Genomic DNA, 112422 nt, shown 5'->3' with positions numbered 1-112422 from the left:
CCCAGCCCTGGGTGATGCGGCGGCGGGAGGCGACGTAGCCGTCCCACGCGTCCTGGCTGGTGATCTTGGCGGGGCCGGCGTTGTTGTCGCGCTGGGCGAAGAACACCTGCTGGCCGATGATGTCCCACTGGGCGCGGGACTTGTGGAAGCCGTCGATCAGCCACGCCTCCTGCGCGGAGCCGGTGATCGACCGGTTGGGGTCGACGGCCTCGGGGCAGTCGCGGTAGCCGTCGCCGCAGCCCTGGTCGTCGCGGTACTGGCGGGTGTCGAGCATGTGGAACGTGGCCATGCGGCCCCAGCGGATCCGCCGGTAGAGCTGCATGTCGATGCCGCGCGGGATCGAGGTGCGGCGCAGCGGCATGTTCTCGTAGTAGGCGCGGAAGGCGGCCTCGCGGCGGGCGAGGAAGTTCGGCTGCGGCACCTCGGGCTTCTCGGGGACCTCGTCGGCCCAGTTGTTGTCCAGCTCGTGGTCGTCCCACACGACCAGCCACGGCGCGGCGGCGTGCGCGGCCTGGAGGTCGGGGTCGGCCTTGTACTGGGCGTGGCGCTGGCGGTAGCCGGCCAGGGTCTCGGTCTCCGGGCCCTCGTGGTCGCGGACGTTGCCGCCGGGGATGGTGTAGGTGTCGCGGGCGTACTCGTACTGGTAGTCGCCCAGGTGCAGCACCAGGTCGGGGCGCTCCTCGGCCAGGCGCAGGTACGAGGTGAACAGGCCGTGCTCGTACTGGGCGCACGAGACGAACGCCATGGTGAGCGGCACGCCGTACGCCAGCGGGTGGGGCGCGGTGCGCGCGCGGCCGACCGGCGAGACGTACGGGCCGACGCGGAAGCGGTACCAGTAGTCGCGGTCGGAGCTCAGGTCGTCCACCTCGACGTGGACGCTGTGTCCCCACTCGGGCGCGGCGACGGCGACGCCGGTGCGCACGACGCGGCGGCCCTTCTCGTCGGCGTAGACCTGCCACTGCACGGTGAACGGCCGCTGCGGCATGCCGCCGAGACCGTCCTCGGCCAGCGGCTCCTGGGCCAGGCGGGTCCACAGCACGAAGCCGGAGTGATCGGGGTCGCCCGAGGCGACGCCCAGGGTGAACGGGTCGGTCCGCAGGCCCCGCGAGGCCAGCGACCGGGCGGTCTCGGCGGCGGGGCCGGAGGTGGGGCCAGGGGTGGGATCGGCGTGCGCGGCTCCGGCGGGGAGCGCCGCGGCGGCTCCGGCCGCTAACCCGGTGACGAGGAAGTGCCGCCGGTTGAGCTGGGACATGCGTGGCTCCTGGGACGATCAAGGGTGGAGGACGTCCCGTAGCCTGACTGAGCACCGTGACGCCCCGGTGAACGCCACACAACACGAAAAAGGCGACATCCTTCGTGGATATCGCCTTTTCGGAACTTTCCCTCATGGAGGCCGGCGCCCGCCGTGCAGGATCATGCCTTATGACGGCGGTGCGACCTGCTGCGACGCGCCGATGATGATCGACGCGTCGCGTCCGGCCACCCGTTCACCGAACGGCAGCGGCCTCCGAACGGGTCACCAGCCGCGCTCGGCCAGGCGGTGCGGCTGCGGGATCTCGTCGACGTTGATGCCGACCATGGCCTCGCCCAGGCCGCGCGAGACCTTGGCGACGACGTCGGGGTCGTCGTAGAACGTCGTGGCCTTGACGATGGCGGCGGCGCGCTTGGCCGGGTCGCCCGACTTGAAGATGCCGGAGCCGACGAACACGCCCTCGGCGCCGAGCTGCATCATCATCGCGGCGTCGGCCGGGGTGGCGATGCCGCCCGCGGTGAACAGCACGACCGGCAGCTTGCCGGTGCGGGCCACCTCGGCGACCAGCTCGTACGGCGCCTGGAGCTCCTTGGCGGCGACGTACAGCTCGTCCTCGGGCAGCGAGGTGAGGCGCTTGATCTCGCCGCGGATCGTCCGCATGTGGGTGACGGCGTTGGAGACGTCACCGGTGCCGGCCTCGCCCTTGGAGCGGATCATGGCCGCGCCCTCGGTGATGCGGCGCATCGCCTCGCCGAGGTTGGTCGCCCCGCACACGAAGGGCACGGTGAACTGCCACTTGTCGATGTGGTTGGCGTAGTCGGCCGGGGTGAGCACCTCGGACTCGTCGACGTAGTCCACGCCCAGCGACTGGAGCAGCTGGGCCTCGACGAAGTGCCCGATGCGGGCCTTGGCCATCACCGGGATCGACACCGCGGAGATGATGCCGTCGATCATGTCGGGGTCGCTCATCCGGGAGACGCCGCCCTGCGCGCGGATGTCGGCGGGCACGCGCTCCAGGGCCATCACGGCGACCGCCCCGGCGTCCTCGGCGATCTTCGCCTGCTCGGGGGTGACGACGTCCATGATGACGCCGCCCTTGAGCATCTCGGCCATGCCGCGCTTGACGCGGGCCGTTCCGGTGACGGGGCCGGTGGCCGGCCCGGGGGTGGACGGGGCTTCGGGCGTGCTGCTGGACACGGTCTTCCTCACGAACTCTCTGGTCGGGTGTGCCGCGCCCGTCGTCCCGTCGCCGGGGGTCGGGGCCGGCTGCCTCTTCTGCGCCTACAGTCAGTTATCAAACCCATGGTAGGTCCTGAAGGGGCCCGCCCCCGACACACCACAATGTCACGATATTTCGGGATATTTGTACGTCACGGAGTGACGGGCTTGCGGCTCGCCAGCGCGACCCACACCTGACCCGGGGAGAAGTTCATCGGCTCGCCGCTCTCGGTCGTGAATGTCGTGCCCTCCTCCTCGGACTTCCGCTCCCACCGCGCCTTGTACGCCTTGCCGTCGCGCAGCACGATCGCCGAGCCCTTGCCGACGGAGTGGACGAGCGGCGTGTAGCTCTGGTTCTTGTCGTGGAACTCGGAGCGCTCGGTCTTGGTGTACTGCACCACCACCGTGGGCGCGCCGAGCTGGCCGCCCTCGGCCGCCATGTCCTTCTTGCCGTCCTGCCAGATCAGCCACTGCTTCTTCTCCTCCGACCAGGCGAAGGTGAAGCGCGCGCCGGGCCAGCGGACCGTGTACGACGACTTGTCCACGCCGCCCTCGGCCGGGGCGTCGCCGAAGGTGAATCCGATGTCCTTGGCCTTGCTCGCCTTGGGCGCCTTGGCCAGGAGCTGCTTGGTGTTGGCGAACAGGTTGTACGGGGCGAAGCGGCCCGGCTGGCGGAAGTACGCCCCGGGGGCCCGGCTGTCGGAGACGTCCCACAGCGACGCCTGCGCGATGAAGGGCAGCATCTTGGTCTGCGCGCCCGAGTAGGCGAAGGCCGGCTTGCCGAACTGCGGCACGATGTGCAGGTCGGAGATGCGGGCGCTGCGGACCGGGCCGACCTTCGGCGGGAGCTTGGACGAGAAGATCGCCATGAGCCGGGTCAGGCCGGCCTCGACCTGCTCGACGTAGACGATGTCGGCGCTCTTGAGGCCGAGCTGCGGCTTGCCCGCGGCGGTGTTCTCGATCTTCACGGCGAGGACCGGCTTGAGGGCGCCGGTCGGCTTCCCGGTGAAGGGGTGCAGGTCCGGCTCGGCCGTCGGCTCCTCGGCGGCCGGCGAGGAGGTGGCGGCCTGCGGGACCTTGCCGGGCGCGGGCTCCTCCGACGAGCAGGCCGCCAGGGGCGGCACGACGGCCGCTCCCGCCAGCGTCACGGCGATCAACCGGGATAGGCGCACCTGTACGACTCCTCCGCTTAGGCCCGGAAAATGGAAGAAGCTTACCGGCCGGGCCAAATCGGGGTCATTCAGTTGCCATGGCCGCCGGAGGATCGTCGTCTATCTCGAAGAACTCGGGGAACTCCGTGTGCCCGGCCAGCCGCAGGGTCCTGGCCAGCCAGCGCCGCTGGGCCGTGCGCGTGACGCCCACGGCGTTGTTGTAGAAACGGCGGGAGTAGACGACCTTGGCCACGGCCGCGTCGAGCTCCTCCAGCAGGTCGGGGCCGCCCGGCGCCTCCGACAGCTTCTCGCGGAACCGTTCCTGGTCCACGGCCGCGCGCAGCGCGCGGGACAGGTCGCTCTCGGCGTGCTCGCGCTCCTCCGGCCCGGCGATGCGGGCCTCGTGGGCCGCCGCGGCGAGCACCAGCGAGGTGGCGGGGTCGAGCAGCCGCGAGCCCGCCAGCTCCAGCACGACCGCCCGGCGCCGCACCAGCGCCGCGTCCAGCGCCTCGCGGGCCAGCTCCAGCCGGATGTGCAGCCGGTCCAGGCGGCCCGCCCGCCAGGAGACGTAGACGGCGGTGAGCACCACGACGATGCCCACGACCAGCACGATCAGGGTGGACGTCACAGATCTTCCTCCACGCGGCCGACCACGGCCGGGACGTCTCGTGTCACAGGTCCTCCTCGACGCGGCCCGCGCCGGCCGTGGTCACCGTCTCGTACACCCGGACCACGTCGCGCGCCACCGTCGACCAGTCGTACTTGCGGACCGCGACCAGCGCCTCCTCGGCCAGCTTGGCCCGCCGCTCGGGGGCGTCGAGGAGCGCCGCGGCCTCGCGCGCCAGCGACGAGGGGTCGCCGTTGGCGAACAGCGCCCCCGCCTGCCCCTCCCCCAGCACCTTGCGGAACGCCGGGATGTCACTGGCCAGCACGGTCGCCCCGGACGCCATCGCCTCGGCCAGCACGATCCCGAAGCTCTCTCCGCGCGTGTTGGGCGCGCAGAAGACGTCGACCGAGTGGTAGGCGCGGATCTTGTCGGCCTCGCTGACCATCCCGAGCACGGTGACCCGGTCGTGGAAGTCCTTCGGCACCCGGTCGTAGACGTCCTTGGCGTCGCCGGGCCCGGCGAGCAGCAGCTTGAGGCCGGGCCGGGCGGGGGCCAGCTCGGCGAAGGCGTCCAGCAGGATCGGCAGGCCCTTGCGTTCCTCGTCCATGCGGCCGAGGAAGCCGATCGTGGACCCGTCGGGCCCCCACCCCTCCAGCGGCTCGGCGTCGGCGTAGCGCGCCACCGTCACCCCGTTGGGGATGAGCACGGTGTCGCCGCCGAACTGCTCGACCAGGCTCTTGCGCGCCGCGTCGGACACCGCGATGCGGCCGCTCAGCTTCTCCAGCGCGCTGCGCAGCAGCGGCTCGGCCACGGCGATCGCCCGCGAGCGGGAGAACGACGCGTGGAAGGTCGCCACGATCGGCCCCCTGGCCGCCCAGCACGCCAGCACGCCGAGGCTGGGGATCAGCGGCTCGTGGATGTGCAGCACGTCGAACTCGCCCGTGCGCACCCAGCGGCGCACCCGTGCCGCCGACAGGAACCCGAACGACATCCGCGCCACCGACCCGTTGTACGGCACGGGCACCGCCCGGCCCGCGCCCGCCACGTACGGCGGCAGGTCCTCGTCGTCGGCGGCCGGCGCGATGACCGACACCTCGTGGCCCTGGGCGATGAGCGCCTGCGCCAGGTCGTCGATGTGCTGCTTGACCCCGCCCGGCATGTCCCAGGAGTAGGGACACACGATGCCGACTCTCATGGCGCGGCTCTCATCGCGGGAGATCCTCCAGCCAGAGGCGTTGCAGCATGTGCCAGTCCTCCGGGTGGGCGGTGATGCCCTTCTCGAAGACGTGGGCGAGGCTCTGCGCCATCGCCGCCACCTTCTCCTGCCGGGTGCCCTCGGCGGGCACCGGGATCTCCTCGTGGATGTCGATGCCCCAGTCGTCGCCGTGGAAGTAGACGGTGGCCGGCAGCAGGGCCGCCCCGGTCTGCACCGACAGCAGCGGCGGTCCGGCCGGCATCTTGGTGTGGGCGCCGAAGAACTCGACCTCGACGCCGCTCCTGGTCAGGTCGCGCTCGGCGGGCAGGCAGACGATGCCGCCCCGCCGTACGCGGATGGCGAGGGTGGCGAAGTTGTGGCCGTCGCCGCCCGTGAGCGGCAGCACCTCCATGCCGAGGCCCTCGCGGAAGGCGACGTAGCGGCGGAACAGCGACTCGGGCCGCAGCCGCTCGGCGACCGTGGCGAACGGGTGGCCGACGCCGACCAGCCAGGCGCCCGCCTGGTCCCAGTTGCCCATGTGCGGCAGGGCCAGCACGACCCCGCGGCCGGCGGCGACGGTGTCGAAGATGTGCTCGCCCCCGGTCACGTGGGTGCGCCGCACGATCTCCTCGACCGGCATGGACGGCAGCCGGAAGATCTCCTCGAAGTAGCGGAAGTAGGAGCGCATGCCCGCCCTGCTCAGCTCGCGCAGCTCGGTGCTGCCCGGGGCGAGCCCGGTCACCCGCGCCAGGTTGGACTCCAGGCGGAGCACGGACCTGCCCCGCCGTGCCCACAGCCGGTCGGCGGCGAACCGGAACGCGCCCCTGGTCAGCCGGCGCGGCAGCAGCGGGACGAGGCGCCAGCCCGCCGCGAACCCCGCGGCGACGGCCCTGTCGGTGACGGACGCCTTCTCGCTCATCGCTCCCTCGTCTGCCGGTGGACGTGGACCACGCGCTGCACCACGGTGACAGCGCTGGCCGCCGCGAGCAACCACATGCCGGCCGCCAGCACGTACGGCACGCCGAGCCCGGCGAGGAAGCTGGCCACCAGCGCCACCACGAGCCGTTCGGGCCGCTCGGCCACGCCCACGTCGCAGGTCAGGCCCAGCCCCTCGGCGCGGGCCTTGGCGTAGGACACCAGGGTGCCCGCGACCAGGCAGAACAGTGTGACCGACGTCATCAGCAGGTCGTCGAGCGAGATGAAGTAGAGGATCAGCCCGCAGAAGATCGCGGCGTCGGCCACCCGGTCGAGCGTGGAGTCGAGGAAGGCGCCCCATGTGCTGCCGCCCCCGCCGCCGAGCCGCGCCACCACGCCGTCGAGCAGGTCGAACAGCACGAAAACGGTGATCACCAGCGCGCCGGCGGCCAGCAGGCCCAGGGGATAGAACAGCAGGGCCGCGACGACGGTGCCGAGAGTGCCGATCGCCGTGACGGTGTTGGGTCCGATCCCGTGGCGGACCAGGGCCCTGCCGAGCGGGGTGAGTATCCGGGTGACGGCCGGACGCAGGAGTTTCAGCATCGCGGTCCGATCGTAGGCCATCCCGGGCCCGGCCACTTTCTTTGCCTCCTCCCCCTTGTGATATCCGCCACACGGGTATTTGGTGAACACACCGCGTCTGTCCATGCGGTCCTGTTCACCCTCCGCGCGGGCGCGGCGTTGGAACTCAACCGACGACACGGGAGAGGAAGCCCGGCCGGGTGCCTGGCCCCAGGTCAGGCCGACGGAGCGGGCCGGCTCGTCCCACGAGACCGGAGGCGATGTGGCGGACAAGAATCCCGGCGCGGCCATGGGAGCCGCGGGCAGGGCACCATCGGCCGACAGGGCGGACGCGATACGCAACGTCGTCCTGGTCGGCCATTCGGGAGCGGGAAAGACGACCCTCACGGAGCAGCTTCTGACCGCCACCGGCACCGTCCAGCGGGCGGGCCGGGTCGAGGACGGCAGCACGGTCAGCGACTTCGACGAGGTGGAGGTGCGCCAGCAGCGGTCGGTGAACCTGGCGCTGGCGCCGCTGACGCACAACGGCGTGAAGATCAACCTGCTGGACACCCCCGGTTACGCCGACTTCGTGGGCGACCTGCGCGCCGGCCTGCGCGCCGCGGACGCCGCCCTGTTCGTCGTCTCGGCGGCGGAGGGCGTCGACGGGCTCACCCAGATGCTGTGGCAGGAGTGCGCCCGGGTCGGCATGCCCCGCGCCGTCGTGATCACCAAGATCGACCACCAGCGGGCCGACTTCGACGAGGTGCTCGCCGCCTGCCAGGACGTCTTCGGTGACGGCGTCGCCCCCCTCTACCTGCCGGTCATCACGAACGGGCACGTGAACGGCCTGATCGGGCTGCTGTCACAGAAGTTCTACAACTACGCCACCGGCGCCCGCACGGAGAAGGACCCCGGAGCCGAGTACGAGAGCCGGATCGAGGAGCACCGGGGCGTCCTCATCGAGGGGATCATCCAGGAGAGCGAGGACGAGTCGCTCATGGACCGCTACCTCCAGGGCGACCCGATCGACACCAAGGTGCTCATCGAGGACCTGGAGAAGGCCGTCGCGCGCGGCAGCTTCTACCCCGTGCTCTGCTCCGGCATCGGCGTCGGCGCCATGGAGGTGCTGGAGCTGATCACCCAGGGGTTCCCCTCGCCGCTGGAGCACCCGCTGCCCGAGATCACCACGGTCGACGGCAAGCCGGTCAAGGACGTCTCCTGCGATCCCGACGGGCCGCTGGTCGCCGAGGTCGTCAAGACCACGAGCGACCCGTACGTCGGCCGCATCAGCCTCGTGCGGATCTTCTCCGGCACCCTGCGCCCCGACATGACCGTGCACGTCTCCGGGCACGGCCTGGCCGAGCGCGGCCACGAGGACCACGACGTGGACGAGCGCATCGGCACCCTCACCTGCCCGCTCGGCAAGCACCAGCGGCCCGTCCCCAAGGCCGTCGCGGGCGACATCGTCGCCGTCGCCAAGCTGTCGCGGGCCGAGACCGGCGACACGTTGTCGGAGGTGGAGCGGCCACTGCTCATGACCGCCTGGCAGATGCCCGACCCGCTGCTGCCCGTGGCGATCCAGGCCAGGTCCAAGGCCGACGAGGACAAGCTGTCGCAGGCGCTGGCCCGGCTCGTCGCCGAGGACCCGACGCTGCGGCTGGAGAACAACCCCGAGACCAAGCAGCTCGTCCTGTGGTGCATGGGCGAGGCCCACACCGACGTCCTGCTCGACCGGCTGTCCAAGCGGCACGGCGTCGAGGTGGAGCGGGTGGAGCTGCGGGTGCCGCTGCGCGAGACGTTCGGCGGCAGGTGCCAGGCCATGGGCCGCAACGTCAAGCAGACGGGCGGCCACGGCCAGTACGCCATCTGCCACATCGAGGTCGAGCCCCTGCCCTCCGGCGGGGGCTTCGAGTTCGTGGACAAGATCGTGGGCGGGGTGGTGCCGCGGCAGTTCATCCCGTCGGTGGAGAAGGGCGTGCGCTCCCAGATGGAGCGCGGCGTCGTGGCCGGCTACCCGATGGTGGACGTGCGGGTGACGCTGTACGACGGCAAGGCGCACTCGGTGGACTCCTCCGACATGGCCTTCCAGATCGCGGGGCAGCTCGCGCTGAAGGAGGCCGCCGCCAAGGTGTCGACGCTGCTGCTGGAGCCGGTGGACGAGCTGTCGGTGCTGGTCGCCGACGACCACGTGGGCTCGGTGATGTCCGACCTGTCGTCACGGCGCGGCCGGGTGCTCGGCACCGAGCCGGTCGGCACGGGCCACACGCTGGTCAAGGCGGAGGTGCCCCAGCTGGAGATCATCCGGTACGCCATCGACCTGCGGTCCATTTCCCACGGGACGGGGACGTTCACGCGCACGTTCCTGCGCTACGAGCCGCTGCCGTCGCACCTGGCGGGCAAGGTCGCCGCCGAGTGAGGGCCGGAGAGGCGTGCCTCCCGGGGGCACGCCTCTGACCCCTCACATGCGATTCACTCCGGCATCACGAATCGATTTCTCTTTTCGGGCCGGAGCATCCGGGAGGCGATGCGAGACTGGGGACATTATGCGAACCGGACGCCCTCTGCTCGCCGCCGCCGCGCTGGCCGTCCTCACCACCGGCGCCGCCTTCCTGTTCGGCCCCGGCCCCGGTGAGCCGCCCGCGGCGGGATCCGCCAAGAAGAAGACGACCGGCGCGCCCGCCGCGGCCTGCACGGCCGACGCCCGCTACCCGAAGCGGCAGCTGCGCGGCCTCTGGATCGCGACGGTCAAGAACATCGACTGGCCCTCCCGTACGGGGCTGACGCCCGAGCGGCAGCGCGCCGAGTACATGAAGATCCTCGACGGGGCGGTCAAGCGCCGGTTCAACGCCGTCTTCGTCCAGGTGCGCCCGGCCTCCGACGCGCTCTACCGCTCCCCCATGGAGCCGTGGTCGCAGTACCTGACCGGCACCGCGGGCAAGGACCCGGGCTGGGACCCGCTGCCGTTCCTGGTCGAGGAGGCGCACAAGCGGGGGCTGGAGTTCCACGCCTGGTTCAACCCGTACCGCGTCGCCGACGACACGGACCTGGCCAAGCTGCCCGCCTCCCACCCGGCGCGGCGCCACCCCGGCTGGACGGTCACCTACGACGGCCGCCGCTACTACAATCCGGGCCTGCCGCAGGTGCGCGAGCACGTCGTCAAGGTCGTCACGGACGTGACCAAGCGCTACGACGTCGACGGGATCCACTTCGACGACTACTTCTACCCGTACCCCGGCTCCGGCGGCACGTTCGACGACAAGGCGGCCTTCGCCAAGTACGGCAAGGGCCAGAGCCTGGCCGACTGGCGGCGCCAGAACGTCAACACGCTGGTCGCCGAGGTCGACGCGGCCGTCCACGCGACCAAGGGGTACGTCAAGTTCGGCATCAGCCCGTTCGGCATCTGGCGTAACAAGGCCCAGGACCCGGCCGGCTCCGACACGACGGGCATGTCGGCCTACGACAGCATCTACGCCGACGCCCGCGCCTGGATCAAGGCGGGCACGGTCGACTACGTGCTCCCGCAGCTGTACTGGCCGCGCGGCTTCAAGGCGGCCGACTACCGGGTGCTGACGCCGTGGTGGGCGCGCCAGGTCAAGGGCACCGGCGTCGACCTGTACATCGGCCAGGCCGTCTACCGGGTCGGGGCGCACGACGACAAGGCGTGGACCCGGCCGGGCGAGCTGTCGGCGCACCTGACGCTCAACCGCAAGTACAAGCAGATCGAGGGCGACGTCTACTTCAGCGCCAAGAACGTCATGGACGACCCTCTCGGAGCCATGAGCCGTCTGGCGGCCGACCACTACGCGCGGCCCGCGCTGCTGCCGCTGATCAAGGAGCGTGGCGGCGCCGCCCCGGCCAGGCCGGCGGGCCTCAAGGCGGCGGGCGCCGCGCTGACGTGGACGCCGGCGCAGGGGGCGCGGTCCTACGCGGTCTACCGGCTGCCCGGCTCGGGCGCCGACTGCCACACCACGGACGCCCGCGACCTGGTGGCCGTGGTCACCGCGCCGTCGTTCACCGCGCCCAAGCCGGGCACGTACCTGGTGACGGCGCTGGACCGGCTCCAGCACGAGAGCGACGCGGCCACGGTCACGGTGCGCTGAGGGCCACCGCTGAGGACGTGGGTCAGCCCCAGGCGCTCGCGAGGACGTCGCGGGTGTCGCGCAGGAGCTGAGGGAGCACCTTGGTGCGGGCCACCACCGGCATGAAGTTGGTGTCGCCGCCCCAGCGCGGCACCACGTGCTGGTGCAGGTGCGCGGCGATGCCCGCGCCGGCGACGTCGCCGAGGTTGAGCCCGACGTTGAATCCCTGCGCGCCCGACGCCTTGCGCAGCGCCCGCAGCGCCCGCTGGGTGAACTCCCCCAGCTCCAGCACCTCGGCCCGGTCCAGCTCGTCGTAGTCGGACACGTGGCGGTAGGGCACGATCATGAGGTGACCCGAGTTGTACGGGTAGAGGTTGAGCACCGCGTAGACGACCTCGCCGCGGGCCACGACCAGGCCGTCCTCGTCGCTCATCCGCGGGATGGCGTCGAAGGGGCACCCGTCGCCGGGGCCCGTGCCGGTCGGCTTGCCCTCGCCCTTGATGTAGGCCATGCGGTGCGGCGTCCACAGCCGCTCGAAGTTGTCGGGGTCCCCCGCTCCAGGCTGATCGTGCATATCTAGCAGCATAGGGCTCCCTCCGGGATGCGCTCCTTCCCCGTGGTCGCCGAACACCCCGGCTCGCCGCGTCGTCGCTATTCCGGAGGGTGGACCCGGATGACGACCAGCCTGTCGCCGGCCTGGAGCGTGGCGGCGCGCGGGTCGGCGTAGGTCATGATCTCGCGGCCCCGCACCACGGCCACCACGATCTCGCCCGCCGCCTGCGTGGGCCGGCCCGTCTCGCCGGCGCGCACGTCCCGCTCGTAGAGGTCGAGGCCCTTGCCGTAGACGAGGAAGTCCTCGATCAGCGAGCTGACCGCCGGGCTCTGGGTGGCCACGCCCAGCATGCGGCCGGCCGCGTCGGAGGAGGTGATCACCACGTCGGCGCCGCTCTGCCGCACCAGGGGGTCGTTCTCCGCCTCCCGCACGGCGGCCACGATCGTGGCGGTCTCGTTGAGGCTGCGGGCGGTCAGGGTCACCAGCGCCGTGGTGTCGTCGCGCTGGGTGGCGATGATGACCTCCCTGGCCGTGCCGAGGCTCGCGCGCCTGAGCACCTCACCGCGCGTGCCGTCGCCCACGACACCGGTGAAGCCGTCACCCGCGGCCTCCTCGATCGCCGCCCGGCTCGGGTCGACCACGACGATCGAGTCCTTGGACCGCTCGCTCTCCAGCAGGGTGCGGATGGCGGCCCGGCCCTTGGTGCCGTAGCCGACGATCACCGTGTGGTCTCGCAATCTGGCTCTCCATCGCTGGATTCTGATGGCGTCGCGCGTGCGCTTGGTGAGCACCTCCAGCGTGGTGCCGACCAGCACCACGAGGAACGCGATGCGCAGCGGCGTGACCGCCACGATGTTGACGACCCGCGCCTCGGTGGTGACCGGCGTGATGTCCCCGTAGCCGGTCGTGGAGAGCGACACCGTGACGTAGTAGAGGGCGTCCAGCGGGGACACCGCTCCGTCGGCGTTGTCGCGGTAGCCCTCGAGGTCGATCAGGACCAGCGCGTACATCGCCAGCAGGATGAGCAGCGCGACGGCCATCCGGCGCAGCACCGCCCGCAACGGGCTCAGGGCGGGGGAAGGCAGCCGCACCCCGAGTTCCGTCTCGTCCTCCTGCATACGGATGATCGTAGTGGCCGGCAGCGGGACGCCCGGCTGGATGACTCCGGCCGGGCGTCCCGTCACACTGCTCGCCGCACCCGCTCGTGCGGATCAGACCTGGATCCGGCGCTCCACCGCGGAGACGATCTCGTCGACCGCGTCGTCCACCGGCACGCCGTTCTTCTGCTCGCCGTTGCGGTAACGGAACGAGACCGCGCCGTTGGCGATGTCGTCGTCACCGGCCAGCAGCATGAACGGCACCTTGGCCTTCTGCGCGTTGCGGATCTTCTTCTGCATGCGGTCGTCGGCCGTGTCGACCTCGATCCGGATGCCCCGCTCGCGCAGCCGCTTGGCGAGGTCCTGCAGGTAGGGGGCGTGGGCGTCGGCGATCGGGATGCCGACCACCTGGACCGGGGCCAGCCAGGGCGGGAAGGCGCCCGCGTAGTGCTCGGTCAGCACGCCCAGGAAGCGCTCGATCGACCCGAACAGCGCCCGGTGGATCATGACGGGCGTCTGCCGGCTGCCGTCGGCCGCCTGATACTCCAGGCCGAAGCGCTTGGGCTGGTTCAGGTCGAGCTGGATGGTCGACAGCTGCCAGGTGCGGCCGATCGCGTCCCTGGCCTGCACGGAGATCTTCGGGCCGTAGAAGGCCGCGCCACCCGGGTCGTCCACCAGCTCCAGCCCGGACTCGCTGGCCACCTGGTGCAGCGCCTGGGTGGCCTCTTCCCACTCGGCCGGGTCGCCGATGAACTTGTCGGAGTCGTCGCGGGTGGACAGCTCCAGGTAGAACTCGTCCAGGCCGAAGTCGCGCAGCACGCTCAGCACGAACCGCAGCAGCGACTTGATCTCGTCGGCCATCTGCTCGCGGGTGGTGTAGATGTGCGCGTCGTCCTGCGTCATGCCGCGCACCCGGGTCAGGCCGTGGACCACGCCCGACTTCTCGTAGCGGTAGACCGAGCCGAACTCGCACAGCCGCAGCGGCAGCTCACGGTAGGACCGCCCGCGCGCCCGGAAGATCAGGTTGTGCATCGGGCAGTTCATCGGCTTGACGCGGTACTCGATGCCCTCCAGCTCGAAGGCCGGGAACATGTCGTCGGCGTACCACGGCAGGTGGCCGGAGGTCTCGAACAGCGACGACTTGGTGATGTGCGGGGTGTTGACGAACTCGTAGCCGGCCTCGGCCTGCCGGCGGCGCATGTAGTCCTCCATCTCCTTGCGGATGATCCCGCCCTTGGGATGGAAGAGCGGCAGGCCGCTGCCCAGCTCCGGCGGGAAGCTGAACAGGTCGAGCTCCGCGCCGAGCTTGCGGTGGTCGCGCTTCTCGGCCTCCTCCAGCAGCTTGAGGTACTCGTCCTGCTTGTCGCGGGACTCCCAGGCGGTGCCGTAGATGCGCTGGAGCTGCGGGTTCTTCTCGCTGCCGCGCCAGTAGGCGCCGCCGGAGCGCATGAGCTTGAACGCGGGGATGGACCGGGTGGACGGCACGTGCGGGCCGCGGCACAGGTCCTTCCAGCGCAGGTCGCCGCTCCTGGCGTCGAGGTTGTCGTAGATGGTGAGCTGGCCCGCGCCGACCTCGACGGACTCCTCGTCGGCGGCGCCGCCCTTGAGCCCGATGAGCTCCAGCTTGTACGGCTCGCCGGCGAGCTCCTGACGCGCCTCGTCGTCGCCGACGGGGCGGCGGGAGAACAGCTGCCCCTCCTTGACGATCTCCCGCATGCGCTTCTCGATGCGCTTGAGGTCGTCGGGCTGGAAGGCGTGCTCGACGTCGAAGTCGTAGTAGAAGCCGTTCTCGACCGGCGGGCCGATGCCCAGCTTGGCGTCGGGGAACAGCTCCTGGACCGCCTGCGCCATGACGTGGGCGGTGGAGTGGCGGACGATGGCCCGGCCCTCGTCGCTGGAGATGTCGATCGGCTCGACCACGTCGCCGTCGGCGAGCACCCAGGCGAGGTCGCGCTGCTCGCCGTTGACCCGGGCGGCGACGACGGTGCGGCCGTCGGCCTCGAGCGCGTCACCGGCCGTCGTGCCGGCCGCCACCACACGCTCGGCTCCGGCGCGGGTGATGTGCAACTCGGCTGACACGGTGGCTCCCTGATGCTAGGCGCCGGGTGGCCCGGATGGCGTCCGGCGGTGATGGACACCGATGCTATCGCGGGTGATACCCCAGCCTGGTCAGTGCTTGGCGGCTGCCGTCGAACACGTTGCGGTCCACCGGCCGGCTGGAGTACTGGTGGATCGTCCACGCAGCCCACGGCGACGGCACCTGCGGCGCTCCGCGCGGATGGCTGGGGCTGGCGATCCACAGCGGGTAGTCGCCGAGCCCGGCGCAGTGGCCGCCGTGCGCGAAGTTCGGGAACGTGTAGATGAACGGGCGTATGCCCGCGTGCCGCTCGACGTAGCGGCACCAGCGGCGGGCGTGCCGGGCGACCTGTTCGGGCCGCAGGCCGTCGCTGGTCTCCAGGTCGATCGCGATGAGGTCGCCGCGGCGCAGCCCGCCGGCCTCGCGCAGGGTGGCGAGGAAGTGGCGGGCGTGCTCGGCGGGGTCGCCCTTGGGCCGGGCGAAGTGGTAGGCGCCGCACACGACCCAGTTCTCGCGCATGCCCTGCCAGTTGCGGCCGAAGAACTTGTCGGTGAAGTCGCCGCCCTCGGTGGCCTTGGCGAAGGCGAAGGCGACGCCCTCACCGGCGTGGTGGGCCCAGTCGACCCGGCCCTGCCAGTTGGACACGTCGATGCCATGCAGCAAGCGCTTCACCTTGCGGAAGTCTAGGCGGGCGTCTCCCGGCGGGGCCCCCGACGCGCCGTCAGAGGAGCTGACGGAGCAGGGCGAGGGTGCGGTCGCGCCTGGAGTACGGCGAGGCCACGAAGTCCGTCACGCCGGCCCGGCGCAGCTCCTCGATCTGGCCGCGCACGGAGTCCTCGTCGCCCACGATGGCCACCTCGCCGGGCCCGGACACGCCCTCCTTGTCGAGCATGGCCCGGTAGGACGGGAGCTGGCCGTACGTGGCGAAGACCTCGTCGGCGCGGGCCCGGGCGGCGTCCGCGTCGTCGGTGACGCAGACCGGCAGCATGCAGACGACGCGGGGCCGGGAGCGGCCGGCCTCCTCGGCGGCGGCGGTGATGGCGGGCACGACGTGCTCGGTCACGGTCTTGGGGCCGGTCATCCACAGCACGGTGCCGTCGGCGCGGGAGCCGGCCAGCTTGAGCATGCGCGGCGCGAGGGCGGCGATGAGGACCGGCAGGCCGGCTCCGGGGGTGCTCAGCCGGATGTCGGCCTTCAGCGTCTCGCCCTCGGCGCGGACGTGCTCGCCGCGGACGGCGGGCAGCAGGATGTCGAGGTACTCGGCCATGTGGCGGGCCGGGCGCTCGAAGCTGTAGCCGAACATGTTCTCGATGACGACCTGGTGGGACAGGCCGATGCCGAGCGCCAGCCGGCCGCCGAGCGCGGCGTTGGCGGTCATCGCCTGCTGGGCGAGCGCGGCCGGGTGGCGCGGGTAGGTCGGCACGACGGCGGTGCCGAGCTCGATGCCGGGGGTGCGGGCGCCCGCGACGGCCAGGGCGGTGAGCGCGTCGAGGCCGAAGATGTGCGAGAGCCACGCCGAGGCGAAGCCGTCGTCGCGCGCCGCGGCGATGCTGTCGCCCAGGTCCTTGAGCGGATCCGGTCCCGTGGTCTCGTTCAGCAACAATCCGATGCGCATGGCCACCGAGCTCCATTCTGTTCTGGTGATCGCGAGTCTAACCGCGGGGGCCGGGACGGTCCGCCACGCGACACGGGAGATCGCCGGGGGTGCGCGCGGGAGGCGTTTGTAAGGTGGGGACATGACCCACGATCGCGCCGGACAGCCCGCTCAGCCCGCCGACCTCGTCGACGTCGCCCGGCTGGTCACCGCCTACTACGCGCTGCACCCGGACCCCGGAGAGGTGGGGCAGCGGGTGGCGTTCGGCACGTCCGGTCATCGCGGGTCGGCGCTCGACACCGCCTTCAACGAGGACCACATCGTGGCCACGACCCAGGCGATCTGCGAGTACCGCGCGGCGCAGGGCACCGACGGGCCGCTGTACCTCGGCGCGGACACGCACGCGCTGTCCGAGCCGGCCCAGGTGTCGGCGCTGGAGGTGCTGGTGGCCAACGGGGTGGACGTGCTGGTGGACTCCCGCGACGGCTACACGCCGACGCCGGCCGTCTCGCACGCGATCCTCACCCACAACCGGGGCCGCTCGTCCGGCCTGGCCGACGGCATCGTGGTCACGCCGTCGCACAACCCGCCGGCCGACGGCGGCTTCAAGTACAACCCGCCGAACGGCGGACCGGCCGACACCGGCGCCACCTCGTGGATCCAGGACCGGGCCAACGAGCTGCTGGCCGGCGGCCTGGCCGGGGTGCGCCGTGTGCCGTACGCCAGGGCGCGGCGGGAGGCGGGCCGCCACGACTTCCTCGGCGCGTACGTGGACGACCTGCCGTCGGTGGTGGACCTCGACGCGATCCGGGCGGCCGGGGTGCGGATCGGCGCCGACCCGCTGGGCGGGGCGAGCGTGGCCTACTGGGGCGAGATCGCCGAGCGGCACCGGCTGGACCTGACCGTGGTCAACCCGCTGGTGGACCCGACGTGGCGGTTCATGACGCTCGACTGGGACGGCAAGATCCGCATGGACTGCTCGTCGCCGTACGCGATGGCGTCGCTGATCGACGCCCGCGACCGCTTCGACATCACGACCGGCAACGACGCCGACTCCGACCGGCACGGCGTCGTGACGCCCGACGGCGGGCTGCTGAACCCCAACCACTACCTCGCGGTCGCGATCTCCTACCTGTACGCCCACCGCGACGGCTGGCCGCAGGGCGCCGGGGTGGGCAAGACGATGGTGAGCAGCTCGATCATCGACCGGGTGGCCGAGTCGCTGGGGCGGCGGCTGTACGAGGTGCCGGTCGGGTTCAAGTGGTTCGTGCCGGGGCTGCTGGACGGGTCGCTCGGGTTCGGCGGCGAGGAGAGCGCGGGGGCGTCGTTCCTGCGCCGCGACGGCTCGGTGTGGACGACCGACAAGGACGGCATCATCCTGGCGCTGCTGGCCTCGGAGATCGCGGCCGTCACGGGCGAGTCGCCGAGCGCCCGCTACCGCGAGCTGACCTCCCGGTACGGCGAGCCCGCCTACGCCCGGGTGGACGCGCCGGCCACGCGCGAGGAGAAGGCGGTGCTGGGCAAGCTGTCGGCCGACCAGGTGACGGCGACGGCCCTGGCCGGGGAGCCGATCACGTCGGTGCTGACGCGGGCTCCGGGCAACGACGCCGCGCTCGGAGGGGTGAAGGTGTCCACGGAGAGCGCCTGGTTCGCGGCGCGGCCGTCGGGCACCGAGGACGTCTACAAGATCTACGCGGAGTCGTTCAAGGGGCCGGAGCATCTGGCCGAGGTCCAGCAGGAGGCGCGGGCGCTGGTCTCGGAGACGCTCGCCGGGGCCTGAGGCTGACGGGATGCATGACAACCTGCGATAAGGGTGGGCAAAATGGGGCGGCAGCGGCTGTTTGGCGTACAAGATGGCGACATTCTGCAATGATCTCGTCGTTGGACAGCCGGAGTATGTAGCCCCCCACGGACAGTGACTGATGCCCACATTCGAGGAAATAGCCGCCTTCGTCACGGAAAAGCCGTTCGCCACCGCTGTCATCGCGCTGCTGGTCCTGGCCGCCCTGGGCCTGGCGTTCCTGCTGGTCCGCGTGGCATGGCGAGCCGGTGCGTTCCTGGTCGCCCGCTACGTCGCCCCGCGTCCCGTCGAGGACATCCTGACGGTCGTGGCCGCGTCCATCGCCACCGGCGTGTCGGCGCAGGGCATGTGGCGCTTCTCCGGTGACGTGCTCGGCCTCGACGGGCCGCTGCGGCTGCTGCTGTTCGCGTTCATCGAGGTGGCCATCATCACCTCGGCCGTGCGCGCCCGCCGCAACATGCGCGAGAACTTCTCCGCCGGCATCGACGGCATCGCCGTGTGGGCGCTGACGTGCCTGACGGCCGTGCTGTCCAGCATGGACGCCCGCAGCCTGCCCGAGGCGCTCTTCCGGCTCGCCGCGCCGCTGGTCGCCGCCTGGCTGTGGGAGCGCGGCATGGCCATCGAGCGGCACCGCATCCGCGGCACCGGCCGCATCAACTGGCGGCTCACCCCCGAGCGGCTGCTGGTCCGCATGGGACTGGCCGAGGTGAGCGACCGCACCGCGAGCGAGGTGGACGCGCACCGGCGGCTGACCCGCGTCGCCCTGGCCGCCAAGAAGGCCAAGGCGCTGCGCGAGGGCGGGGCGTCCGAGCGCAAGCTGCGCGCCGCGCTCGCCCGGCTCGACAAGGCCATGGACCAGGCCGTCGAGCACACCGGCCTGGCCGTCGACCCGGCCCGCCAGGAGGCGCTGCTCGCCCAGATCGCCGCGCTCTACAACACCACCGCGCTCATCGACGCCGACCCCCGCGTGCCGTGGGAGCCGAACGCCGACCACCACCCCGTCCCCGCCCGTCCGGCCCTGCCGCCCGCGCTGGCCGAGCTGGTCGAGGACGAGGACGAGGACGTCACCGTGCTCGACACCACCCCGCAGGTCGTCGACACCGCCCAGCGCGCCGCGCTCATGCGGGCCGCCCGCGAGTACTGGGACCGGCAGATCGCCAAGGGCATCGTGCCGCGCACCATCGACATCGCGCAGCAGATCGGCATCTCGCTGGCCACCGCGCGCCAGTATCGTGCCCTGTGGAAGCTGGAGCCGGAGGCGCACGCCCTCATCGAGGCTCTGTACCAGCAGCACGGCATCGTCGACACAGGAGCCTTCCCGGCCCTCGGCGCCGACGGGCGGGTGCTGGCCAAGTCCTGAGGGCGCGGGAGGCCGGTTGAGGGAGCGCACGCTGGAGCGGGTCAGGAAGCTCCTGGCCAAGGCCGAACGCACCGACAACGAGCACGAGCGCGCCACGTTCATGGCGGCGGCCTCGGCGCTCATGGCCAAGTACGGCATCGACGCCCTCGACCCCGGCGAGCCGCGCCAGGCGCCCGGCGACCGGATCGTCACCCTGCCCGCCCCGTGGGCGCGGGAGAAGGCGCGCCTCGTCGGGCTGGTGGCCCAGGCCGTGCGCTGCCGGCCGCTGCTCATCGGGCGCGGCGACGGCGGGCACCAGGTCCACATCTTCGGCTTCGCCGCCGATCTGGAGCGGGCCGACCTGCTGGCCACGTCGCTGCTGCTGCAGATGGCCTCCGGCCTGGGGCGTACCCGCCCGCCGGCCGAGGCCGCCGCGGCCCGCGCCTACCGCCGCTCGTGGATGCTGGGCTTCGCCGACGAGGTGTACCGGCTGCTGCGCGAGGCCGAGGAGCGGGCGGAGGCCGACCATCTCGACGGGAACCCGGCGGGCGCTGGCACGGCCCTGGTGCTGGCCGACCGGCGGGCGGAGGTGGAGCGGGCGGTCGCGGCGCGGTACCCGCTGATCCGGGTGACGGTGCCGCGGATGACCGGCACCGGCTACCACGACGGGGCCGCCGCCGGTCGCCGCGCCGACCTGGGCCGCACCCGCGTGCCCGGCGCCCCCTCCGCCGAGCTGACCCGCTGACGGCCGCGCCGCGGCGGGAGCGGGACGGGCGCTCTAGGGTGAGGCGCATGGACGACGGCTGGACGAAGCTCGCGGGCCGCTCCCCCGCGTCGCTGGCGACCCGGGCGGAGCTGGTGGCCCGCTGGAGCGAGCCGCACCGCCGCTACCACACCCTCGATCACCTGGCCGCCGTGCTGGCCGCCGCCGACCGGCTCGCGGGCGCGGCGGACGATCCCGGCGCCGTGCGCCTGGCCCTGTGGTTCCACGACGCCGTGTACGACGGCCGGCCCGGCCGGGACGAGGAGCGCAGCGCCCAGCTCGCCCAGGCCCGGCTGCCCCGGTGCGGGGTGCCGCCCGCGCGCGTCGCCGAGGTGGCCCGGCTGGTACGGCTGACGGCCGCCCACGACCGGGTGGCGCCGGGCGACGCGAACGGGGAGGTGCTGTGCGACGCCGACCTGGCCGTGCTGGGCTCCCCGAGCCGGGAGGCGTACGACGACTACGCGGCGCGCGTCCGGCAGGAGTACGCGCACGTGGCCGACGAGCCGTTCAGGGCGGGCCGGGCCGCCGTGCTGGGGCGGCTGCTGGCGGCTCCGCGGCTGTACCGGACTCCCGTGGCGTACGAGCTGTGGGAGGAGCGGGCGCGCGCGAACCTGCGCGCCGAGCTGCGCTCCCTCACGGCGGGCACCCGGCCGTAGCGCCGGCCGGGGGTGTACTTCACGCCGGCGGGGGCCCTTCATACGGGCGGGGCGCTTCGGTGAATTCCAGGGGGCGTCGCAACACGGTGATCAATTACTGGCCACAAGCGTAGCGAGACGCTTGGCTGGGAGAAACCCAGATCGCGAGCGGTCAACCGTCAGTCCTGTTCTGTGCGGTGCCCGTGGCTCCGGTGGGCGGCCAACGACCTTGCCGGTCCGGCCCGAGATGTCGATTCGGCGGAGTAGCACAACCACTCCAGCGCACTGAGTCCGAACCGCACCCGCAGGAGCTCACCTGCGCGTTCGTAGCCGGAGCCTTACTCGTGGGGGAGCAGATAACGCCACGAAAGAGCGATGTGCTCGCCGGTTGACATGCGATAGACGTGCCAGGATCCGTCACCTGGTATCAAGCGGGCGATCGTGTGCGCCTTGTTGCCCTTGTAGTCCTTGCTTCCCGAGCGCGCTTGCGTCTTGGGTGGCAGGGGGACGCCCCCCGGCAAGGGCTGGGCAGGCGTCGCAGGAACCGTGACCTGCTCGGTGGACAGTCGTACACGGTCGGTGGAGTAGTTCCCGCCCTGTGCGGTCACGCGGTCGGCCAAGTGGGCGAGGCGGTCGCGGGCGGTGACGAGCGCGGCGTCGTAGCTGGCTGCGGCATGTTCCAGAGACGGCACGTGCACCTCACGCATGCCGCTGCCGCTGTCGACGCCGAGGACCGTGGTCGGCACGTCATAGATCCTCGGCGACCCCGGCAGGGGCGAGGCAGTGGCGGGTTGCCCTGCCAGATCATGATCGAGGGCCTCCACCAAGGTTTCGACCTCGGCGGGTGGAAGGCGCAGCTCGTGCGCGGCGACGGCGATGGCCCGGCCGTCGGCGTAGACCGCCAGCATCGGAGGGCGAACGGCTGCACGGCCGGGGGCCATCAAACCACCCACCCGCAGCCATTCGGCGACAAGGCGCTGCGCGGGTCCGGCTGTGGCCGGCTCAGGGACTGACCGGCCAGTCCGCTCCAGCCTCGGCATCGTCCCGGTCTCTTGAACTCCGGTGCTGCTACACGCCGCAAGTATCAGCACCAGAGCGACGACCCAACTCCATCTCATATCCCTGAAACGATCATTTTCGGCGCGCGGTTCAGGCGTGGTGTCACGACGCCGTACTCCGATCTCCCGGCTGATGGTGGGAGTGCGGGGGCCCCGTCTTTCTTGCCGCGCCTTGCCACCAACACCCGTCAATGAGCATGGATGTTGCGACAAGTACCAGAACCCGCCGTTCATACGGGCGGGGCGCTTCATCCTGGCGGGTGGCGAGCGCCTCAGCTCACCGGGGCGCCCGGTGTGTGGCGCTTGCGGCGGCGCAGGCCGGCGGCGATGAGGCGGCGCAGCAGCTCCCGCGAGCTGACCGCCTGGGCGCCCAGCTCGACGGCCCGCCGGTGGACCGTCTCCGGCACGTCGTAGTGGTCGCGGTCGAAGGCGCGCCCCGGCACCCCGAGCAGCGCGGCGAAGGCGTGCAGCTCCTCCAGGGAGTGGTCGCTGACGAGGTGCGACCACATGAGGCCGCGCGGGCCGGGCCAGTTCGGGGGGTCGATGAGCACGGTCACGTGGTCAAGGGTAGGACCCTGCCGCTTACCGTGAGCTCGCCGAGGTCGGCCACGACCACGTCGGCGCCGTGCTCGCGCAGCTCCACGCCGTACGCCGCCGCGCGTTCCGGGTCCGTGTGCTCGGCGGCCCCCTGCGCGTCGGGGCGGCCGACCGCGACGACCAGGCCGAATCCGGCCTTGCGGGCCGCCTCCACGCCCGGCAGCGCCGCCTCGGCCACGGCGGTGCGCGCCGGAGGCACGGCCAGCCGGCGGGCGGCCTCCAGGAACAGGGCCGGGTCGGGCGGGCCGGGCAGGTTCATCAGGGCGGCGTCGTGGCCGTCGACGAGCACGTCGAACAGGTGGGTGACGGCCGCCGAGGTGATCAGCTTGCGGCCGTGCAGGCCGGCCGAGACGGCCGCGGTGCGCGCGCCCCTGTGGCGCAGTTCGTGCAGCAGCGCCACCGTGGAGGGGAAGGCGGCGACGCCGTACTTGTCCACCTGCGCGACGAACAGCCGGTCCTTGGCCCGGCCGAGCCCGTGGATGGTCGGCTCGCCCGGCTCGTCGTCGGGCGAGCCCTCCTCCACCTCCAGGCCGCGCGAGGCGAGGAACGTGCGGATGCCGTCGAGCCGGGGCCGGCCGTCGACGTGGCGCAGGTAGTCGTCCCTGATGTCGAACGGGGCCGAGCGGCCGCGCAGGAAGGCGTCGAAGACGTGTTTCCAGGCGGCCGCGTGGCTCTGCGCGGTGTCGGTGACCACGCCGTCCGTGTCGAACACGACGGCGTGCACCGCGGTCAGGTCGATGGCGGGCTCGTTCACACTTGTGAACGTAACCCGATTACCAGGCGACGGGTAGCTTCTCCACGCCGTGGACGATGGACAGCGCCCTGAACGGCACCTCGCCGGCCACGTGCAGGCCGGGGAAGCGGCGCAGCAGCGCGGGGAACGCGATGCGCATCTCCATCTGGGCGAGCGGCGCGCCGATGCAGCGGTGGATGCCGTGGCCGAAGGCCAGGTGGGAGCCGGCCGTGTCGCGGTACGGCTTGACCTCGTCCATGTCGTCGCCGAGGCTCGGGTCGCGGTTGGCGGCGGTCAGGGAGCAGAGGACCATCTCCCCCTTCTTGACCGTGTGGCCGGACAGCTCCAGGTCCTCGCGGGCGAAGCGCGGGAAGGCGACCTGCACGACCGTCATGTAGCGCAGCAGCTCCTCGACCACCTCGTTGACGTGGCCGTCCACCTCGCGCACCTTGGCGGCCTGCTCGGGGTTCTCCAGCAGCCAGAGGGTGCCGAGCGACAGCATGCTGGTGCTGGTGTCGTGGCCGCCGGTGAGCAGGCCGTCGGCCATGCTGGCGAGCGTGCGGTCGTCGAGCTCGTCGCCGTGGTCGCGCAGCAGCCGGCCGAGCAGGCCGTCGCCGGGATCGAGCCGCTCGCGGGCGACCAGGTCGGTGAGGTACGTCATCGCGTCGTTGACGGCCTGCAGGGACGCCTCGGGGCCGGCGGTGAGGTCGAAGCGGTTGGTGCTGATCCGCAGGAAGTCGGCGCGCTCCTCGTACGGCACGCCGAGCAGCTCGCACACCACCAGCGACGGGATGGGCAGCGCGAACGACTCGACCAGGTCGGCCGGGGAGCCCGCGGCCTCCATCTTGTCGAGGTACTCCTCGACCATGGCCTCGATGCGCGGCTCCAGCCGGCGCAGGCGGCGCATCGTGAACTCCGGCGTGAGATAGCGGCGCAGCCGCGTGTGCTCGGGCGGGTCGCGGAAGCCGAGGCCGCCCGGGTCCTCCTGGTTGGAGCCGAGCCCGATCACGTTGCCGAAGTCGTTGCTGAACCGCTCGTGGTCCCCCAGCACGGACCGTACGTCGTGATAGCGGGTGACCAGGTACACGGTCTGGCCGCCCGGGATCTCCATGGGGAAGATCGGATGCTCGGTACGGATGCGGGCAAGCTCCGCTACCGGATCGAAACCCTCCCTCATGAACTGGACGAGGGGGAACTCTGAATCTGACATCGAATCCGTCCTGTACGGGGCGTTCGCATCTGGAGGGGGTCGGCCGCGCCCCGTCCCCGAGGTCCGGGTCGAGGCGGCCTGCTCCATTCTGCGCCACCGGCTCCGGCGATGCGATGACGGTCTTGAGCGGCCGCCCCGGTGTCCCGTCGAGGGTGCCGCCAGGATCGGTCCGATGCCGGGTGGGGTCAGAGCTTGCCGAGGGCCCGGACGAGGACGGTGGCGGTGTCGGCGACGACCTTGTCGTTCACCGCCGCGTCGGCGGCCTCGCGGTTGGTGTAGACGGCCAGGATGATCGGGGCGGCGGACTTCTCGGGCCAGACGATCGCGATGTCGTTGCCGGCGCCGTACTGGGAGTTCGTGCCCGTCTTGTCGCCGATCTTCCAGGTCTTCGGCAGGCCCGCCCGGATGCGGGCGTCACCGGTCTTGTTGGCGGTCAGCCAGCCGATGAGCCGCTGCCGGTCCCTGACGTGGAGCGCGTTCCCGGCCGTGACCGCGCGCAGGTCACGGGCGACGGAGGCGGGCGTCGTGGTGTCACGCCGCTCCTTCGGGCTCCAGTCGTTGAGCTCGGTCTCCCAGCGGTCGAGCCGGGAGACCGGGTCCTTCAGCGTGCGGAAGTAGCGGGTCAGCCCGGCGGGGCCGCCGATCTGCTTGAGCACCATGTTGCCGGCGGTGTTGTCGCTCAGGGTGATGGCCGCCTCGCACAACCGGGCGACGGTCAGGCCGTCCTTGACGTGCTTCTCGGTGGTCGGCGAGTTGGGCTTGAGGTCGGCGGCGGTCCACGTGACGACCTTGTCCATCAGGCCGGGCTCGGAGGTGCGCGCCTTGTGCAGCGCGGCCGCGCAGCCCATCGCCTTGAAGGTGGACAGCAGCGGGAACCGCTCGCCCGACCGGTAGGCGACGGTCCTGCCGGTGGCGGTGTCGATGGCGTAGGCGCCGATGCGCCCCTGGAAGGACTTCTCCAGGGCCCGCAGCTCCTTGCCGACGCCGGTCCCCGTGGTCACCGGCTTGGTGGTCACCGGCTGCGCCCCGGCCGTGGTGGAGGCCGCGGCTGCCGGGGCGGCGGCGGCCGGGACGGTGAGAAGGGAGAGTGTCAGGGTGGTGGTGCCGAGCGCGTGCAGGTGTCGCATGTGGGGTCCTCACGGCGGTGCGTCATGGGTCGGTCAGACGCAGGAGCAAATCAGAGGCGATCACCTGATGTCCAATATCGATATCGGGCTGAGGGTCATATCGATACTGGTATGCCCGCATGTCAGGAGTTCCGGGGAACCGCCCCCGTGGACCAGGGGCGGCTCCGCTCGGCGGTGTCTATGCCCAGGGCTGGCCGACGAGCCAGCTCACGTCGGCGGCCCACGACGTGGCGCTGTCGAAGGCGTTCGAGCCGCCGTTGGCGGCGATGTAGACGGTGTTGTTGTAGTGGCGGAGGAACCGGTCCGGGAAGTTGGCGGAGGCGAACGAGGTGCCCTGGCCGCTCTTGCCGGACTGCGGGCAGAAGGTGGCGTCGGCGGCGAACAGCGAGCTGTCGTCGTTGTGCTGCCGGTACAGCTGGTAGTTCTGGTGCCGCAGGTAGTCGCCGGGGTAGTTCTTCGACTCGAACGACACGCAGGAGCTGTTGGCCAGGCCGCTGCGCACGATCCATGTGGCGTCGTTCCTGTCCAGAGCCGGGCTGGACGAGGTGATCACCGACGTGACGGCCTGGTCGTTCTGGTGACGGATGGAGCGGTCGGCGCAGCAGGACGTCGTCGCGCGCAGCGAGATCGAGGAGCCGGGCGTCAGCGTGCCGTTCTGGCCGCCGGCGGACGTCGCGTATCCGGCGGCCACGATGCTCGCCTGCACGGAGTTCTCCGTGGCGTCCGACGGATAGCCGGACGTCATCACGCCCTCGTAGAAGGTGCCGGCGGAGCCGTGGCTGTTGTCGCCGCCGATGCCGAGGATGATGGCCCCTTCCTTCTTCATCGGGTTGTAGCCCGCGACGTTGGGGCGCTTCCCGTTGTAGAAGGTGGACAGGCTGCCCGACTGCGCGTTGCCCGCCCGGATCGCCCAGTGGTTCGGCTCGCCCTTGATGATGGCGGTCAGGAACCGGTGGTTCACGCTCGGGTCGTTCGCGTTGTAGCCCGCGTTCACCCCGGAGAACAGGCCGTTCTCGAGGTCGGCCATGACCCAGGGACCGTTGCCCGTGCCGTAGCCCCAGACCTTGATGTTGCCGAAGTAGATGGCCTCCATGGTGCCGTTGCCGTTGTCACGGCTGTTGGTCTCGGCGTTGCCGTAGTCGAAGCAGCAGCCGCCGTTGTAGTGGGTGCCGTCGAAGACCGCGTACATCCCCTCCGGCTGGTCCCCCTTCGCGACGCCGTTGGTGTTGTTGTTGCGGTAGCCGGTGCCGGGAGCCACGTAGACGCCGTAGGCCTTGTGGCCGTTGATCACGATCGGCGCGGCGGTCGCGTTCGCCAGGTTGTCGTACCCGCCCGGAGCCGGGCCCTGGAACCCGCCGGGGGGCGCCTGGGTGAGGTGGTTTCCGCGGCCGGACTGGTCGTAGATGACGGTGATGAGGCAGGTCGTGCCGGCGCAGAAGGAGTCCTGCGCGGCGGCGTCGGCGTATCCGCCCGCGCTCAGGACGCCGATGTTCCGGGTGGCGTTGTCCGAGGCACGGCGCACCTGGTACAGCGAGCCGTTGTAGGAGGCGTACAGGGCCCGGGTCGTGCTGTGCGCCGCCACGCACGGCGTGCCGCCCGAGGCGTAGAGGTCACACGGCGGCGACGTCGCGGCCTGTGAAGACGTGGGGAGGCCGGTCAGCAGGCCGGCGGCGAGCGCGACGACCGCGCCCGCGGACAGCAGTGCCTTGGCGAGACGCCGGAATCCGGACCTGACAATCATCATGGAATCTGCCTTTCAGGGGGGACCCGCCGCGAGGGCCGGAGATTTCAGGCATGGGTCGTCGATCAAAAGGATCGAACCCGCCACCGCACCTCTGCACGCGCGGCGATATGCCCTCTGACCTGCGGTGTCGCGACCGGAACGGAAAGGGGATTTGCGTTGTTAGCGCTAACATTCGTAGGTGCTATATGACCTCCGGGGGAAATTCTCATGGGGTTGACGGGCTCACTATGAACCGAAGCCAATGGTGCGTCAAGGTTTCGGGCGCATGACGGAACACGGGTGCCGCACGGCCCCGCCACGGACGACTACGCGACGGGGCCAGATCCCCTTCGAGGACGGTCCGGGTGATCGGGGGACGGTCCCAGACGTGGGCCTCCGGAGTCGTTGCGATGATCGTGACAGTGACGACTGTCGTCCCGCTCAGCGGCCGAGCCGCCACAGCGCCGCCCGCCCCTCCCGCAGGGGGTCCCGGACGACCGCGCCGAGCGCGTAGACGGTGCCGTCGCGCGCCGCCAGGTCGTACACCCGCGCCTGGCCGCCGTCCCGCACGGGAAGGGACTTTCGCGTCCACCGCCCGCCCGCCAGATGCCACAGGACGCTGCGCGGACCGTCGTCCCAGTCCGTGACGGCCCACAGGCCACCGCTTCCGTCGGGCACCGCGTCGCTGAAACCCGGCTCTCCCGTCGGTCCCCACAGGCACGTCCACACGCCGGAGACGTTGCGCATCGCCACGGGCCGGGCCGGGAAGACGTCCTCCAGGTCCTCGCGGTCATGCTCCAGCCACCGGAAGCTCCCGAGCACCCAGAACTCGGCGGAACCGGTCCGCACCGCCACCCGCGGGAAGCGCTCGCCGTCGTCCCCGTGCTGCGGCTCGGCGTCCGGTGGCAGCCTCAGCTCCGGCAGCGGCACGTCCTGCCAGGCGCTCCCGGTCCACCGGGCGACGCGCGACTTGTCGCTGTCCGTGTCGTCGGGGGGCAGCTCGCCCACCACCCAGGGCTCGTCGTCGGTGCCGCCCAGCGAGCGGGCGGGCGCGGGCAGCGGGGCCGGCTGCCACCGGGTGCCGTTCCACCGCATCGACCGATCCCCGGCCACCACCCACGGCCCGCGGGCCGAGGTCCGCACGTCGTCCGAGGCCGGGCGCAGGTCGAGCGGCGCCGTCCGCCACGCCGCGCCGTTCCAGGCCCACAGCGTCCTGGGGCCGTGGGCGCCGTCCTCCTTGCCCGGCGCCCGGGTCACGATCCAGGCCGCGTCGCGGGAGACGGCCGACAGCGCCTGGTCCGCGCCACGGGCGCCCGGAACCTGCGGCAGCCGGGTCCACGCCCGGCCGTCCCAGCGGCGGGCCGCCACGTGGTCGCCCATGGCGCCGGGCGTGCCGTGGAGTGCCCAGAGGGCGCCGTCGGAGGTGACGCTGCCGTCGGCGAGGTGGCCGGGCGAGTCGTCGAGCGAGACCAGCCGCCACCCGGAGCCGCGAAGCTCGACCGGCCGCAGCTGGTCGGCCGCCCGGGGCGTCCCGGGGCAGGAGCCGGGCGTGACGGCGGCGGGCTCGGCGACCCTGCCGGCCGGCGCGGACGTGGCCGCCGGCGCCGGAGAGCTCGCACGGGGTTCTCCGGCCGGGCGCGAGCCGGAGCAGGCGCTCGCCCCCAGCGCCAGTACGGCCAGCGCGGCAGTCGTTCGCCTCACGTGCGATCCTCACCCGGGGAGACGTAGCGAGAGATCACATTATGCACGCGGCGTCCCGTGCTGTCGCCGCCCGAGGAGCGAGACTGGCCTGACCGGCGCGGGAGCCGCCAGGCGCCCGCTCGTGACCGCCAGGAGGAGAGAGTTGAGCGTCGTTCTTCCCGAAGACCCGTTCCACCGCAGGCTGCACCACGTGGCGCCCGCGGGCCTGACCTCGGAGACCGCGCAGACCGGCGGCATGCGCAGGCGCGCCGCCATCAGCGGCGCCACCGTCGGGTCGAGGCGGCTGTGGATGGGCCAGACCCACGTGGCGCCCGCGACCGCGTCCCTCAACCATCACCACGGCGATTCGGAGACCGCGATCTACGTGGTCAGCGGCACCCCGTCGTTCGTGTTCCTCGACCTGGACGCCGAGGAGCCGCACGAGGTGCGGATCGACGCGAAGCCGGGCGACTACATCTTCGTGCCGCCGTTCGTCCCCCACCGTGAGGAGAACCCGGACCCCGACCTGGAGGCGGTCGTCGTGATCGCCCGGAGCTCGCAGGAGGCGATCGTGGTCAACCTGCCGGACCTCGGGTGGAGCGGCCCGGTCCGGCCGGCGGAGTGACGACCGGCCGCGGCCGGGTGGTCTCAGCCCGCTCCGGAGACCTCCGCACCGGCGGGCACCCGTAGCGCGGCGAAGACCACCCGGCGGCGGAGCCGGAACCCGATCGACTCGTACAGACGGATCGCGTTGACGTTGCCGGCCACCGCGTGCAGGAACGGGATCTCCCCTCGGTCCCGGATCCCGGCCGCCACGGCCGGCACCAGCCGGCTCGCCAGCCCCTGGCCGCGGAAGGCGGCGTCGGTGCACACCGCGCTGATCTCCGTCCAGCCCTGGGGGTGTAGCCGCTCCCCCGCCATCGCCACGAGTGCGGGGGAGCCGTCCGCGTGGCCTGCGCCCGTGTCGCGGCGGATGCCGAGGTAGGTGCCCATCTCGACGGTGCGGTCGAGCAGGGGGCCCGGCTGCGTGCGCTGGACCAGGTCCAGCATCTCGGGCACGTCCTTCGTCCCCAGCCGGACGGTCTCGCCGTCGTACGCCGCCGCGACGTCGTCGCCGACCATCTGGACTCCTTCCAGCGACATCACGACCTCCCACCCGTCCGGCGGCGCGATCGCCGGACCGGTGAGCGTGACGACGGCGCCCGGGCCGGCGAGCGCGGCCAGGTCGGCCCAGTCGGCGGGGCCCGGCTCGTCCGGCAGCGCGGCGAACGGGGAGACGTCGGCCGGGTATCGCAGCGCGGCACCGCGTCGTCCGGCGAGGTGCGCGTGGGGGCCGGCCAGGGACCACCAGACGGGGTTGTCCAGCGGGTGACGTTCGGGGCGTCCCCGCGGACCCTGCCGGTCGTCGGCTTCCTCCCGGATCGGACTCTTCACCCCTGCACCACTCCCTTCCTGGACTTCCTGGACTTTCTGGACTTCCTGGACGACGGGGATCACGGACCTCATTGACGATATATCCCTTATTTCCTACTATGTTTATAGGTTATTACCCCGTCAGGAGCCCCGATGACCAAGCAGATCCATCTCGCCGCGCACTTCCCCGGCGTGAACAACACGACTGTCTGGTCCGACCCCGGATCGGGCAGTCAACTCGACTTCGACTCGTTCCGCCACCTGGCCCAGACGGCCGAACGGGGCAAGTTCGACTTCTTCTTCCTGGCGGAAGGACTGCGGCTGCGCGAGGCGAAGGGACGCATCCACGACCTGGACGTCGTGGGCCGCCCCGAATCGCTCACCGTCCTTTCCGCCCTGGCCTCCGTCACCACCCACCTGGGCCTCGCCGCGACGGTCAACTCGACCTTCAACGAGCCGTACGAGGTGGCCAGAAGGCTTGCCACACTCGACCACCTGAGCGGCGGCCGGGCCGCGTGGAACGTGGTGACCAGCTTCGACGCCTTCACCGGCGAGAACTTCCGCCGGGGCGGCTTCCTCCACGAGTCCGACCGGTACACCCGGGCGGAGGAGTTCCTGCGGACCGCGAGGGAGCTGTGGGACTCCTGGGCTCCCGACGCGGTGGTCGCGGACCCGGAGTCGGGGCGGTTCCTCCGGCCGGGCGGCGTCACCCCCTTCCGGCACCGGGACCGGCACTTCGACATCTCCGGCCTGTTCAACGTGCCGCGGGGCCCGCAGGGCCACCCGGTGATCATCCAGGCCGGGGACTCCGAGGACGGCCGCGAGTTCGCCGCGTCCTCGGCGGATGTGATCTTCAGCCGGCACAGCAGGCTGGAGGAGGGCCGCACCTTCTACCGTGACGTCAAACGCAGGCTCGCCGCGTACGGCCGGCGGCACGACGACCTGAAGATCCTTCCCGCTGTCACGTACGTGCTCGGCGACACCGATGCCGAAGCCGCGGAACGGGCCGCCGAGATCCGCCGCGCGCAGGTCAGCCCGCAGACCGCGCTCTACTTCCTGGAAGGCGTGTGGGGCCGCGACCTGACGGGATACGACCCGGACGGCCCCCTGCCCGACCTCGAACCGAACCTGGACGAGGGCGTGTCCAAGGGCGACGCGCAGTTCCCCCGCGACCGCGGCGCCGTGGCGGCCAAGTGGCGCGCCATCGCCGAGGAGAAGAACCTGTCGATCCGCGAGCTCGTCATCGAGGTCGGCGTGCCGCAGACCTTCATCGGCACACCGCGGTCGGTCGCCGACGAGATCGACCACTTCGTGCAGACCGACGCCGCCGACGGCTTCATCTTCGTGCCGCACCTCACCCCGGGCGGGCTGGACGACCTGGTCGACAAGGTCGTCCCACTGTTGCAGGAGAAGGGCGTCTTCCGCGCCGACTACACGGGGCCCACCCTGCGCGACCACCTGGGCCTCGCCCCCCGCCCTCTCGCCCCCCGCCCTCTCGCCCCCCGTACCGAGGAGATCTCATGACCCTGCATCTCGCCGTCGCGCTCGACGGGGCGGGCTGGCACCCGGCCGCGTGGCGGGCCGAGGGCGCGCAGCCGTACCGGCTGTTCACCGCCGGCTACTGGGCCGACCTCGTCGCGGAGGCCGAGCGCGGCCTGCTCGACTTCGTCACCTTCGAGGACGCGCTCGGCCTCCAGTCGACCCGGCTCAACGAGCCCGACGAGCGCCTGGACCAGGTGCGCGGGCGCCTCGACGCGGTGCTGATCGCGTCCAACGTCGCGCCGCTGACCTCGCGGATCGGCCTCGTGCCGACCACCAGCACGACCCATACGGAGCCGTTCCACGTCGCGACCGGCATCGCCTCGCTCGACCACGTCACCCGCGGCAGGGGCGGGTGGCGGCCCCAGGTCTCGGGCCGCCCCGACCATGCCCTCCATTTCGGCCGCCGCGTCCTCCCGCCGCTCGACCTCTCCGGCCACCCCGATCCGGCTTTCACCAGGCACGTGGAGCGCCTGTTCGCCGAGGCGGCCGACGCGGTCGAGGTGGTCCGCCGGCTGTGGGACAGCTGGGAGGACGACGCGGAGATCCGCGACGTCGCGACCGGCCGGTTCATCGACCGCGACAAGCTGCACTACGTCGACTTCAGCGGCGAGTGGTTCAGCGTGAAGGGGCCCTCGATCACGCCGCGGTCCCCCCAGGGGCAGCCGCTGGTCACCGCCCTGGCCCACGACACGCTGCCGTACGAGTTCGCGGCCCGGACCTCCGACGTCGTGTACGTCACGCCGCGCGAGCGGGACGACGCCACGGCCGTCGTCGAGCGGGTCCGGGCGGCGGAGTCCGCCGTCGGCCGCCCCGGACCGCCCTTGAAGATCTTCGCGGACCTGGTGACCTTCCTCGACTCCGGCGGCGCGGCCGACCGCAAGGCGCGGCTGGACGACTTCGACGGAGACGAGCTCGTCTCGGACGCGCACGTCTTCACCGGCACGCCGGAAGAGCTCGCCGATCTGCTGCTGAGCTGGCGGGAGGCCGGGCTGGACGGATTCCGCCTCCGGCCGGGCGAGCTGTCCCGCGACCTGACGTCGATCACCAGGGGCCTGGTGCCCGAGCTCCAGGCCCGGGGCGCGTTCCGGACGGCGTACGACACGGCGGACCTGCGCGGGCGACTCGGCCTGCCCCGCCCGGCGAGCCGCTACGCCAAGGCCGCCCTGTGACAGACCGGCCCGCCCTTTCCGGCGCCGCCCTTCGCCCGCTTCAGTCCAGCCAACCGAGGCGGGCCGCCCGCACTCCGCAATGCTGGCTTCCTGTTCGCGCCATGGCGTGTTCGCGACGCCCGCACGGACTCCCCGCGCCGGGTCCGGTGCCCCACGATCGGAGGCAGGGGCGGACGTAGCCCCGAAGCGTCCTCAGAGGAGAACACCATGATCACTGTGGCGTACAGCCTGGTCGCCCACCAGCTCACCGGCTTGTCCTCGGAAACGTGCGACCACTGCCTGGTGGCCATCAGGACCGAACTCATCCGGGTGCCCGGCGTGGTGGGAGTGGAGGTGACACCGGCCACCTCGCGCGTCAGCATCCTGACGGACGGGCCGGTCGACGAGCGGTCGGTCCGGGCCGCCATAGAGGCGGCGGGATGCGTGGTCGTCGAGTAGGGCGCCGGCGCGAAGGCCAGGCCATGGCCCGGTACGGCCGGGCGGGCCGTCGGCCGGGGCGTGGGTGAGCGCTGGTCGCAGGGTCCAATCAGGGTCCAGACATGAAGAAGGCCAGACCCGCGACATGCGGTCTGGCCTTCGACCTGGTGAATTCCGGTGGGCGATACTGGGATCGAACCAGTGACCTCTTCGGTGTGAACGAAGCGCTCTCCCGCTGAGCTAATCGCCCGCCCTGGCGGCCCCTTGCGGCGCCGACGGGAAAACCATACCGCACTCCAGGACCACCTGGCGAAGCGGCGGCGCGCCGGGAGGCGGACTGGGACGGAGATTCGAGGGAAAGGGGGTGGTTGCCCATCGGCGGAGCGGGTCGGTGGCATACCATCGACGTGTTCCGGTAGGAGCCGATCGTGATCTTTTCTCCGGAAACGTTCATGAAGGATTGCGCCGGAGCCGACCGGAGGGCGCGCAAAGCCCTCGCAAATACCAGCCAACAGATGCCGTTTGGCCAGATAGATGCCCGAATGTCCAGCTGTGAGGTGCGTTACAGAAGGCCCTGGAAGCGGAATCTTTCCTACAGGTTTCTTCGTTCCGCGTCATAGCTCAGGACGAAGTCCGTCAGAGCAGCGAAAGCCCCGAAGAGGGGACCTACGACGAAAAGGTTTGGCTGACGATGAACAGCACCACCGTCTCCGCCGAGCTTGGCCTTCGGCTTGTGGTCCCCGACCGAACGACCGTCCCCCTGCTCGCCGGACTCAGCTACACCGCCGACGACCCGTACGCCATCCGCATGGCCTTCCACGTGGGGAACGACGAACCGGTCGAGTGGATCTTCGCCAGGGAGCTGCTGACCGTCGGCATCGTGCGCCGCGTCGGCGACGGCGACGTGCAGGTGTGGCCGGCGCGCTCCGACGGCGAGCGCACCCTGCACATCAGCCTCACCTCCCCGTTCGGCCAGGCACTGTTCGAGGTGCCGCTGACGCCCCTCACCGAGTTCCTGCACCGCACGTACGAGAAGGTGCCGGCCGGTCGCGAGACCGACTTCATGGACCTCGACGCCGAGCTGACCAACATGCTCTGGCCCTCCTGAACCCCCAGGACCCCCCTAGCGACCGGGTAGCGCCTGCAGCGTCCTCCTCATGCGGGCGATCTCGATGCTCTGGCCCGCGTACACGTCTCGCGCCATGCGCCGCATGCCCACGTCGCGCCCGCCGGAGAGCTGCTCTCCCGCCATCCTCAGCGCGCCCTCGTGGTGCCTGATCATCAGGCGCAGGAACAGCCGGTCGAAGGCGGCGTCGCGGGCGGCGCGCAGCGCGTTCATCTCGTCCAGCGTCGCCATCCCGTAGCCCACCTGGCCGTGCTCGTGCCCGGCAGGGACGGAGCGGCCGAGGTCGGCGAGCCAGCGGGTCATCACGCTGATCTCGGGCTGCTGGGCCGCGGCGATCTGCGCGGCGAAGCCCCGCACGGTCACGTTCCCCGTGCGCTCCGGCACCAGGGCGGTCATCTCCAGGGCCTGGCGATGGTGCGGGATCATGCCCTCGGCGAAGCGGACGTCCGCCGCGCCCGGCTCCCGGTCGGCCTGGCCGACACGCTCCCCCGGCGTCGCCGTACGGGCCGGAGCCCCCGGTTCGTTCGGGACGATCACCGGGGCGCCCGTGCCCACGGCCGAGGGTGCCTCCGGTCGCTCGGCACACGCGGCTACCGCCAGTACCGCCATAATTGCGACAAGGTGCGGTACGAACCGGGATCGTACTGACATAACTTCCATACTGGGACACAAGACGAGGGGTGCGTGCGTGTTCTCTGCCAGGGCTCGGGGGGCGGTGTTGTGCGCGGTCGCCCTGTTCGTGTCCGCGTGCAGTTCGGGATCGGACCCCGGCGGGTCCGCGCCGCGCTCGGGAGGCACCTCACAGGGGTCGGGTGACGACACCGTGATGACCAGCCCCAACGTCAAGCTCGTGGCCAACGTCCCGCGTTCGGCGCCGCTGAACAACGAGATGGACTGGAACACCGACCTGGCCTTCCAGGGAGACTACGCGTTCGTCGGCAACTTCGGCGGGTTCTCCGTCTACGACATCAGCGATCCGGCCAAGCCGAGGACGGTCAGCCAGGTGGCCTGCCCGGCCCAGCAGAACGACGTCTCCGTCTACGGCGACCTGCTGATCCTCTCGGTGGACGAGCCCCGCAGCGACGCGGGCTGCGGCTCCGACGAGGACACGCGCGCCTGGGAGGGTCTGCGCATCTTCGACATCAGCGACAAGGCCCGCCCCACGTACGTCTCGTCCGTGGCGACCGAGTGCGGGTCGCACACGCACACCATGGTGCCGCAGGGCGAGACGCTCTACGTCTACGTCTCCTCCCCGGGCGGTGAGGCGGACTCGGCGACCTGCACGCCGGAGCACCAGGTCATCCAGGTCGTGGAGATCCCGGTCAAGGACCCCCGCTCCGCGAGGGTCGTCGCCAAGCCGAACATCTTCCCGGAGCGTCAGAAGGGCAGCGGCGGCTGCCACGACATCACCGCCTTCCCCGAGAAGAAGCTCGCCGCCGCCGCCTGCTTCGGCGACGGCGTGCTGCTCGACATCTCCGACCCCGTGAACCCGACGGTGCTCCAGCAGGTGCGCGACGAGGCGAACTTCCAGATCTGGCACTCGGCCACGTTCAACAACGACGCCACCAAGGTCGTCTTCAGCGACGAGCTCGGCGGCGGCAGCGCCCCCACCTGCGACAGGAACACCCCGCAGACCAAGGGCGCGAACGCGATCTACGACATCGTCGACGGCCGGATGGAGCGCCGCGGCTACTTCAAGATCCCCCGCGAGCAGGAGAAGGACGAGAACTGCGTCGCCCACAACGGCTCCCTGGTGCCGGTGCCGGGCAAGGACGTCATGGTGCAGGCGTGGTACCAGGGCGGCGTGTCGATCTGGGACTTCACCGACTCGTCCGCCCCCAGGGAGATCGGCTTCTTCGAGCGCGGACCGTTCCCGGACAGCGGCGACGATCCCGTGGCGGGCTCGTGGTCGGCGTACTACTACAACGGCTACATCTACTCCAGCGACATCCGCGAGGGTCTGGACGTCATCTCCGTCGACGACCCGATGACGGATCCCGCCAAGAAGGTCACGATGGACGACTTCAACGTGCAGACGCAGAAGACGTACTGACGCCGTCCGCGGCGCGGACGGCCCGTGCCCGATAATCGCCTCGTGACGATTCTCCCTCAGATGGCCAATGCCTTCGACGAGCTGGCCGGCGGCTACGACAACGACCACCACGACGAGATCGCCCGCCTGCTTCTCGACCTGGTCCGGCCGGCCGCGGGCGACAGGATCGCCGACGTGGCCTGCGGCAACGGCGCCGTCGCGCTCGCACTGGCCCGGGCGGGTGTCACCGTCCCCGTCGTGGCCGTGGACATCTCCCCCGGCATGATCGCCGTCGGCCGTGAGCGCGCCGAAGCGGCCGGCCTGGCCGCGGCGATCGACTGGCGGGTGGGGCAGGCTGTCCCTCTGCCCGTGCCCGACGCCTCGCTCGACCTGGTCCTCTGCTCGTCCTCGCTGCACTTCCTCGGCTCGACGGCATTGGCCGACTGGCGCCGCGCGCTGCGCCCCGGCGGCCGGGCCGGGTTCACCCTGCCGGTGGCCGGGCAGTTCCGGCCCAGCGGCGCGTTCGCCGCGCTGGTCGCCTCGGACGTGCCCGTCCCCGGGACCGCCGGCGAGGCGTCGGAGTTCGCCCGTACGGCGGGCTTCGTTCAGGCGGAGTCGCGCCTGGCGCACGTCGGCTCCCGCGCGGTGATCCTCACCGTGGCGACCAACCCCTGACGTCCTGCCGGGAAGGCGTCAGCGTAGGCGTGATCGCGCCCGGACCGGCATGGTCGCGCATGCCGTCGACCGTGTCGCGGTGGCAGGCCCGGGCGGCCGGTCGGTGCCGCCCGGGTGCGGGGCGTCAGGGGTCGAGGTCGCCGGCCGAGCGCTCGGCGAAGACCCGCATGGCCTTGGCCGTGATCGGGCCGGGCGCGACCGGCAGCTCGGTGTCGTCGACGAGCCTGATCGGCTGGATGTCGCGGGTGGTCGAGGTCAGGAACGCCTCCTCGGCCTCGTACAGGGCCGACAGCGGCACGTCGGCCTCCTCGCCGCCGCACCACTGGAGCGTCAGCGCCCGCGTGACGCCCGCCAGGCACCCGGACTGCAGGGTGGGGGTGAGCAGGCGACCGTCGCGGACGATGAAGATGTTGGAGCCGGTGCCCTCGCACAGGTCGCCGGCGAGGTTGCCGAAGATCGCCTCGCCGCCACCGCGCGCCTTGGCGTAGGCCAGGGCCTTGGCGTTGTCGCCGTAGGAGGTGCTCTTGACGCCGGCCAGCGCGCCGCGCTCGTTGCGCGGCCAGGGGACGACGGTGACGTTGGCCGTGACGGGGAACGGCTTCTGCTCGTCCACGATGACCACGGAGGTGGTGCCCTGGTCGCCGCGGTCGGAGCCGAGCGGGCCCGGGCCGCTGGTGTAGGTGATGCGGATGCGGCCGAGCGCCCACGCGGGGGCGGCGGCCAGGCACTTGCCGATGCCCTCGGCGATGGCCTCGACGTCGGGCTCGGGCAGGTCCATGCGCTGGGCCGAGAGCCTGAGCCGGTCGAGGTGCCGGGTGAGGGCGAACGCGCGGCCGTGAACGATCTTCACGGTCTCGAACACGCCGTCGCCGACCATGAGCCCGTGGTCGAACACCGAGACGGTCGCCCGCTGCGGGTCGATCAGCTCCCCGTTGACCCAGACAGGGATGTTCATGCGGTGCCTCCTGAGGATGCCAGTGAGATGAGCCTGGACGCCTTCAGCTCGGTCTCGAGCCACTCACGCCGGGGATCGCTCTCCCAGGTTATGCCCGCGCCCGTGCCGAACCGGATCTCGCCGGCGGCGATCCAGAACGTGCGGATGCCCACGGCCAGCGCCGCCCTGCGTCGGGAGGCGTCGACCCAGCCCACCGCCCCACAGTACGGCCCCCGGGGTTCGGGTTCGAGCCGATTGATGATCCGCAGCGCCGACGACTTGGGGGCCCCGGTGACCGAGCCCGGCGGGAACGTGGCCGCGAACAGCTCGGCCCAGCCCGCCCCGGGCCGCAGCCGGGCGCGTACCGCCGAGACGAGGTGGACGAGCCCGGGGTGCTCCTCGACGCCGCACAGCGACGGCACCTCGACGGTGCCGACCTCGGCGACCCGGCCGAGGTCGTTGCGGACCAGGTCGACGATCATGATGTTCTCGGCGCGGTCCTTGTCGAGGAGGTCGGCCGCGGTGGCGCCGGTGCCCTTGATGGGGCGGGACTCGACGAGGTCGCCCTCGCGCGACAGGTACAGCTCGGGCGAGGCGGACACGACCGTCGTGCCCGGCACGACGATCACCGCGCTGTACGGGGCCGGGTTGCCCGCTGCCAGCAGGGCAGCCAGGGCGAGCGGGTCGGCCTCGTCCGGCACCGGTGCGGTCAGGACGCGGCACAGGTTGGCCTGGTAGACCTCGCCCCGCTCGATGTGGTCGCGGATGGCCTGGACGCCGCGCTCGTAGGCGGCCCGGTCGAGCGAGCTGCGCCACCGGCCGGGCGGCGGGCCGTGCCAGGGGCGGCGGGGCGGGGGCAGCGGCGCGGGGCGGACGTGGTCGAAGCGGGCGCACGTCGCCTTGCCCTCGTAGTCGGCGACGACCGCCCACCAGCCGTCGCCGTCGAGGGCGGCGAGGTCGGTGGTCAGGTCGCGCAGGCCGGTGGCGAGGACACCGCCTACGTGGGCGAAGGAGTCGTGCACGGCTCCCATTGTCCCAGCAGCCGGAGGAACTCCAGCGCCGCCGGCAGCGGCGTCGCCGGCACGGCCGCGTACACCCTGCGCACGGGGGCGGGACCGCGCAGGGGCCGCAGCACGACGGCGGGCGGCACGCCACGGGCCGCCAGCTCCGGTACGAGGGTGACGCCGAGCCCGGCCGCGACGAACCCGAACTTCCCCGTCCACTCCGCCACCCGCAGCCCGCCGCGCGGGGCGAACCCGGCGGCGGCGCAGGCCGCGGTCAGCAGCGTCGGCTGGCCGCGGGGGGCGGCCTCGATCCACGGCTCGCCCGCCAGCTCGCGCAGGTCCACGGCGTCCTCGCCGGCCAGCCGGTGCTCGCGCGGCAGCGCGACGAGCAGCCGGTCCTCGCGCAGCAGCACGGCCCTCCCGGGACCGGCGTCATCCCCACGCGCGCCCCCGGGCTGCTCCGGTGGTGACTCGCGGAGGGTGAGACCGGCGGGCAGGCCGGCCGGGTAGTCGCTGATGACCGCGATGTCCAGCGCGCCCGCCTGGAGGCGTTCGACCAGCCGGGAGGTCAGCCCCTCCAGCACGCGCGGCTCGACGCGCGGCCGGGCGCGGGCGAACCGCCTGAGCGTGCCCGGCACGAGGTCCACGTTGGCCGTGGCGAACGCGCCGACGCGCAGCGTGCCGCCGCTGCCCCCGTGGATCGCGGTCAGCTCCTCCCCCGCGCGTTCGAGCCGGTCGAGGACGGCGCCGGCGTGGGCGTGCAGCGCATGCCCCGCCGGGGTGAGCCGTACGCCCCGGGCCAGGCGCTCGAACAGCGGGCCGCCGGCGGCGCGCTCCAGGGCGGCGATCCGGCGGGAGACCGCGGACTGGGTGTAGCCGAGCAGCTCGGCCGCCGCGGTGAACGAGCCGTTGCGCGCCACCTCGTCGAACAGCCGGAGGGTGGCGGTGTCGAAGGCATTCGTGTCAGTCATGGCTGCCATGCAATGTAGTCGGTGGTGGAATCTCTCGCCGCCCGGTTCACTGGGGCCCATGACTGCTTTCGAGGGAAAGATCGCTTTTCTTGGACAGGGCCGGATGGGCGTCCCCATGGCGCGGCGGCTCGTGGACGCCGGCCACCAGGTGACGGTGTGGCGGCGCGGGACGGATGTCACGGCCGCCGAGGCGGTGCGCGGAGCGGCGCTCGTCGTCACGATGCTGCGCGACCCGGCCGCGGTCCGGGAGGTGCTGACCGCCGCGCTGCCGGGGCTGGCTCCCGGGGCGACGGTGGTGGAGATGTCCACGATCGGCCCCGAGGCGGTGCGGGAGCTGCGGGCGCTGCTGCCCGCGTCCGCCGGGCTGGTCGACGCGCCCGTGCTGGGCAGTGTCGGCCCGGCGACGGAGGGGACGCTGACCGTGCTCGCCGGCGGGCTGGACGGCCCTCAGGCAGGGGACGGGGCGGTGGCCGCCGGGCTGCGGGAGGTGCTGTCGGTGTTCGGGACCGTGCGCGCGTGCGGGCCCCTGGGCGCGGGCGCGGCCGTGAAGGTCGCCGTCATGAGCGCGATCGTCCCGGCCCAGGTGCTGGTCGCCGAGACGTTCGCGTACGGCGAGGCGCACGGAGTGCCGCGTGAGGCGCTGGCGGACGTGCTCGCGGGCACCCCGCTCGGCGCGGTGTCCGAGCGGCTGCGCGTCCCCTCACGGGAGACCCGGTACGCGCTCGGGCTGGCGGCCAAGGACCTGGCGCTGGCGGCGTGGCCCGAGGCGTCGCTGGCCACGGCGGCCCGCGTGCGGCTGCAGGAGGCGGAGGCCGCGGGCCTGGGCGGGCATGACCTCACCGCGATCGCCGGCCACGTCACGGGCGGCCGGAAGGGGCGGCGGGCCGTGCCGCTGAACCCGCCGACCGTCCCGCCCACGAACGGCATGTACTCCCACGCCGTCCGGGCCGGCGACACCCTCTACGTCTCCGGGCAGGCCGCCCTCGACGAGCGGCACCGCGTGGTGGGCGAGGACGACATGACCGCCCAGTCCGAGCACGTCTTCCGGAGCCTGGAGCGCATCCTGGCCGACCAGGGGGCGACGTTCGACGACGTGACCTTCATCAGGACGTACCTGACGGACATGGACCGACGGGCCGAGTACGGCGCGGTGCGGCGGAAGTACCTCACCGGGACGCCGCCGGCGAGCACCACCGTGGAGGTGCCGAGGCTGTTCATGCCGGGGCTGCTGCTGGAGGTCGACGTCGTCGTGGCCCTGCCCTGACCCCGGGCCACGGGGGTCAGTCGAGCGGGCCCGTGACCGACTCCACGGCGGCGATCACCGAGCCGTCCGCCACCAGGCGGACCGCCGCGTCGATCTCCGGCGCCAGGAACCGGTCCGGCCCCGGGCCGGGGACCGTCTCGCGCAGCGCCTCGACCACGGCGGCCGTGGCCGGCGCGGGACGGAGCGGGGCGCGCAGGTCGAGCGCGCGGGCGGCGGTCAGCACCTCGACCGCGAGCACGCGCGTGAGACCGTCGACGGAGCGGCGGAGCTTGCGCGCCGCCGACCAGCCCATCGAGACGTGGTCCTCCTGCATGGCCGAGCTGGGGATCGAGTCGACGCTGGCGGGCACGGCCAGCCGCTTCAGCTCGGAGACGATGGCGGCCTGCGTGTACTGGGCGATCATGTGGCCGGAGTCGACCCCGGGGTCGTCGGCCAGGAACGCGGGCAGGCCGTGGTTGCGCGCGACGTCGAGGAAGCGGTCCGTGCGGCGTTCGGACATGGAGGCGAGGTCGGCGGCGACGATCGCCAGGAAGTCCAGCACGTACGCGACGGGGGCGCCGTGGAAGTTGCCGTTGGACTCGACGCGGCCGTCGGCGAGCACGGCCGGGTTGTCGACGGCGCTGGCCAGCTCCCAGGTGGCGACGTTGGCGGCGTGGGCGATCGTGTCGCGGGCCGCGCCGGCGACCTGGGGGGCGCAGCGCAGGGAGTAGGCGTCCTGGACGCGGGTGCAGGCGTTGGGGTCGCGGTGGCTCTCCATGATGGCCGAGCCGGCCAGGATCCTGGTCATGTTGGCGGCGGCGCGCGCCTGGCCGGGGTGCGGGCGCAGCGCCTGCAACTCGGGGGCGAAGACGCGGTCGGTGCCGAGCAGGGCCTCGACGCTCATCGCGGCGCTGACGTCGGCGGTCCTGACCAGGCGGGTGAGGTCGTCGATGGCCAGGATCAGCATGCCGAGCATGCCGTCGGTGCCGTTGATCAGCGCCAGCCCCTCCTTGGCCGCCAGCTCGACGGGCTCCACGCCGGCCTGCTTGAGCGCCTCGGCCGCCGAGGTGAGCCGGCCGGAGGCGTCGCGGACCGGGCCCTCGCCCATGAGGGCCAGCGCCACGTGCGCCAGGGGCGCCAGGTCGCCGGAGCAGCCGAGGCTGCCGTACTCGTGGACGACGGGCGTGATGCCCGCGCTGACCAGCCCGGCCAGCGCCTTCGCGGTGGTCGGCCTGATGCCGGTGTGGCCGGTGGCCAGCGTGTGGAGGCGCAGCAGCATGAGCGCGCGCACCACCTCGGGCTCGACCTCGGGACCGCTGCCCGCCGCGTGCGAGCGGACCAGGGAGCGCTGGAGCTGGGCGCGCAGCGCCGGGTCGATGTGGCGGGTGGCGAGCGCGCCGAAGCCGGTGGAGACGCCGTAGGCGGGGACGGGACTCTCGGCCAGCTCGTCCACGCGCTGCCGCGCGGCCGACACCGCGGCGACGGCGTCGTCGGTGAGCTGGACGGCGGCGCCGTGGCGGGCCACCCGGATGACGTCGTCGAAGGTCAGGGGCTCCGGGCCGACGTTCACGACTCCGTTGTCGCGCATGGTGTTCTCTCTCGTTCAGGTAACTGGCGTATGCGATGTTAGCTCCTTACCGGAGAACAGCGCCGTCAGCCCTTCCCTGCCCGCGTCGGTCACGCTCACCGCTCGGGGGACCGGCCCCCGGGCGTACCAGCCGCGCTCGAACAGCACGGCGGTGATGGCGGCGCCCAGGGAGCCGCCGAGGTGGGCCCGCCGCTCGGTCCAGTCGAGGCATTCGGGGGCGAAGCGGCGCCTGGTCCGGCGCGCTCCCTCGACGTCCACGCCCAGGAGGCCCAGGAGGCGCTCGCCCTCGGGCGTCACCTCTCCCCCGGTCAGGCAGCCGGCGGCCCGCAGGCCGTCGAGCAGGCCGACCCCGGCCCGGCCGGCCAGATGGTCGTAGCAGGTGCGGGCCTCCTCCAGCATGCGGGCCTGGCGCGACTGGCGCAGGGACCGCACGGGCGGCCGCCCGCCGAACCTGGCCAGCACCTCCAGCACCTCGGCGATCTCGTGCCCGGCCAGCCGGTAGTAGCGGTGGCGGCCCTGCCGTACGACGTCGACGAGCCCGCCCTCCAGCAGGCGGGACAGGTGCGCGCTCGCGGTGGCGGCGCTCACGCCCGACATGCGCGCCAGCTCCCCGGCGGCCAGGGCCTGGCCTCCCAGCAGGGCCGTGAGGATGGCGGCCCTGGTCGGGTCGGCGATGAGCGCCGCGACGGGCGCGATGTCGGCGTCGGCCGCGACGTGCTCCATTGCTGCCATGTCTCCGACCCTAGCCCCGGGATGCTTCGCCGCCGGACGAAAGATGCCGCCGCGGAGACCCGGCGGCTAGGCTCGAAGATCGTACGGCGAGTTCGGAGGTGTTCTCCTTGACGGCAGCGAACGGAGGCCGGGTGGCCCTCGTCACCGGCGCGTCCCGCGGGCTGGGCGGCGTGATCGCGCGGCGGCTGGCCGCCGACGGGTGGGCCGTGGCGGTCAACCACCGCTCCAGCGCCGGCGAGGCGGGCGCGGTCGTGGAGCGGATCCGGGCGGACGGCGGCGCCGCCGAGGCGTTCGCGGCGGACGTCACGGACGACACGGAGGCCCCCGCCCTGGTGGAGCGCGTCGCCGACCGGCTCGGGCCCGTGACGGCGCTGGTGCTCAACGCGACCGGCCCCCAGCCCGCCGTGCCCGTCGAGGACCTCACCTGGGAGGCGCACCTCGACCAGCTCCGGTTCTTCGTCAAGAGCCCCACCCTGCTCGTACGGGCGGCGCTGCCCGGCATGCGCGCGGCGGGCGGCGGCCGGGTGATCCAGATCGGCTCCGACATCGTCGACCGGGCCCTGCCCGGCATGTCCGCCTACACGGCGGCGAAGGCGGCGCAGTTCGGGCTCACCCGGACATGGGCCCGCGAGCTGGGCCCGTACGGCATCACGGTCAACCTGGTCGCGCCCGGCTGGATCCCCGTCGAACGGCACGCCGACCACGGACCCGAGGACATCGCCGCCTACCGGGACGACGTGCCCCTGGGCCGGATGGGCACGCCGGAGGACGTGGCCGCCACGGTGGCGTTCCTCGCCTCGGACGCGGCCTCGTTCGTCACCGGCGAGCGCGTGACGGTGAACGGCGGCCACACCTGAGCCGGTGACGGTCAGATCTGGTTCATGCCGCCGTCGACGTACAGCTCGGCACCCGTGATGAAGCTGCTCTCGTCGGAGGCCAGGAACAGGGCGGCCGAGGCGGCCTCCTCGGGCGTGCCCATCCGGCCGAGCGGCACCAGGTCCACCAGGGCGTTCCTGAGGCGGTCGGCCTCGGCCGGGCCGGGCGCCAGGCCGGTGACGCCGGGTGTGTCGATGGGGCCGGGGCTGAGGGTGTTGACCCTGATCGCCCGGCCCCTGAGCTCGTTGGCCCAGGTGCGGGCGAAGGAGCGGATGGCCGCCTTGGAGGCGCTGTACACGCCGAACGCCTCCACGCCCTTGGCACCGGCGGTGGAGCCGGTCAGGATCACCGAGGCGCCGTCGTTGAGCAGGGGCAGCGCCTTCTGGACGGTGAACAGCGTGCCCCTGACGTTGCTGCCGAAGGTCTGGTCGAAGTGCTCCTCGGTGACCTGCTCCAGCGGCCGGAGCTCCCCGCCGCCGGCGTTGGCGAACAGCACGTCGACGCCCCGGCCGCGCTCGGCGACGGCGGCGTAGAGCCGGTCGAGGTCGCCCAGGTCGGCCACGTCGCCCCGGACGCCGGTGACGTCGCCGCCGATCTCGGTCACCGCGGCGTCCAGCGCCTCCTGGCGGCGGCCGGTGACGAACACGTGCGCGCCCTCGGCCGCGAACCGCCGGGCCGCCGCCAGCCCGATCCCGCTGGTGGCGCCGGTGACGACGGCCGTCCTGCCGTCGAGCTGTCCCATGATCGTCTCCTGTCACGCGGCGGACCCGGTCGTCAGCTCAAGGATGTCCCGGAAGCCGTTCCGCCCGGGTATGCGCCACGGCCGGTACGGGCAAAGAAGACGTCGCCGTGTGGTGACCCCGGGCCAGGTCAGGCGCCGCTGGGGATCCGCCCGCCCGAGACCGACTCGACGAGCCGCCCCCACTCCGGGTACGTCTCCACCTTCTTCAGGTGCAGCGCCATGACCTTGCCGGCCAGCTCGGGGTCGAGGTCGTCCGACAGTCGCGCCGGCGCCAGTCTCTCCACCCGCGGGATGATCGTGTAGTCGCCCTCGATGTGCACCGGGTCGTGCATGTACCGCTCCAGCGCCTCGAGGTCCGCGATGCCGACGCAGTAGGCGTGGGTGTAGCCCTCGGCGGGGTCGCCCAGGTCCTGGCCGACCGTCGAGAACGACACCGACTCGACGGACGCCGTCCGCCGCATGGCCTCCAGGACCTCGGCCTTCTCCTCCTCCGTCGTCCCGCTCCTGAAGCTGAAGCGCAGGATGTTGACGATCATTTCTCTCCTCATTGGTCTTTTTTTCTGAACTCGCCGGTTCACCGTAGCGACTCATCCGGTCCAGCAGCAAGAGTGAACCCGCGAGTTCACTCGCGATCCGGTCGAGGGGTAGCCTGCGGACGTGACGGAAACGACGGCTGCCACCGCCCGCAAGGGAGCGCGAGGACGCATCGACAAGCGGCAGGCCATCCTCGACGCCGCCTTCACCGTCTTCGCCCGGCGGGGCTACTCGCAGGCGTGCGTGCAGGAGATCGCCGAGGAGGCCGGCGTCGCCAAGCTCACCGTGTACAACCACCTGAGCGACAAGGAGAACCTGTTCCGGCAGGCGCTGACCGCCGCCGCCGAGACGGTGTCGGAGGAGTGCCTGGCCGTGGCCGACCGGCTGCGCGACCCGGGCGACGACCTCCGGCCGGCGTTGGAGGAGGTCGCGTACCGGCTGCTCCAGGTGTGCCGGGGCGAGCGCGCCCACGCGCTGCGCTGGCTGACCTACGCGCAGATCGCCCGCTTCCCCGACCTGGTCGACACCGTCCAGAGCCGCACGTCGCACCGGCTCGGCGAGGGCCTGGCCGACCGGTTCGCGCGGCTCTCCCTGTCCGGACGGCTGCGCCCGTGCGACCCTGCGGTGGCGGCCGAGCAGTTCCTGGCGCTGCTCACGGGGCCGCTGGAGGCGCGCGGCCGGCTCGGCACGCGGGAGATCACCGACGCCGAGGCGAGTGGGATGGCGGGGTCCGCGGTCGACACCTTCCTGCGGGCGTACGGCCCGGAGACCCCGCCCACCTGAGCCGGACACTTCCTTCCACCCACCCGGACTGCCCACCCGAACTGCCCGGCTAGTCTGCCCGGCCGGTCTGCCCGCCCGGAGAACGGCTTGCCCGGAGACACTTCCCGCGACCGGGACGCTTCGACAGCCGTTTGAATGCTTCGGGTACACGATCGGCGTCATGACCACCGAGAACCCCGCGCTCCTCGTAGCCGCCTCCGTCGACCGCTGCCTCGCTCTGGCCGAGACCTGGCTCGCCTGGGACGGCAGGCCCATCCTGACCGAAGCCGACAACCTGTGGACCCCCTCCAAGGCCGCCCGCCGCATCCAGGACCACCTCATCGACCACCTCGCCGAGGTGGAAGCCCTGCTCGCCGGCGCCACTCCGGCACCCGACACCTGGCACGGCCGCACGGTGACGCTGGACGCCGACTGGGCCCGCTTCACCGAACTCGACCTCGCCGAGGCACGCGCCCGCTGGCCCCGCCTCGCCCAGGCGTACGTGAACCGCTACGCGACCGTCCCCGACGCCTGGGACGTCCCCCGCGACCCCAACTGGACGCTGCGCCAGATCGCCGAGCACGTCGCCGACGTCATCTGGTACGCGGAGCAGGTCGGCGACCTCCGGTTTGGGGACTCGGCGAGGATTCGCTAGAGTTCTCTCGTCACCGCGACACAGCGGCGGCGACGCGGAAGTGGCTCAGTGGTAGAGCATCACCTTGCCAAGGTGAGGGTCGCGGGTTCGAATCCCGTCTTCCGCTCGGAGCTTCCGGCTCGGTGGAGTGGCCGAGAGGCGAGGCAGCGGCCTGCAAAGCCGTCTACACGGGTTCAAATCCCGTCTCCACCTCGGCAACGGACGATTAGCTCAGCGGGAGAGCGCTTCCCTGACACGGAAGAGGTCACTGGTTCAATCCCAGTATCGTCCACCAGACTCCGTAGCCGATCAGGTCTGACCTGGTCAAACAGGAGTTAAAGCCCCAGCTCGCGGCACACGCCGGGAGTCTGGGGCTTCTTGTTGTTCCGGGTTGATCATCGTAGTCGCCAGCAGGCACCAGTCCTGGCTGTCCTTCGCCCGGAGGTCCACCCGCCGAGGAGCAGCCATCCAGCGGGCCCGGATCGTAACCGAGCCCTTGAGCGACTACATCAAATGGGCCATGACCATCGACCCGCAGAACATCGAGGCAGGCGAGGACATCCGCTATCTGCCTCCGCACCAGGCCACCGACATCCGCCTGCCTGAAGAGGACTACTGGCTGCTCGACGAGGACACCTTTGTTCTCAGCTTGTTCATTCCGGACGGATCGTCTGGAGGTTTCGCGCGCGTCTCTGATCCCGGCCTGCTCCAGCAATGCCGCACGGTGCGAGACGAGGTCTGGGCGAGGGCCATTCCTTTCGCCCAGTACGTCGCGTAACCGCTCCAGTGTCTACGCCAGCACAGAAGGCCCGCGAGGCACTCGGCGTGCGCCTTAGTGATCGGGTGGACAGGAGAGGCTCGGAACCCTCCGCTGAAGTGGATAGCGCGCCATGGCGGCGGGTTGCGGCTGAGCTGCTGTCGTCCGGCTACGGCGGTGATGGCGACGGCTGTACCAACGCCCCGCCGACGGGTCCGGCCTGCATCCCGGCGGAGATCTCACAGTGTTCACACCTGAGGCGCAACGCGGCCGTTTTCACCGTCGGCGACCACTCGCCGTACGGAGTGCGCGCGAATGTGTTTGTTCCTTGCTTGCCGCCGCTGGTGCCGTTGGAAAGGAACGTCGTCAGGGCTGCATCGGGTCGGACACGGCTTGCAAGAGCGCGGCATGGCTCTCGTAAGACATCGGACGGCTAGTTCCGTCGCCATAGCGCATATCTCAATCGGCAGAGCAGCGGACTGTCAATCCGCGAGTCCTTGGTCCGGGTCCATGCACACCAGCTTGATCCTAAAGCATCACTCCATGGCGGACGATGACGATTGCTATGGCCACCAACGGGCCACAAACAGCACACGACAGGTACAGCAGGTTCCGATCGCGTTCCATAAAGGAACGGCCCTCGTTCGCAACCCACGAATAGATTGACACACCCGTACCAAGACTGATGACGAATTGTGCTGCGACGAAGGTCCACAGGACGGAGCCGAGCTCCCCGCGTGGCGTTGTAGGCGGAGTGGCGGCCCATCCCTCGATATCAAATAGCGCCCAGACGAGGTTGGCGCCGACAAGCAACTGCAAGCCCGTCACCCAGTAAGGGGCGGCGACCGAGGATGTGACGGCTACCGCCGCATCGCCAGTGGAAGCCGGCGGGGAGACACCGGATTCTTCCTTGGCTGAGGCATCCGATGCGCTGCCCGGGGGTGGCTGGACCTGAGCCTGAGAGGGACGCTCGACCAAGGGCGCGGCCGGAGCCGGAACTGGCGCCTCGTCAACGTGGCTCTGCGGCTGGTTGCTTGCCTGGTCCCGCTGCTGCTCCTTCGCCAGGCGAACCTGCTGCCAGGCAAGATACACCTGAGGGATCCCAATAATGATCGCAATTGCAAGGCTAGCCAAGGCGACGGCTCGGTCCACATCGACACACTGCCCGTCGCGGCTGGTGAGCGCAAGTGCTATTAGAGAGCAGGGTGGAGTCCTCGAGGGTTTCATAGACCCTGAGAAGGTGGGTTCAAATCTCACCTCCGGCCACGAAGCGCTGACCGAGTAGCACCCAAATCGGCCAGTGCTCTCCAGATTGGCCGCTGTCCCGGCCTGACCAGCCGGTGGCATGGGCCTGGAGATGAGGTGTAGATGCGCACTCGATCCCGAGTACGGCTAATCCCCGCCCGAGAAGGGAGGGTGGTGAAGGTACATCAACGAGTCTTACAAGACCTACACCCACCATCCCCAGCACGCCTGGTTCCCCAGCCACTGCTGAGCCGCGACCGCGCCCGCCTCCATGCCCGGGCCCGCGTCCTTGCTGGGGCCCGCATCCTTGCTGGGGCCCGCATCCTTGCTGGGGCCCGCATCCTTGCTGGGGCCCGCGTCCACTCCTGTTGGCACCACGCCCCGCGCTCCGCGTTCACGCCCGGGTCCGTGATCCGTCGAGTTGCGCCACCGATAGCCTGTTTCATTGTGATTCGTGCCTGGGGCCTGCCGATGCTGCTCGCCCTCAGCGGTGTCGTGGTGGCGACAACGCGGATCGCGGCCGGCTCCCCCGGGGCCGCCGTCGTCCCGCTGGCAGCGTTCCTCGGGCTCGCCGGGCTGTACTCCCCGCTGGTGTTCCCCAGGTCGATCGGCGCGGCGGAGGCGCAACGCCGCAGCGCGGCCGACGGCCGGCCAGTCGTCTACTGGCGGCCGGCCTGCAAATACTGTCTGCGCCTGCGGATCGGGCTGGGCCGCGACGCCCGCCGGGCGCACTGGGTCGACATCTGGCGCGACCCGGCCGGAGCGGCGGCGGTGCGGGCGGCCACCGGCGGTGACGAGACGGTGCCGACCGTGGTGCTGGCGGGCCGGCCATACGTCAACCCGGATGCCAGGTGGGTGCGCGGGCAGCTTCCTCCATCGTCCTGACCGGGTGTCCCTGACCGGCCATCCTCCTGAACGGTGTCCCTGACCGGCCATCCGGCTGAGCAGGTGTCCCTGACCGAGTATCCGGCTGAACAGGTGTCCCCGACCGGGCATCCGGCTGACCGGAGCGGTCCCCCGTACGCCCGGCGGCGAGCGACCAGAGCGGCGGCACCCGCCGGGACACGCGAGAAAAGCGGTGGGAAACTGTCGGTGGGCGGTGATAGAAAACAGGTTCGATACACCTCCGCCAGCCGCCTCGGGGAGCTTCGCCTGTGACCGCCGTCAGCACACCGGAGTTCTCCGTCTCCGGCACCCGCCACGACCACCGCGGCCCGATCCGCTGGCTGTGGTCGCATCTGCGCCGCCATGCCGTCCACCTGATGGGGTTCCTCGGCGGGTCGCTCGTGATGGTGGTGCTCAACTCCACCGTTCCTTCCCTGACCGGCGGCGCGTTCGACGCCGTGCTGGGCGAGCGGGGCGACCCCGCGGAGGCTCTGCGGCTGATCGCGCTGGCGCTGCTGGCCATCGTGCTGGCGCGCGGCGTGTTCGACCTCGTCGCCCGGCTGTCCAGCGAGGTGCTGGCCAAGCGGCTGGAACGCGACGCCCGTGACGAGCTCTACGTGAGCCTGCTGGGCAAGAGCCAGACGTTCCACAACCGGCAGCGGGTGGGCGACCTGATGGCCCGGGCCGCCAACGACATCCGGCAGCTGTCCACCATGGTCTCTCCCGGCCTCGACCTCATCGTCGACTCCGGGCTCAGCGGGATCGTGCCCCTGTTCTTCATCGGCGCGATCAACCCGCGACTGCTGCTCGTGCCGGGGATCTTCGCCGTGGTGTTCGCGGCGGCGCTCTGGCATTACATGCGGCGGCTCAACCCGGTGGCGACCCGCATGCGGGAGGAGTTCGGCGATCTCAACGCCGCGCTCAACCAGGCGGTGCGCGGCATCGAGGTGATCAAGGTGACGGCGCAGGAGGAGCAGGAGCGGCGGCGCTTCCGGTCGCACGCGCGCCGCTACCGCGACTCCTTCGCCCGCAACGGCCTGGTGCAGGCCCGCTACCTGCCGACGCTGCTGTTCGCGTTCGCGATGGCGGGAGCGCTGTGGCACGGGCTGGCGCTGCACGGGTCCGGGGTGATCAGCCTCGGGGAGCTGGTCGCGTTCATGGGCCTCATGGGCATGCTCGGCTTTCCCACGCAGATGTCCATCTTCACGTTCTCGCTGGTGCAGATCGGCATCGTCTCCTCGCGCCGGATCCTCGCCATCATGACGTCCGAGAGCGAGCTGGCGCAGCCAACCGACGGCCACGCCGCGCCCGTCACCGGCGAGATCGTCTTCGAGGACGTGAGCTTCGGCTACGACGAGGACGAGAACCAGGGCGAGGGCAAGGGCGAGCCGGCGCTGCGGGGCGTGTCGTTCACCGTGCGGCCGGGCGAGACGGTCGCCATCGTGGGCGAGACCGGCTCCGGCAAGAGCACGCTCACCAAGCTCGTCCCCCGCATCTACGACGTCACCGCGGGCCGCATCCTCATCGACGGCGTCGACGTCCGCGACTGGGACCTCGACTCGCTGCGCTCGCAGATCTCCACCATCGAGCAGGACATCGTGCTCTTCTCACGGTCGGTCGCCGAGAACATCGCCTTCAGCCTGGGCCAGCGGGCCGACCGCGAGGCCGTGGTACGGGCGGCGGAGGACGCGCAGGCGGCCGAGTTCATCTCCGAGCTGTCCGACGGCTACGACACAGTGATCGGCGAGCGCGGCGTCACGCTGTCGGGCGGGCAGCGGCAGCGCCTGGCCATCGCACGGGCCCTGCTGACCGACCCGGCGATCCTCGTGCTCGACGACTCCACCAGCGCCATCGACTCCGCCACCGAGGACCGGATCCAGCAGGCGATCGGCCGTATCCAGGAGGGACGCACCACGCTGCTCATCACGCACCGCCTCTCCCAGATCCGCTGGGCGGACAAGGTGCTGCTGCTGAGACGCGGCGAGCTGGCCGACTACGGCACGCACGACGAGCTGATCGCCCGCAGCCGCCTCTACCGCCGGATCTTCTCCCACTACGACGAGGTCGAGCTGGACGGCGAAGACCTGAACCCCGGAGACCTGAACCCCGGAGGGGTGGACGGCGGAGGTGTGGACGGCGGAGGGGTGGAGCTCGACGCCGGAGGGGTGCTGGAGGAGAACGGCCAGGCGATGGCCGGCGAGCAGGGAGGGGTGCGCTGATGGGGTTCATCATGGACGGCCTCGACGCCGAGGACTACGACCGCACCTACGGCGACCGCGAGCTGCTGCGCCGGATCCTGTCGTACTTCCGGCCGAAGCTCGGGGCGATGGCGCTGGTCGCCGCCATGATCGTCCTGGGCTCGGCGAGCCAGGCCGCCATGCCGCTGGTGGCGAGCTGGGGTCTCGACGCCATCGAGGACGGCACCATCGCCGAGACCGGCTGGCGGCTCACGCTCGGCCTGCTGCTGGCGGGCGGGCTCGGCTGGGTGTTCAACTTCGTCCGCCAGTGGCACAGCTCGCGGGTCACCGGCGACGTCGTGCTGCGCCTGCGCGAGGACGCGTTCGATGCCGTGCTCCAGCGCGACCTGTCGTTCTACGACGAGACGCCGTCGGGCCGGATCGTCAGCCGTGTCACCTCCGACACCGACGACTTCGCCACGGTCTCCACGCTGACGATGGACCTGATCAGCCAGGTGCTGATGGTCGGGCTCGTGACGGTCATGCTGTTCCTGCGCAGCGTCGAGCTGGCGCTGCTGACGCTGCTCGTGGTGCCCGTCGTGGTGGGCGTCGCGCTGCTGTTCCGGCGGATCGCCCGGACCAGCACGCGCCGGGCGCAGCGGTCGCTGAGCCGCGTCAACGCCAACCTGCAGGAGACCATGGGCGGCATCGCCGTGGCCAAGAACTTCCGGCAGGAGCGGCAGGTCTACGACGAGTTCCGGCCGATCAACCAGCAGAGCTACCGGGTGACGCTGGGACAGGGCTTCGTGTTCTCGTCGATCTTCCCGGTGCTGTTCCTCGTGGCGGGGCTGGCGACGGTCGCGCTGGTGCAGCTGGGCGGCACGGCGGTGCTGGGCGGGCGGCTGTCGGCCGGCGACTGGTACCTGTTCCTGCAGGGGGTGGCGCTGTTCTGGTTCCCGCTGACGTCCATCGCCGCGTTCTGGTCGCAGTTCCAGCAGGGGCTGTCTGCGTCGGAGCGGGTGTTCGCCCTCATCGACGCGCCGCCGCGGGTGGTGCAGAGCGACGCGCGCGACGTCGGCCGTTTGGCGGGGCGCATCGAGTTCGAGCGGCTCACCTTCGGGTACGACGCGGCCACTCCGGTGCTGCGCGACTTCGACCTGGTGATCGAGGCCGGTGAGACGGTCGCGCTGGTCGGTCACACGGGCGCCGGCAAGTCCACGCTCAGCAAGCTGATCACCCGGTTCTACGAGTTCCAGGAGGGCCGCCTGCTGATCGACGGCCAGGACATCCGTACCCTGGAGCTCGGCGCGTACCGCAGGCAGATCGGCGCGGTCCCGCAGGCGCCGTTCCTGTTCAGCGGCACGGTCGCCGACAACATCCGCTACCCGAGACCCGAGGCGACCGACGAAGAGGTGCTGGCCGCCGCGGCGGCGGTCGGCGGCGGCGACTGGGTCGAGGCTCTGCCCCACGGGCTGGGCACCGACGTGGGCGAGCACGGCCGCGCCCTGTCCATGGGGCAGCGGCAGCTCGTGGCCCTGGCCCGGCTCCTCGTCCAGGACCCGGCCATCGTGGTGCTCGACGAGGCCACGGCCAGCGTCGATCCGCTCACGGAGGCGCAGATCCAGGAAGGTCTGGACGTGGTGCTGGCCGGCCGCACCTCGATCGTCATCGCGCACCGGCTGTCCACGATCGAGCATGTGGACCGCATCATCGTCCTGGACCACGGCCGGATCGTGGAGGAGGGGGACCACGCGACGCTGCTGGCGCGCGGGGGGCGGTACTGCGACGTGTACAACACGTACTTCCGCCATCAGTCCCCCCACTACCGCGCCGGCGAGGGCTTCGTCCCCGTCACGGCCCAGTGACGGCGCGGTCCAGTGACGGCGCGGTCCAGTGACGGCGCGATCCAGTGACGGCGCGATCCAGTGACGGCGCGATCCAGTGACGGCGCGATCCAGTGACGGCGCGATCCAGTGACGGCGCGATCCCGTGACGGCGCGATCCCGTGACGGCGCGGTCCAGTGACGGCGCGGTCCAGTGACGGCGCGGTCCAGTGACGGCGCGGTCCACCCGTCCGCGTCGTGAGCGCCGTGACTGTCGGCGAGCGCGACCGGAGCCTGCTTGCGATGCGCTCCCGGCTGAGGTGAAGACCAGCACGGCCGCCAACCGTAGAATCCGGCTTCGTGGATCTTGTCTCGCACGCAGGCTTACTGGCGCAGGTCATTCCTGCCGTACTGATCGCGATGGTCGTCGAGTTCCGCGCGGTGCACGACACCTGGCGCAGCGTGGCTCAGGAGCACGCCAAGAATCGGCCGCAGGCCGAGCGGCAGGAGCTGGCGCGGCTGATACCACGACAGATAGCCGCACAGCTGGGCGTCATGCTCGTGCTCGCCCTGCTCGAAGTGGCGGCGCTCGTGGTCGCCGGGGGACGCTCCGGACCCCTCAAGCTGGCCGAGTGGATCGTGCGGGAGCGGGTCGCGGTGTTCGTACTGGCCGCGGGACTGGCCCTCATCCTGCAATGGGGGGCGCTGGCGCTCATGCAGAGCTACCAGCGGGCGGGGCTCATCCTTGACGAGGATCGGCGCAGTTTTCACTGGGTGCTGCGCATGCTGCTGTACGCGACCATTTTCGGGGCGGCCTGGCTGACGTTCGGTTGAGCCGCCAAGCACGTCTCCGGCCGCGACCGGCGGTGCGGGAGCGGGCACCCCCGATGCGGCGGTTCGAGAGCCTGCGCCCCGGGTGCGGCGGTTCGCGGCCGACGCACCCGGATTCGTGGGCTCAGCGGACGGTTTCGCCGTCCTCCAGGGTGAGCAGGGTGAGCTCCGAGCGGTCGGGCAGGCCGTGCCAGTCGCCGTCGGACGCCACCGCGAACGCCCCCACCGTCACCCCGCGCCGCACCCGCTCCCCCAGCGGCAGGCCCTCCAGCAGGCCCGACAGGTAGCCCGCCACGAACGCGTCGCCCGCGCCGACCGTGTTCACCGCTGGGACCCGCAGCGCCCCGGAGGCGGCGTGCTCGTCGCCCGCCCACGCCTCCGCGCCCGCCGCGCCGTGCTTGACGACCACCTCGCCGATCCCGGCCGCCAGCAGCGCGGCCGGGCCCCCTTCGGTGACCAGGGGCAGCTCGTCGGCCGAGGCCACCAGCACGTCCACGTACGGCAGCAGGTCCGTCAGTGCCCGCGACGCCGTTTCGCGGTCCCACAGCCTGGCCCGGTGGTTGACGTCCAGGCACACCCGGACGCCGAGCTCGCGGGCCTGCCGTACGGCGTGCGTGACCGTGGCCGCGGCATCGGCGCCGAGGGCCGGGGTGATGCCGGTGACGTGCAGCATCCTCGGCCGCTCCGCCAGAGCGGCCGCGGCGTCGGCGGGCGTCAGGCGGGAGCCCGCCGAGCCTGCGCGGTAGTAGTGGACCCGCGTGATGGCCGCCACCCTGCGCTCCTGGATGAGCAGGCCGGTCGGGTGGTCGGGGTCGGTCCTGGCGGTGTCGACGTTGACGCCCTCGGCGCGCAGCGTGCGCAGGACGAGGCGGCCGAGCTCGTCGTCGCCCACGACCCCGGCCCACCGGACGGTGTGGCCGAGCCGGGTCAGGCCGATGGCCACGTTCGCCTCGGCACCGGCCATCGAGAGCTCCAGGCTGCCTCCCAGCCGCAACGGCCCGCCCCCGTGCAGCGACGCCATCGCCTCCCCCAGCGTGAGGAGGTCGATGAGCGGAGGTGGGCGCACGTCGGCGAGTGTGCCCACCCTCTCCGTGCAGACCGCCTCGGCGTCCCGGCCCACAGGCACGACCTCGGCGTCCCGGCCCACGCGCACAACCTCAGCGTCCCGGCCCACGCGCACAACCTTGGCGTCCCGGCCCACGGGCACGACCTCGGCGTCCCGGCTCACGGGCACGGTCTCGGCGTCCTGGCGCTCGTGAGCCGTCATGGCGTCTCCGTCCGCGGGGCCGTCATGGCGTCGCCGTCTCTTGGCGGAAGTGGCGGGCGCGGGTGCGGAGGGCGTGCAGGTCGCCGCCGTGCGGGGCGTCACCTGTGAGGGGCGAGCCGACGCCCACCGCCGGTGCCCCCGCCTCCAGGTACGGGCGGATCTGGTCGGCCGTCACCCCGCCCACCGGCACCAGAGGGATCGACGGGTACGGGTCGCGCAGCGCCGACAGGTAGCCGGGGCCGCCCAGCGAGGCGGGGAAGACCTTGACACCCGTGGCGCCCGCCTCCCACGCCTGCCAGACCTCCGTGGGCGTCAGCGCTCCGACCAGGGCGGGAACCCCCAGGGACAGGGCGCGGGCCGCTCCTGCGCTCAGTGCGGGCGTCACCACGAAGCGCGCCCCCGCCGCCAGGGCCGCGTCCGCCTCCGCCTCCGTCAGTACCGTGCCCGCCCCCAGCGTGACGGACGGGCCCAGCTCGGCGTGGACGCGGGCGATGACCTCCAGCGCCCCGGCGCCGCTCAGCGACACCTCCAGGACGTCGATCCCCTCCTCGACGAGGACGTGCGCGGTGCGGACCGCGGCCTCCGGGTCCCGGCCGCGCACGATGGCCAGCAACCGCCGCGCGCGCAGAACGCCCAGGAGATCCAGGACGTCCGGAGCCGCGGAAGGAGTCCGGTGGATGCCGGGGGTGCCGTGGTTGTCAGGGATGTTGGGGTTAGCGGGGATGGTGGGGTTATCGGGGATGTTGGGGTTGTTGGGAATGTTGGGGTTGTCAGGGATGTCGGGGTCGGTCATGTCACCACTCCGCCATTGAGCCGTCTTCGTGCCGCCACACCGGGTTGCGCCACGCGTGCGGGTGCCGGTCCGCGTCCCGTACGGCCCGCTCGTCCACCACCACCCCGAGCCCCGGCAGCGACGTGCGGTGGGCGTGGCCCGCGGTGAAGGTGAACGGCGCCGGGTCGAGCACGTAGTCGAGGAACTCGGTGTCCTGGTGGTAGTGGATGCCGGCGCTCTGCTCCTGGATGAGGAAGTTGGGCGTGGCGAAGCCCACCTGGAGGCTGGCGGCCAGGGCGATGGGGCCGAGCGGGCAGTGCGGCGCGATCTGCACGTCGAACGTCTCCGCCAGCGCGGCGATGCGCCGGACCTCCGAGACGCCCCCGGCGTGGGAGAGGTCGGGCTGGGCCACCGCCAGGCCGGAGGTGAGCGCCGGCAGGAAGTCGGAGCGTGAGTAGAGGCGCTCCCCGAGCGCGATGGGCACCTCGGTGGCGGCGGTGAGGTCGCCCAGCCGGTGCAGCAGGCCGGGGGCGAGCGGCTCCTCCACGAACATGGGATGCAGGGGCGCGACGGCCGCGATGATGCGCCGGGCGTCGGCCGCGGTGGCCCGCCCGTGCAGGTCGATCGCGAAGTCACGGCCGGGGCCGAGGGCGGCGCGGGCGACCTCCGCGCGGGCGACGACGGCGGCCAGGTCCGCGCCGGTGACGGGACGCGGCAGGAGGCCGGAGCCGTTCATCTTGACGGCGGTGAACCCGGCCTCGACCTGCTTGTCGATCTCCTCGCGCAGCTCGCCCGGGTCGTCGCCGCCCACCCACGCGTACACGCGGACGCGGTCGCGGACCGGGCCGCCGAGCAGCTCGTGCACGGGCGCGCCGTAGTGCTTGCCGGCGATGTCCCACAGCGCCTGGTCGAGGCCGGCCACGGCGCTGGACAGGACGGGGCCGCCCCGGTAGAAGCCGCCCTTGGTGAGCACCTGCCAGTGGTCCTCGATGCGCAGCGCGTCCTGGCCGACGAGGTACTCGGCGAGTACGTCGACCGCGGCGCGGACCACCTCGGCCCGGCCCTCCACGACCGGCTCGCCCCACCCGACGACGCCGTCGTCCGTCTCCACACGGCAGAACAGCCACCGCGGCGGGACCAGGAACGTCTCGATCCTGGCGATCTTCAAGCCTGTCCCCTCCGGCCCTTCACGTTCCGCTCCCCCACCGTCGTCTCCTCACGAGCCGGCTCACAAGAGCCCCTCCACGTCGCGCCATGCCTTGGCCAGCAGGTCGCGCATCGCCGCCTCGGCCGCGCCGGCGTCGCCGCGCCTGATCGCCTCCAGCACCGCCAGGTGGCTCGGCACGGGGTCGTCGCTGCCGCTGGAGGCGTGCACGAGCCGGTCGCGGCCGGCCAGTCCGGCGCCCATGACGACGTCCATGCGGACGAGCAGCTCGTTGCCGCCGGCCGCGAGCAGCGCCCGGTGGAAGTCGAGGTCGGCCTGGACGGGGTCGTCGGCCGCCGCCATCCGCTCCAGGGCCTGCTCCAGCTCCTCCAGTTGCCGGGGCGTGCGGCGCCGCGCGGCGAGCCGGGCGACCGACGGCTCGACGATCGAACGCAGCTCGTGCAGGTCGTGCAGGAATCCGGGGTCGGGGCGGCCGGCGAACTTCCACCGGATGACGTCGCCGTCGAGGAGGTTCCAGTCGACGCGGGGCCGCACGTGGGTGCCGAGCTTGGGCCTGGCCCCGATGAGTCCCTTGGCGGTGAGCACCTTCATCGCCTCGCGCAGCGCCGTGGAGCTGACGCCGAGCCGCTCCTGGAGGGCCACGACGTCGAGCGCGTCGCCCTCCTTGAACTCGCCGCCGAAGATCATGGCGGCGATCGCCTCGACGGTCTGCCCGTGCAGGCCGCGCCCGCTGTAGGCGGCCATCACGCCGACTCCTTCACGATGCTCCAGCCGCCGTCGGCCGTGAGGCAGGCCCCGGTGACGAACGACGCCTCCTCGGAGGCGAGGAAGGCGATGACCGAGGCGACCTCCTCCGGGGCGCCGAACCGGCGCAGCACGGTGGCGCGCACGCTGTCGGCGCGGCCCCGCTCGTCCACCCGGTCCCACGCCTTGGTCATGATCGGGCCGGGCAGCACGCAGTTGACGCGCACGGCCGGGCCGTACTCGACGGCGAGCTGCCGGGTGAGCGCCGTCAGCCCGCCCTTGGCGGCGGCGTACGCGGGATGGCCCGGCAGCCCCACGACGGCGTGGACCGAGGAGGTGATGACCATGGCGCCGCCGGTGGCGGCCATGGGGGGCAGCAGCCGGCGGGCGGCCAGGAAGGCGGCGGTGAGGCCGACGCCGAGCTGCCGGTTCCACGACTCCAGGCTCGTCTCGTGCGCGGGCGCGACCTCGGCGACGGCGGCGTTGCTCACGATCACGTCGAAGGGGCCCCGGGCGGCGACCCGGTCCCAGGTCTCCTCGGCGGCCACGTCGCCGCGCAGGTAGCCGGCCCCCTCCACCGTCCCCTCGGGGGCGACGTCCACCACGAGCACGGACGCGCCCTCGTCGGCGAGCCGGCGGGCGGTCGCCGCGCCGATGCCGGAGGCGCCGCCGGTGACGACGGCGCTGCGGCCCGCGAACCGGCCGCTCACTCCGCCTCCCCGACGGCGACGACGGCGACGTCGAGCGGGGCCAGCTCGGCGCCGGCCGCGCGTACGGGATGGTCGTTGTGGTTGAGCAGGAACACGTGGCCGCCGCGCCGGACCGCCTCCACGCCGGCGGGCAGGCCGGGCAGGACGGGCTCGACGCCGGCCAGGCGCAGGGTGTCGCGGACGAGGTCGCGCATGACGTGCTCGCCGGGGCGGGTGCCGAGGTAGGTGGCGCTGCCCCGGCCGTAGGCGTGGCGGGTGACGGCGGGCAGGCCCGCGAGCGGGCCGTCGGTGTAGGCGGCCAGGACCGCGGCGCCCTCGGGCACGATGTGGTCGGCCCACAGGTCGGCGCCGCCGCCGGTGGACAGGCCGAGCCGCTCGCCGTCGCTCAGCGGCCAGAACTCCTCCACGCGCAGGCCGAGCAGGTCGCGGAAGGCGCCGGGATGTCCGCCGGGCCGGATGCGGTCGCAGGCGTCGGCGATCCCGCTGAAGAACGACATCAGCAGGTGGCCGCCGTCCTCGACGTACCGCCGCAGGCCCTCGGCCGCCGCGTCGTCGCACAGGTAGAGGTTGGGCACGATCACCAGCTTGTACGAGGACAGGCCGGCCGCGGGCGGGACCACGTCGACCGTGACGTTCTCGTGCCAGAGCGGCGCGTAGTGGGCGCGTACCCGCTCGGGCATGCGCAGCTCGGCGGGCCGGGCGTCGAGCTCCAGCGCCCACCAGTTGGCGTGGTCGAAGACGACGGCCACCTCGGCGGGCACGCGGGTGCCGGCCACGCCGTCCAGCCCGCCCAGCTCGGCGCCGAGGGCGGCGGCCTCGCGGAAGATCCGGTCGTGCGGGCCGCCGTGGGAGACGACCGCGGAGTGGAACTTCTCCGCGCCGCCCAGCGAGGCCCGCCACTGGAAGTACATGACGGCGTCGGCGCCGCGGGCCACGGCCTGGTGGCTCCAGAGCCGGTTGAGGCCGGGCCGCTTGGGCCGGTTGGGCGGCCGGTAGCTGATGGCGCTGGTCGCGGTCTCCATCATGAGGTACGGCCGGCCGCCGCCGAGCGAGCGCATCTGGTCGTGGAAGAACGCGGCGTCGACGGCGGCGGCCGGGTCCTTCGGCTCGGGGTAGAGGTCGAGCGCGACCAGGTCGAAGTCGGGGGCCCAGGAGGCGTAGTCGGCGACCGGCTCCCACATGCCCATGATGTTGGTGGTGACGGGCACGCCGGGGGTGAGCTCGCGCAGGACGGACCGCTCGGCCCGGTAGCAGGCGAGCAGCGCGTCGGAGCTGAAGCGCCGGTAGTCGAGCTCCTGGGCGGGGTTGCGCAGAGTGGGCGCGGTGCGGGGCGGCAGCACCTCGGCCCAGTCGGTGACGCGTTGCGACCAGAACGTGGTGGACCACGCGGCGTTGAGCCCGTCGAGGTCGCCGTAACGCTCGCGCAGCCAGCGCCGGAAGTCGTCGGCGGAGACGTCGCAGTAGCACTCCTGGACGTGGCAGCCGTACTCGTTGCCGACGTGCCAGAGCGCGAGCGCGGGGTGGGTGCCGTAGCGCTCGCCCATCCGCTGCGCGAGGCCGGCGGCGGCCTCGCGGTAGACCGGCGAGCTGGGGCAGTAGTGCTGGCGCGAGCCGGGCGACAGGCGCACGCCGTCGCGGTTCACCGGCAGCGTCCCGGGGTGGAGCCGGGACAGCCAGGCGGGCGGCGAGGCGGTGCCGGTGGCCAGCGAGACGGCGATGCCGGCCTCGCCGAGCAGGTCCATGACCTCGTCCAGCCAGCCGAAGTCGTACGAGCCGGGCGCGGGCTCGACGCTCGCCCAGGAGAAGATGCCGAGCGTGACGACGCTGACGCCGGCCTCGCGCATGAGGCGGACGTCCTCGCGCCACACCTCGGGCGACCACTGCTCCGGGTTGTAGTCGGCGCCGAAGCCGATCCGGTCCTTGAGCACGGGCAGGATGTTCAACCTTTGACGCTCCCTGCGGTCAGGCCGGCGCGCCAGAAACGCTGGAGCGAGGCCATGGTGAGGACGAGGAGGAGGGCGGACACGGCGGCTCCGGTGACCGTCAGCTCGAAGAAGGCCGGGTCGCGGAAGGTCTGGGAGTTCCACAGCGCCAGGCCCAGCGTGACGGGGTAGAGCCGCTGGTCCGACAGCATGACGAGGGGCAGGAAGTAGTTGTTCCAGATGCCGATGAACTGGAACAGGAAGATCGTCACCAGCGCCGGGCTCATGATCTTCAGGCCGATGCGGAAGAAGATGCGGTACTCCCCCGCCCCGTCGAGCCGGGCCGACTCGAGCAGCGCGTCTGGGATGGCGGCGTGGGCGTGGATGCGGGCGAGGTAGACGCCGAACGGGCTGACCACGCTGGGCAGCAGCACCGACCAGAACGACCCGGTCATGCCGGCCTCGCTGAAGATCAGGTACGTGGGCAGCGCCAGCACGGTCGAGGGCACCAGCACGCCGGCCAGGACGAGGTTGAACAGCGCCTCCCGGCCGCGGAAGGGGTACTTGGCCATGGCGTAGCCGGCCGCGGCCGACAGCAGGGTGGCGGCCAGGGCGCCGAGGCCGGCGTACAGGAAGCTGTTGAGGATCCAGCGGCCGAACAGGCCGTCGCCGGTGCCGAACAGGCGGCCGAGGTTGGCGCCGAGCTGCGGGCGCGGCGACCACAGGCCGAACGTGCCGAACAGGTCGGCGGTGCTCTTGGTCGAGGCGACGAGCACCCACACGACCGGCAGCAGGAAGTAGACGGCCGCGGCCAGCAGCAGCGCCAGCACCACCACGGTGGCCGGCTTCGGACGATGGTTCACCACGCCCGGTTCCCCTTCCGGTTGACCACGCGCAGGAAGCCGAACGAGATCACGAACGCCATGACGGCGATGAGCGTGGCCTCCGCCGAGGCGAGGTGGATGTTGGCCTGGCCGAACGCCTGGTTGTAGGCGGCCAGGTTGGGCGTGTAGTCGCTGTTGATGGCCGTGGTGAGCGGTTTGAGGATGAGCGGCTCGACGAAGAGCTGGAGCGTGCCGATGAGCGTGAACACCGTGATGAGGATCAGCGGCGCCCGCACAAGCGGCACCTTGACGTGCCAGGCGATGCGCAGCTCGCTCGCCCCGTCGACGCGGGCCGCCTCGTACAGCTCCTGCGGGATGGCCTGCAGCCCGGCGATCAGCACCAGCATGTTGTAGCCGGCGAACTGCCAGGTGGCGATGTTGGCGATGGACAGCAGGATCGTCTGCGGCGACAGGAAGTCGTGCGGCAGGCCCGCCGCGGCCAGCACGTCGATGAGCGGGCTGGTCTGCGGCACGTACAGGAAGCCCCACAGCAGCGAGGCGATCACGCCCGGCACGCCGTACGGCAGGAAGAACGACACGCGGAAGAACGCCCGGAACCGGGCCCGCGCCGAGTCGAGCAGCAGGGCCAGCGCCAGGGCGGCGACCACCATGACCGGCACCTCGACGAGGCTGAACACCAGCACCCGCCCGATGCTCGCCACGAACGCCTCGCTGGTGAGGGCGGCGGCGTAGTTGCCCAGGCCGGCGAACTCCAGCACCGGCTCGGTCAGCCCGAGGCCGCTGCTGGTGAGCCGGAAGAAGCTCTGGTAGACGGCGTAGCCGATCGGCGCCAGGTAGAAGAGCGCGAAGGCGACGAAGAACGGCACGACGAAGACCGCCACGTGCGCCCGGGGACGGCGGGGGCGCCGCCGGGACGTTCCCGTCGTTCCGGTCGTGCCCGCCGGTGTCCGCTGCAGCACCCCCGCCACGGTCAGCCGCCCGTCACGACGCTCAGGCCCTTGGCCTTGAGCTGCTCGACCATCGCCTGCTGGGTCTTGGCGAAGGCGTCGGTGAGGGTGCCCTGGCCCTGCACGGCGGCCTTGGCGTTGTCGGTGAGGCTGGCGTACAGGGCGTCGCTCACCGGCGGCCAGCGCCAGTCCGTGGTCACGGCCGCGTCGGACTCCTTGAAGACGTCCCAGATGTTCTGGCCGCCGTAGAAGGGGAAGACGGTGTCGTCCTTGTGCAGGTTGGTGACCTTGCTGGTGTCCTTGACCGACGGCCAGCCGTAGCCGGCGGACAGCAGCGTGTTGACGCTCTGCGGGTCGCTGTTGAGCCAGACCGCGAACTCGGTGGCGGCGGCGGGGTTCCTGGTGCCCTTGAGTATCGCCGAGGAGGAGCCGCCGCCCCAGCTCGCCGAGGTGAACCCCGTGGCGCCGGGCCACTGCGGCATCGGGGCGACGGCCCACTTGCCGGAGGTGCCGGGGGCGTTGCCGCGGATGATCGCGTCACCCCAGGAGCCGCCGATCCAGCCTACGATGCCGCCGGTCTGCAGGTCCTTGTACCAGGCGTTGGACAGGTCGGCCTCGGTCTTGAGCACCTTGTCGTCCAGCAGCTTCTGCCAGAAGGCGGCCATCTTGCGGGTGTCGGGGTTGTCGATGGTGACCTTCCAGGAGTCACCCTCGGTGCCGAACCACTGCTGGCCCGCCTGCTGCGCCAGGGAGATCAGCCACGGCGCCTGGTTGGCGGCGAACGTGGAGATGTAGGCGTCCTTGTCCTTCTTGCGGATGGTCGCGGCGGCCGCGGCGAAGTCGTCCCAGGTCTTGGGCGCCTCGATGCCCCACTTGTCGAACAGGTCCTTGCGGTAGTAGAAGCCCATCGGGCCGCTGGCCTGCGGGATCGCGTACACCTTGCCGCCGAAGACGCCGGTCTGCCACTGCCAGTCGACGAACTTCGCCGCGTCGTCCCCGGCGTACTCGGTGACGTCCTGCAGCGCGCCGTTGACGAGGAACGAGGGCAGCGAGTCGTAGCCGACCTGCGCCACGTCGGGGGCGTTGCCCGCCTTGACCGCGGCGAGCATCTTGGCGTATCCGCCGTCGGGGCCGGGGGTGATGGTCTCCAGGTTGACCTTGACGCCGGGGTGGGAGGCGTTGAACTGGTCGACCGCCTTCTGGATGTCCGGCACCCACGACCAGAACGTGAGCGTCACCGGCTTGGCCGGATCACCGCTCGCCCCGCCGCCCGCCGGCGTGCCGGCCGGCTCGCCGCCTCCGCCGCACGCCGCGGCGAGGCCGATCGCGGCGGCCGCGGCCGCGATCCTCGCCGCCCGGGAGATCTTCGATCCCATGCTGACTCCCTTCCAACGGAACGCCTGACCTCGGGTTCCGGCTTGGTGGGAGACATTATTGGTATTTTATTAATAATGCAATGGCGTTACGTGACCGTTTCCGGGAAGGGCGCGCCGGCCCTCCCCGGAGGCCGCGACGGTCACTCGTCCGGCTTGAAGGTGAAGGTCGAGGGGGCCTTGAAGGAGGGGCCCGGCTTGCCGTACACGAGCGAGATCTGCTCGTGGGCCTTGACCACGATGGCGGCGGGGTCGCCCGTGACCGGGACCCCGTTCACCGCGGCGGTCAGGGTGTGGCCGGCGTCGGTCCTCAGGGAGCCGAGCCGGCTCGCCGACAGCGTGACGCCCCACTGCTTGAAGAGCTGGCCGAGGGTGAAGACCTCGCCCTTCGTGTGCGGCTCGACGTGGATGACGCCCCGGTCGTCGTGGGTGTGCAGGGGCGACATCTCCTCACCCACGATGCCGATGTCCGCCGGAACCTCGACCTCGTCGCCGTCGACGAAGACGCTGAGGTGGGCGTGGTAGTGCTCGGCGTGGCCCATCGGTCCGTGGGTCAGGCCGGCGGCCCGGATGCCGGGCAGCGGGTCGGCGGGTACGGGCCAGGGCGGCGTGCCGCCGTCCACGGGGCGGGGGGCGTGGGCGCGGGCGTACTGGAAGACGGCGACGCCGCCGGCGGCCAGCGCGACGACGGCCAGGGCCGCGACCAGGACGCGGGCGCCGCGGCGGCGGGTGGCGCCGCTCTCGTCGGCGGCGGACGCGGCGGGGTCCGTGTCGGGCTCGGGAACGGGCTCAAGGGCGGTCTCGGGAGGATCGGCGAGCCGCTGCTGCTGGTGAATCGCCTCGGGTGACATGGGCCCATGATGAGCGAGGAGGCGCGCCGCGGGGATGGGCCGCGCACAGGCCGGATCCGGCCGTCTTTACCTGCCACCGGACCGGGGTCCCCCGGTCGCGGCCCGGGGTTGGGGTGCCGGACGGCGCCGAGCCTGGGATGATCGGTACGAGCGGGTGACATTCCGCTCGGAACGGAGCCCGGATGAAAGTCATCGTCTTCGGCGCGACCGGCATGGTCGGGCAGGGCGTGCTGCGGGAGTGCCTGGAGGACGACCGGGTGGAGTCCGTGCTCACGGTGGGCCGCGCCCCCACCGGGCGCTCACACCCCAAGCTGCGCGAGGTGACGCACGCCGACCTGCTCGACCTCACCCCGATCGAGGACGACCTGGCCGGCCACGACGCGTGCTTCTTCTGTCTCGGCGTCTCCTCGGCGGGCATGAGCGAGGAGGACTACCGGCGGGTCACGTACGGGTACACGCTGGCCGCGGGCACCGCGCTGGCCCGGCTCAACCCCGGCTCGACCTTCGTGTACGTCTCAGGCGCCGGGACCGACGCGGGGGGCCGGGCGATGTGGGCGCGGGTCAAGGGCGCCACCGAGGAGGCGCTGCTGGAGCTGCCGCTGGAGGCGTACATGTTCCGGCCCGGCTACATCCAGCCAGTGCACGGGGCGACGTCGCGGACGCGGTGGTACCGGCTGGCGTACGTGGTGACGGCGCCGCTCTTCCCGATCCTGAGGCGGGTGTTCCCGGCGAGCGTGACGACGACGGAGCGGATCGGCCAGGCCATGATCACGGTGGCCGCGACCGGGGCCCCCGAGCGCATCCTGGGGCCGGCCGCGATCAACGCCCTGGCCGCGGCCCGCACCTAGTGCCGCATCAGGCAACGTTCGCCCTGTCGACCACGGCCCGTAGCCGTTGATCGTCGGCGTGACGGTTTCGCCAGATGATGTAGCGACGATCATGCTGCCCTGCTCCATGTGGCTGGCGTGGTCGGTGCCGTCGAGGGTGAAGTAGCGCAGGGCGGTGAACTGGGCCTCGATGCGGTTCAGCCACGAGCCGTTCGTAGGCGTGTAGGCGAACTCGACGTTGTTGGCCGCGGCCCAGTCGCCGACCCGGCCGTCCTTCTTCGTGGTCAGGTGCGGGGAGAAGTTGTCGAGCACGATCGCGATGTGGATCTTCGGCGGGTAGAGGCTGCGCAGGTAGCGGCAGAACTCCAGGAACCTCGTCCGGTTCGTCTTCGGTTTGATGTGGCCGTAGAGCTTGTCTTTGCCGAGGTCGTAGGCGGCGAACAGGTGCCTGGCCCCGTGCGGACGGGTGTAGGTCGCCCGCCTGCGGGGCCTCGGCTCCCGGTCGGGGTCCTTGTGCCGTCCTCCGCGCTCGGCCCACTGTCGGCCGGGGTGGGGCTGGAGGTTGAGCGGGCCGAACTCGTCCAGGCATAAGACGACTTCGGGTTCGCCGTGGTCGGGTATGACCTCGCCGTCGGCGATCGCGTAGAGGTGCTCGACGCGGGCTTTCTTGGCGGCGTAGTCGGGATCGCGGGAGGTCTTCCAGGTCTTCATGCGTTGAAACGACACGGCCTCCTCGCGGAGCAGGACCCGAAGGCCCTCGTGGCTGATGTCGTCGACCACCCCCTCGGCGACCAGGAAGTCGGCCAGCTTGGCCAGGCTCCAGGTCGAGAACGGCAGACCGTGCTCGGCCGGCCTGGACTCGGCGATCCTCTTGATCTCGCGCCGCTCGGGCAGGGTGAATGTGCTGGGCCGACCGCCTTTGTACTTCGGGTAGAGGGAGCCGAAGCCATCGGCGTTGACGTTGTGGAGCACATCCCGGACCCGGTCCGCGCTGGTGAACGTCACCTCGGCGATCTTCGCCACAGGCATGCCCTGCGCGGACAACAGCACCATCTGCGCCCGCCGCCACGTCACCACCGACCCGCTGCCCCGGCGGATGATCCGCAACAGGCGCTGCCCCTCGTCGTCATCGATCTCGCGGACGCATACTCGCTCAGCCACCAGCACGGCTTCCCTGCCGCGCGCTGCCGGCGAGTGTCATTCCGTCGGCGTGCCGATCCGAAGTCGATTGCCGTCAGGGTCGCGCACCTCAATCTCACGCGCCCACGGAGCGGCCTTTGCCTGCACACCGAACTCGGAGGCGATGGCCTCGACTTCACGAATGCGGAGGTAGACCAACGTGTCGGGACGAGCGTCGCCCTTGTGCTCCGACAAGAACAACCGCACCCCGCCCCGGGCGACCTCGACGAACGCGGGAAGTCCCGGTTCGAAGCGGTGTTCCCACTGCTTGACGAAGCCCAGTCGCTCGTACCACGCGACCGCCGCCGCAGCGTCCTCGACGCGAAGAATGGGGATGACTTCCTCGTCCATAGAGTCATCGTCGCAGACCGCCCGGGCCGAACGTTGCCTGATGCGGCACTAGTACTCCAGCGGTAGATCGTGATCTTTACGACCGGACGGCTTGTCGGCGGTGGTAGCTCGTCGCGACTCAGCTGCCGGTAGGACCGGGGCCGAGGGCGGGGTCAACGAGAAGGGGCAGCAGTCTGGGGATCGGGCGGCGCTCAGTCCATGTCGGATCCGGTATTCCACGCCAGGCGGAGCCGCTCCGCGGCATCGGTGGCTTGGCGAAGGCCCGCCTGGTAGGCCGGTTCCCAGGCCGTCCGGTCATTCAGGTCCGAGCCGAACGCGCCTGTTGATGCCCTAGGAACACCTGCGCGGCATCTGGGCCTGGATCAGCGCACCGGAGCGCGCCCCGTTCGTCCGACTGTTCTTCGAGGTGCACGCCGACGGCCTGGCTCACCCCGAGAACTACCCGGACCAGGCCGAGGCGATCACGGACTGGTTCAACACGCTCGGCGCCACGTTCCGCGGCATCACCACCGGCCCTGACGACACCGTCACTCCCACCCTGGTCATGGCCGTCATCCGGGGCCTCCTGTTCGATCTCACGACCACCAGCGACCGCCGCCGCACCGACCGGGCCCTGGACCGCTTCTGCGAACTCCTCCGGCAGTGAATGAAGACCAGCGATCACGCGGTGATCGCAGGACACAGCGCAGACTCTGCCCGCCGGCATGAGGCATTCGAGGCCCTGATGGACCGGATCGCGGGCCGGTTCACGAGGGTCTCACCCCGCCGTCGGATAAGGCGGTTGCTACTCGGCCTGCTCTCGGATCTGCCCCGCAAGAACTGCTGGACCATCGCCGAGTGGGCCGGGGAGGCCACCCCGGACGGCATGCAACACCTGCTGAACCGGGCCAAGTGGGACGCCGACGCCGTCCGCGACGACCTGCGCGACTACGTGGTCGAGCACCTGCACGACGACCAGGCGGTACTCGTGGTCGACGAGACCGGCGCCGTGAAGAAGGGCAGCCATACGGTCGGCGTCCAGCGCCAGTACACCGGCACAGCAGGGAGAGACGAGAACCCCCAAGTCGCCGTCTACTTGGTCTCCTCGCCGCCATCCGCGCCGACGAACACACCCGCCTGGCCGCCCGGAACAAGCTGATCCCGCTCACCTGCACCGCCAAGCCGCAGCCCCAGCATGATCACGACCTACCGCTGGAGGACCAGACAGTGGCCGAAGCCCGGACGGCGCTCGAAACCGGAGCAGCCTGACCAGCGCCTTCACGGCGGCGGGAGCCGATTGTCAGTGGCTGCCCCTAGGGTGCCCGCATGGAAGCGAAGGCCTTGGAACAAAGGCTCCGTGAGCGCCCCGGCGACGAGGCGACGTGGGGCGCGTACGGCGGCCGGTTACGGGACCAGGGCGACGCCCGGGGCGAGTTGATCCGTCTGGAGCACCGCCACGCGCACGCCCGACCAGCCGACCGCGACGACCTCAGGCGCCGGATCGACCTGCTGGTGGAGGAGCACCAGGAGCAGTGGGACGCGGAGCTGCCACCCGGGGTTACCGTCGTGACGCGCCGGCACGGGTTCGCCGTGAAGGTCGCCGTCGAGTGGTCCGATCAGGCGCCCGCGCTCATCGGACAGGCCATCCGGGGCCGCCTGGTGACGGGGGTGCGCGTCAGGCCGGGAGCTGAGGCGGAGGACGCGGACGCGGACTACTACAGCGACGAGCCCGACTTCGACGAGAACGACATGCCGCTGCCGCCGCCGCCCCACGACGCCCGCGCCCTGGCGGACCTCGACCTCGGCGGGCTCACCGAGCTCGACCTCGCGTACTTCCGCATCGGCGATCCCGGCGCCGAGGCGCTCGCCGCCGCGACCTCGGACGGCCGGATCGAAACGCTCGACCTGCGCTACTGCGGTGTCGGCGACGCCGGCGTGGCGGCCCTGTGCGCGTCCCCGGCCTTCCGCGAGGTCCGGCGCCTGCACCTTCAGAGCAACCGGCTCACCGCCGAGGGCGTGCGCGCTCTGGCGGGCGGCTTCGAGCGGCTGGAGGAGCTCGACCTCCGCTACGCCCGTATCGGCCCCGACGGGGCGCGGGCCCTGGTCGAGGCGCCGTTCGCCGGCTCGCTCAAGCGCCTGTTCCTCTACGGCCACGACGTCGAGGACACCGGTGTCCGGATCCTGGCGAACGCCCCGCAGCTTCCGTCCGCCCTGCGCAGCTTCTGGAGGAGCGTGTGAGCATCCGACTCCGCGACCGTTTCTTCGTCCTGTCGGCCGGTCAGGCCCCCGCGGACGAGGTCGCCCGCTACCTGGCCGAGGTCGACGCGACGGACACGGAGCCCGCCGCGACGCTGGACGGGCTCGCGATCTCCTGGCACCCCACCGCCCGTTTCAAGGCGGTGCGCTTCGTCGACGCCGAGCGCGTCGACGAAGGCGTGCGCGAGCGGTTCGCGCGGCCCAGCGAGCTGGCGCCCCACCTGGCCGCCGTCTTCGTCGATCCGCGTGAGCTGTCGTTCCGCACCTTCGAGAACATCGTGCCGCTCGACCGCTGGTTCGCGGACACCCCGCTGGAGCTGGAGCTGAGCGAGCCCGTGGAGCTGGCGAAGGACGCGTACGCCTCGTCGCTGCGGCTCCCGGACGCCGGCCGCGCCCGCCTGGAGGGCCTCGACACGCTCGGCCTCTACGTCCCGCCGCTCAACGCCGTCACCCGCGGCGGCGATCGCTTCATCTTCCACTCGGCGCTGCTCGCCGACGCGCTCACCGTGGCGGTGCGCAGGGCGATGCCGACGCCGCTGCTCGACGGCTTCTCGCACGTCAACCCGGTGTTCCGCTGCAACCGTTTCGAGCCGGGCGACGCCAACTTCCACCGCCACCGCGACACGCCCTATTACGACGCCGCCCGCGGGCACGTCTCCCGTTACACGGTGCTGCTCTATCTCACGGGCGGCACGGGAGAGCCCGCGCTCGACCTCACCGGAGGCACGGCGGTCGCGGACATCGAGAGCTTCACCTGCGTCGTCTTCGACCAGCGGTACGAGCACGAGGGCGCGCCCTTCCGCGACGGCCGCAAGGTCTTCCTGCGCACCGAGCTCATCTTCGCCGAGGATCCCGGGGTCACCCACGACCCGGAGATCGGCGCGCTGTTCAGCAAGGCCTGCTACCTGACGGGCGAGAGCGTCTTCGCCCCCGAGCTGGCGCGCCACGCCGACGCCTCCTACAACCGGGTCGCCGCCGCCCACTGGAACGGCCTCGCCCGCGGCCCCGCGCGCGAGCCGTATCTTCACAAGCAGTTCCGCGGCGTGCACTTCATCGCGAACGGCTACGACTTCTGGTTCGCAAAGAGCGACGGGCTGTCGCTCGCCGAGTGCGCCGCGATCACGCTGCTCGACTACTTCAACTGCAAGCTCGGCGACGAGTCCTTCCGTGACCTGTGCGAGTCGGCCGTGATCGAGGCCGAGGACGACGCCTGGATCCCGGCCTTCCTCAAGGGCAAGGGCGGCCCCGAGGCGCCCGCCGTGGCGCCGTTCGACAAGTCCCTCCTCTTCCCGGAGCCGGAGCTGACGGACGGCGTCTGCTGCCCGTTCCACGACGGAGGCCAGTTCGACCCCACGCGCCTCGACGAGATCGTCGACCTCCACGAGCGCGCGCAGAGCTTCGCCAAGGCGCACATCATGCCGGCTCCGATCCTGATGCTCGGGGAGGACGTGGTCCTCGACCCGGAGAAGTTCGTGATCCGCGGCAACCAGATCCACGTGCTGGGCAAGGAGTCGCTCACCCCGGTGAACTTCGCCGCCTGCTGGAACGCCGGCGGGGTCCCCGGCAACTACATCGACGTGGCGGCCACCGTCGGGGCGGAGCACTTCCTGGTCCCGCCGATCCTGTTCTCCGAGACCGGCGACTGCCACCACCTGCGCTTCGACTTCTTCCGCAACACCTGGATGGTGCAGCACCAGCGGGCAACCGTCCCCGTCCCCAAGATCAGCTCACTCGCCGAGATCGACCTCTACGCGATCGATGAGGACGCGCACGAACCCTGGCTGGAGGCCGTCGATCCCGCGCTGGTCGAGGGTGGCTCGGCCAAGCATCCGACTCCGTGGTGGGCGGACCGCTCGTCCCTGGTCGACGAGCTCTACGACTGTCTCAGCGACTACGAGGAGGAGGAGGAGGAGCGCGGCGCCTGAGAGAGGCCGCCGGGCGGCTTCCTCTCCCACCCGCCCACGGCGCCCCGGCCCACGATCATGGTGGAATAAGCCGGGGCGCCGTCGCGCTGAGGTAGCTGTTAAAGTTTCAACAGTCATAGGTGGTGACTAAGATGCAGTTCGGCGTCTTCAGCGTCGGTGACGTGACCATGGACCCGACCACGGGCCGCACACCGACCGAGAGTGAGCGCATCAAGGCGATGGTGACCATCGCCCTGAAGGCCGAGGAGGTCGGCCTCGACGTGTTCGCCACCGGCGAGCACCACAACCCGCCGTTCGTGCCCTCGTCGCCGACCACGATGCTCGGCTACATCGCGGCGCGGACCGAGCGGCTGATCCTGTCCACGTCCACGACGCTGATCACCACCAACGACCCGGTCAAGATCGCCGAGGACTACGCCATGCTCCAGCACCTCGCCGACGGCCGGGTGGACCTGATGCTGGGCCGTGGCAACACCGGCCCGGTCTACCCGTGGTTCGGCCAGGACATCCGGCAGGGCATCCCGCTGGCCATCGAGAACTACGCGCTGCTGCACCGGCTCTGGCGGGAGGACGTGGTGGACTGGGAGGGCCGCTTCCGCACGCCGCTGCAGGGCTTCACCTCCACGCCGCGCCCGCTCGACGGGGTGCCGCCGTTCGTGTGGCACGGCTCCATCCGCAGCCCGGAGATCGCCGAGCAGGCCGCGTACTACGGCGACGGGTTCTTCGCCAACAACATCTTCTGGCCGAAGGACCACTTCATCAAGCTGATCACTCTCTACCGGCAGCGGTACGCCCACTACGGGCACGGCACGCCGGAGCAGGCGATCGTGGGCCTCGGCGGGCAGGTGTTCATGCGCAAGAACTCCCAGGACGCGGTCCGCGACTTCCGCCCGTACTTCGACAACGCCCCGGTGTACGGCCACGGGCCCTCGCTGGAGGACTTCATGGCCGAGACGCCGCTCACGGTGGGCAGCCCGCAGCAGGTCATCGACCGGACGCTGACCTTCCGCGAGTACTTCGGCGACTACCAGCGGCAGCTGTTCCTCATGGACCACGCCGGGCTGCCGCTGAAGACCGTGCTGGAGCAGCTCGACCTCCTCGGCGAGGAGGTCGTGCCGGTGCTGCGCCGCGAGTTCGCCAAGGACCGTCCGGACAGCGTGCCGGACGCCCCCACGCACGCCTCCCGCACGGCGGCCCAGCCGTCCGCCGTCTGACCTCTCTTCTCTTCCGAACAGGAGTGTGACCATGAAGCTCGTCGCCGTGTCGGCGGGACTCAGCGAGCCGTCCTCCACCCGCCTGCTGGCCGACCGCCTGCTGGAGGCGGCCCGCCGCCACCTGGAGGACTCCGCCGGAGCGGGCGGGCCGGACCCTGTCGAGGTGCGCGTGGTGGAGCTGCGCGACCTGGCCGTGGACATCGCCAACGCCTTCGTCACCGGCTTCCCCGGCGCCCGGCTGCGCGAGTCCGTCGAGGCGGTCACGCGGGCGGACGGGCTCGTCGCGGTCACGCCCGTCTTCACCGCCTCCTACAGCGGCCTGTTCAAGTCGTTCTTCGACGTCATCGAGCCGGACGCGCTGGCGGGCAAGCCGGTGCTGATCGCCGCCACGGGCGGCACGGCCCGGCACTCGCTGGCGCTGGAGCACGCGATGCGTCCCCTGTTCGCGTACCTGCGCGCGATCGTGGTGCCGACGGCCGTGTACGCGGCCTCGGAGGACTGGGGCGGCGGGGGCGACGCCTTTACGGACGGGCTCGGTGAGCGGATCGGGCGGGCCGCCGGCGAGCTGGCGGAGCTGGTGTCGGGCCGCGCGGTCACGGCCCGGACCAGCGCGGACGCCGAGGCGGTGGTCCCGTTCGCGCAGCAGCTCGCGGCGTTGCGGCCGTGACGGCACTCCACAGGATTCGGCGAAGCCCTTGACTCCGGTGTGTTCGGTTCGTTAGGAAGGCTTCCTAACGAACCCCGGCTCACAGGAGCGCATGTGTTAACCACCCTCCTCGCCCCCGTCCTGGCGCCCGTGCTCGCGCTGACGCTCCAGGCGCCCGTCGACCTGACCGATCCGCACAAGAAGGACATCGCCATGCAGCTGGTGTCCAGCGCGGAGAACTCGTCGCTCGACTGGAAGGCCCAGTACGGCTACATCGAGGACATCGACGACGGGCGCGGCTACACCGCCGGCATCATCGGCTTCTGCTCCGGCACGAGCGACATGCTCCAGCTCGTCGAGGTCTACACCGACCGCAAGCCCGGCAACGTGCTCGCCAAGTACCTCCCCGCGCTGCGCAAGGTCAACGGCAGCGACTCCCACAAGGGCCTCGACCCGAACTTCACCAAGGACTGGAAGACGGCCGCCAAGGACACCGTCTTCCAGCAGGCGCAGAACGACGAGCGCGACCGCGTCTACTTCGACCCGGCCGTCAAGCAGGCCAAGCAGGACGGCCTGCGGGCGCTCGGCCAGTTCGTCTACTACGACGCCATCGTCATGCACGGCCCCGGCGCCGACAAGCTGAGCTTCGGCGGCATCCGGAAGTCGGCCCTGGCCAAGGCCAAGACCCCGGCCCAGGGCGGCAACGAGACGACGTACCTCAACGCGTTCCTGGACGCCCGCAAGGCGGCGATGAAGGCGGAGGAGGCGCACGAGGACACCAGCCGCGTGGACACGGCGCAGCGGGTCTTCCTCAAGAACGGCAACCTCGACCTCGACCCGCCGCTCACCTGGAAGGTCTACGGCGACAGCTACACGATCAAGAAGTGACCGACGGCTCCCGGCCGCGCCCTCCGCGCGGCCGGGAGCCGCCTCATACCACCCTCCACGTACGACCTCCCAGCGTGGCGACGATGTCCACCGTGCCGCTTGCCGAAGGATGCGACCGCGCCGGGGATCAGATCTCCACCAGCTCCACGTCCATCAGGTCCGCCAGCGCCCGCAGCTCGCCGATCCGGTGGCCGGTGCCGAGGGCCCAGTGGTGGGAGATGCCGGAGGCGCTCCACGCGTCCGTCCACTCCCCCGGGTCGCGGCCGAAGTCCACCCGCGACGTCGTGTTGCCGATCTTGAGGTGCGGGCCGTCCACGGTCACGCCCTCCGAGGCGACGAACGCGAAACTGCCGTCGCGCCGCTGGATGAGCCCGAAGGCCGTCACCGGCCCGTGCGCCACGTCGAACTCGACCGAAACGCCCCAGCCGCGCTTGCCGTGGAAGACGCCGAGGCCGCGCAGCAGGGGACGGCGGGCGCTGATGGCCAGGTGGGCCGGGCCGTCGTGGCCCATCTCGACGTGGCCGCGCAGGAAGTCCAGCGCCTGCAGCTCGGTGAAGGAGCCGCCCGCGCCGAGCCGGTCCATGATCAGCATGGCCAGGGAGGTGCGCAGCTCGTACTCGCCGGCCGCCGGGACGCCGCGCGCCGTGAGCAGCGACGCGCCGAGGATCATGCCGGCGCCGAGCCGCTCGTGGATCTCGCCTTCCAGCCCGCGGTGGTAGTAGGCGAGGCTGTCCAGGTCGAAGTCCTCCACCAGCCGGTCGAGGCCCACGGAGACGCGGGCCGCCCACTCGAAGTCCTCGGGCACGACCGTGTCGGCCAGCTCGAACACCTCGCGGGCCAGCTCGATACGCTCCTTGACCTCGGTGTCGCCGACCTTCTCCACGCGTACGCGCAGGTCGTCGAACTCCAGGACCTCGACGTGGCCGCCGAAGTTGACGGGGACGAGCGTGAGGTCGGTGGAGACGTCGAGCATGCCCGGGTACAGGTGGCCCATCAGCCCGTGGCGGCCCTTGCCCATCGCCGCGCGCACGCCGGCGGCCTTGACCCACCGCTCGATGCGCTCCCAGGCGCGCGGGTCCTCCAGGTAGCCCGACACGGAGCGGAACGGGATGCCGGCCCGGGTGAAGGTGTTGGCCATCTCCGGCAGCGGGCAGGCGCCGCAGTAGGCCAGCCACTGGCCGGTGTCGAAGGTGTCGTGGTCCATCGACTCGGTCGGCTGCAGGTTGATGAGCAGCACGGGCGCGCCGCTGCGCTGCGCGATGGGCAGCAGCATGGTGGCGGTCATGTAGGTGGTCAGGAAGCCGACGATGATGTCGCAGCCGGCCTCGCGCAGCCGTTCTGCCGCGACCGCGCCCTCCTGGGCGTCGGAGATGAAACCCACGTCCACCACGTCGCAGCCGAGCTCCCCCATCCGCTCCGACACGCGCGCGGACGACCGCTGGAGCTGGGGCAGCAGGTCGGGGAACTGCGGCCAGTACGCGCCGAGCCCGCCGGCGACGAGCCCGACCTTGGTCCGGGGTGCGTTTATCCGTTCGAGCGGCATCGTGCCTCCTGGGGTGTTAGAGCCGTTTTTGGGGGGTAGCGGGGTTCTGGGACAGAGGGAGGCGGTGCCGCCGGCGACGGATGACATGCCGGCGGCACCGCTGTGCGCCGAGGGAGACGGCTAGCGCAGGAAGGCGGCGGCCACGCCCGCGTCGACCGGGATGTGCAGGCCGGTGGTCTGCGCCAGGTCGCCGCCCGTGAGGGCGAAGACGGCCGCGGCCACGTGCTCGGGCAGCACCTCGCGCTTGAGCAGCGTCCGCTGGGCGTAGAACTCGCCGAGCCGCTCCTCCTCCACCCCGTACACGGCCGCCCGGTTGGCGCCCCAGCCGGAGGCGAAGATGCCGGAGCCGCGCACGACGCCGTCGGGGTTGACGCCGTTCACGCGGACGCCGTACTGGCCGAGCTCGGCGGCCAGCAGCCGTACCTGGTGGGCCTGGTCGGCCTTGGCGGCGCCGTAGGCGACGTTGTTGGGCCCCGCGAAGACGGAGTTCTTCGAGGAGATGTAGATGATGTCGCCGCCCATGCCCTGGTCGATGAGCACGCGGGCGCTCTCGCGGGAGACGAGGAACGAGCCGCGGGCCATGACGTCGTGCTGGAGGTCCCAGTCGCCGAGCGTGGTCTCCAGCAGGGAGCGCGACAGGGACAGCCCGGCGTTGTTGACGACCAGATCCACGCCGCCGAAGGCGAGGACCGCCTGCCGTACGGCCTCGGCGACCTGCTCCTCGGAGGTGACGTCCGCCTCGGCGGCGATCGCCACGTCCTCGGCGCGCAGCGCCTTGGCGCCGAGCTCGGCGGCCACCTTGCCGGCGGCCGCCACGTCGCGGTCGGCGACGACCACGCACGCGCCCTCGGCGGCCAGGCGGCGCGCGGTGGCGGCGCCGATGCCGGAGCCGCCGCCGGTGACCAGGGCGACCCGGCCGGCCAGCGGCTTGGGCGCGGGCATGCGCCGCAGCTTGGCCTCCTCCAGTTCCCAGTACTCGATGCGGAACTTCTCCGACTCCGCGATCGGCTGGTAGCGGGACAGGGCCTCGGCTCCGCGCATCACGTTGATGGCGTTGACGTAGAACTCGCCGGCGACGCGCGCGGTCTGCTTGTCCTTGCCGAAGCTGAACATGCCGACGCCGGGCACCAGCACGATCGCCGGGTCCGCGCCGCGCATCGGCGGCGAGTCGGGGGTGGCGTGGCGGGCGTAGTAGGCGGCGTACTCCTCGCGGTAGGAGGCGTGCAGCTCGCGCAGGCGGGCCACGGCCTCCTCCAGCGGGGCGTCCGGCGCGAGGTCGAGCACGAGCGGCGCGACCTTGGTGCGCAGGAAGTGGTCCGGGCACGACGTGCCGAGCGCGGCGAGCCTGGGGTGCTCGGCCCGGGCCAGGAAGTCGAGCACCTCGGGCGAATCGGTGTAGTGGCCGACCTGCCGCACGTCGGTGCTCGCCAGGCCCCGGACCACCGGGAACAGCTCGGCCGCGCGGCGGCGGCGGGCCTCCTCGGCCAGCGGCTCGTGCACGACCGGGCCGAACGGGTCGGGACGGCCGTGCTCGGCGATGTACCGCTCGGCGGTGCGGATGATCTCCAGGGAGTTGGCCTGGCACTCCTCGCTGGTGGCGCCCCAGGCGGTGACGCCGTGGCCGCCGAGGATGCAGCCGATGGCCTGCGGGTTCGCCTCCTTGATGGCGGCGATGTCGAGGCCGAGCTGGAAGCCTGGCCGCCGCCACGGCACCCACACGACCCGGTCGCCGAAGATCCGGCCGGTCAGCTCGGGGCCGTCGGCGGCGGTCGCGATGGCGATGCCGGAGTCGGGGTGCAGGTGGTCCACGTGCGTGGCCTCGACCAGGCCATGCATGGCGGTGTCGATGGACGGCGCGGCGCCGCCCTTGCCGTGCAGGCAGTAGTCGAACGCGGCGACCATCTCGTCCTCGCGCTCGGGACCGGGATAGACCCGGGTCAGCGCGCGGAGCCGGTCGAGCCGGAGCACGGCCAGGCCGGCCGCGGTGAGGGTGCCGAGGTCGCCCCCGGACCCCTTCACCCACATCAGCTCCACCTGCTCGCCCGTCACCGGGTCGGTCTCGCTGCCCTTGGCGGAGGCGTTGCCCCCGGCGTAGTTGGTGTTGCGCGGGTCGGCGCCCAGCGCGTGCGCTCTTTCGAGCAGTTCCTGTACGGCCTGCATCAGGCTCCCCACCCTGCCTGCGCGCCGCCGACCCTCTCGGCGGCGATCTTGTCGAAGTAACCGGACCTGGCGTAGGCGGCCATCGGGTCCGGGTCCAGCCCCATCTCCTCGCGCAGCTCGGCGAGCAGGGGGCGGACGTCGGTGTTGTAGGCGTCCATGAGCACGGCGTTGGCGCCGAGCACGTCGCCCTCGCGCTGCGCGGCGGCCAGCGCGTCACGGTCCACGAGGAGGGCCTTGGCGGTCGCCTCCTGCACGTTCATGACCGACCGGATCTGGCCGGGGATCTTGGGCTCGATGTTGTGGCACTGGTCGAGCATGAACGCGGTCTCGTCGGTGTACCCGCCGCCGCGGATCACCTCGCACATGATGCGGAACAGCTGGAACGGGTCGGCCGCGCCCACCATGAGGTCGTCGTCGGCGTAGAAGCGGGAGTTGAAGTCGAAGCCGCCGAGCTTCCCCTCGCGCAGCAGGAACGCCACGATGAACTCGATGTTGGTGCCCGGCGCGTGGTGGCCGGTGTCGACCACGACCTGCGCCTTCGGGCCCAGCTTGAGGCAGTGCGCGTAGGCGGCGCCCCAGTCCGGCAGGTCCGTCATGTAGAAGGCCGGCTCGAACAGCTTGTACTCCAGCAGGAACCGCTGCTCCTCCCCGAGCCGCTCGTAGACGGCGGCCAGGGCCTCGGCGAGCCGGTCCTGGCGCGAGCGGATGTCGTCCTGGCCGGGGTAGTTGGTGCCGTCGGAGAACCACAGCTTGAGCGTGTCGGACCCGGTCTGGTCCATGATGTCCACGCACTCCAGCAGGTGGCCCAGCGCCTTCCTGCGCACCGCCGGGTCCGGGTGGGTGACGCTGCCCAGCTTGTAGTCGTCGTCCTGGAACACGTTGGAGTTGATGGCGCCGATCGTCACGCCCAGCTCCGAGGCGTGCCGGGCCAGGTCGGCGTAGTCGTCCACCTTGTCCCAGGGGATGTGCAGGGCGACGGTCGGCGCGACACCCGTGTGGCGGTGCACCTGCGCGGCGTCCGCCAGCTTCTCGTACGGGTCGCGCGGCACGCCCTGCTGGGCGAACACCTTGAACCTGGTGCCGGAGTTGCCGTACGCCCACGACGGCGTCTCGATGCGCTGCCGGCGCAGCTCTTCCTTGATCAAAGCCTTCCCCGATTCATTCTGTCCTGATTCAGTCAAGGTGGAACACTTCTTCCAGCGGCGCGAAGGCCTCGTCCGCCCGGCCCGTCTCGAAGAACGGCGCCATCTCGGCCTGCCACCTGTCGTTGACGTCCGTCTCGGCCATCCGCCGCTGGGCGGCCTCGAAGTCGTCGGTCTCCAGGTAGCCGACGAGCAGGCCGTCCTCGCGCAGGAACAACGAGTAGTTGCCCCATCCGGCCGTCCGCAGGGCGTCGAGCATGTCGGGCCACACGGCCTCGTGCCGCTCGCGGTACTCGTCGAGACGGTCCTCGCGCACCTTCAGCAGGAAGCACACGCGCCGCATGGCACCCTCCGCACCTTCACTGGCCCTCGCCTTCGCTGGTCTTGCTCGTGGTGAGGTCCCCGCCGGGCGGCGGGGACCGGGGAGAGCGGTCCTGGGGGGACCGCTAGAAGTCGAACTGGTCGATGTTGGCGGCGTCGAAGGTGAACGGCGGGCCGAGGATGACCTCGCCGTTCGCGCCGATCGTGCGCTCGCCGAGCTTGCCGGCCTTGAACGTCTCGCCCTGGGCGCCGGTGATCTGGCCGGACACCAGCGCGGCCGCCGCGTAGGAGGCGAGGTAGCCGAGGTCCTTGGGGTTCCACAGGGCGAACTTCTCGACCGTGCCGTCCTTGACGAACTGCCGCATCTGGTTGGGCGTGCCGAGGCCGGTCAGCACGACCTTGCCCTTGTACTTGGAGCCGGAGATGTAGCGGGCCGCCGCCGAGACGCCGACCGTGGTGGGCGAGATGATGCCCTTGAGGTCCGGGTACGCCTGGAGGAGGCCCTGGGTCTCGGTGAACGACTTCTGGTCGTCGTCGTCGCCGTAGGCCACCTTGACCAGCTTCATGTCCTTGTAGTCGGGCTTGGCCAGCTCGTCCTTCATGTACTTGATCCAGGTGTTCTGGTTCGTGGCGTTGGCCGTGGCCGACAGGATGGCGATCTCGCCCTTCTTGCCGATCAGGTCGGCGAGCAGCCTGACCTGGCTGCGGCCGACCTCTTCGGAGCTGGCCTGGTTGATGAACAGGTCGCGGCACTCGGGGGCGGCGTCGGAGTCGTACGAGACGACCTTGATGCCCTTGGCGCGGGCCGTCGAGAGCGGGCCGCACACGGCGTTGGCGTCGTTGGCGGCGATGAGGATCGCGTCGTGGCCCTGCTGGGTGAGCGTGTTGATGTAGGAGATCTGGGAGGAGGCGGAGGCGTCGGACGGGCCGACCTCCTTCGCCTCGCCCTTGTACTCCTTGGCGGCCTCGATGCCCGCGTTGTCGACGATGGTCTCGTACGGGTTGTTGATCTGCTTGGGGAGGAACGCCAGCTTGATGCCCTCCTTGAGGGGGGCGTTCGGGTCGGCCTTGGCGGCGGCCGAGGAGGAGGCGGGGGCCGGCGCGGGGGCGGAGGTGACGCTGGACTTGGTGGTGCCGCCGCAGGCGGCGGCCCCCAGGGCGAGCAGGGCGACCACGGCTGTGAGACGCATCGGGGTCATGGGGTTCCTTTCAGGACGGGCCTGACCAGCGAGACGAGGCGGGGGGTGAGCACCGACACGATGAGGAGGAGCCCGGTGACGATCGACTGGATCTCGGTGGAGACGTCGCCGAGCATGAGCAGGTTGCGCAGCAGCCCGATGAGCAGCACCCCGGCGATGACGCCGCCGAGGGTGCCCTTGCCGCCGTCGAAGTCGACGCCGCCGAGCAGCACGGCGGCGATGACGGCCAGCTCGATCCCGAGGCCGTTGTCGGCCCGGGCCGAGCCGTACCTGAGGGTGAAGACGACGCCGGCGAACGCGGCGACGGTGCCGGAGAGCGTGAACAGCACCAGCTTGATCCGTTTGACGCGGATCCCGGCGAAGAACGCGGCCTGCTCCTGCGCGCCGATGGCGTACAGGGCGCGGCCGAAGCCGGTGGCGTGCAGGACGACGCCGGTGACGGCGGCGAGCAGGACGAACAGGGCGACGGGGTACGGGATGGGCGTGCCGGGCACGTCGTCCACGGCGAGCGCGGTGTAGGCAGGCGGGAACTGCGCGACGGCCTGGTCGCCGAGCACCACGTACGCCAGGCCGCGGTAGAGCGCGAGGGTGCCGATCGTGACCGCCAGCGACGGCAGGCCGAGGCGGGTCACGAGCAGCCCGTTGACCAGGCCGCACACGGCTCCGGTGAGCACGACCAGCGGGATGATCGTCTCGATGGCCATGCCGCCGTCCCAGAGCGCGCCGACCATGGCGCTGGACAGGCCGAGGACCGAGGCCACCGACAGGTCCACCTCGGCGGCCACCACGAGCAGGGTCATGGCCAGCGCGATGAGCGCGATCTCGCCGAGGTCGCCGAGCGCGAACGACAGGTTGTCCACGGTCGCGAACCCCGGCACGGAGAAGGAGCCCGCGGCGAACACGGCCACCAGCAGCGCGCCGACCAGCACGTCCCAGCGCAGCACCCGGGTCATCGGCGGCTCCCCTTCCTGAGCAGGCGGGCGACGCGGATCGCGAGCACCCGGTCGACGCTGATGGCCAGCAGCAGCAGCGCCCCGGTGATGGCCTGCTGCCAGAACGGGTTGACCCGCAGCACGACGAGCGCGCTGCCGATCGTGGTGAGCAGCAGCGCGCCGAGCGCGGCGCCGTACACGCTGCCGACGCCGCCGGTGATGGCCACGCCGCCGACCACGACCGCGCTGACCACCAGCAGCTCCCAGCCGTTGGCCGAGTCGCCGACGACCGTGCCGAACCGGGCCAGCCACAGCACCCCGGCGAGCCCGGCCAGGCATCCGCTGACCAGGTAGGCGGCCAGCACGCGCCGCCGGACGGGCACGCCGGCCAGCCGGGCGGCCTCGGGGCTGGAGCCGATCGCGTAGAACTCCCGGCCGCTCGGGTACGCGCGCAGGTAGGCGCCGACCGCGAGCATGACCACGAGCGTGATGAGCGGCAGGTACGGCACGCCGAGCACGGCCCCGTTGCCCAGGGCGAGCAGGGCGGGCGGCAGGTCCACCGCGTTGATCTGCCGGCCGTGGGCGAGGTAGTGGTCGAGGCCCTGGATGACGTACAGCGTGCCGAGCGTGACGACCAGCGCGGGCACGCGGCAGAAGCTGACCAGCAGGCCGTTGACCAGGCCGCAGGCGGCGCCGATGGCCACGCCGAGCAGCACGGCCGGCACGATCCCGGCGCCGCGGGCGAGCACGTCGCCGGTGACGAACGCGACGAGCCCCACCACGGAGCCGACCGACAGGTCGATGTTGCGGGTGATCACCACGATCGACTGGCCGACGGCCAGCAGGGCGAGGATCGCGGTGTTGAGCAGGATGTCCTCGATGCCCTGGCCGGACAGGAAGTTGCCGTTGACCGCGGCGGTCACGGCGACGAGCACGGCCAGCGCCACGACGAGGCTCAGCTCGCGGGCGCGGAAGACGAGGTCCACCAGGGCGCGGGCGCCGCGCGTCCCGAGCTCCCGGCCCGGCCCCTGGTCCGGCACCGTGGTCGCGGTCATGCGGCCCTCCTCGTGGCGGCGTGCATCACGCTCTCCTCGGTGGCCTCGGCGCGCGGGATCTCGGCGCTCAGCCGCCCCTCGCGCATGACGAGCACCCGGTCGGCCATGCCGAGCACCTCGGGCAGGTCGGAGGAGATCATCAGGACGGCGATGCCCTGCCCGGCCAGCTCCGACAGCAACCGGTGGACCTCGGCCTTGGTGCCCACGTCGATGCCGCGCGTCGGCTCGTCCACGACGAGCACGGACGGCTCGGTGGCCAGCCACTTGGCGAGCACGACCTTCTGCTGGTTGCCCCCGGACAGCACGCCGACGCCGTCTCCGAGCCGGGCGAACTTCAGCCGCAGCCGGGCCGCCCAGTCCGCCGCCCGGTCGCGCTCGGCCCGCCGCGAGATCGTGGGGCCGCGGCGCAGGGAGCGCAGCCCGGTCAGGCCGATGTTGCGCTCGATCGACATCTCCATGACCAGGCCCTGCTGGCGGCGGTCCTCCGGGACGAGGGCGAGGCCGGCGCCCATGGCGGCCGTGGGGCTGCCGGGCGGCAGCTCGCGGCCGTCCACGGTGACCGTGCCGGCGTCCCACCGGTCGATGCCGAAGATCGCGCGGGCCACCTCGCTGCGGCCGGCGCCGACGAGCCCGGCCAGGGCGACGATCTCGCCGCGCCGCACCTCGAAGGAGACGTCGGTGAAGACGCCCTCGCGGGTCAGCCGCTCGACCCTGAGGGCGACGTCGCCGACGGCTGCCTCCTGCTTCGGGTAGAGGGCGCCGAGGTCGCGGCCGACCATGCGGCGCACCAGGTCGTCGTGGGTGAGACCGGCGACGGGCTCGCTGGCGATCCACTGGCCGTCCCGCAGCGTGGTGACGCGCTGGCAGAGAGCGAAGATCTCGTCGAGCCGGTGGGAGATGAACAGGACGGCGCAGCCGTGCTCGCGCAGCGCCTCGACGACGGAGAAGAGGCGGGCGACCTCCGCGCCCGACAGCGCGGCCGTCGGCTCGTCCATGACGAGCACCCGGGCGTCGCGGGAGAGCGCCTTGGCGATCTCCACGAGCTGCTGGTCGGCGATGGACAGGCCGCGCGTGGGGCGGCCGGGGTCGAGGGCGACGCCGAGCCGGCCGAACAGCTGGCGGGTCTCGGCGCGCATGGCGGCGCGGTCGATGCGGCCGAGCGAGCGGCGGGGCTGGCGGCCCATGAAGATGTTCTCGGCGACGGACAGGTCGGGGAAGAGCGTGGGCTCCTGGTAGATGACGGCGACCCCGGCCTGCTGGGCGTCGGCCGGTCCGGAGAAGACGACGGGCTCGCCGTTGAGCAGGATCCTGCCCTGGTCGGGGCGATGGACCCCGGCGAGCGTCTTGACGAGCGTGGACTTGCCCGCCCCGTTCTCGCCCGCGAGGGCGTGCGCCTCACCCGCGTGCAGCTCGATGGAGACGTCCCGTAGCGCCCGGACCGCGCCGAAGGACTTGCTGACGCCGGCGAGTGCGAGCGTGGGGTGAGCGCCCATACATCCTCCGCGCGACAAACGTTTTAACAGGATGTTTCCGGAATGTAGGCGCTGCGCCTGCGGCCGTCAATGGGTGGCGCTCGGCTATGGCGCCATTGTGATTGATACGTTTTAATCAGCGCATGCGATTCACCGCTGTGGACCTCGGCGCCTCCAGCGGGCGCGTGATGACCGCCGACATCACCGCCGACAAGATCGAGCTCGCCGAGGCGCACCGCTTCCCCAACCGGCCGGTACGGGTGGCCGGGACCCTGCACTGGGACATCCTCTCCCTGTACCAGGGCGTGCTCGACGGCCTGCGCAGGGCGGGGCCCGCCGAGTCGGCCGGCGTCGACTCGTGGGCCGTGGACTACGGCCTGCTCGACGCCGCGGGCCGGCTGATCGGCAACCCGGTCCACTACCGCGACGCGCGCACGGCCGGGGTCGCCGAGCGGATCGACCCGTACGAGGTGACGGGGCTGCAGTTCCTGCCGTTCACCACGGTCAACCAGCTCCTGCGCGAGCGGCTCGACGAGGCCGCGACACTGCTGATGATCCCGGACCTGATCGGCTACTGGCTGACCGGGCGGATCGCCGCCGAGCGCACCAACGCCTCCACCACCGGCCTGTACGACGTGACCCGCCGCGACTGGGCGTGGGAGCTGGTCGACCGGCTCGGCCTGCCCCGCCGGATCCTGCCGCCGATCACCGATGCCGAGTCGGGTCCCGTGCGCGAGGACGTGGCCGCCGAGCTGGGCTACTCCACGGTCGTCACCCAGGTCGCCTCGCACGACACCGCCTCCGCCGTGGTGGCCGTGCCCGCCACCGGCCCGAACTTCGCCTACATCTCGTGCGGCACGTGGTCGCTCGTCGGCGTCGAGCTGCCCGCCCCGGTGCTCACCGAGCAGAGCCGGCTGGCCAACTTCACCAACGAGACGGGCCTCGACGGCACCGTCCGCTACCTGCGCAACGTCATGGGCCTGTGGATCCTGCAGGAGTGCCTGCGCGTCTGGGACCACCCCGACCTGGAGGCGCTGCTGGCCGAGGCCGAGCACGCCCGCACCGACGCGGTCATCGACCCCGACGACCCGTCGTTCCTGCCGCCGGGCGACATGCCCGCCCGCATCGACGCCTACTGCAGCCGTACCGGGCAGCGGCCGCCGGAGGGACGGGCGCAGGCCGTACGATGCATCCTGCAGAGCCTCGCCCTCGCCTACAAAAGGGCCGTCGACGACGCGGCCCGCCTCAGCGGGCGGCCCGTCGAGGTCGTCCATGTGGTCGGTGGCGGCTCGCGCAACGCGTTGCTGTGCCGGCTCACGGCCGAGGCGACGGGGCTCCCGGTGGTCGCGGGCCCGGTCGAGGCGGCCGCCCTCGGCAACGCGCTGGTGCAGGCGCGAGCCCGCGGCCTGGTCGGCGACCTGGCCGAGATGCGGGATCTGGTACGGCGGAGCGCGGACGTGCGCACCTACGAGCCCCGGGGGCGTGAATGGCCACAGTGAGCATCAAGGACGTCGCGGCCCGGGCGGGCGTGTCGCCCGGGACGGTGTCCAACGTGCTCAACCGCCCCGAGAAGGTCGCGGGCGGCACCCGCGCCCGCGTCGAGGCCGCCATCCGTGACCTGGGGTTCGTCCGGCACGGCTCGGCCTCCACGCTGCGGGCCGGCCACAGCCGCACGATCGGGCTGTCGGTGATCGACATCGGCAACCCGTTCTTCACCGACGTCGCCGCCGGCGTGGAGGACATGGCCAGCGAGCGCGGCTACGCGGTCATCCTGGGCAACTCCTCGGGCAGCCGGCCGAAGGAGGAGCGCAACCTGCTGGTCTTCGCCGAGCAGCGGGTGCGCGGCGTGCTCATCACGCCCTCCGACGAGGACCCCGCCCGGCTGGAGCGGCTGCGCGAGCGGGGCATCGCCGTGGTGCTCGTGGATCACCCGGCCGAGCGCTCCACCCAGTGCGCGGTCGCGGTCAACGACGTGACCGGCGGCGCCATGGCGGCCGGACACCTGCTGCGCGGCGGGGCCGGGCAGCTCGGCTACGTGACCGGGCCCCCCGCCATCCGGCAGTGCCAGGACCGGCGGCGGGGCGCCGAGCAGGCCCTGACCGCGGCCGGGCGCGACCCGGCGGAGCTGCGCGAGATCGCGATGCCGGCGATGACGGCCAAGGCCGGTCAGCAGGCGGCCGAGAAGCTGCTGGCCGACGGCACCCTGCCCGACGCGCTGTTCTGCGCCAACGACCTGCTGGCGCTCGGCATGCTGCGGGGCCTGCTCCAGGCGGGTGTGCGGGTGCCCGAGGACGTGTCGCTGATCGGGTACGACGACATCGACTTCGCCTCGGCCTCCACGGTGTCGCTGTCGTCGATCCGGCAGCCGACCTACCAGCTCGGCCGGGTGGCCACCGAGCTGCTGCTGGACGAGTGCGACAACCCCGACACGCACGCGCACCAGCAGATCATGTTCCAGCCGGACCTCGTCGTGCGGGAATCCACGCGGTAGGTTGGGGCCCTTACCGGACGACGGGGGTTGGGGCGTCATGTCCAACGGTGTGCGTCATGTACTCGGAGTGGTCGCCGGGGTCCTGCTGCCACCGCTGGTCGCCGTGGCCCTGGTGTACGGAGTCGGCGAGGTCTCGCTGAGCATCCAGAACTTCCTGGTCTCGTGGACCGGGCTGGCCGCGATCGTGGTGGCCGGTGTGCTGCTGGCCCTTCTCTCCTCCTCGCGGTTGTCGCCGGTCGCTTCGCTGCTGGGCGGGATCGGGTTCACGCTGCTCGGCCTGCTGCCGTTCGCCGAGATCCTGTCCGGGTCGTCGGTGATAAGTCGGTTCGTGCCGGGCTGGATGCGTTCGGGGTATCTGACGCTGGGGTACACGGGGGTGTTCCTGGTGTTGGGGGTCCTGCTGCTGGTGGCGTCGGCGTTCCCGTCGCGGTGGCGCTCGCGGCGTCCGCCGGTGGTGACGCCGGGGCACGGGACGTCGGCGTACGAGATGTCCGGCCACGAGGGGTACGGGGCACCGTCTCACGGAGCCTACGGTCCGTCGTCGTACGGGCCGTCGTCCCAGGGGCCGTCGTCGCAGGGGCCGTCGTCCTATGGGCAGGTGTCCGACGACGTGACCCGGCCGATGCACCGGGAATGACGCGCCGGGCCCGCGGCCGGGCGCGAGCCCGGATGCGGCGGGCTGGCAGAATGCCGCCATGCGCGACATGAAGATCGGCGACTTCCTCGAACGGCTGGCCGCCCGCGAGCCCGCGCCGGGCGGTGGCGCCACCGCGGCCCTGCACGCGGCTCAGGCGGCGGCGCTGCTGGGCATGGTCGCCCGTTACAGCACCGGCGACCGCTACGCCGGGCACGCGGCGACCGTGGCCGCGGTGACGGCCGAGACCGACGCCCTGCGCGAGCGGGCCCTGGGCCTGGCCGCCGAGGACGCGGCGGCGTTCACGGCGGTGACGGAGGCGTACAAGCTGCCCAAGGGCGAGGAGCGGAGCGCGGCCATCGCCGCCGCCCTCGCCGGCGCGGCCGAGCCGCCCGCCCGGGTCGCCGAGACGGCCGCGCGGCTGGTGGAGCTGTGCGAGACGCTGCTGCCGATCGGCAACCCGAACGTGGTCACCGACGTGGCCGCGGCGGCCGAGGCCGCACGGGCCGCGCTCACCACGGCCCGCGTCAACGTCGAGGTCAACATGGGCGGTATCAAGGACGAACCGGTGCTGGACGGGCTGCGCGCACGCCTGGCGGGTGTGGACGACGCCGTCGCCAGGGCCGAGCGGGTCACGGCGGCCGTGCGCGAGGACCTCGCCCGATGACCGGGACCTCCGCGAACGGCGTGGAGCTGCGCGGCCGGGAGCTCGCCGCCGCCCTCCGCGAGGAGGTCGCCGGGCTCGTGCGGGCCGCCGGGACCGCGCCGAGGCTGGCGGTCGTGGTGGCCACCGCCGACGAGGCGTCCCTGTGGTACGTGCGCTCCATCGCCAAGGCCGCCGCCGGGGTGGGCGTCGCCTGCGACATCGTGGACCTCGGCGCCGCCGCCCCGGTGGAGGGCATCCGCGCCACGCTCGAACGGCTCAGCGCCGACCCGTCGGTCCACGGCGTGATGCTGCAGACCCCGCTGCCCGAGGGCGCGTCGGCGCAGGAGCTGGCCGGCGCGATCGACCCGGCCAAGGACGTCGACGGAGCCAACCCGCTGTCGCTCGGCCGGCTGGCGGCCGGGCTGCCCGCGTTCGCGCCGGCCACGGCCGCCGCGGTGATGGCGCTGCTCGACCGGCACGGCGTCGAGCTGCGGGGCGCCAGGGCCGTCGTGGTGGGCCGGTCCACCGTGGTGGGCAAGCCGCTGGCGCACCTGCTGCTCGACCGGCACGCCACCGTGACCGTCTGCCACTCGCGCACCCGCGACCTGGCCGCGGTCACCTCCACCGCCGAGGTGCTGGTCGCGGCCGTGGGCCGGGCCGGGCTGATCGGCGCGGAGCACGTGGCGCCCGGCGCGGTCGTGATCGACGTCGGCACCAACCCGACGGCCGACGGCGGCCTGACCGGCGATGTCGACTTCGCCGCGGTCATCGGCAGGGCGGGCGCGCTGACCCCGGTGCCCGGCGGCGTCGGCCCGGTGACCACCGCCCTGCTGCTGCGCCACACCGCGACCGCCGCGGGACTGACGTGACCCGCGCCCTCGACGCGCGCCGGAGGCCGGCGCCGCTCTCCCCCGACGCCCACAGGAGGCCGGTGACCCGCCATGCGTGACGTCCTGATCGTGCAGAACAGCAGGAGCGGCGGCCCCGGCCGGTTCGGCGGCTGGCTGGAGGACATGGGGCTGCGGCTGGACGTCGTCCACGCCTACGACGGCGAGCCCGTGCCCGAGACGCTCCGCCACGACGCGATGCTCATGATGGGCGGCGGCTACCTGCCCGGCGAGGACGACCGCGCGCCCTGGCTGGCGCCCACGCGGGGGCTGGTGCGGCAGGCGCTGGCCGGCCGGGTGCCGTTCTTCGGCATCTGCCTGGGCGGGCAGATGCTCGCCGAGGTGGCGGGCGGGGAGGTGACCGGCGACGCGGGGGCGCCGGAGAACGGCAGCGTGCCGGTCACGCTGCGGCCGGAGACGGCGGCCGACCCGCTGTTCCGCGACCTGCCGGAGGTGGTGCCCGCGATCGAGCACCACGTGGACGCGATCACGGCCCTGCCGCCGGGCGCGGTGTGGCTGGCCGAGACGGCCCGCTGCCCGTACCAGGCGTTCCGGGTGGGCGAGGCGGCGTGGGGCGTGCAGTTCCATCCCGAGGTGCTGCCGGAGCGGATCCGGACGTGGGAGGTGGCCGGGTTCGACCCCGACGAGGTGTACGCGGGGGCGGTGGCCGACGAGCCGGTCTCCACGCCGATCTGGCGCGAGGTCGCCACCCGCTTCGCCAAGCTCGTCACCTGACCCCGGCCCGCCCCGCACGGGGCGGCCGCCCGCGGACCCGCCGGGCGGCTCGCAGCCCCGCCCAGGTCAGCAGGGCCAGGATCCCGGCCAGCGCGTACTCGATCGCCGGAATCCTGACCGCCTCACCGGCGGCGCCCCAGAGGTCGCCGCGGACGGCGTACACGGCCAGGAGAGAGCCGCCGTAGCAGGCGGCCAGCAGCCCGCGGACCGGGCGCGACAGTCCCAGGCCGTGCATCTGCGTGATCACGAAGACGCCGAGGAAGCCGAACAGGAACATCGGCCACATCCCGTCCGGGCCGGACGTCATGAGGGCGACCAGGGTGCCGTGGACCACGACCGTCAGCTCCAGCGTCAGCGTCCACCAGCGGCCGGTGTGCGCCCGGGTGAGGAACAGGCTGCCCTGCACCAGCATGAGGAACATGTAGAAGAAGCCGATGAGGTGGCCGGCGGTGGACTCGGCCGGGTGGTACCAGAAGGTGTAGACGGCCGCCCAGCTGAACAGGTAGCCGTGGTAGCGGCGGGCGAAGTCCACGACCTCCCGGCCGATGGGCGCGGGCCGGCCGAGGAACATCCCGCGCCGCCGGTTCTCCATGACGAGCACGACGACCAGCAGGAGGATGACGGAGCCCTGGGAGCTGAAGATCGGCACGTCCTGGGCCAGGCCGTCATAGAACAGGTGGGTCTGCAGGACGTGCAGGGCGACGAAGCCGGCGTTGACGGCCAGCGCGACGACGTTGATCGGGTGCAGCCCGCTGACGTGGCGGCGGACCCGGGTCCGGGCATAGTAGATCATCCACCAGAACGCGATCTGGTGGGCCGCGTAACCCGCCCACGCCGACAGCCTGGTCCAGACGGTGGGCTCCGGCAGCTTCCAGTAGTACCAGGCCGCGCCCTGGTCGGGCAGGAGCGCGACGTCGTCCAGCCGCCGGCCCAGCAGCCAGATCAGCCCGGTCAGGACGGCGCTCGCCACCACCCCGGCGACCGGCGCCGCCCACCGGCTCACCGCCTCCGGCTGTTTCTTTCTGTCATAGAATATTTCCACCATAGAAACGTATAGGAGCGTCGTGACGCCGGACAACGTGACCGCGTACGAGCTGATGGTCCTCGTCCGCAGGCTCAACATGGAGAGCGACCGCTTCGTCGAGGGCTTCGCCACGGCGCACCGGCTGCACCGGACCGACCTGAACGCCCTGGTGGTGATCCTGGACGCGCACGCCGCCGGCCGGCCGCTGGCGCCCGGCGAGCTCGGCGCGGCCCTGAGCCTCAGCGCTCCCGCCACGACGGCCCTGCTCGACCGTCTGGAGCAGGCCGGCCACGTCGAGCGGCGGCGCAGCGCCACCGACCGCCGCAAGGTGGAGGTCGTCGTGCACGAGCAGGCGGTCGAGCTGGCGGGCCGCTTCTTCGCCCCGCTGGGCAGGCACCTCACCGTGGCGATCGACGCGTTCAGCCCGCAGGAGCGGGAGGTCATCGGCCGGTTCCTCACCAGCGGCATCGAGGCGACCGTGGCCGCCAGGCTGGAGCACGCCGCCAGGCTGGAGCATCGGGCATGACACCTTCGTCTATCGTGGTCACCGGCGGGACCCGCGGGCTCGGGTACGGTCTCGCCCGGTCCCTCGTGGCACTGGGGCACCGGGTGGCGGTGTGCGGGACCGACGCGGACCGCGTGGCCGCGACCGCCGCCGAGCTGGGCGTGCCGGCCCGCGTGGCCGACGTCGCCGACCGCGGCCAGGTCGAGGAGCTGTGGGAGGCGGCCGTGCGCCGCCACGGCCGCGTCGACGTCTGGGTCAACAACGCGGGAGTGTCCCATCGGCGCCTCCCGCTGTGGCGGCTGCCCGAGCACGAGGCGCGCCGGGTGATGGAGGTCAACCTGCTCGGCGTGCTGAACGGCTCCGCCGTGGCGGCCGCCGGGATGGCGGCGCGGGGCGGCGGCCACATCTGGAACATGGAGGGCCTGGGCGGCGACGGCCGCATCGTGCCCGGCCTGGGCGTGTACGGCGCCACCAAGCGCGCCGTCACCTACCTGACGCGGGCACTGTCCAAGGAGGCCCCCGAGGGGGTCTCGGCGGGCCTGCTGAGCCCCGGCATGGTCGTCACCGACCTGCTCACGTACGGCTACCCGGAGGAGGAGCGGGAACGCGCGGCGAGGATCTTCGCGATCCTGGCCGACCCGGTGGAGATCGTGGCGCCGTGGCTGGCGGAGCGCGTGGTCACCCAGGCCAGGAACGGCGCCCACGTGCGGTGGCTGACACCCGCCAAGATCGCCTACCGGTTCGCGACGGCGCCCTTCTCGCGGCGGCGCGTTCCCCGGTGACCTGGAGCACTCAGGAGGCGTACGCGTCGTAGCCGAGCTTGGCGGCGACCGCCAGGCCGCAGGCGGCGGCGAGGTAGCGCAGGCTGTGCCCCGGCAGCCGCCGGGCGATCTTCGGCCCGAGCCACCCGCCCAGCAGGAATCCCGCCGCCAGCGGCGCCACCGCCCCCCAGTCGACCGGCCCGAACAGCGCGAACCCCACGGCCGCGACCGTGTTGGCCAGCCCGGACAGCACGTTCTTGACCGCGTTCGTCCGGGCCGGCGCCTGGTCGAGCATCGCCGACAGCACCGCGAACATGAGGATGCCGCCCGCCGCGCCGAAGTAGCCGATGTAGATGGCCACGACGAACAGCGCGATCCTCGCCGGTATCCCGTGCTCGGCGTGCTTGCGCGCCGAGGGCGGACGGACGAGGAGCAGGGAGGCGGCGGCGATGAGCCAGGGCGCGATCAGCTCGAACGTCCGCGACGGCGTGAGCAGCAGCAGGGTCGCGCCGGCCGCGCCGCCGAGCGCGGTGATCCAGCCCAGCCTGAGGACCCGGCTCCCCTGGCCCGCGAGCTCCGGCCGCGAGCCGGCCGCCGCGCCGAGGCCGGTGAACAGCAGGGCCACGGTGTTGGTGACGTTCGCGCTGAGCGGCGGCAGGCCGAAGGCCAGCAGCGCGGGATAGGACACGATCGAGGCGAGACTCACCACGGTGCTGACCACCCCGGCCGCGACGCCCACGCCGAGCAGCCCCAGCACGTCTCCGACGATCACCAGGACATGGTAGGGGCTGTCCGTTTTGTCGCCGAAGCCGGGTTGCTTGCTGACGTTCCGGTAGATCTATGGGTCAAACCGTTAGTGACCTTTCTACGGGATAGGTATGCCGGGACGCAGCAGGACCCAGACACATGGCCAGTCACATGGAAGGAGCCGAGAGCGTGACGACCGGCGACGACCGCCCGATGTTGACCACCCGGCAGGGACATCCCGTCCACGACAACCAGAATCAGCGCACGGTGGGCGCGCGAGGACCCGCGACGCTGGAGAACTACCACTTCCTGGAGAAGATCAGTCACTTCGACCGGGAGCGCATCCCGGAGCGGGTCGTGCACGCGCGCGGCACGACGGCCTACGGCTACTTCGAGGCGTACGGGAAGCTCGGCGACGAGCCGATCTCGCGCTACACGAGGGCGAAGCTGTTCCAGGAGGCCGGCAAGCGCACGGACGTGGCGCTGCGCTTCTCCACCGTCATCGGCGGCCGTGACTCGGCCGAGACGGCCCGGGACCCTCGCGGGTTCGCGATCAAGTTCTACACCGAGGACGGCAACTGGGACCTCGTCGGCAACAACCTCGGGGTGTTCTTCATCCGGGACGCCATCAAGTTCCCCGACGTGATCCACGCTCTCAAGCCGGACCCCGTCACGTTCCGCCAGGAGCCCGCCCGGATCTTCGACTTCATGTCGCAGACGCCGGAGTCCATGCACATGCTGGTCAACCTGTTCAGCCCGCGCGGCATCCCCGCGACGTACCGGTTCATGCAGGGCTTCGGGGTCAACACCTACAAGTGGGTCAACGACCGGAACGAGACGGTCCTGGTCAAGTACCACTGGATGCCCAAGCAGGGCGTGCGGAGCCTGACCGCCGAGGACGCGGCGGCCATCCAGGCCGGCGACCTCGGCCACGCGACCAGGGACCTGCACGAGGCGATCGAGCGCGGCGACTACCCCGAGTGGGAGCTGCTCGTGCAGATCATGTCCGACGACGACCACCCCGAGCTGGACTTCGACCCGCTGGACGACACCAAGGTGTGGCCGGAGAACGACTTCCCGCCACGTCCGGTCGGCCGGCTCGTGCTCGACCGCAACGTCGCGAACAACTTCGCGGAGAACGAGCAGATCTCCTTCGGCACGGGCGTGCTGGTGGACGGGCTGGACTTCTCCGACGACAAGATGCTCGTCGGGCGGACGTTCTCCTACAGCGACACGCAGCGCTACCGGGTCGGGCCCAACTACCTGCAGCTCCCGGTCAACCAGGCCAAGAACGCCACGGTACGGACCAACCAGCGCGACGGGCAGATGACGTACTACGTGGACGGCGACGGCGAGAACCCGCACGTCAACTACGAGCCGTCCATCACCGGCGGCCTGGGCGAGGCGCCCAAGCCCGTCTCCGCCGAGCAGGGGCCGGTCATCAGCGGCCGGCTGACGCGGGCGCGCATCCCCCGGACCAACGATTACGCGCAGGCGGGCCAGCGCTACCTGCTGATGCACCAGTGGGAGCGCGACGACCTGGTCGAGAACCTCGTCCAGAACATCGGCCAGTGCGCCCGGCCGGTCCAGGAGCGCATGGTCTGGCACTTCCTCCTGGCGGAGGACGAGCTGGGGCTGCGCGTCGGCCAGGGCCTCGGGATCACACCCGCGGACGTCAGCCACCTGGAGCCCCTGCCGGGCCAGACGCTGACGGACGAGGACCGGCAGCGGCTGTCGCAGCTCGGCAAGAACGGCCCGCGGGACGTCACGGGGCTCAAGATGACGCACTGCGTGCCCGACGAGCGCGGCCTGCCGTAGACCATCGGCGCACCGCGGGGCCGGCCTCCGGCCACGGAGGCCGGCCGCCGCCGGGCTACATTGATCATGTGCTCGTGAACCAGCTTCACCCGTGGCCGGCCACCGCCGAGGAGGCACAGGCCATCCAGGACCGGCTGCGCCCACGCGTCGAGCTCACCGGGCCGACCACGTTCACGGCGGTGGCGGGCCTGGACGTCCACTACTACGGCGACGACCGGGTGCGCGCGGCCGTGGTGGTCCTCGACGCCGCCACGCTCACGGTGCTGGAGCAGGTGACCGTCGAGGACGAGGCCCGGTTCCCGTACGTTCCCGGGCTCTTCGCCTTCCGGGAGCTGCCCGCGCTGGTGCGGGCCCTCGAACGCCTGACGACCATGCCCGGCCTGCTGGTGTGCGACGGGTACGGGGTGGCGCACCCGCGTGGCTTCGGCCTGGCCTGCCACCTGGGCGTGCTGACCGGCCTGCCGGCGATGGGGGTCGGCAAGACGCCGTTCGTCGGCGACCACGCCGCCCCCGGGCGGGAGCGCGGGGCATGGACGCCGATCACGCTGAACGGCTCGACGGTGGGGCGCGCCGTCCGCACGCGGGAGGGGGTCAAGCCGGTGTACGTCTCCCCCGGTCATCGCATCTCGCTGGAGACGGCCACGGAGCAGGCGCTGCGCCTGTCGCCCCGCTACCGGCTCCCCGAGCCCGTCCGCCACGCCGACCACCTCGCCCGTCACGGCTGACGGGCTCCGGCATGCCGGGGCTCACGCGCCGGCGTGCTCCTTCGGGGTGAGGATGGCCTGGGCGTCCGCTCCGGCGAACCACAGGCCGATGACGAACGCGGCCGTGGCCTCCAGGAGGGTGGCCCTGGCCAGTCCCCCGCCGTCCAGCGGCGTGCAGCCGAGGTCCGCGACCAGCCGCCGTACCAGCTCCAGGGCGGCCGGGTCGTCCCCGCACAGCGGCACGGCCAGCGGCCTGCCGTCGAAGACCGGCGGCGTCATCCGCCACACGTCCACGTGGCACAGGTTGAACGCCTTCACAACGTGGGCCCCTGTGAGGTCCGCCGCCGCCCCGGCGATCGGACGCGTGGGGTCGTACGCGTCCGGATGGACGTTGGTCACGTCGATGAGCGGCTTGCCGCGCAGCGCCGTACCCGCCGCCGCGAGCACGTCCGTCAGGCCCGCCTCCAGCACGGCCGCCATCACGACGTCGCCGAACGCGGCCGCCTCCGCGAACGTGCCCGCCAGCACCTCCCGCTCCTGGACCTTCGCCGCCCCGGTCATCCGGGCGGCCAGGGCGGCGGTCTTCTCCGCGTCGCGGCCACTGATCATGACCTCGTGACCCGCGCGATGCCACTGGGTGCCGAGGGCGTCGGCCATGCCGCCCGCGCCCAGGATGCCGATCCGCATGTTGTGCTCCATCCGTGTAAAGGTGTGACGGGACGACGGTACGAAGGCCGTCGCACACCATTCGGTGCGTATCGAGGGGGTCCACGGTGTTCCTCGCCGACTGCCAGGCCAGGCTGGCCTTCGATCTGATCGCCAACACCTGGAGCGCCGTGGTGGTGTGGGCGTTGCGCCAGGGACCCCGGCGGCCCGGCGAGCTGCGCGCGGCGATCGGCGGCGTCAGCCCCAAGGTGCTCACCGAGACGCTGCGCCGGCTGGAGTCCAACGGCCTGGTGGTGCGCCACGCGTACGCCGAGGCGCCGCCCCGCGTGGAGTACGAGCTGACCGGCCTGGGCCGGAGCCTGCTGGAGCCGATCGAGCGGCTGGGCGAGTGGGCCTTCGCCCACGCGGACGAGGTGATGGACGCGCAGGACCGGTGGGAGGCCACCGGTGAGCTGGAGGAACGGCCCGCCGGCTGACCGGCGCGGCGTGGCCGGAGCTCACAGCCAGCCCAGCGCCTGGGCGTGGCGGACGGCCTCGACGCGGTTGCGGGTGCGGGTCTTGCCGATGGCCGAGGACAGGTAGTTGCGGACGGTGCCCTCCGACAGGTGCAGGCGGGCGGCGATGTCGGCGATGGTCGAGCCGTCGGCCGCGGCGGCGAGCACGTCGCGCTCCCGCGCCGACAGCGGGTTCGGGCCGGCGCTCAGCGCGGCGGCGGCCAGCCCCGGGTCGATCACCCGCTCGCCGGCCCGGACGCGGCGCACCGCGGCGGCCAGCTCCCGCGCCGGGCTGTCCTTCACGAGGAACGCAGCCGCGCCGGCCTCCATCGCCCGGCGCAGGTAGCCGGGACGGCCGAACGTCGTCAGGACCATCACCCGGCAGTCCGGCAGCAGCCGCCGGATCTCCTCGGCGGCGGTGATGCCGTCGCCGCCGGGCATCTCGACGTCGAGCAGCGCGACGTCCGGCTGCGTCTTCCTCGCCACGGCCACCGCCTCGGGCCCCGAGGCCGCCTCCCCGACCACCTCGATGTCGCCCTCCAGGCCGAGCAGCGTGACGAGGGCGCCGCGCACCATGGCCTGGTCCTCGGCCAGAATGATCCTGATCACGGCTGCTCCCGCTCTCTCTCGCCCGGCACGGCCATCGCGGCCGCGCTCCCGTCCGGCCCGGACTCCGGCTCAGGCTGGGGCTCAGGCTCGGCTCGGGCTCGGGCCCGGGTTTCCGCGCGCGCTCCGGCTCCGGCTCCAGCCGGGACGCGGACGGCGAGGCGGAAGCCGCCGCGCACCGGGGCCGCCGCCATCGTGCCGCCCGCCGCCGCGACTCGCTCCGCCAGCCCGGCCAGCCCGTTCCCCTCCCCCTCGGCCGCTGACCCCGCCTGGCCGCGCCCGTCGTCCGTGATCTCCAGTGTGGCCTCCGCCCCGTCGTACGTCACGGTGATGTCGCAGCGCCGTGCCCCCGAGTGGCGCAGGACGTTCGTGCTTCCTTCGCGGACCGCCCACGCGAGCAGCCCGTCGAGCGCGGCCGGCAGCGGCGTCCCCGACAGCCGGACGAATGTGTCCGTGCCCGCCGACTCCAGCGCGGCGCGGGCGCCGTCCACCGCCTCGGCCAGCCCCCGCTGCCGGTAACCGGTGACGGCCTCCCGCACCTCGACCAGCGCCTGGCGGGCCACCTCCTCGATGTCACGGACCTCCCGCCACACCGCCGGCGACCCCTCGGCCAGCCGCCCGGCCAGCTCCGCCTTCATCGCGATGAGCGAGAGGCTGTGGCCGAGCAGGTCGTGCAGGTCGCGGGCGATGCGCAGCCGCTCCTCCCCGGCCGCGAGCCGGGCCACCTCGCCCTGCGCCTCCCGCAGCCGGGACACCAGCAGCCGGGTGTTGCGCACGTTGGTGAACAGCACCGCCAGCGTCACGACCTGGAAGAGGAGCAGGACGAGGGTGCCCGAGTCGGTGCCGGTGACCAGGCCGAGCCCGGCGACCGTGACCCCCATGGCGGCGACCGCGGCCACGGCCTGCCGCCTCGGCAGCGCCATGGCGAAGGCCACGCTCATGTAGACCGGCAGCGCGAGCCACCCCCCGCCGAAGATCGGCGGGAGGGCGACGGCGAGCAGCGTGGTCAGGCCGAGCAGCGCGTACGTCCAGCGGCCCGGGCGGCCGAACGTCCGCTGGCTGAGCACGATCCCGACGTAACCGCCGACGAACACGATCAGGGCGACGCACGCCCACACCGCCCGGGCCCCGGTGACCTCCCCCCGCAACACCCCCAGGACGGGGGTCACGAGGTAGACCAGCCCGACGGAGATCATCAGCAGCCGCCTGACGGGCGAGAGGCCGTCAGGCGGCCCGGAAAGGCTCATCCGCGTACGGTAGCTCGCCGGTAGGCGAGGACGGCGAGCACTCCGAGGGCCGCCGCCCAGCCGGCGACCGTGAGCGCGTCCGTCATGGGCACGCCGTGGCCGGCGATGACCTTCCAGCCCATGTCGGCGTAGCTGTAGGCGGGAGTCGCCTCGGCGACGGAGCGCATGGTGTCACTCATGGTGCTCACCGGGAACCAGAGCCCGCCCACGATCACCAGCCCCAGCATGGTGACGAGGGTGACGGGCTGGACGGCCTCGGGCCGCAGCAGCGAGCCCACGATCAGCCCCAGCGCGACGAACGGCACGGCCCCCGCCCACAGCGCCCCCACCAGCGCGGCCCACCCCCCGGCCGGCAGCGACACGCCCTGCGTGAGCGCCCCGGCCAGGCACACCAGCAGCATCGAGGGCAGGACCAGCACCAGCGCGCCCACCAGCTTGCCCACGATGATCATCCAGCCGGGCAGCGGCGTGACCCGGAGCTGCGGCAGCCAGCCCGAGGCGCGCTCCTGCGCCCACGGCCCGGCGGTGTTGACCAGCGCCCCGGAGATCGCGCCGTAGGCCGCCATGGAGACCATGACGTAGGCGCTGAGCGTGACGCCGTCGCCGGTGGTCTCCTTGCCGAAGACGTTGGCGTTGAGCAGGTAGATGACGAGGGGGAACCCGATCCCGATGATCACGAACTTCTTGTGGCGGACCATGCGCAGCATCTCCAGCCGCACGTATGAGGCGAGCATCAGGACTCCCGGGTGAGGGCGAGGAAGGCGTCTTCGAGGTGGCCGCCGGAGACCTCCAGGTCGCGGATCACCAGCGTGGTGTCGCGGTAGAGAGCGGCGGTGGTGAGGGCGGTGTCGTCGGTGCGCAGCCTGGCCACGCCGTCGCGGATCTCCACCGCGGTGACGCCCGGCAGGGACTCCAGCCCGGCGGCCGGCTGGTCGCCGAGGCGGAAGGTGACGAGCCGGCCGCCCGCCGCGGCCTTGATCTGCGCGGTGGTGCCGTCCGCGGCGAGCCTGCCCCCGGCGATGACGAGGACCCGGTCGGCGTGCTGGTCGGCCTCCTCCAGGTAGTGGGTGGCGAACAGCACGGTACGGCCGTCCGCCGCGTACGCGCGCATGCCGTCCCAGAAGCGCAGCCGCGACTCGACGTCCATCGCGGCGGTCGGCTCGTCGAGCATCAGCAGGTCGGGCGCGCCCGCCACGGCCAGCGCGAACCTGACCCGCTGGGCCTGCCCGCCCGACAGCCGGCCCGCGCGGCGCCTGACCAGCGGGCCGAGGTCGGCCAGGTCGAGGATCTCGCCGAGGGGCAGCGGCCGGGGGTAGAGGCCGCGCACGAAGCCGACGAGCTCGCCGACGGTCAGCTCGGGCATCAGCTCGCCGTGCTGGAGCATGGCGCCGACCCGGCCGCGGGTGACGGCCTCCTCCGGCGGGCCGCCGAGCAGGCGGACCGTGCCGGCGGTGGGCCGGGTCAGGCCGAGCAGCAGGGAGATGGTGGTGGACTTGCCGGCCCCGTTGGGGCCGAGCAGGGCGATGGCGCCTCCGGTGCCGGCCGTGAGGCTCAGGCCGTCGACCGCGCGCACGTCGCCGTAGTGCTTGGCGACGCCGTCCAGGGCGAAGGCGGGGGTGGAGGGAAGGGGTTCCATGCCTTCCACGCTAGGAGCGCGCCGGGCGGCCCCCTGGTGCCGTGCGTCCTGCGTTCACGCTGACATTTGTCATGCGGCTGCCTACCGGGCGAGCGCGGCGTGGCTGTAGGGTGCGCGCGTGTCCGTTCCTGTCCGCCGGGACAACCCCGCCGGGTCCGCGCTGCGTTTCGCCACCGAGCTGATCGCCTGGGTCGCCACCCCGTGGGCTCTGGCCTCCCACTCCGTCGCGCTGGCCGTCCTGTCGGTGGTCGTGCTGATCGGGTTGCCGACGTTGTTCTCCACGCCGGGCGACAAGCGGAGCGTGATCGTGGCCGTGCCGGGGTTCGTGACGATCCTGCTGGTTCTGCTCCAGCTCGTGGCCGCGGTGGCGGCGTCGTGGGTGGCCTGGCCGGCGGCGGTGGCGGTCGTCGTGTCGGTGCTGGCCGTGGCGACCGTGGCGTTCGAGGTGCCGCGCTGGCGTCGGCTGCTGTCCGGCGGTGCCCGCTCCACGTCCCGGACGGGCTGAGCCCGGAGGGGCGCGTCCCGAACGGGCGGGACGTCTCAGAGGGCGGTTCGCACGTTGATGTCCTTTTCGTCGTTGCGGTTGGGTAAGGCTACCTGGTCATAGGCTCGCGGTCTGGCCAGGGACGGGGCTGGGTGAACAATCCCGGCTCGGTCTCTCATCGACCGATATCCGGCAAGTCTTTGTCAGGTCGCGTCATGTCCCATTGATGACCTCTTCCACCGCGCTGCTTCCGATGCTGTCACCGTTGAGGGTGCCGACGAGGAAGCCGCGACGGACGGAGCCTCCTGCATAAGTGCCCCAGATCTCGCTGTCGTTCTGGTGATAGGTCAAGAGCGTCTCGGTGCCGACTTCACCGCCTGCTACATCTGCGACAGCGCGGAATCGGCGGCCGTCCAGGGAAGGAACTGTCATACAAGCGATCTTATGGATCATCCGACCGACTCTCTCGCTGAGGAGCTGTTCTCCGCCACCGCCCTGCAACCTTCTGATGCGGTGCGAGCACCCATCACTTCCGTACACCGCTCCTCAGGAGTGCCAACCTTTCGCGGCGCCCACAGCGTCTGGAGGGTACCGACATGAGGAGAGACGTTGGATCGCGATGCCAGTTTCCAGGCGTTCGTGGATGCTCACCAACGCCCGTTGATGCGCTTGGCCTACCTGCTCACCGGAGAGATCCACCTCGCGGAGGACCTCTTGCAGAGTGTGCTGGTCCGCATGATCGGGCGGTGGTCGAAGTTACGCCACATCGACAACCTTGACGCCTATGCGCGCAAGACCATGGTGAACCAGTACATCTCGTGGCGGCGGCGCCGCGGTTCCGGCGAGGTGCCGAGCGCCGAGCCGCCCGACCGCGCCTACTCGTCCGAAGACTCCGCGGTCCTGCGGATCGTCCTGCGCCAGGCGCTCATGCGGCTGACGCCCAAGCAGCGCGCGGTACTCGTCCTGCGCTTCTACGAGGACCGGACCGAACGTGACGTCGCCGACCTGCTGGGATGCTCCGTCGGCACCGTGAAGAGCCAGGCGCACCACGCCCTGGCCCGCCTGCGTGCGCTGGCGCCCGAGCTGGCGCCGAGACTGCCTGTTCTGGACGAGAACTCGGCTCATAGTGAGGGGGCACGTCGATGACCTGGCTCGGAGAACAGCTCGGCCGCATCGCGGACGACATGCCGGAGCGCGATCTGAGCGCCAGGACGTTCGACATCCATCAGCGCAGGCGGCGCAACTCCATGGCGCTAGCCGCCGCCGCGGTGGTCGTCGTCACCGTGCTCGCCGTCGCCGTCGGGGTACGGGTACTGCCCGCGGAGCCGCGCGCCGCCGTCCGCCCGTCCAGCCCACCCGAGCAGTCCACCATCAAGGTCGGAGTGGTGCCGACCGTGGAGTCGGTGCCCGTGTTCGTGGCCATGACCCAGGGCTACTTCAAGGAGGAAGGGCTGTCGGTGGAGCCGGTGATCATCAGCGGTGCGGCGGCCGCGGCGCCTCAGATCGAAAGCGGCGTGCTGGATCTGGCGCAGACCGACTACGCCACGGTCTTCAAGGTGAACGAGATGGGCGAGAAGTTCAAGATCGTCTCTAGCCTGTACCAGGCCGCGCAAGGAAGCGTCGCGGTCGTCGTGAGCGCCAAGTCGAAGATCAGAACGGCGACCGACCTCAGGCGAAAGAGGGTCGCGATCCCGAACATCGCGGGCCTCGGGTCGTTGGCGCTGACAGCTGTGCTGAAGCGGGTCGGGCTGACGTTGAGGGACGTCGTGCTGATCGAGAAGCCCTATCCCGACATGCTCGACGCGATGGGCAGGGGGCAGGTGGACGCTGTCCTGCTGGCCGAACCGTTCGTCACCGTAGGCCGTGAGACCAAGCACACACGAATTGTGGCTGACGCGATGACCCAGGAGTTCGCGAACCTGTACACCGCGGGCATGACGGCCACCGACAAGTGGATCCGGGGAAACCCTCGCACGCTGGCGGCCTTCCAGCGCGCGCTGGCCAAGGCGCAGCGCCTGATCGCGAGCGATCCCCAGCAGGTGCGCGACGCGCTGCCCCGCTACACGAGGATCTCCACGGCAATGGCGGCAGGCGTCGCGTTCGGCTCCTATCCCGCCAAGCTGGACCTGACAGAACTCCAGCGGGTCGCCGATCTGGCCCGCGCCCACAAGATGCTCGAACGCCCGGCAGACCTCAGGAGCGCGGTTGTGAAGGGCGGCTGAGCCCGGCCACTTCTCGAGATTCCAGGTGATCGGTTGCGAAGATCTGATCTACGCCCAACGGAAGCACGCGGGCATCGACCGACTGTCCGACGCGCCGACTGTCACCCTTGTCTCCACTTCGCGGACCTTCATCATCGGCGCCGCCTTCGCCGACGAATGACCGCCGTGTGGGCGGCGCCCGGTGGGTCATTCCGGCACTCCGGGGTGGCTCGTAGTCACACGTGAGCCGGGATTTGGATGTTGACCTGGGGGAACGCGTGCAGGGCCGGGCAGGGTCATGTGCCTGCGCCCTTCACGGCCGAGTGCTGGTCGGGTCAGGACCGGCACGGGTCTCCGTCTTCGAACCCGCAGCAGGGCGAGCCACGCGAACCACCCTCTCAGAGGCGCAGCTCGGGCGGGAGGAGCGTCGCCGCGTCCAGCAGCTCGACGCCGAGCAGCTCACCGGAGGCGCCGTAGTCGAGCACGGCCCGGCCGGCCGTCTCCTGGCGCACGGCCTCGCCCGGCACGATCTCGTGCTTCATCGCGAGGTAGGCGATGTCGTGGTCCTTGTCCCAGGACAGGTACACGGTCCGCGGCCGGCGGCCGTCCGGCTCCTCCTCCCAGGTGAGCATCCCCTCCTTGGCCTCGTGGGAGCCGGCCAGCGCGGCCCGGACCATGGCGAGCGCCAGGTCCACCGCCTCCAGCGAGTCGACGCCGGTGACCTTGCGCTCGTGTTCCCATCCGGCCAGACCGTCGATCCGGTACGGGCACGACCACTCGCCCGTGGGCTCTTCCACGGGCACGCCGATCGTGACCGTGACCTCGTGCGGCGGCTCGGTGGCGAGCGTCAGCGTCCGGCGGGCGATCTCGTACATGCAGGGTGATCTACCCCGAGGTGAGGAGGGCAAGACAGGCCCTCGGGCGGCCGGAAGATGTTTCGGTCACGTCACGGCATCGTTTCCTTGCCGTATGCCCAGATTAGTCCTAAAGTCGCATCTCATACATCGCATATGATGCGCCAGTCCAGGAGGAGTCTTCGTGGCGATGCCAGTCTTCAGTCCCGGCGCGTTGCCGTCCCGTACGGCACACGTGCTGGAGACCATCAAGGCGGCGATACTCAACGGCCGGTTCAAGCCGGGGACCCCCCTGGTCGAGAGCGACCTGGCCGGCCAGTTCGGCGTCTCGAAGACACCGGTGCGCGAGGCGCTCAAGGCGCTGGAGAGCACGGGGCTCGTCGTCATCCGTCCCTACACCGGCACCACGGTCCGCCAGTTGAGCGACGAGGACGCGCTGGAGGTCTACGACATGCGCCTGCTCCTCGAACCCGAGGCGGTGCGGCGCAGCGTCGTCGCCGCCGCCGACTTCTCCGAGGCGGCGCAGTCCCTCGACCGGGCCTCGCAGGCCGCCGACGCGTCCGAGCGCAGCATCGCCAACCGGGACTTCCACCGAGGTCTCTACGCGGGCTGCGGCAACCCGCTTCTCGTCCGCACCCTGGACGGGCTCCGGGACCAGACCGCGCTGGTGTCGGCCGCGTCGTGGTCGCGCAGCCCGTCATGGGAGGAGGAGGCCGAGGAGCACGCCGCGATCCTCGCCAAGGTGCGCGAGGGCGACGGCGACGGCGCGGCCACACTGGTCCGCCGGCACATCGAAGGCTTCGTGGCCAGGCACCTGAGGAGGGAAGCGGCCACCCGATGAAGCGCGAGATGCGGCCCGTTCTCCGCCAAGATCCCGGGCCGCGTCTCTGAGAACACACACGCTCCCTCAAGGAGCGTCTCTGGTACCCCCGTCAGAGGAGCAACCATGACCCATTCTACGCCGACGCGCGCGCCGTCGGCCCCCGCCCGCAGCCGCATGCGGTGGACCATCGTCGGCTTCTCGGCCCTCGGTCTGACGATCGCCTACCTCGATCGCGCGGCGCTCAGCGTGGCGATGCCGTTCATGTCCGAGGAGTTCGAGATCAGCCCCGCCGTCCAGGGCGTCCTGCTCTCGGCGTTCTTCTGGACCTACGCCCTGTTCCAGATCCCGTCCGGCTGGCTGCTGGACCGGTTCGGCCCGAGGGTGATCTATCCGATGGCCGTCGGCTGGTGGTCGGTCTGGACCGCGCTGATGGCCCTCACGCAGAGCTTCGGCTGGGTCATCGTGTCCCGGCTCGGCCTCGGCGTCGGCGAGGCTCCCGTGCAGCCGGCGAACGTGAAGGTCGTCTCGCAGTGGTTCCCGCGCAAGGAGCGGGCGTTCGCGTCGAGCCTGTTCGACATGGGCCAGCAGATCGGCACCGCCCTGTCCGTCCCGGTGGTGACGGCCCTGGCCGTCCTCGGCGGCTGGCGCCTGTCGTTCCTGGTCATCGGGGTGCTCGGCATCCCGTGGCTCATCGGCTGGCGCCTGGTCTACCGGCACCCGGAGCAGCACCCCCGGGTCTCGGCCGAGGAGCTGGCCCACATCCGCTCCGACCAGGGCGAGGCGACGGCCGGCTCGACGGCCGACGGTGCCTCCAGCGAGAAGGTGCCGTGGGGCCGGCTGCTGCGCGACAACCAGGTGTGGGCGCTGATGACCGGGTACGTGTTCCGCTCGCTCGCCGGGGCCTTCTTCCTCACCTGGTACCCCAGTTACCTGCTCAAGGACCGCGGGTTCAGCAAAGAGGACTTCGGCATGGTGGGCGCCATCCCGGCGCTCATCGCCATCGGCGCCACCGTGCTCGGCGGCATCGCCTCGGACCGCATGCTGGCGTCGGGGATGTCGACCAACGCCGCCAGGAAGATCCCGATCGTCTCCGGGCTCGCGCTGAGCGCCTGCATCGGCTTCGCCCCGTTCATCGAGAGCAACGTCCTGCTGATGGTCGTGCTCACCGTCAGCAGCGCCGCCCACTCCTTCGCGGGAGCCGCGATCCTGAGCCTCCCGGCCGAGGTGGCGTCGTCCCCGGCCAGCGTCGGCTCCATCGCCGGGTTCCAGAACTTCGGCTCCCAGCTCGGCAACCTGATCAGCCCGATCGCGATCGGCCTGTTCCTGAGCGCCGGCAGCGGCTCCTACGTCGGACCGCTGGTCGGGGCCGCGGCGAGCTGTCTCGTCAGCGCGGCCATCTACCTGTTCTGGGTGCGCGTCAAGCCCGTCACCCCATCGCCGGAGCCGGCCGGAACGGCTCCCCCGTCTCCCGGAAGGACCACGTCATGAGCGCCCGTCCGAGCACCGCGGACCTGAACACCGCGGATCTGAAGGAGCGGCTCAGCACCGTCATCGGCATCCCCGTGGTGCCCTACGCCGCCGACGGCGAGATCGACCACGACCGGGCCGTGGCGCTGGCCCGCCGCCTGGTCGGCAACGGGATCACCGCGCTGACCCCGAACGGCAACACCGGCGAGTTCTACGCGCTGACCCCCGACGAGCGCCGCGCCGCTCTCACCAGCGTCGTCTCCGCCCGCGCAGCGACGACGACGATCGTCGCCGGGGTCGGGCTGGACGTGCCGACCGCCGTCTCGGACGCCCTCTTCGCCCGGGAGGCCGGCGCGGACGCCATCATGATCCACCAGCCCGTGCTGCCGTACCTGTCGGCCCGGGGATGGGTCGAGTACAACGCGGCGATCGCCGCAGCCGTCCCTGACCTGGGGGTGCTGCCGTACCTCAGCACCACCGCGGTGTCCGGCGCCGACATCGCCCGGCTCGTGGAGCGGGCCCCGAACGTCGTCGGGCTGAAGTACTCGGTCCCGGACCCGGTCGTGTTCGCCACCACCAAGGCGCGGGCGGGCGACGGCCTGCTGTGGATCGCCGGCCTGGCGGAGTCGTACGCCCCCGCCTACTGGCAGGCCGGGGCGCGGGCGTTCACCTCCGGGCTGGTCAACGTGGCCCCGGCCGTGTCGCTGGAGATGCTCGCCGCGCTGAGGGACGGCGACTACGACACGGCGACGCGGGTATGGCGGCGGATCAGGCACTTCGAGGAGCTGCGGGCCCGCGACCGCGCGGCCGACAACGTCTCCGTGGTCAAGGAGGCGATGCACCAGCTGGGGCTGTGCCGGCGCGAGGTGCGCCCGCCCAGCCATCCGGTGACCGCCGCGGTGGCGGCGGAGGTGGCCGAGTCGATCAGCCCGTGGCGCTCGGCCGTGCCCGAGCTGGGGACGGAGCTGCGCATATGAGGATCGCGTCACTGGAGACCTTCCGCCAGCGGGTGGGCGACCGCCCCCGGATCCTGGTGAGGATCACCGCCGACGACGGCACCACGGGCTGGTCCGAGGTCTACAACCACGGGCCCGACCTGGCCTACCCGCCGCTGCTCGACTACCTGTTCGAGCAGGTCAAGGGCATGGACGCGCGCAGCCCGAGCCGGGTCAACCAGTTCCTGCTGCAGTCCTGCCGCTTCCCGCAGGGTGCCCTCGGCCTGGCCGCGATCGCCGCGATCGACCTCGCGCTGTGGGACATCGCCGCCAAGGCCGTGGGCGTGCCGGTCTACCGGCTGCTCGGCGGCGCCGTACGCGACCGGGTGCGGGTCTACGCCGGCCTGTACTCGGCGCCCGACCCGGCCGAGCTCCAGGAGCGGACCGCGGCGCTGCACGAGCGCTTCGGGTTCACCGCGTTCAAGCTGAGCCCGTACCGCCGTGACCCGAACCGGGTGCGGTCCGGGCTGGTCGCGAACGAGCTCGGCGCGTACTTCGGCCGGGTCCGGGCCGGGCACCCGGAGGAATGGGAGTTCGCCTTCGACGCGCACGCCTGCCTCTGGGAGCCCCGCCAGGCCGTGGAGCTGGGCGCCGCCCTGGCCCCGCACCAGCCGCTCTTCCTGGAGGAGCCCATCCGGCCCGAGCACCTCCCGGCGTGGGGGCGGATCAGGTCGGAGCTGGCCGTGCCGCTGGCGACGGGCGAGTCGCTGTACTCGCCGCACGAGTTCCTCGCGCTGCTGACGGCGCAGGGAGCCGACATCGTGCAGCCCGACATCTGCGTGGTCGGCGGGATGACGCAGCTCCTGAAGATCGCCGCCATCGCCGACGCGCACTACGTCCCCGTGGCGCCGCACAACCCGCTCGGGCCGCTCGCCACCGCGGCGAACGTGCACTTCGCGGCGGCGGCCACCAACTTCGCCATCCTGGAGTACAAACCCGACGAGGTGTCGTGGTGCCCCGATCCCTACCTGCCGGTGGACGGGCATCTCGACCTGCGCCCGGACCGGCCGGGCTGGGGCGTCGAGATCGACGAGGACGCCCTCCGGGAGGACGACTGGGTGCGCTGGGACCGGAAGGTGCCGACCCGCCCGGACGGGTCCACGGCCTGGATGTGAGCAGAGGGGTCCCCGCCGTCGTCCCATACCGGCGGCGTCGGAAAACTTCCACGCCCGACCGGCGGGGATTACTCTGCGAACGTTCACGAGGGGGGCTGGGCGATGGATGAGCCGTTCGGGACCAGGCTGCGGGCCAGGCTCGACAAGTACGGGCCGCTGTGCGTCGGCATCGACCCCAGCCCGGGGCTGCTGCACGCGTGGGGCCTGGACGACTCGCCGGCGGGGCTGGAGCGCTTCAGCAGGACCGTGGCCGACGCCGTGGGCGACGTCGCGGCGGTGGTCAAGCCGCAGCCGGCGTTCTTCGAGCGGTGGGGCAGCCGCGGCGTCGCCGTGCTGGAGTCGGTCATCGCCGACCTGCGGCAGGCCGGCCCGCTGGTCGTCCTGGACGCCAAGCGCGGTGACATCGGCGCCACGATGGCCGCCTACGCCGAGGCGTACCTCGACCACGGCAGCCCGCTCGCGGTCGACGCGGTCACGCTCAGCCCGTACTTCGGGTTCGGCGCGCTGGAGGGGGCGATCACCTCGGCCGTCGCCAACGACGCGGGCGTCTTCGTGCTGGCGCGCAGCTCCGGCCCGGAGGCGGCACGGTTCCAGGAGCCGGTGGCCGGGCAGGTCTTCGCGGGCGTCGAGGCGGCCAACGCGGGCCGGGCGCCGCTCGGCCCGGTCGGCGTGGTGATCGGCGCCACGCTGCCCTCCGCCGGCCACCCCCTCGAGCGCCTCAACGGCCCCATCCTCGCGCCGGGCGTCGGCCCGCACGGGGCCTCGCCCGCCGACCTGGCCCGGCTGTTCCATCCGGTACGGCACGCGGTGGTCCCGTCGGTCTCCCGCGCCGTCCTGGCGGACCCGGGCCGGGTGCGGGAGCTGACGCTGCGCTACCGGGACGAGTGCGCCCACCACCTGTCCGCCTGACGCCCGGGGCGTCCGCCGGACGGCCCGAACCGTCCCGGGGCGCGGTGGTCAGCCGGTCGGGCCGGCGTCGGGGCGCACCTCCGGCTCCTCTCCGACGCCGCCGGTCCGTCCCTCCCCATCCGGTTCGGCCGCGGCCTCTTCACCCGCGTCTTCACCCGCGCCGGCACCCGCCTCGGCCTCGGAGGCGGCCTGGGCCTCGGGCGGGTCGGCGGGGATGGGGCGGCCGGAGCGGGACGTGCCGGCGCCGGACCGCTCGGCGACGACGTCGCTCTCCGCGTTGAGGCCCGTCACGGTGTCGGGCAGGGGCTCAGGATGTTCGTCGTGGTTGTCGCTCATGAGCGGTCACCTGCCCCCGCCGGCCCCGCTGATGTGGCGAGCGGCGGGGTGAATCCGATCATCTCCGCCCCTTCGCCGGCAGCTCCGAGACGGTGACGAACCGGTAGCCCTCGGCGTGCAGGGCCGACACCACGCCCCTGATGGCCGCCCGCGTGTTCGCCCCGCTCCCGTACCAGGGGTGGAGCAGGATGATCGAGCCCGGCCGCGTCCGGGCCCGCACCTCCGCCACGATCTCGCCCGCCGTGGGCGTCCTGCCGGAGTCGGGCTCGACGTCCCACATGATGGTCCGCTGCCCGTGCTCGGCCAGGTACATCGGCAGCACGACGAGCTTCTTGCCCGTCGGCGGCCGGAACGTGATCTCGCCCTTCTGCCCGGCGGCGCGGATGAGCGTGTTCGTCCGCTCCACCTCGTCCTTCACGGTCCCGGGCGAGACGAACACCATCCGGCGGTGCGTGTAGGTGTGGTTGCCCAGCTCGTGCCCCGCCGCGACGAGCGCCGCCGCTTCCTTCGGGAACCTCTCCACCTGCGAGCCGACGACGTAGAAGGTGGCCCGGGCCCGCTCGGCGGCGAGGGCGGCGAGCACCTCGGCGGCGTGCTCGTCCGGCCCGTCGTCGAAGGTCAGGGCCACCACCTTCTCCGTCGTGCCGGCCCGCGACACCAGCTCGCCGGCGACCTGGTACGTACGCGAGTTGACCAGCCGGTACAGGCCGGTGGCCACCAGCACCAGCGCGAGCGCCACCGCCGCCGTCACCCACAGCCGTCGCCGTCTCATCGGCTCTCCCCCGTGATCGTGATCATGGGGGAGGAGTCTAGAGAGCGGCGTCGATCTCCGCGCGGCTCGGCATCGACGTGCTCGCGCCCGGCCGCTGCACCGACAGCGCCGCCGCCGCCGACGCGAACCGCAGCGCCTCCTCGGCCGGCCGGCCCTCCGCCCGGGCCACGGCGAGCGCGCCGACGAACGTGTCGCCCGCCGCCGTGGTGTCCACGGCCTCCACCCGGACGGCCGGGACGCGCACCCGCTCCCCCGCCCGAGAGCCGTACAGGGCGCCCTCCGAGCCGAGCGTGATCACCACCTCGGGGACCCGCTCCAGCAGGCGGTCCAGGGCGTCGCCCGGGTCGGTGGCGCCGGTGAGGGCCGCGGCCTCGTGCTCGTTCGGGACGATGAGCGCGACCGCGTCCAGCAGCTCGTCCGGCAGCGGCTGGGCGGGCGCCGGGGTGAGGACGACCGGCACGCCCGCCTCGCGGGCGGCCCGGGCCGCGCCGATGACGGCCTTCATGGGCAGTTCGAGCTGGAGCAGCACGGCGCGGGAGGCGGCGATGACGGCGCGCTCCTCCTCGCTGGGCGCGGTGACCAAACCGTTGGCGCCGGGCACCACGATGATGGAGTTGCCGCCGTCGTCGTCCACCACGATGTGCGCGATGCCGCTCGGGCCCGGCACCTGGCGCAGGCGCTCGACGTCGACGCCGGCGACCGCGAGCGTTTCGCGGATCTCCGCGCCGAACCCGTCGTCGCCGACCGCGCCGATGAAGGCGACCTCCGTGCCCGCGCGGGCGGCGGCGATGGCCTGGTTGGCGCCCTTGCCGCCGGGCACGGTGCGGAACAGGCGGCCGGTGACCGTCTCGCCGCGCTTCGGCGCCCGGTCCACGTACGCGACGAGGTCCATGTTCGCGCTGCCGAACACCGAGATCATGCCGTCATCAACTCCCCCGTGCGCCGGGCCAGCTCGTCCAGCCCGATCCCGTCGAACCCGGTCACACTGCTGGCCAGGCTGTTCCTCATCCTCCACCGCTCGGGCACGCCGCCGTTCAGCGCCCCCGCGACCGAGCCCACGGTCGCGCCCGCCGAATCGGTGTCCCAGCCGCCGGCGACGGCCCCGGCGATGGAGGCGGTGAAGTCGCCCCGGCCGTGGATCAGGGCCGCGGCGACGAGGGCGGCGTTGTTGATCGTGTGGACCCAGTGCAGGCCGGCGTGCCGCTCGTGGAGGCGGTCGACGACGCGCTCGAAGTCGGGCTCGGACGCCGCGTCCTCGGCCGCCCGCCGTACCGCGTCGTGCAGCCGTGAGCCGGGCGGGACCACCGACAGGCCGGCGGCCACCACCTCCTCCACGGAGGTCGCCACCAGCGACTGCGCGCACAGGGCCGCGGCGAACATCGCGCCGTAGACGCCGTTGGCGGTGTGCGTCAGCCGGGCGTCGCGCCAGGCGTACTCGGCGGCGGTGGCCGGGTCGCCCGGGTTGACCCATCCGTACACATCGGTCCGGATGAGCGCGCCGATCCACTCGCGGAACGGGTTGCGGTGCGTGGCGGTCTCGGGCGGCTCGACGCCGGACAGCAGGTTGCGGTACGCGACGCGCTCGGCGGTGAACGTGCGGCCCGCGGGCAGCTCGTCCAGCCACAGCTTGGCGACGTCGTCGGTGGTGAAGCCGCGGCCGTGACGCTCCAGGACGGTCAGGGCGAGCAGCGGGTAGTTGAGGTCGTCGTCCTCCGGGACGCCGTCGATGTTCTCGGCGAGCGAGTTGACGGCGCTGCGCCGGTTCCACGGCCAGCGGGCGGCCACCTCGGCCGGCAGCCCCCGCGCGGTGAACCAGTGGCGGATGGGCCAGTTGCCGGTGGCCTCGGCGATCTCCCTGACCCCCTCGCGGGGGATCTTCTCCACCGGCTTGCCGAGCACGCACCCGGCGGCCCGCCCCTGCCAGGCGCCCAGCAGCCGCGCCGGGTCCACCGGGCGGCGGTCGCGGGGCGCGGGCCACGAGGGGGTGGCGGCGACGACGGCGGCCAGGTCGGTGGGCTCGGCCAGCGGCGACGGGACGGCGGCCAGCTCGTCCAGCAGCCGCTCGGCCAGCGGCCGCAGCCGCGCCGCGCCCGGCTCGGA

110 protein-coding genes, 5 tRNA genes and 1 pseudogene (1 of these 116 only partly in view) are annotated in these 112422 nt (G+C 72.0%); 53 read left to right on the top strand and 63 right to left on the bottom strand.

Annotated elements, in window-relative coordinates; genetic code table 11:
* The 7 genes from ABZS51_RS09830 to pgsA form a co-directional block, all read right to left on the bottom strand.
* Positions 1 to 1252, bottom strand: the 5' portion of a protein-coding gene (locus tag ABZS51_RS09830; protein ID WP_355438210.1) for an alkaline phosphatase D family protein. It extends 449 nt beyond the left edge of the window; 1252 of the gene's 1701 nt are visible here — the first part of the coding sequence; the start codon lies at positions 1250 to 1252; the stop codon falls past the left edge of the window.
* Between the two features lie 264 nt (positions 1253 to 1516).
* The gene (gene pdxS, locus ABZS51_RS09825; protein ID WP_310712357.1) at positions 1517 to 2449 is read right to left on the bottom strand and encodes a pyridoxal 5'-phosphate synthase lyase subunit PdxS; all 933 of its coding nucleotides are present in this window, start codon (positions 2447 to 2449) and stop codon (positions 1517 to 1519) included.
* Positions 2450 to 2622: 173 nt separating this feature from the next.
* Positions 2623 to 3642 (bottom strand): DUF3048 domain-containing protein, encoded by a 1020-nt coding sequence (locus ABZS51_RS09820; protein ID WP_355438208.1) that lies wholly within the window; start codon positions 3640 to 3642, stop codon positions 2623 to 2625.
* 64 nt (positions 3643 to 3706) lie between these two features.
* Positions 3707 to 4249 carry a hypothetical protein gene (locus ABZS51_RS09815; protein WP_310712359.1) on the bottom strand — a complete coding sequence of 181 codons (543 nt, stop codon included), beginning with the start codon at positions 4247 to 4249 and terminating at the stop codon, positions 3707 to 3709.
* A 43-nt stretch (positions 4250 to 4292) separates the two neighbouring features.
* A complete protein-coding gene (locus ABZS51_RS09810) occupies positions 4293 to 5423 on the bottom strand; it encodes a glycosyltransferase family 4 protein (RefSeq protein WP_310712360.1) in 1131 nt (376 codons plus the stop codon).
* Positions 5424 to 5433: 10 nt separating this feature from the next.
* A complete protein-coding gene (locus ABZS51_RS09805; protein ID WP_310712361.1) occupies positions 5434 to 6342 on the bottom strand; it encodes a phosphatidylinositol mannoside acyltransferase in 909 nt (302 codons plus the stop codon).
* Positions 6339 to 6941 (bottom strand): phosphatidylinositol phosphate synthase, encoded by a 603-nt coding sequence (gene pgsA / locus ABZS51_RS09800; RefSeq protein WP_310712362.1) that lies wholly within the window; start codon positions 6939 to 6941, stop codon positions 6339 to 6341. The genes ABZS51_RS09805 and pgsA overlap by 4 nt, the downstream gene beginning before the upstream one ends.
* Positions 6942 to 7209: 268 nt before the next feature.
* Here pgsA and ABZS51_RS09795 point away from each other — a divergent pair, with 268 nt between their 5' ends.
* Positions 7210 to 9318 carry an elongation factor G-like protein EF-G2 gene (locus ABZS51_RS09795; RefSeq protein WP_355438218.1) on the top strand — a complete coding sequence of 703 codons (2109 nt, stop codon included), beginning with the start codon at positions 7210 to 7212 and terminating at the stop codon, positions 9316 to 9318.
* 127 nt (positions 9319 to 9445) lie between these two features.
* A complete protein-coding gene (locus tag ABZS51_RS09790; protein ID WP_355438205.1) occupies positions 9446 to 11002 on the top strand; it encodes a family 10 glycosylhydrolase in 1557 nt (518 codons plus the stop codon).
* 22 nt (positions 11003 to 11024) lie between these two features.
* Here the strand turns inward: ABZS51_RS09790 and ABZS51_RS09785 are convergent, their stop codons facing one another.
* The 5 genes from ABZS51_RS09785 to ABZS51_RS09765 all read right to left on the bottom strand — a co-directional run bounded on the left by ABZS51_RS09785 (position 11025) and on the right by ABZS51_RS09765 (position 16323).
* Positions 11025 to 11555: an HIT domain-containing protein gene (locus ABZS51_RS09785; RefSeq protein WP_355438203.1), complete on the bottom strand. Its 531-nt coding sequence runs from the start codon at positions 11553 to 11555 to the stop codon at positions 11025 to 11027.
* Positions 11556 to 11632: 77 nt separating this feature from the next.
* Positions 11633 to 12652 carry a potassium channel family protein gene (locus ABZS51_RS09780; RefSeq protein ID WP_355438201.1) on the bottom strand — a complete coding sequence of 340 codons (1020 nt, stop codon included), beginning with the start codon at positions 12650 to 12652 and terminating at the stop codon, positions 11633 to 11635.
* 93 nt (positions 12653 to 12745) lie between these two features.
* Positions 12746 to 14710, bottom strand: coding sequence for a threonine--tRNA ligase (gene thrS / locus ABZS51_RS09775; protein ID WP_355438199.1), 1965 nt, complete (start codon positions 14708 to 14710; stop codon positions 12746 to 12748).
* Positions 14711 to 14774: 64 nt separating this feature from the next.
* Positions 14775 to 15380 carry a GH25 family lysozyme gene (locus ABZS51_RS09770; RefSeq protein ID WP_310712367.1) on the bottom strand — a complete coding sequence of 202 codons (606 nt, stop codon included), beginning with the start codon at positions 15378 to 15380 and terminating at the stop codon, positions 14775 to 14777.
* 49 nt (positions 15381 to 15429) lie between these two features.
* Positions 15430 to 16323: a TIGR03564 family F420-dependent LLM class oxidoreductase gene (locus ABZS51_RS09765; RefSeq protein ID WP_310712368.1), complete on the bottom strand. Its 894-nt coding sequence runs from the start codon at positions 16321 to 16323 to the stop codon at positions 15430 to 15432.
* 121 nt (positions 16324 to 16444) lie between these two features.
* Here ABZS51_RS09765 and pgm point away from each other — a divergent pair, with 121 nt between their 5' ends.
* The 4 genes from pgm (at position 16445) to ABZS51_RS09745 (ending at position 20861) form a co-directional block, all read left to right on the top strand.
* On the top strand, positions 16445 to 18082 hold the full coding sequence (gene pgm / locus ABZS51_RS09760) for a phosphoglucomutase (alpha-D-glucose-1,6-bisphosphate-dependent) (protein WP_355438196.1): 1638 nt from the start codon (positions 16445 to 16447) through the stop codon (positions 18080 to 18082).
* Positions 18083 to 18224: 142 nt separating this feature from the next.
* The gene (locus tag ABZS51_RS09755; RefSeq protein WP_355438194.1) at positions 18225 to 19463 is read left to right on the top strand and encodes a hypothetical protein; all 1239 of its coding nucleotides are present in this window, start codon (positions 18225 to 18227) and stop codon (positions 19461 to 19463) included.
* A 16-nt stretch (positions 19464 to 19479) separates the two neighbouring features.
* A complete protein-coding gene (locus ABZS51_RS09750; protein WP_355438192.1) occupies positions 19480 to 20187 on the top strand; it encodes a DUF2786 domain-containing protein in 708 nt (235 codons plus the stop codon).
* Positions 20188 to 20234: 47 nt separating this feature from the next.
* Positions 20235 to 20861, top strand: coding sequence for a metal-dependent phosphohydrolase (locus ABZS51_RS09745; RefSeq protein ID WP_355438190.1), 627 nt, complete (start codon positions 20235 to 20237; stop codon positions 20859 to 20861).
* Positions 20862 to 21178: 317 nt separating this feature from the next.
* On the opposite strand, the gene ABZS51_RS09740 is transcribed toward ABZS51_RS09745, so the two are convergent.
* From ABZS51_RS09740 to ABZS51_RS09710, 7 genes are all read right to left on the bottom strand, one after another.
* A complete protein-coding gene (locus tag ABZS51_RS09740; RefSeq protein ID WP_355438188.1) occupies positions 21179 to 21748 on the bottom strand; it encodes a hypothetical protein in 570 nt (189 codons plus the stop codon).
* A gap of 422 nt (positions 21749 to 22170) precedes the next feature.
* Positions 22171 to 22455 (bottom strand): DUF4031 domain-containing protein, encoded by a 285-nt coding sequence (locus ABZS51_RS09735; RefSeq protein ID WP_355438186.1) that lies wholly within the window; start codon positions 22453 to 22455, stop codon positions 22171 to 22173.
* Positions 22452 to 23249 carry an HAD family hydrolase gene (locus tag ABZS51_RS09730; protein ID WP_355438184.1) on the bottom strand — a complete coding sequence of 266 codons (798 nt, stop codon included), beginning with the start codon at positions 23247 to 23249 and terminating at the stop codon, positions 22452 to 22454. Before ABZS51_RS09730 ends, ABZS51_RS09735 begins: the two co-directional genes overlap by 4 nt.
* A gap of 19 nt (positions 23250 to 23268) precedes the next feature.
* Positions 23269 to 24438 (bottom strand): cytochrome P450, encoded by a 1170-nt coding sequence (locus tag ABZS51_RS09725; RefSeq protein WP_355438182.1) that lies wholly within the window; start codon positions 24436 to 24438, stop codon positions 23269 to 23271.
* A 185-nt stretch (positions 24439 to 24623) separates the two neighbouring features.
* The gene (gene bla, locus ABZS51_RS09720) at positions 24624 to 25565 is read right to left on the bottom strand and encodes a class A beta-lactamase (RefSeq protein ID WP_355438180.1); all 942 of its coding nucleotides are present in this window, start codon (positions 25563 to 25565) and stop codon (positions 24624 to 24626) included.
* A gap of 178 nt (positions 25566 to 25743) precedes the next feature.
* On the bottom strand, positions 25744 to 27309 hold the full coding sequence (locus ABZS51_RS09715; RefSeq protein WP_310712377.1) for an alpha-L-arabinofuranosidase B: 1566 nt from the start codon (positions 27307 to 27309) through the stop codon (positions 25744 to 25746).
* A gap of 420 nt (positions 27310 to 27729) precedes the next feature.
* A complete protein-coding gene (locus ABZS51_RS09710) occupies positions 27730 to 28989 on the bottom strand; it encodes a hypothetical protein (RefSeq protein ID WP_355438177.1) in 1260 nt (419 codons plus the stop codon).
* A 142-nt stretch (positions 28990 to 29131) separates the two neighbouring features.
* Between ABZS51_RS09710 and ABZS51_RS09705 the strand changes: the two genes are divergently transcribed.
* A complete protein-coding gene (locus ABZS51_RS09705) occupies positions 29132 to 29593 on the top strand; it encodes a cupin domain-containing protein (RefSeq protein WP_355438175.1) in 462 nt (153 codons plus the stop codon).
* A gap of 23 nt (positions 29594 to 29616) precedes the next feature.
* Here ABZS51_RS09705 and ABZS51_RS09700 read toward each other — a convergent pair whose 3' ends face one another.
* Positions 29617 to 30402 carry a GNAT family N-acetyltransferase gene (locus ABZS51_RS09700; RefSeq protein WP_355438173.1) on the bottom strand — a complete coding sequence of 262 codons (786 nt, stop codon included), beginning with the start codon at positions 30400 to 30402 and terminating at the stop codon, positions 29617 to 29619.
* Positions 30403 to 30534: 132 nt separating this feature from the next.
* Between ABZS51_RS09700 and ABZS51_RS09695 the strand changes: the two genes are divergently transcribed.
* The 3 genes from ABZS51_RS09695 to ABZS51_RS09685 all read left to right on the top strand — a co-directional run bounded on the left by ABZS51_RS09695 (position 30535) and on the right by ABZS51_RS09685 (position 33530).
* Entirely contained in the window at positions 30535 to 31905 is a 1371-nt protein-coding gene (locus ABZS51_RS09695) for an NtaA/DmoA family FMN-dependent monooxygenase (protein ID WP_355438171.1), read from the top strand.
* On the top strand, positions 31902 to 33092 hold the full coding sequence (locus ABZS51_RS09690; RefSeq protein WP_355438169.1) for an LLM class flavin-dependent oxidoreductase: 1191 nt from the start codon (positions 31902 to 31904) through the stop codon (positions 33090 to 33092). The genes ABZS51_RS09695 and ABZS51_RS09690 overlap by 4 nt, the downstream gene beginning before the upstream one ends.
* Before the next feature lie 207 nt (positions 33093 to 33299).
* The gene (locus ABZS51_RS09685; RefSeq protein ID WP_355438167.1) at positions 33300 to 33530 is read left to right on the top strand and encodes a heavy metal-associated domain-containing protein; all 231 of its coding nucleotides are present in this window, start codon (positions 33300 to 33302) and stop codon (positions 33528 to 33530) included.
* Between the two features lie 157 nt (positions 33531 to 33687).
* Here the strand turns inward: ABZS51_RS09685 and ABZS51_RS09680 are convergent.
* A tRNA-Val gene (locus ABZS51_RS09680) sits at positions 33688 to 33759 on the bottom strand.
* A 441-nt stretch (positions 33760 to 34200) separates the two neighbouring features.
* Here ABZS51_RS09680 and ABZS51_RS09675 point away from each other — a divergent pair.
* Entirely contained in the window at positions 34201 to 34617 is a 417-nt protein-coding gene (locus tag ABZS51_RS09675) for an SsgA family sporulation/cell division regulator (RefSeq protein ID WP_175594684.1), read from the top strand.
* Positions 34618 to 34632: 15 nt separating this feature from the next.
* Here ABZS51_RS09675 and ABZS51_RS09670 read toward each other — a convergent pair whose 3' ends face one another.
* Positions 34633 to 35172, bottom strand: coding sequence for a DUF305 domain-containing protein (locus ABZS51_RS09670; protein ID WP_355438165.1), 540 nt, complete (start codon positions 35170 to 35172; stop codon positions 34633 to 34635).
* 289 nt (positions 35173 to 35461) lie between these two features.
* Between ABZS51_RS09670 and ABZS51_RS09665 the strand changes: the two genes are divergently transcribed.
* Positions 35462 to 36688 (top strand): hypothetical protein, encoded by a 1227-nt coding sequence (locus ABZS51_RS09665; protein WP_355438163.1) that lies wholly within the window; start codon positions 35462 to 35464, stop codon positions 36686 to 36688.
* A 42-nt stretch (positions 36689 to 36730) separates the two neighbouring features.
* Positions 36731 to 37342 carry a methyltransferase domain-containing protein gene (locus ABZS51_RS09660; RefSeq protein ID WP_355438161.1) on the top strand — a complete coding sequence of 204 codons (612 nt, stop codon included), beginning with the start codon at positions 36731 to 36733 and terminating at the stop codon, positions 37340 to 37342.
* Positions 37343 to 37466: 124 nt separating this feature from the next.
* Here ABZS51_RS09660 and ABZS51_RS09655 read toward each other — a convergent pair whose 3' ends face one another.
* The 3 genes from ABZS51_RS09655 to ABZS51_RS09645 are packed head-to-tail and all read right to left on the bottom strand — an operon-like array spanning position 37467 to position 40251.
* Positions 37467 to 38297 (bottom strand): aminotransferase class IV, encoded by an 831-nt coding sequence (locus tag ABZS51_RS09655; RefSeq protein WP_310712388.1) that lies wholly within the window; start codon positions 38295 to 38297, stop codon positions 37467 to 37469.
* Positions 38294 to 39298 (bottom strand): chorismate-binding protein, encoded by a 1005-nt coding sequence (locus ABZS51_RS09650; protein WP_355438159.1) that lies wholly within the window; start codon positions 39296 to 39298, stop codon positions 38294 to 38296. Before ABZS51_RS09650 ends, ABZS51_RS09655 begins: the two co-directional genes overlap by 4 nt.
* Positions 39274 to 40251 (bottom strand): LysR family transcriptional regulator, encoded by a 978-nt coding sequence (locus ABZS51_RS09645; protein WP_355438157.1) that lies wholly within the window; start codon positions 40249 to 40251, stop codon positions 39274 to 39276. The genes ABZS51_RS09650 and ABZS51_RS09645 overlap by 25 nt, the downstream gene beginning before the upstream one ends.
* Positions 40252 to 40309: 58 nt before the next feature.
* Between ABZS51_RS09645 and ABZS51_RS09640 the strand changes: the two genes are divergently transcribed.
* The gene (locus ABZS51_RS09640) at positions 40310 to 41515 is read left to right on the top strand and encodes a Rid family hydrolase (protein WP_355438155.1); all 1206 of its coding nucleotides are present in this window, start codon (positions 40310 to 40312) and stop codon (positions 41513 to 41515) included.
* A 16-nt stretch (positions 41516 to 41531) separates the two neighbouring features.
* Here ABZS51_RS09640 and hutH read toward each other — a convergent pair whose 3' ends face one another.
* Together hutH and ABZS51_RS09630 are read right to left on the bottom strand one after the other, a co-directional pair.
* Positions 41532 to 43082, bottom strand: coding sequence for a histidine ammonia-lyase (gene hutH / locus ABZS51_RS09635; RefSeq protein WP_310712392.1), 1551 nt, complete (start codon positions 43080 to 43082; stop codon positions 41532 to 41534).
* Between the two features lie 15 nt (positions 43083 to 43097).
* Positions 43098 to 43814 (bottom strand): helix-turn-helix transcriptional regulator, encoded by a 717-nt coding sequence (locus tag ABZS51_RS09630; RefSeq protein WP_355438153.1) that lies wholly within the window; start codon positions 43812 to 43814, stop codon positions 43098 to 43100.
* Positions 43815 to 43921: 107 nt separating this feature from the next.
* Between ABZS51_RS09630 and ABZS51_RS09625 the strand changes: the two genes are divergently transcribed.
* A complete protein-coding gene (locus tag ABZS51_RS09625; protein WP_355438151.1) occupies positions 43922 to 44671 on the top strand; it encodes an SDR family oxidoreductase in 750 nt (249 codons plus the stop codon).
* A gap of 11 nt (positions 44672 to 44682) precedes the next feature.
* Here ABZS51_RS09625 and ABZS51_RS09620 read toward each other — a convergent pair whose 3' ends face one another.
* Both ABZS51_RS09620 and ABZS51_RS09615 read right to left on the bottom strand, forming a co-directional pair.
* Complete coding sequence (locus ABZS51_RS09620) at positions 44683 to 45432, bottom strand: SDR family oxidoreductase (RefSeq protein WP_355438149.1); 750 nt, start codon at positions 45430 to 45432, stop codon at positions 44683 to 44685.
* A gap of 128 nt (positions 45433 to 45560) precedes the next feature.
* Entirely contained in the window at positions 45561 to 45968 is a 408-nt protein-coding gene (locus ABZS51_RS09615) for a Dabb family protein (RefSeq protein ID WP_355438147.1), read from the bottom strand.
* Between the two features lie 121 nt (positions 45969 to 46089).
* On the opposite strand from ABZS51_RS09615, the gene ABZS51_RS09610 reads away from it, so the two are divergent.
* The 7 genes from ABZS51_RS09610 (at position 46090) to ABZS51_RS09580 (ending at position 48639) form a co-directional block, all read left to right on the top strand.
* A complete protein-coding gene (locus ABZS51_RS09610) occupies positions 46090 to 46749 on the top strand; it encodes a TetR/AcrR family transcriptional regulator (protein ID WP_355438146.1) in 660 nt (219 codons plus the stop codon).
* A 160-nt stretch (positions 46750 to 46909) separates the two neighbouring features.
* Positions 46910 to 47383: a hypothetical protein gene (locus ABZS51_RS09605; protein WP_310712398.1), complete on the top strand. Its 474-nt coding sequence runs from the start codon at positions 46910 to 46912 to the stop codon at positions 47381 to 47383.
* A gap of 34 nt (positions 47384 to 47417) precedes the next feature.
* Positions 47418 to 47489: transfer RNA gene (locus tag ABZS51_RS09600), tRNA-Gly, on the top strand.
* Between the two features lie 15 nt (positions 47490 to 47504).
* Positions 47505 to 47575 (top strand) — tRNA-Cys (locus tag ABZS51_RS09595).
* Between the two features lie 7 nt (positions 47576 to 47582).
* Positions 47583 to 47657, top strand: a tRNA-Val gene (locus ABZS51_RS09590).
* Positions 47658 to 47753: 96 nt separating this feature from the next.
* On the top strand, positions 47754 to 48140 hold the full coding sequence (locus ABZS51_RS09585) for a DUF6879 family protein (protein WP_355438143.1): 387 nt from the start codon (positions 47754 to 47756) through the stop codon (positions 48138 to 48140).
* 431 nt (positions 48141 to 48571) lie between these two features.
* A tRNA-Asp gene (locus tag ABZS51_RS09580) sits at positions 48572 to 48639 on the top strand.
* A gap of 8 nt (positions 48640 to 48647) precedes the next feature.
* Here the strand turns inward: ABZS51_RS09580 and ABZS51_RS09575 are convergent.
* Positions 48648 to 49271, bottom strand: coding sequence for a hypothetical protein (locus ABZS51_RS09575; protein WP_355438141.1), 624 nt, complete (start codon positions 49269 to 49271; stop codon positions 48648 to 48650).
* 540 nt (positions 49272 to 49811) lie between these two features.
* On the opposite strand from ABZS51_RS09575, the gene ABZS51_RS09570 reads away from it, so the two are divergent.
* The 4 genes from ABZS51_RS09570 to ABZS51_RS09555 all read left to right on the top strand — a co-directional run bounded on the left by ABZS51_RS09570 (position 49812) and on the right by ABZS51_RS09555 (position 55083).
* Positions 49812 to 50249 carry a glutaredoxin domain-containing protein gene (locus tag ABZS51_RS09570; protein ID WP_355438140.1) on the top strand — a complete coding sequence of 146 codons (438 nt, stop codon included), beginning with the start codon at positions 49812 to 49814 and terminating at the stop codon, positions 50247 to 50249.
* A 269-nt stretch (positions 50250 to 50518) separates the two neighbouring features.
* On the top strand, positions 50519 to 52468 hold the full coding sequence (locus ABZS51_RS09565) for an ABC transporter ATP-binding protein (RefSeq protein ID WP_355438138.1): 1950 nt from the start codon (positions 50519 to 50521) through the stop codon (positions 52466 to 52468).
* Complete coding sequence (locus tag ABZS51_RS09560) at positions 52468 to 54291, top strand: ABC transporter ATP-binding protein (RefSeq protein WP_355438136.1); 1824 nt, start codon at positions 52468 to 52470, stop codon at positions 54289 to 54291. The genes ABZS51_RS09565 and ABZS51_RS09560 overlap by 1 nt, the downstream gene beginning before the upstream one ends.
* Positions 54292 to 54609: 318 nt before the next feature.
* Positions 54610 to 55083, top strand: a complete 474-nt coding sequence (locus ABZS51_RS09555; RefSeq protein WP_355438134.1) for a hypothetical protein — start codon at positions 54610 to 54612, stop codon at positions 55081 to 55083.
* A gap of 121 nt (positions 55084 to 55204) precedes the next feature.
* Here ABZS51_RS09555 and ABZS51_RS09550 read toward each other — a convergent pair whose 3' ends face one another.
* The 10 genes from ABZS51_RS09550 to ABZS51_RS09505 form a co-directional block, all read right to left on the bottom strand.
* Positions 55205 to 56347, bottom strand: a complete 1143-nt coding sequence (locus tag ABZS51_RS09550; protein ID WP_355438132.1) for a sugar kinase — start codon at positions 56345 to 56347, stop codon at positions 55205 to 55207.
* A gap of 22 nt (positions 56348 to 56369) precedes the next feature.
* Positions 56370 to 57140, bottom strand: a complete 771-nt coding sequence (locus ABZS51_RS09545) for a bifunctional 4-hydroxy-2-oxoglutarate aldolase/2-dehydro-3-deoxy-phosphogluconate aldolase (RefSeq protein WP_355438130.1) — start codon at positions 57138 to 57140, stop codon at positions 56370 to 56372.
* 1 nt (position 57141) lies between these two features.
* Positions 57142 to 58287, bottom strand: a complete 1146-nt coding sequence (gene dgoD / locus ABZS51_RS09540; protein ID WP_310712406.1) for a galactonate dehydratase — start codon at positions 58285 to 58287, stop codon at positions 57142 to 57144.
* Between the two features lie 60 nt (positions 58288 to 58347).
* Positions 58348 to 59028: a FadR/GntR family transcriptional regulator gene (locus ABZS51_RS09535; protein WP_355438216.1), complete on the bottom strand. Its 681-nt coding sequence runs from the start codon at positions 59026 to 59028 to the stop codon at positions 58348 to 58350.
* Positions 59028 to 59738 (bottom strand): SDR family oxidoreductase, encoded by a 711-nt coding sequence (locus ABZS51_RS09530; protein WP_355438128.1) that lies wholly within the window; start codon positions 59736 to 59738, stop codon positions 59028 to 59030. Before ABZS51_RS09530 ends, ABZS51_RS09535 begins: the two co-directional genes overlap by 1 nt.
* Positions 59735 to 61681, bottom strand: coding sequence for a beta-galactosidase (locus tag ABZS51_RS09525; protein WP_355438126.1), 1947 nt, complete (start codon positions 61679 to 61681; stop codon positions 59735 to 59737). The genes ABZS51_RS09530 and ABZS51_RS09525 overlap by 4 nt, the downstream gene beginning before the upstream one ends.
* Complete coding sequence (locus tag ABZS51_RS09520) at positions 61678 to 62523, bottom strand: carbohydrate ABC transporter permease (protein WP_355438124.1); 846 nt, start codon at positions 62521 to 62523, stop codon at positions 61678 to 61680. Before ABZS51_RS09520 ends, ABZS51_RS09525 begins: the two co-directional genes overlap by 4 nt.
* Entirely contained in the window at positions 62520 to 63464 is a 945-nt protein-coding gene (locus tag ABZS51_RS09515; RefSeq protein ID WP_310712410.1) for a sugar ABC transporter permease, read from the bottom strand. Before ABZS51_RS09515 ends, ABZS51_RS09520 begins: the two co-directional genes overlap by 4 nt.
* Before the next feature lie 11 nt (positions 63465 to 63475).
* On the bottom strand, positions 63476 to 64828 hold the full coding sequence (locus ABZS51_RS09510) for a sugar ABC transporter substrate-binding protein (protein ID WP_355438122.1): 1353 nt from the start codon (positions 64826 to 64828) through the stop codon (positions 63476 to 63478).
* A gap of 140 nt (positions 64829 to 64968) precedes the next feature.
* Positions 64969 to 65676: a hypothetical protein gene (locus ABZS51_RS09505; protein WP_355438120.1), complete on the bottom strand. Its 708-nt coding sequence runs from the start codon at positions 65674 to 65676 to the stop codon at positions 64969 to 64971.
* Between the two features lie 182 nt (positions 65677 to 65858).
* On the opposite strand from ABZS51_RS09505, the gene ABZS51_RS09500 reads away from it, so the two are divergent.
* Entirely contained in the window at positions 65859 to 66524 is a 666-nt protein-coding gene (locus ABZS51_RS09500) for an NAD(P)H-binding protein (protein WP_355438118.1), read from the top strand.
* 201 nt (positions 66525 to 66725) lie between these two features.
* Here the strand turns inward: ABZS51_RS09500 and ABZS51_RS09495 are convergent.
* Together ABZS51_RS09495 and ABZS51_RS09490 are read right to left on the bottom strand one after the other, a co-directional pair.
* A pseudogene (locus tag ABZS51_RS09495) lies at positions 66726 to 67532 on the bottom strand (IS630 family transposase); the annotation flags it as partial.
* A gap of 168 nt (positions 67533 to 67700) precedes the next feature.
* Positions 67701 to 68033, bottom strand: coding sequence for a glyoxalase superfamily protein (locus ABZS51_RS09490; protein ID WP_355438116.1), 333 nt, complete (start codon positions 68031 to 68033; stop codon positions 67701 to 67703).
* A 406-nt stretch (positions 68034 to 68439) separates the two neighbouring features.
* Between ABZS51_RS09490 and ABZS51_RS09485 the strand changes: the two genes are divergently transcribed.
* From ABZS51_RS09485 to ABZS51_RS09455, 7 genes are all read left to right on the top strand, one after another.
* The gene (locus ABZS51_RS09485) at positions 68440 to 68679 is read left to right on the top strand and encodes a hypothetical protein (protein ID WP_355438114.1); all 240 of its coding nucleotides are present in this window, start codon (positions 68440 to 68442) and stop codon (positions 68677 to 68679) included.
* A gap of 78 nt (positions 68680 to 68757) precedes the next feature.
* Positions 68758 to 69171, top strand: coding sequence for a transposase (locus ABZS51_RS09480; RefSeq protein ID WP_355438112.1), 414 nt, complete (start codon positions 68758 to 68760; stop codon positions 69169 to 69171).
* A 167-nt stretch (positions 69172 to 69338) separates the two neighbouring features.
* Complete coding sequence (locus ABZS51_RS09475) at positions 69339 to 70250, top strand: hypothetical protein (protein ID WP_355438110.1); 912 nt, start codon at positions 69339 to 69341, stop codon at positions 70248 to 70250.
* On the top strand, positions 70247 to 72193 hold the full coding sequence (locus ABZS51_RS09470; protein ID WP_355438108.1) for a hypothetical protein: 1947 nt from the start codon (positions 70247 to 70249) through the stop codon (positions 72191 to 72193). The genes ABZS51_RS09475 and ABZS51_RS09470 overlap by 4 nt, the downstream gene beginning before the upstream one ends.
* Positions 72194 to 72324: 131 nt before the next feature.
* A complete protein-coding gene (locus ABZS51_RS09465; protein WP_355438214.1) occupies positions 72325 to 73407 on the top strand; it encodes an LLM class flavin-dependent oxidoreductase in 1083 nt (360 codons plus the stop codon).
* Between the two features lie 31 nt (positions 73408 to 73438).
* Positions 73439 to 74074, top strand: coding sequence for an FMN reductase (locus ABZS51_RS09460; protein WP_355438106.1), 636 nt, complete (start codon positions 73439 to 73441; stop codon positions 74072 to 74074).
* Positions 74075 to 74167: 93 nt separating this feature from the next.
* On the top strand, positions 74168 to 74941 hold the full coding sequence (locus ABZS51_RS09455) for a chitosanase (RefSeq protein WP_355438104.1): 774 nt from the start codon (positions 74168 to 74170) through the stop codon (positions 74939 to 74941).
* 127 nt (positions 74942 to 75068) lie between these two features.
* Here ABZS51_RS09455 and ABZS51_RS09450 read toward each other — a convergent pair whose 3' ends face one another.
* From ABZS51_RS09450 to ABZS51_RS09415, 8 genes are all read right to left on the bottom strand, one after another.
* Entirely contained in the window at positions 75069 to 76484 is a 1416-nt protein-coding gene (locus tag ABZS51_RS09450) for an L-fucose/L-arabinose isomerase family protein (RefSeq protein ID WP_355438102.1), read from the bottom strand.
* A gap of 120 nt (positions 76485 to 76604) precedes the next feature.
* Positions 76605 to 78644, bottom strand: coding sequence for a bifunctional aldolase/short-chain dehydrogenase (locus ABZS51_RS09445; RefSeq protein WP_355438100.1), 2040 nt, complete (start codon positions 78642 to 78644; stop codon positions 76605 to 76607).
* Complete coding sequence (rhaI, locus tag ABZS51_RS09440) at positions 78644 to 79789, bottom strand: L-rhamnose isomerase (RefSeq protein ID WP_310712424.1); 1146 nt, start codon at positions 79787 to 79789, stop codon at positions 78644 to 78646. The genes ABZS51_RS09445 and rhaI overlap by 1 nt, the downstream gene beginning before the upstream one ends.
* A gap of 28 nt (positions 79790 to 79817) precedes the next feature.
* The gene (locus ABZS51_RS09435; RefSeq protein WP_310712425.1) at positions 79818 to 80129 is read right to left on the bottom strand and encodes an L-rhamnose mutarotase; all 312 of its coding nucleotides are present in this window, start codon (positions 80127 to 80129) and stop codon (positions 79818 to 79820) included.
* Between the two features lie 103 nt (positions 80130 to 80232).
* A complete protein-coding gene (rhaS, locus tag ABZS51_RS09430; RefSeq protein ID WP_355438098.1) occupies positions 80233 to 81306 on the bottom strand; it encodes a rhamnose ABC transporter substrate-binding protein in 1074 nt (357 codons plus the stop codon).
* Positions 81303 to 82259, bottom strand: a complete 957-nt coding sequence (locus tag ABZS51_RS09425) for an ABC transporter permease (RefSeq protein WP_310712427.1) — start codon at positions 82257 to 82259, stop codon at positions 81303 to 81305. Before ABZS51_RS09425 ends, rhaS begins: the two co-directional genes overlap by 4 nt.
* Positions 82256 to 83293 carry an ABC transporter permease gene (locus ABZS51_RS09420; protein WP_355438095.1) on the bottom strand — a complete coding sequence of 346 codons (1038 nt, stop codon included), beginning with the start codon at positions 83291 to 83293 and terminating at the stop codon, positions 82256 to 82258. The genes ABZS51_RS09425 and ABZS51_RS09420 overlap by 4 nt, the downstream gene beginning before the upstream one ends.
* Positions 83290 to 84786 carry a sugar ABC transporter ATP-binding protein gene (locus tag ABZS51_RS09415; protein WP_355438093.1) on the bottom strand — a complete coding sequence of 499 codons (1497 nt, stop codon included), beginning with the start codon at positions 84784 to 84786 and terminating at the stop codon, positions 83290 to 83292. Before ABZS51_RS09415 ends, ABZS51_RS09420 begins: the two co-directional genes overlap by 4 nt.
* A gap of 122 nt (positions 84787 to 84908) precedes the next feature.
* Here ABZS51_RS09415 and ABZS51_RS09410 point away from each other — a divergent pair, with 122 nt between their 5' ends.
* The 6 genes from ABZS51_RS09410 to ABZS51_RS09385 all read left to right on the top strand — a co-directional run bounded on the left by ABZS51_RS09410 (position 84909) and on the right by ABZS51_RS09385 (position 90158).
* The gene (locus ABZS51_RS09410; protein ID WP_355438091.1) at positions 84909 to 86264 is read left to right on the top strand and encodes a rhamnulokinase family protein; all 1356 of its coding nucleotides are present in this window, start codon (positions 84909 to 84911) and stop codon (positions 86262 to 86264) included.
* Positions 86252 to 87256, top strand: a complete 1005-nt coding sequence (locus ABZS51_RS09405; protein ID WP_355438090.1) for a LacI family DNA-binding transcriptional regulator — start codon at positions 86252 to 86254, stop codon at positions 87254 to 87256. The genes ABZS51_RS09410 and ABZS51_RS09405 overlap by 13 nt, the downstream gene beginning before the upstream one ends.
* 37 nt (positions 87257 to 87293) lie before the next feature.
* Positions 87294 to 87893 carry a hypothetical protein gene (locus tag ABZS51_RS09400; RefSeq protein WP_355438089.1) on the top strand — a complete coding sequence of 200 codons (600 nt, stop codon included), beginning with the start codon at positions 87294 to 87296 and terminating at the stop codon, positions 87891 to 87893.
* Between the two features lie 58 nt (positions 87894 to 87951).
* On the top strand, positions 87952 to 88557 hold the full coding sequence (locus tag ABZS51_RS09395; protein ID WP_355438087.1) for a cyclodeaminase/cyclohydrolase family protein: 606 nt from the start codon (positions 87952 to 87954) through the stop codon (positions 88555 to 88557).
* Positions 88554 to 89405, top strand: coding sequence for a bifunctional 5,10-methylenetetrahydrofolate dehydrogenase/5,10-methenyltetrahydrofolate cyclohydrolase (locus ABZS51_RS09390; RefSeq protein ID WP_355438085.1), 852 nt, complete (start codon positions 88554 to 88556; stop codon positions 89403 to 89405). Before ABZS51_RS09395 ends, ABZS51_RS09390 begins: the two co-directional genes overlap by 4 nt.
* 72 nt (positions 89406 to 89477) lie before the next feature.
* Positions 89478 to 90158, top strand: coding sequence for a type 1 glutamine amidotransferase (locus ABZS51_RS09385; RefSeq protein WP_355438083.1), 681 nt, complete (start codon positions 89478 to 89480; stop codon positions 90156 to 90158).
* Here the strand turns inward: ABZS51_RS09385 and ABZS51_RS09380 are convergent.
* The gene (locus ABZS51_RS09380; protein WP_355438081.1) at positions 90151 to 91200 is read right to left on the bottom strand and encodes a hypothetical protein; all 1050 of its coding nucleotides are present in this window, start codon (positions 91198 to 91200) and stop codon (positions 90151 to 90153) included. The two genes, ABZS51_RS09385 and ABZS51_RS09380, sit on opposite strands and share 8 nt — an antisense overlap.
* 22 nt (positions 91201 to 91222) lie before the next feature.
* Here ABZS51_RS09380 and ABZS51_RS09375 point away from each other — a divergent pair, with 22 nt between their 5' ends.
* The gene (locus tag ABZS51_RS09375; protein WP_355438079.1) at positions 91223 to 91708 is read left to right on the top strand and encodes a MarR family transcriptional regulator; all 486 of its coding nucleotides are present in this window, start codon (positions 91223 to 91225) and stop codon (positions 91706 to 91708) included.
* The gene (locus tag ABZS51_RS09370) at positions 91705 to 92469 is read left to right on the top strand and encodes an SDR family oxidoreductase (RefSeq protein WP_355438077.1); all 765 of its coding nucleotides are present in this window, start codon (positions 91705 to 91707) and stop codon (positions 92467 to 92469) included. Before ABZS51_RS09375 ends, ABZS51_RS09370 begins: the two co-directional genes overlap by 4 nt.
* Before the next feature lie 10 nt (positions 92470 to 92479).
* Here ABZS51_RS09370 and ABZS51_RS09365 read toward each other — a convergent pair whose 3' ends face one another.
* Positions 92480 to 93220 (bottom strand): sulfite exporter TauE/SafE family protein, encoded by a 741-nt coding sequence (locus ABZS51_RS09365; RefSeq protein WP_310712439.1) that lies wholly within the window; start codon positions 93218 to 93220, stop codon positions 92480 to 92482.
* A gap of 188 nt (positions 93221 to 93408) precedes the next feature.
* Between ABZS51_RS09365 and ABZS51_RS09360 the strand changes: the two genes are divergently transcribed.
* Together ABZS51_RS09360 and ABZS51_RS09355 are read left to right on the top strand one after the other, a co-directional pair.
* On the top strand, positions 93409 to 95013 hold the full coding sequence (locus ABZS51_RS09360) for a catalase (protein ID WP_355438212.1): 1605 nt from the start codon (positions 93409 to 93411) through the stop codon (positions 95011 to 95013).
* A gap of 68 nt (positions 95014 to 95081) precedes the next feature.
* The gene (locus tag ABZS51_RS09355) at positions 95082 to 95738 is read left to right on the top strand and encodes an endonuclease V (RefSeq protein WP_355438075.1); all 657 of its coding nucleotides are present in this window, start codon (positions 95082 to 95084) and stop codon (positions 95736 to 95738) included.
* Positions 95739 to 95759: 21 nt separating this feature from the next.
* Here the strand turns inward: ABZS51_RS09355 and ABZS51_RS09350 are convergent, their stop codons facing one another.
* A complete protein-coding gene (locus tag ABZS51_RS09350; RefSeq protein ID WP_355438073.1) occupies positions 95760 to 96404 on the bottom strand; it encodes an NAD(P)-binding domain-containing protein in 645 nt (214 codons plus the stop codon).
* A gap of 86 nt (positions 96405 to 96490) precedes the next feature.
* Between ABZS51_RS09350 and ABZS51_RS09345 the strand changes: the two genes are divergently transcribed.
* Entirely contained in the window at positions 96491 to 96859 is a 369-nt protein-coding gene (locus tag ABZS51_RS09345; RefSeq protein ID WP_355438071.1) for a helix-turn-helix domain-containing protein, read from the top strand.
* 21 nt (positions 96860 to 96880) lie between these two features.
* Here the strand turns inward: ABZS51_RS09345 and ABZS51_RS09340 are convergent, their stop codons facing one another.
* Genes ABZS51_RS09340 through ABZS51_RS09325 form a run of 4 tightly spaced genes read right to left on the bottom strand, consistent with a single transcriptional unit; the run spans position 96881 to position 100366 of the window.
* Positions 96881 to 97486: a response regulator transcription factor gene (locus tag ABZS51_RS09340; protein ID WP_310712443.1), complete on the bottom strand. Its 606-nt coding sequence runs from the start codon at positions 97484 to 97486 to the stop codon at positions 96881 to 96883.
* Positions 97483 to 98730: a histidine kinase gene (locus ABZS51_RS09335; RefSeq protein WP_355438069.1), complete on the bottom strand. Its 1248-nt coding sequence runs from the start codon at positions 98728 to 98730 to the stop codon at positions 97483 to 97485. The genes ABZS51_RS09340 and ABZS51_RS09335 overlap by 4 nt, the downstream gene beginning before the upstream one ends.
* Entirely contained in the window at positions 98727 to 99464 is a 738-nt protein-coding gene (locus ABZS51_RS09330) for an ABC transporter permease (protein WP_355438067.1), read from the bottom strand. The genes ABZS51_RS09335 and ABZS51_RS09330 overlap by 4 nt, the downstream gene beginning before the upstream one ends.
* Entirely contained in the window at positions 99464 to 100366 is a 903-nt protein-coding gene (locus ABZS51_RS09325; RefSeq protein WP_355438065.1) for an ABC transporter ATP-binding protein, read from the bottom strand. The genes ABZS51_RS09330 and ABZS51_RS09325 overlap by 1 nt, the downstream gene beginning before the upstream one ends.
* Before the next feature lie 118 nt (positions 100367 to 100484).
* Between ABZS51_RS09325 and ABZS51_RS09320 the strand changes: the two genes are divergently transcribed.
* Entirely contained in the window at positions 100485 to 100871 is a 387-nt protein-coding gene (locus ABZS51_RS09320) for a hypothetical protein (RefSeq protein ID WP_355438063.1), read from the top strand.
* Between the two features lie 192 nt (positions 100872 to 101063).
* On the opposite strand, the gene ABZS51_RS09315 is transcribed toward ABZS51_RS09320, so the two are convergent.
* Positions 101064 to 101303: a hypothetical protein gene (locus ABZS51_RS09315; RefSeq protein WP_355438061.1), complete on the bottom strand. Its 240-nt coding sequence runs from the start codon at positions 101301 to 101303 to the stop codon at positions 101064 to 101066.
* A 156-nt stretch (positions 101304 to 101459) separates the two neighbouring features.
* Here ABZS51_RS09315 and ABZS51_RS09310 point away from each other — a divergent pair, with 156 nt between their 5' ends.
* On the top strand, positions 101460 to 101996 hold the full coding sequence (locus ABZS51_RS09310; RefSeq protein ID WP_355438059.1) for a SigE family RNA polymerase sigma factor: 537 nt from the start codon (positions 101460 to 101462) through the stop codon (positions 101994 to 101996).
* Positions 101993 to 103072, top strand: a complete 1080-nt coding sequence (locus ABZS51_RS09305) for an ABC transporter substrate-binding protein (RefSeq protein WP_355438057.1) — start codon at positions 101993 to 101995, stop codon at positions 103070 to 103072. Before ABZS51_RS09310 ends, ABZS51_RS09305 begins: the two co-directional genes overlap by 4 nt.
* 377 nt (positions 103073 to 103449) lie before the next feature.
* Here ABZS51_RS09305 and ABZS51_RS09300 read toward each other — a convergent pair whose 3' ends face one another.
* Positions 103450 to 103926 carry a DUF2283 domain-containing protein gene (locus ABZS51_RS09300; RefSeq protein WP_355438055.1) on the bottom strand — a complete coding sequence of 159 codons (477 nt, stop codon included), beginning with the start codon at positions 103924 to 103926 and terminating at the stop codon, positions 103450 to 103452.
* Positions 103927 to 104095: 169 nt separating this feature from the next.
* Here ABZS51_RS09300 and ABZS51_RS09295 point away from each other — a divergent pair, with 169 nt between their 5' ends.
* The 5 genes from ABZS51_RS09295 (at position 104096) to pyrF (ending at position 109214) form a co-directional block, all read left to right on the top strand.
* On the top strand, positions 104096 to 104746 hold the full coding sequence (locus tag ABZS51_RS09295) for a GntR family transcriptional regulator (RefSeq protein ID WP_310712464.1): 651 nt from the start codon (positions 104096 to 104098) through the stop codon (positions 104744 to 104746).
* Positions 104747 to 104851: 105 nt separating this feature from the next.
* Positions 104852 to 106216, top strand: a complete 1365-nt coding sequence (locus ABZS51_RS09290) for an MFS transporter (RefSeq protein WP_310712449.1) — start codon at positions 104852 to 104854, stop codon at positions 106214 to 106216.
* On the top strand, positions 106213 to 107172 hold the full coding sequence (locus tag ABZS51_RS09285; protein WP_355438053.1) for a dihydrodipicolinate synthase family protein: 960 nt from the start codon (positions 106213 to 106215) through the stop codon (positions 107170 to 107172). Before ABZS51_RS09290 ends, ABZS51_RS09285 begins: the two co-directional genes overlap by 4 nt.
* Entirely contained in the window at positions 107169 to 108305 is a 1137-nt protein-coding gene (locus ABZS51_RS09280; RefSeq protein ID WP_355438051.1) for a mandelate racemase/muconate lactonizing enzyme family protein, read from the top strand. Before ABZS51_RS09285 ends, ABZS51_RS09280 begins: the two co-directional genes overlap by 4 nt.
* Before the next feature lie 102 nt (positions 108306 to 108407).
* Positions 108408 to 109214: an orotidine-5'-phosphate decarboxylase gene (gene pyrF / locus ABZS51_RS09275; protein WP_355438049.1), complete on the top strand. Its 807-nt coding sequence runs from the start codon at positions 108408 to 108410 to the stop codon at positions 109212 to 109214.
* Positions 109215 to 109262: 48 nt separating this feature from the next.
* On the opposite strand, the gene ABZS51_RS09270 is transcribed toward pyrF, so the two are convergent.
* The 4 genes from ABZS51_RS09270 to ABZS51_RS09255 all read right to left on the bottom strand — a co-directional run.
* Positions 109263 to 109550, bottom strand: coding sequence for a hypothetical protein (locus tag ABZS51_RS09270; protein WP_355438047.1), 288 nt, complete (start codon positions 109548 to 109550; stop codon positions 109263 to 109265).
* 58 nt (positions 109551 to 109608) lie between these two features.
* Entirely contained in the window at positions 109609 to 110322 is a 714-nt protein-coding gene (locus ABZS51_RS09265; protein WP_355438045.1) for a polysaccharide deacetylase family protein, read from the bottom strand.
* Positions 110323 to 110359: 37 nt separating this feature from the next.
* Positions 110360 to 111241 carry a ribokinase gene (gene rbsK, locus ABZS51_RS09260; protein WP_355438043.1) on the bottom strand — a complete coding sequence of 294 codons (882 nt, stop codon included), beginning with the start codon at positions 111239 to 111241 and terminating at the stop codon, positions 110360 to 110362.
* Positions 111238 to 112422: ADP-ribosylglycohydrolase family protein (locus ABZS51_RS09255; protein WP_355438041.1), on the bottom strand; the 1185-nt coding region annotated here is incomplete at its 5' end. The genes rbsK and ABZS51_RS09255, both read right to left, overlap by 4 nt.

The organism is Nonomuraea sp. NPDC005501 (assembly GCF_040605905.1).
Lineage (GTDB): Bacteria > Actinomycetota > Actinomycetes > Streptosporangiales > Streptosporangiaceae > Nonomuraea.
This window is presented reverse-complemented; position numbering and strand designations above follow the sequence as displayed.

Coding starts and splice junctions, on each gene's coding strand:
- ABZS51_RS09615 (WP_355438147.1), bottom strand. CDS start 45,968: ATGATCGTCAACATCCTGCGCTTCAGCTTCAGGAGCGGGACGACGGAG.
- pgm (WP_355438196.1), top strand. CDS start 16,445: ATGACCCACGATCGCGCCGGACAGCCCGCTCAGCCCGCCGACCTCGTC.
- ABZS51_RS09395 (WP_355438087.1), top strand. CDS start 87,952: ATGCGCGACATGAAGATCGGCGACTTCCTCGAACGGCTGGCCGCCCGC.
- ABZS51_RS09315 (WP_355438061.1), bottom strand. CDS start 101,303: ATGATCCATAAGATCGCTTGTATGACAGTTCCTTCCCTGGACGGCCGC.
- ABZS51_RS09810 (WP_310712360.1), bottom strand. CDS start 5,423: ATGAGAGTCGGCATCGTGTGTCCCTACTCCTGGGACATGCCGGGCGGG.
- ABZS51_RS09480 (WP_355438112.1), top strand. CDS start 68,758: ATGGACCGGATCGCGGGCCGGTTCACGAGGGTCTCACCCCGCCGTCGG.
- ABZS51_RS09265 (WP_355438045.1), bottom strand. CDS start 110,322: ATGAGACGGCGACGGCTGTGGGTGACGGCGGCGGTGGCGCTCGCGCTG.
- ABZS51_RS09420 (WP_355438095.1), bottom strand. CDS start 83,293: ATGACCGCGACCACGGTGCCGGACCAGGGGCCGGGCCGGGAGCTCGGG.
- ABZS51_RS09370 (WP_355438077.1), top strand. CDS start 91,705: ATGACACCTTCGTCTATCGTGGTCACCGGCGGGACCCGCGGGCTCGGG.
- ABZS51_RS09785 (WP_355438203.1), bottom strand. CDS start 11,555: ATGCACGATCAGCCTGGAGCGGGGGACCCCGACAACTTCGAGCGGCTG.
- bla (WP_355438180.1), bottom strand. CDS start 25,565: ATGCGACACCTGCACGCGCTCGGCACCACCACCCTGACACTCTCCCTT.
- ABZS51_RS09500 (WP_355438118.1), top strand. CDS start 65,859: ATGAAAGTCATCGTCTTCGGCGCGACCGGCATGGTCGGGCAGGGCGTG.
- ABZS51_RS09755 (WP_355438194.1), top strand. CDS start 18,225: ATGCCCACATTCGAGGAAATAGCCGCCTTCGTCACGGAAAAGCCGTTC.
- ABZS51_RS09450 (WP_355438102.1), bottom strand. CDS start 76,484: ATGCCGCTCGAACGGATAAACGCACCCCGGACCAAGGTCGGGCTCGTC.
- ABZS51_RS09465 (WP_355438214.1), top strand. CDS start 72,325: ATGCAGTTCGGCGTCTTCAGCGTCGGTGACGTGACCATGGACCCGACC.
- ABZS51_RS09740 (WP_355438188.1), bottom strand. CDS start 21,748: ATGCTGGCGGTCTACGCCGACGGCCGGGCCATCGCCGTCGCCGCGCAC.
- ABZS51_RS09490 (WP_355438116.1), bottom strand. CDS start 68,033: ATGGACGAGGAAGTCATCCCCATTCTTCGCGTCGAGGACGCTGCGGCG.
- ABZS51_RS09295 (WP_310712464.1), top strand. CDS start 104,096: ATGCCAGTCTTCAGTCCCGGCGCGTTGCCGTCCCGTACGGCACACGTG.
- ABZS51_RS09645 (WP_355438157.1), bottom strand. CDS start 40,251: ATGACTGACACGAATGCCTTCGACACCGCCACCCTCCGGCTGTTCGAC.
- ABZS51_RS09765 (WP_310712368.1), bottom strand. CDS start 16,323: ATGCGCATCGGATTGTTGCTGAACGAGACCACGGGACCGGATCCGCTC.
- ABZS51_RS09690 (WP_355438169.1), top strand. CDS start 31,902: ATGACCCTGCATCTCGCCGTCGCGCTCGACGGGGCGGGCTGGCACCCG.
- ABZS51_RS09510 (WP_355438122.1), bottom strand. CDS start 64,828: ATGGGATCGAAGATCTCCCGGGCGGCGAGGATCGCGGCCGCGGCCGCC.
- ABZS51_RS09350 (WP_355438073.1), bottom strand. CDS start 96,404: ATGCGGATCGGCATCCTGGGCGCGGGCGGCATGGCCGACGCCCTCGGC.
- ABZS51_RS09305 (WP_355438057.1), top strand. CDS start 101,993: ATGACCTGGCTCGGAGAACAGCTCGGCCGCATCGCGGACGACATGCCG.
- ABZS51_RS09280 (WP_355438051.1), top strand. CDS start 107,169: ATGAGGATCGCGTCACTGGAGACCTTCCGCCAGCGGGTGGGCGACCGC.
- ABZS51_RS09390 (WP_355438085.1), top strand. CDS start 88,554: ATGACCGGGACCTCCGCGAACGGCGTGGAGCTGCGCGGCCGGGAGCTC.
- ABZS51_RS09405 (WP_355438090.1), top strand. CDS start 86,252: ATGGCCACAGTGAGCATCAAGGACGTCGCGGCCCGGGCGGGCGTGTCG.
- hutH (WP_310712392.1), bottom strand. CDS start 43,082: ATGCGCGACAACGGAGTCGTGAACGTCGGCCCGGAGCCCCTGACCTTC.
- ABZS51_RS09790 (WP_355438205.1), top strand. CDS start 9,446: ATGCGAACCGGACGCCCTCTGCTCGCCGCCGCCGCGCTGGCCGTCCTC.
- ABZS51_RS09685 (WP_355438167.1), top strand. CDS start 33,300: ATGATCACTGTGGCGTACAGCCTGGTCGCCCACCAGCTCACCGGCTTG.
- ABZS51_RS09545 (WP_355438130.1), bottom strand. CDS start 57,140: ATGACCGACCCCGACATCCCTGACAACCCCAACATTCCCAACAACCCC.
- ABZS51_RS09725 (WP_355438182.1), bottom strand. CDS start 24,438: ATGTCAGATTCAGAGTTCCCCCTCGTCCAGTTCATGAGGGAGGGTTTC.
- ABZS51_RS09605 (WP_310712398.1), top strand. CDS start 46,910: ATGACCACCGAGAACCCCGCGCTCCTCGTAGCCGCCTCCGTCGACCGC.
- ABZS51_RS09285 (WP_355438053.1), top strand. CDS start 106,213: ATGAGCGCCCGTCCGAGCACCGCGGACCTGAACACCGCGGATCTGAAG.
- ABZS51_RS09325 (WP_355438065.1), bottom strand. CDS start 100,366: ATGGAACCCCTTCCCTCCACCCCCGCCTTCGCCCTGGACGGCGTCGCC.
- pyrF (WP_355438049.1), top strand. CDS start 108,408: ATGGATGAGCCGTTCGGGACCAGGCTGCGGGCCAGGCTCGACAAGTAC.
- ABZS51_RS09505 (WP_355438120.1), bottom strand. CDS start 65,676: ATGTCACCCGAGGCGATTCACCAGCAGCAGCGGCTCGCCGATCCTCCC.
- ABZS51_RS09630 (WP_355438153.1), bottom strand. CDS start 43,814: ATGGCAGCAATGGAGCACGTCGCGGCCGACGCCGACATCGCGCCCGTC.
- ABZS51_RS09560 (WP_355438136.1), top strand. CDS start 52,468: ATGGGGTTCATCATGGACGGCCTCGACGCCGAGGACTACGACCGCACC.
- ABZS51_RS09665 (WP_355438163.1), top strand. CDS start 35,462: ATGACCAGCCCCAACGTCAAGCTCGTGGCCAACGTCCCGCGTTCGGCG.
- rhaS (WP_355438098.1), bottom strand. CDS start 81,306: ATGACCCCGATGCGTCTCACAGCCGTGGTCGCCCTGCTCGCCCTGGGG.
- ABZS51_RS09460 (WP_355438106.1), top strand. CDS start 73,439: ATGAAGCTCGTCGCCGTGTCGGCGGGACTCAGCGAGCCGTCCTCCACC.
- ABZS51_RS09445 (WP_355438100.1), bottom strand. CDS start 78,644: ATGCAGGCCGTACAGGAACTGCTCGAAAGAGCGCACGCGCTGGGCGCC.
- ABZS51_RS09620 (WP_355438149.1), bottom strand. CDS start 45,432: ATGGGACAGCTCGACGGCAGGACGGCCGTCGTCACCGGCGCCACCAGC.
- rbsK (WP_355438043.1), bottom strand. CDS start 111,241: ATGATCTCGGTGTTCGGCAGCGCGAACATGGACCTCGTCGCGTACGTG.
- ABZS51_RS09655 (WP_310712388.1), bottom strand. CDS start 38,297: ATGAACATCCCTGTCTGGGTCAACGGGGAGCTGATCGACCCGCAGCGG.
- ABZS51_RS09335 (WP_355438069.1), bottom strand. CDS start 98,730: ATGAGCCTTTCCGGGCCGCCTGACGGCCTCTCGCCCGTCAGGCGGCTG.
- ABZS51_RS09675 (WP_175594684.1), top strand. CDS start 34,201: ATGAACAGCACCACCGTCTCCGCCGAGCTTGGCCTTCGGCTTGTGGTC.
- ABZS51_RS09805 (WP_310712361.1), bottom strand. CDS start 6,342: ATGAGCGAGAAGGCGTCCGTCACCGACAGGGCCGTCGCCGCGGGGTTC.
- ABZS51_RS09425 (WP_310712427.1), bottom strand. CDS start 82,259: ATGACCCGGGTGCTGCGCTGGGACGTGCTGGTCGGCGCGCTGCTGGTG.
- ABZS51_RS09640 (WP_355438155.1), top strand. CDS start 40,310: ATGACTGCTTTCGAGGGAAAGATCGCTTTTCTTGGACAGGGCCGGATG.
- ABZS51_RS09535 (WP_355438216.1), bottom strand. CDS start 59,028: ATGGCCGCCTACAGCGGGCGCGGCCTGCACGGGCAGACCGTCGAGGCG.
- ABZS51_RS09780 (WP_355438201.1), bottom strand. CDS start 12,652: ATGCAGGAGGACGAGACGGAACTCGGGGTGCGGCTGCCTTCCCCCGCC.
- ABZS51_RS09410 (WP_355438091.1), top strand. CDS start 84,909: ATGCGATTCACCGCTGTGGACCTCGGCGCCTCCAGCGGGCGCGTGATG.
- ABZS51_RS09475 (WP_355438110.1), top strand. CDS start 69,339: ATGGAAGCGAAGGCCTTGGAACAAAGGCTCCGTGAGCGCCCCGGCGAC.
- ABZS51_RS09360 (WP_355438212.1), top strand. CDS start 93,409: ATGTTGACCACCCGGCAGGGACATCCCGTCCACGACAACCAGAATCAG.
- ABZS51_RS09400 (WP_355438089.1), top strand. CDS start 87,294: ATGTCCAACGGTGTGCGTCATGTACTCGGAGTGGTCGCCGGGGTCCTG.
- ABZS51_RS09385 (WP_355438083.1), top strand. CDS start 89,478: ATGCGTGACGTCCTGATCGTGCAGAACAGCAGGAGCGGCGGCCCCGGC.
- ABZS51_RS09715 (WP_310712377.1), bottom strand. CDS start 27,309: ATGATGATTGTCAGGTCCGGATTCCGGCGTCTCGCCAAGGCACTGCTG.
- ABZS51_RS09745 (WP_355438190.1), top strand. CDS start 20,235: ATGGACGACGGCTGGACGAAGCTCGCGGGCCGCTCCCCCGCGTCGCTG.
- ABZS51_RS09270 (WP_355438047.1), bottom strand. CDS start 109,550: ATGAGCGACAACCACGACGAACATCCTGAGCCCCTGCCCGACACCGTG.
- ABZS51_RS09415 (WP_355438093.1), bottom strand. CDS start 84,786: ATGGGCGCTCACCCCACGCTCGCACTCGCCGGCGTCAGCAAGTCCTTC.
- pgsA (WP_310712362.1), bottom strand. CDS start 6,941: ATGCTGAAACTCCTGCGTCCGGCCGTCACCCGGATACTCACCCCGCTC.
- ABZS51_RS09550 (WP_355438132.1), bottom strand. CDS start 56,347: ATGACGGCTCACGAGCGCCAGGACGCCGAGACCGTGCCCGTGAGCCGG.
- ABZS51_RS09695 (WP_355438171.1), top strand. CDS start 30,535: ATGACCAAGCAGATCCATCTCGCCGCGCACTTCCCCGGCGTGAACAAC.
- ABZS51_RS09330 (WP_355438067.1), bottom strand. CDS start 99,464: ATGCTCGCCTCATACGTGCGGCTGGAGATGCTGCGCATGGTCCGCCAC.
- ABZS51_RS09795 (WP_355438218.1), top strand. CDS start 7,210: ATGGGAGCCGCGGGCAGGGCACCATCGGCCGACAGGGCGGACGCGATA.
- ABZS51_RS09435 (WP_310712425.1), bottom strand. CDS start 80,129: ATGCGGCGCGTGTGCTTCCTGCTGAAGGTGCGCGAGGACCGTCTCGAC.
- ABZS51_RS09290 (WP_310712449.1), top strand. CDS start 104,852: ATGACCCATTCTACGCCGACGCGCGCGCCGTCGGCCCCCGCCCGCAGC.
- ABZS51_RS09300 (WP_355438055.1), bottom strand. CDS start 103,926: ATGTACGAGATCGCCCGCCGGACGCTGACGCTCGCCACCGAGCCGCCG.